Here is a 112,006-nt window from a genome sequence, read left to right as displayed (position 1 = left end):
CCCGGCCGGCGTGGCCACTGTCCATGTCGAGACGGCGCGGCAGATGAAGGCGGCGGTCGAAGCCGCGCTGCCGGTCGACGCCGCGATCTTCGTCGCAGCCGTCGCCGACTGGAGGCCGGAGTCCGAAAACGGCGAGAAGATCAAGAAGGTGGCCGGTTCGGGTGCGCCGAGCCTTTCCATGATCGAGAACCCTGACATTCTCGCGACGATCGGCCACCATGCCGAGCGCCCGAAGCTCGTCATCGGCTTCGCCGCCGAGACCGAAAAACTGCTGGACCATGCGACAGCCAAGCTCGACCGCAAGGGCGCGGATTTGATCGTCGCCAACGACGTCTCGGCCGCCGGCGCGACGTCGGCCGGCGCAATCATGGGCGGCACGAACAATCGCGTGACCATCGTTTCGCGCGCGGGCAACGAGGCTTGGCCCGAAATGAGCAAGGACGAAGTCGCCGGGAAACTCGCCCGTCTCGTCGCCGAGCGGCTGCGCGATTAAGCGAATGGAAAAACGGCGCGACAGCCAGGCATTGAAGGCGCTTCTGGGCGTGCGCCAGCTCGTGCTCGGCGGCTCGGTCCAGCCCGGCCAGCGCCTCTCCGAAATCGGCTTGTCCGAACAGCTCGAAATCTCGCGCACGCCGCTGCGCGCAGCACTTGCCCGGCTGGAGCAGGAAGGGCTGCTGGAGCCCCTGCCCTCGGGCGGCTACACCGTTCGCGCCTTCACGCTTGCCGACGTGATCGACGCAATCGAACTGCGCGGTGTTCTGGAAGGAACGGCGGCGCGGCTTGCCGCCGAGCGCGGCGTTGCGCCCGAACGGCTGAAGGCGATCCGCGACCTCGTCGACGAACTCGACACCTGCTTTCGCGAGCGGCCCGAAGACATGCTCTTCGACCTCTATGTCGAGCTCAACACCGAGTTCCATGCCATGCTCGCCGGTCTTGCCGGCAGCGAGACGATGCGGCGCGAGGTGGAGCGGGCGATGCACCTGCCCTTCGCCTCGCCCAGCGCCTTCCTCGAGAACCAGGCGGACGTCCTCGCCTTTCGCCGCTCGCTGACCCATGCGCAGCGCCAGCACCGCGACATCGTCGAGGCGATCGCGATGCGCGAGGGCGCGCGGGCCGAGGCGCTCGGCCGCGAACATGCGCGGCTTGCCCGCAAGAATCTCGACTTCGTTGTCGGCGAGGCGCCGAATCTGATCGGGCGCGTACCGGGGCTGTCGCTGATCGCGACTTGAGTTTTGTATACAGAAATTGATCATTTGTCACGCCGAAGGCGCGCATTCGGCTTGACTTCGGCCATCTTGACGCCATTCTGTATCCAACGATGCGCGCTGCCGGCTCTCACGCCCGCTGGCGACGTGCCGCGCAATCATTCAATCCACCGGGAGGAAACTCATGAGCAATCTCGAACAGAAGCTGAAGTCTGCCGGCAGCACGGTCGACATGCTGCGCAATTCAAAAATCGGTGCCTATGTCTATCCGGTCGTCGCGCCCGAATTCACCAACTGGCGCGACGAGCAGCGCGCCTGGCGCGAAAGCGCCGTGCTGTTCGACCAGTCGCACCACATGGCCGAACTGAAGGTCGAGGGGCCGGACGCCGAAAAGCTCCTCTCCTACCTCGCGATCAACTCGTTCAAGAATTTCACGCCCGGCAAGGCCAAGCATTTCGTGCCGGTGACGCCGGAAGGCTACGTCATCGGCGACGTCATCATGTTCCGCGAGAGCGAGACCGAGTTCAATCTCGTCGGCCGCGCGCCGAGCGTGAGCTGGGTGCAGTACCATGCCGAGACCGGCGATTACGACGTCAAGCTGACCGAGGACCCGCGCTCGCCGTCGCGCCCGCAGGGCAAGCCCGTCCTGCGCCGCCACTACCGCTTCCAGGTGCAGGGACCGAACGCACCGGCCATCCTCGAAAAGCTGAACGGCGGACCGGTGCCGGAGATCAAGTTCTTCAACATGGACTGGATCAACGTCGCCGGAAAGAAGGTGCGCGCGCTGCGTCACGGCATGGCGGGCGTTCCCGGTCTCGAACTCTACGGCCCATATGAGGATTACGACCTCATCCGCGACGCGATCCTTGCGGCCGGCGAAGAGCACGGTCTCGTCGCGGTCGGCAGCCGCGCATACGCGACGAACACGCTCGAATCGGGCTGGATCCCCTCGCCATTGCCGGCGATCTATACCGGCGAGAGCATGAAGGGCTATCGCGAGTGGCTGTCGGACAAAAGCTACGAGGCGACCGGCGCCATCGGCGGCTCCTACGTCTCCGACGACATCGAGGACTACTATTTGACTCCGTGGGATCTCGGCTACGGCATCTACGTCAAGTTCGACCATGACTTCATCGGCCGCGAGGCGCTGGAGAAGATGGCCGACGCCCCGCATCGCCGGAAGGTCACCTTCGAGTGGAACCCGGACGACGTGATCGCCGCCTTCGCGACCATGTTCCAGGAGGGGCAGAACGCCAAATTCATGGATTTGCCGCTGTCGAACTACGCCTCGTCGAGCTACGACCGGATCATGAAAGACGGCAAGATGGTCGGCCTGTCGATGTTTGCCGGCTACAGCTACAACGAGCGCCGGATGCTCTCGCTCGGAACGGTCGATCCCGACATCAAGGAAGGCGACGTGCTGACGCTCGTCTGGGGCGAGCCGGATGGCGGCTCGGGCAAGACCACGGTCGAGCCGTCGAAGCAGATCGAGATTCGCGTGCGCGTGTCGGCAGTTCCCTATTCGCGCGACGCGCGGGAAAGCTACGTAGATAGCTGGCGGACCCGCAAATCGGCAGCCTGATAAAGGCGAGGAATCAAGAAAGGCCGGGAGCGATCCCGGCCTTTCTGGTTGCGCAGCGGCCTTTCATGCCTGCGGCTGCTTCGTCTTGCGCAGATAGGGCAAAACGGTCTCGTAGTCGCCGAAGCGGGCCTTGGCGTCCTCGTTGGAGACGGCGGCGGTGATGATGACGTCCTCGCCCTGCTTCCAGTTGGCCGGTGTCGCGACCTGGTGTTTTGCGGTCAATTGCATGGAGTCGATCGCGCGCAGGATCTCGTCGAAATTGCGCCCCGTCGTCATCGGGTAGGTCAAGATCAACTTGATCTTCTTGTCCGGGCCAATGACGTAGACCGAGCGCACGGTCGCGTTGTCGGCGGGCGTGCGCCCTTCCGACGACGAGCCGGCATCGTCGGGCAGCATGTCGTAGAGCTTGGCGACCTTCAGATCCTTGTCGCCGATCAGCGGATAATCGACCGAATGGCCGGTTACGAGCTTGATGTCTTCCTTCCATTTCGCATGGTCGGCGACCGGATCGACCGAAATTCCGATGATCTTGACGCCGCGCTTTTCGAATTCGGGCGCGATGCCGGCCATGGTGCCCAGTTCCGTCGTGCAGACCGGCGTGAAGTTCTTGGGGTGCGAGAAGAGAACGGCCCAGCCATCGCCGATCCACTCGTGGAAGTTGATCTGGCCCTTGGTGGTGTCGGCGGTGAAGTCGGGCGCGGTCTGGTTGATGCGCAGGCTCATGATCGTCTCTCCCTTCGCAAATTGTCGGTCAAAGCCATATGGCGTTGGCGACATCCTAGCGCAAGCGGGCGCTCAAGCGAGGAAAATCAAGCTGCGTATCGTGTGCGGAACGCGTTCGGCGTGTCCGCTTTGCTCATTGCAGAGAATATCTTTTCAGGCGCTGTGTCTTGCCCGCATGTCGGCAAGCTTGGCAAAGGCCGCAGTCATGTCGCCGGGCCGACCTAGGAAATAACCCTGGCCCGTCGAAATTCCCAGGACCCCCAGCGTGCGCAGTTCGGCCTCGGTTTCGATCCCTTCGGCGACGATGGAGGCGCCGATCTCGCGGGCGAAGTAGATCAGCGCCGAGGCGAGCGCGCGCCGGGCCATGTCGGTGTCGACCGCCCTTGTCAGCGCCATGTCGAGCTTGATGATGTCAGGGTGCAACTGAACGATGTGGCGCAGACTGGAAAAGCCGGCTCCCGCATCGTCGATCGCGATCCGCGCGCCCTTTTTGCGCAGCAGTTCGAGCCTGGTTCTGAGACCTTCATAATCGTCGACCGGCGCGTGCTCGGTGATCTCGAACACGATCGACGTCAGATCCCGCCCATCGACGAGATCGAACAGGCGCGGATCGCAGAATGTGAGCGGCGACGCGTTGATCGAAATATAGAGCCCGGATGGGAACCGTTCCGCTTCGTCGATCGCCTGGGCAATCACGGCAAGTTCCAGTTCCGTGCCGAGACCCGCTTCGGCCGCGTCTGCGAACCAGAAATTCGGCGCGCGGTAAGGTTCCGCCCTGAAGCGGCACAGGCTTTCAAAACCCTTCACGGTGCCATTGCGGAAATCGACAATGGGCTGAAACGCGAGGTGGAAGTCGCCCTGCGCGATCATCGCCTCCACGCTCGCGCGCTTTTCCTCCAGGCAGCGCGCCTCCAGGACGTCGCGGCCGATCTGCCGGGCTGCCATGTCGGCGAACAGGCGCATGACGTTGAGATCGCGCGCGGTCAATGACGGATTGGCGTGCGGGCTCAGGCAGCAGAACATGCCGTAAGGCTCTCCGTCCGGCAGAAGAATGGGAATCGAAATATGGGCGCCGATCGGCACGGCCTGCGTGATCGGCATCGTTTGGCAAATCGGTTCGGCGGCCGTATCTGGGATCAGTTCGGGCAGCCGTCCTTCGAGAATGTGCCTGCAATAGACCTCGTCCAGCGAGCGGACGTCGCCCGGCTTGACCAGTTGCTCCAGCCCAGGCGCATCGACGACGCGGAAGACGGAATCGTTTCCGACGAACTCCGAGAGATAGGCAACTTCCATACCCAGATGCGTGCGCACGGCTTCGAGCGCCTTCTGGATGATTTCGTTGCCGGCGGCGTTGTGATCGGCCATGTTGCGCATGGCCTCGTCGAGAATCTTCATGTCCGTGCCCCCCGCTTGCAACGGGATGCATCTTGACTGTCAATTGTTAATAGACGGTCAGCATTGACGTTCAGGCAGCTTGGTCGCGCACCTGATAATCCTTGATCGACGCGAATGTGACCTGTTTCCAGCGCTCGGCCTCGTAGTTCAAACCGAAACCGTGCTGGGCGAGGAAGACCGGGTCGCCGTCGAGGTCGCGGGCGATGTCGCCCTTATGCGCATCGATGAAGCGTTGAAGTTCCGTCTTCTCGGCCGTGATCCACCGGCAGACGGAAAAGCGCGCGATCTCGAAATCGACCGGCAGGGAATATTCCACCGAAAGCCGTTCCTTGAGCACGTCCAGTTGGAGCGCGCCGACGACGCCGACGATGGCAGGCGAGCCGTCTTCCGGCAGGAAGAGTTGGACGACGCCTTCCTCGGCCATCTGCTGTAGCGCTTCCTTCAGTTTCTTCGCTTTCATCGGATCGCCGAGGCGCACGCGGCGCAGGATTTCCGGTGCGAAGTTCGGCACGCCCCGAAACAGGATTTCCTCGCCCTCGGTCAGCGTGTCGCCGATGCGCAGCGTGCCGTGGTTCGGGATGCCGACCACGTCGCCGGCATAGGCTTCGTCGGCGGTGATGCGGCTCTTGGCGAAGAAGAATTGCGGCGCCGACAGGCTCATCGGCTTGCCGGTGCGCACGAGCTTGGCCTTCATGCCGCGCTGGAGCGTGCCCGAACACACGCGCACAAAGGCGATGCGATCGCGGTGGTTCGGGTCCATATTCGCCTGGATCTTGAAGACGAAGGAGGTCATCTTCTCTTCCGTCGCCTCGACCATGCGGCTGTCGGCGTCCTGCGCGCGCGGCGGCGGCGCGAACTCGCCCAAGGCTTCGATCAGATCCCGGACGCCGAAATTGCGCAGGGCCGAGCCGAAGAAAACCGGCGTCATGTGGCCTTCGCGGAATGCGTCGATGTCAAAGGGGCGGCAGGCTTCGCGCGCGAGTTCCAGTTCCTCGATGAAGGTCTCGCGCTCGTTTTCGGGCAGAAGGCCCGCGACGCGGTTGGAATCCGGCCCGTTGACCTTCGTGCGTTCCTGTTCCTCGTCGCCGCGCCTGACGGCGTTCTGCGCCAGATGGTAGGTGCCCGAAAAGGAGCGCCCCTGGCCGATCGGCCAGGTGATCGGCGCGGTGTCGAGGGCCAGTTTCTCCTCGATCTCGTCGAGGATTTCGAAGGTGTTGCGCGCCTCGCGGTCCATCTTGTTGACGAAGGTGACGATGGGAATGTCGCGCAGGCGGCAGACCTCGAACAGCTTCAGTGTGCGCGGCTCGATGCCCTTGGCCGCGTCGATGACCATGACGGCGGAATCGACGGCGGACAGCGTGCGATAGGTGTCGTCGGCGAAGTCCTCGTGACCCGGCGTATCGAGCAGGTTGAAGACGTTGTCGCCATATTCGAACGTCATCACCGAGGTGACGACCGAAATGCCGCGTTCACGCTCGATCTTCATCCAGTCCGATCGGGTCTGGATCTTGTCCTTCTTGGCCTTGACCTCGCCGGCAAGCTGGATCGCGCCGCCGAACAGCAGCAGTTTCTCGGTCAGCGTCGTCTTGCCTGCGTCGGGGTGCGCGATGATCGCAAAGGTGCGGCGGCGGGCCACCGCCTCTTCGATTTTCTCGGCCATGTCAGGAATCCTGTTCGTTGCCGGGGCTTCTAACAAAGGCCGGCCCCGAGCGCTAGCCCATCGCCTCGGCGACGTCCTTCGCCTGCGGGATCGACGGTTGGGCGCCGGGCTTCAGGCAGGCGAGCGAGCCGGCGACGGCGGCGCGGCGCAGCGCGTCCTCCAGGTTCATGCCCTCCGCCAGCGAGGCGGCGAGATAGCCACAGAACGTGTCGCCCGCGCCGACCGTGTCGACCGGCTCGATCTTCAGCCCCTGAGCTTCCAGCATCCCACCCTGGACGGCCGCCACGACGCCGGCCGCGCCGAGCGTGACGACGATGGTCGCGCCGGTCCTGTCTGCGAGTTCCCGCATGGCGGCGCGGCGGTCGTCACGGGCGATACCCTTGAGATCGGCATAGGCGTCGAATTCGGTTTCGTTGGCGACGACATAGTCGGCGAGTTGCAGGAACTCGGCCGCCTCGGGCCGGAACGGTGCGGTGTTGAGGATCGAGGTCGCGCCGACGCGCTTGGCTTCTTCGAGCGCGGCCTTGACGGTTCGCATCGGGATTTCGTGCTGGAGAAGCAGCCAGTCGCCTTTTTCCAGATGCACGTTCTTGATGTCGCCGGGAACGAGCGAGCCATTCGCACCGGGAACCACGGCAATCATGTTCTCCCCGTCCTTGGCCACGATGATCGTCGCGGTACCGGTGGTGGAATGAGATTCCCGCACGCCCGAGAGATCGACCAGCCCCTCGCGCAGACAGGCCAGCGCCTCGTCGGCAAAGGCATCCTGCCCGACCGAGCCGACCATGCGAACTTCGCCGCCGGCGCGCTTGACGGCCAGCGCCTGGTTGGCGCCCTTGCCGCCGGGCGAGGTCTTGAAGCCGTCGCCGGGCACCGTCTCGCCGGGGCGCGGCAACTGCCCGACATTGGCAACGAGGTCGAGATTGATCGAGCCGATCACCGTGATCATGGAATTCGAGGCCTCCGCAATGTCCCTTCGCGAAACGCCTCTAGTCGATTTTCGCTGCAAGGGGCAGCAAAATCGTCATTCTTGATGGCGCATCGGAGTGGTCCGAAAACCGGGGACCACTTTTCGGTCCGATGCTTAGCTCAAGACGTGACCTGCCTCCCAGCCGAGGATCGCGCGCTTGCGCGTCAGGCCCCAATGATAGCCGGTCAGCGCGCCGGACTTGCCGAGCGCGCGGTGACACGGCACCACGAAGGACACCGGGTTCGCTCCGATCGCCGCGCCCACCGCGCGGCTCGCCTTCGGCGCACCGATCTCGCCGGCAATGGCCGAATATGTCTTTGCCTTGTGCATCGGGATCTTCAACAGTGCCTGCCAGACGCGGACCTGGAAATCTGTGCCGATCAGGACGACGCGCAGCGGTTCCTCCGCGCGCCAGCGGGCCGGATCGAAGACGCGGGCGGCATAGGGCGCGGTCGCGCTCATATCCTCTACATAGGCAGCATTCGGCCAGCGGCTCGACATGTCGGCGAAAGCTTCGCGCTCGCCGCCGGCATCGTTGAAGGAAAGGCCGGCAAGGCCGCGGTCAGTGACCATCACCAGCGCGACGCCGAAGGGCGAGAGGTGCCAGCCGTAGCGGATCGTCAGCCCCGCGCCGCGCGTCTTGTAGTCGCCCGGCGACATCGCCTCGTGGGTGACGAAGAGATCGTGCAGGCGGCCCGGGCCGGACATGCCGACCTCCATCGAAGCTTCGAGCAGTGGCAGGCCCTCGTCGAGCAGGCGACGGGCGTGATTGAGCGTCACCGCCTGCAAAAATGCCTTCGGCGACAGGCCGGCCCACCGGGTAAAGAGCTTTTGCAGCCCGATCGGCGTCTCGCCGACCTCGGCCGCCAGTTCGTCGAGCGAGGGCTGGTCGCGGAAATCGAGGCTGATCTTCTCGATCACGCGGCGGACGATCTCGTAGTCCGAGCCTTCCGGCGTGATGTCCTTTTGAAGCACGGCGCTGTGGGCGTTCATGGCAATCATCTCCTAATGCCGCGAATATCGCGCGGCGCGGAGCCGGCCGCCACCCGATTCTTGATCACCGCATCTTCGCCGTTGCCAGCGCCTGGCCGAAAGCGGCAGCGAAGCTCTCGCGGTCGTCGGGGTTGAGGAACGAGCCGATCGCCACGCGTCGCCCCTCGCCTTCCACCGCCATGTCCGTGATGCCGATCTCGTCGTGGCGGGCGATGCGGAATTTGGTCCAGAACGGGTTGAAGGCGTGCCTTTCCTCGCGGCCGGACGGCGCGATCTTGCGGATGTCGAGACGGGTGCGCGTGACCGCCACTTCCTCGCGGGCACGGCCGGAGCGGTAGCTGGTGCGAAAGGCGAGATAGATCAGCAGGACGTCGAGGCCGAAGAAGCCGAAGACGGGCCAAGCTCCCATCGACAGGAACATTCCGCCCATGCCGATCCATATGGCGACGAACACGCCCATCAGGACGAAGAACCCCGTGCGCCCGAGCGAACGGTGCGGCGTCAGGAGGGCCTTGAAGATCGGCCTGTCTTCGGCATTTGTGTCAGCCATTGCTCAAATCTATAGAAACGGCATGGAAAAGCCCAAGACGAAAAACGCCCCAGACAGTGCCGCACGTTCAAATCTGCGCGACGCACTGAAACGCAAGCCGAAGACGCCTGCCCGGCGCACGCGCTACACGCAGGCCGAAATTTCCGAGATTTTCCGGCGCTTTCATATCCAGCGGCCCGAACCGGAGGGCGAACTGGAGCACGTCAATGCGTTCACGCTGCTCGTTGCCGTCGTCCTTTCCGCGCAAGCGACGGATGCCGGAGTCAACAAGGCGACGCGGGCGCTGTTCGCCGCCGCCGACACGCCGAAAAAGATGCTGGCGCTCGGCGAGGACAAGGTCGGCGGTCACATCAGGACGATCGGGCTGTGGCGCAACAAGGCGAAGAACGTCATCGCTCTTTCGCAAGCCCTGATCCGCGATCATGGCGGAGAGGTGCCGGGCAACCGCGACGCGCTAGTCAAGTTGCCGGGCGTCGGGCGAAAGACGGCAAATGTCGTCCTCAACATGGCCTTCGGCCAGCCGACCATGGCGGTCGACACGCATATCCTGCGCATCGGAAACCGGATCGGGCTTGCGCCGGGCAAGACGCCGGACGCGGTGGAGGACATTCTCGTCCGCATCATCCCGGAAGACTACATGCGTCACGCCCATCACTGGCTGATCCTGCACGGGCGCTATGTGTGCAAGGCGCGCAAGCCCGACTGCCCGGCCTGCGTCATCGCGGATATCTGCAAGGCGGCGGAGAAGACCACGTCCGTGCCTGCACCGCTCGTTCCGATCGAGCCTCTGGAAGAGGCGCCGTCTGATCAGTTCGAACTGTAGAGCTTCCAGCCCTTGGTAAACTTGCCGTCCTTCAGGTCGGAATGGGTGGTGACGCGGTTGCGGCCGCCATTCTTCGAGGCGTAGAGCGCGCGGTCGGCCTTGCGGTAGAGTTCGTCCGGCCCCTTCGCCTCGGAGGCCATGCAGACACCGAAGGAGACGGTGATCGGCCCGTAGTCGGTTCCCGTCTTGGCGTTGACGAAAGGTGTCTGCTCGACCGTGGCGCGGATTTCCTCGGCGAGGTCCATCACGGCCTTTTCGCTCATGCCGGTCACGATGACCCCGAATTCCTCGCCGCCGGTGCGCGCTGCCGTCACGTTGGTCGACATCGAGGCCTTGAACACCGAGGCGACGATCTGGAGGATGCGGTCGCCGATCGGATGGCCGTATTTGTCGTTGACCGGCTTGAACCGGTCGATGTCGGCCAGGACGAGCGCGCCGAACATCGCCTCCCGGCGGTCGACGTAAATCTCCTGCATCGCGCGGTCGAAGGCGCGCCGGTTGGCCAGTCCGGTCAGCGCGTCGGTCTCGGAAAGCTTCTTGTATTCCTCGAGTTCCGCCTTTACCGCCTCCAGCTCGCTGGACTTGTCCTGCATCGTCGAGGCGACCCGGCGGGTACTGTCGAGCGCCGTCTCCGTCGCGCTCGACATGACATTGACGACCTTTTGCAGAAAGTCTTGGGATACCGTGCTGCGCGCCCGCAGTCCCTGGGAAGTGGCGTCGAGAATCTCGCCATATTTCTCGCGCGACGACCGCTCGCTCCGGATCAGCAGCAGAATTTCATCCAGCTTGAGGCTCATCGAGGCGTGCGCCGTCTCGATCATCCTGTCACCGCGCCCGCGGCCGAGGCAGCGCTCGGCCATGCGGTCGAACGCATCTTGGCCGGGTGTCTGGCCGATCGCGGCAATCGCTTCCACCAGAGCCGGATTCGTGCCGCTCAACGCCTCGTAGATCACTTCATAATTGCGAGGGATCGCTTCCAAATGCATCTGGCGCAGACGTGCGAGCACGTTTGCACCAATATCGGCCGCAAGCGGCTCGGGCATTTCCGAAAGCTGCATTCGCACCTGACCCCCAAATGCCACCTCCGCGCCAGGCGCGGACGGCGGGCGGACCTTAAGTCACGCCATTCGCTAGACTAACGTAACGTCATTGAACGGTCCGTTAATCGGCATGGAAGTCTGGCAAAGGACTATCGCCTTCTTGAAGACCCCGAAATCCCCGCCGCTTTTAGTGACAAACCTGTAGCCGAGGCAAGAGGATTTCTCACAACCGAGAGCCATACAGGGCCGGATTCGCCGCGATGGCCGGTTCGCCATCGGCTTGAAGTCGCTGGACAAAATTCGATTTCAGCCGTTTCGGTGTCCGTTCGAGCAACCGCCGGCCGGCTTTGACCGTCGAAAGCGCCAGCGCGGCTTTCCTTTTGGCGACAATCCCGCGAAGAAGCCTGACGCGGGAGGGCTTCAGATCAAGTTCGCGTGAACGGAGCAGAACAGCGAGCGCGGCCAGATCATTGTGCTCGCCGAGGCTCTCGCCCAAAACCTCGAGACGCGCCCGTCTCGTCTTCACGCGTTTCGGCCAAAAATCGCGCAAGAGGCCGAGTTGCGTCCAATGAGCTTTGACCGTCTTGCGCAGGTCGTGGAAATCCTCGTTCTCCGCGCGGCCGCTGGCACGTTCCAGCGCCCGCATTGCCCGGGCGAGATTGTCGCGGACGCCATCGGCGAGGATTGAAGCAGCGGCTTCAGGTTCGCCCGGCAGGCGCCAGCGATCCACTTCGCGCCGGATTTGCGCTGCGTGTTGCAAGCCTTGCTCGATCAATGTGTCCAGCGCGCCGTCTTCGATGACGCGTCGGTCGCGGCGTTCTTCCAGCAGAACCTTGAGCAAACCCAACGCTTTGGCCCGATCAGGATACGTCAGGCGCAGGCGCTCGACAGCCTCGACCAACGCCGCGGCGTCGCGGGCATGAGCGAGCGAACGCGCAAGGTCACGCAGGCGGGCATTCTCGGCGGCGTAGAATTCGGTGTCGGCGAAGCGCAGGAGTTTCAAAAGCGCCCGCGCCTTCTTGATCGATTTGCGCGCCTCGTGAAGCCCCGCGTCACGGTTTTCACGGGCAAGAGATAGACCGTTGGCGATCGCGTCGAGGTCAGCAGTGAAGAGCCGGCGGGCTTCCGCCGCAAGGAGCCGGTGAGGGGCGATCCGGCGCTCGCTCATCCGCGATTTTCCGGCAGGCCGTCACGCACGAGAACGGCGTTGTAGTAGCGCGGATCGTCCGTCACCTCGCGCCCGATCCAGTCCGGCAGGACACCGTCATGGACGAACTGTTCGGTTTCCAGTTCGGCGATCACGAGCCCTTCCAGCCGGCCATGGAAGACATCGACCTCGAAGATCAAGCCCTGCCACGGGACGATATGGCGGTCCTTGTCGATCAAGCCGGCGGAATGGGCGAGAATGGCTTCGGCATCGGCGCGCGGAAGGGGATATTCGAACTCATGCCGCGCGGGTCCGGCAGTTCCGAATTTGAGGGTCAGCCATGCGTCCGCATCAGATATGCGCACGCGCACCGACCTGTCGGGCGCGACGGCGACATATCCCTGCCGCAACGCCTTCACCGAAACCGACCGGCTGCGCCAGGCATCCGAACTGAGCAGGAATTTCCGTTCGATCTCGATCGCCATGGAGCTTCATATGAAACCTGCCGGCATCAAGGCAAGAGCGGCCCGGCTTCGCCGTGAAGCCGGGCCGCAAAATTCCGCTCCCCGCTATCCCGCTGCCGCCCGGGGCGAGGGAGAAGGGTCATCTGCCGTCAGGCGAGCGTCGGACGTTTCCGTCCCGCTCCGGCAGCACCGCAACGGCCCAAGCTCCCTGCGCGGGATACCGGCGCGGCGAATGGGTTGCTGCCCGAGTCTGTGCCTATTCGGCCGCTGCGAGGTTGACGCCGCCGCTTTCGGCAAGAGCCGTCAGCTTGCGGTCGGTGTCTTTTTCCTCGTCGAGCGTCTGCTTCAGGAGGGCGGCGCAGTCGCTTCGACCCAGCTTGTCGGCCCATGCAATGAGCGTCCCGTAGCGGGTCATTTCGTAATGCTCGACGGCCTGCGCGGCCGCGATGAGCGCTGCGTCCAGAACCTGCTTGTCCTCGACCTCCCCGGCGATCTCGTCGGCTTCCTTCAGAATGCCGTCGATGGCGGGACAGTTGACGCCCTTGGCCTCGGTTCCATGAAGTTCGAATACGCGCTCGAGCCGCGCAACATGTCCCTCGCTTTCGCGCAGATGCGTCTCGAAGCCCTTGCGCAGTTCGACACTGGTCGCCTTGTCGATCATGCTCGGCAGATTTTTCACGATCTGCTTTTCGGCATAGTAGATGTCACGAAGCGTATGGACGAAGAGATCGTCCATCGTCTTGATGTCCTTTGAAAAGAAACCCATCGTCGGACCTTTCTCGTTTCCAGAGAATGATGGCGGGATTGCCCTTGCCTGATGGGTTCCGAACGTCGGTTTCCAGGTCATGTTCCCGTGAGAGGTCGAACGTGATCGAATGTTTCACCCCCCATTGAAACCGTGACATTTTCGCAACAGAGGAAGCAGACTGGAATTGTGGCGCAAATGCGCCACCAAACCCGCGCATTTCCGCCATTCTTCAGGGCAGAATTGCCGCATGGATTAATTTTCGATTCATCGGAAATTCATCTGATTTCGCTATTTTGACGCCATTCGGAAGGGACAACCGACTGGTCAGGGATTTTGGGTCATGCGTATCTGGGCTCGTCTTCACAATCTGCCGCGCGCGCTGCGCGAGTTCTTGCTGCCGACCTATCGGCCCGAGCGCCATTACATGCGCGGCCCCGGCCCCGCCTGCGCTCGGCGTGGCGCCAGCGCTGTAATGCGCTAAGTGCGGGTGGCGATTGCCGCCGCTGCACCGACCATGACGCCGGCGGCAGTCCGGTTCAACCGCCTCAAGGCGCTCGGCGCCGACAGCAGTCCCCGAGCACGCGCGGCAAGCGCCACATAGGGCAGAAGCACGGCCATCAGGATCGCGAAGGTCAGTCCGGCGAGCACCAGGAAGTCGCCACCCGAAACCGTATGCAAATCGAGAATGGTCGGCAGCAGGGCCAGGTAGAAGACCATCACCTTCGGATTGCCGAGCGTCACCACAAGGCCGCTCAGAAACGAGGCGAGGAAGCCATCCGCCTTTCTTGCCTCGACACGCTCGGCCGCCAGGTCTGCATTCCACAGCTTGAACGCCAGATAGAGCAGATAGGCGACGCCTGCATATTTGACGATCAGGAAGGCGGTGCCGAAGGTCTGCGCGATGAAGGCGAGGCCCAATACCGCAGCCGCCAGATAGACGATGTCGCCGACTGCCAACCCCATCGCCATAGGAACGGTGGAGCGGATGCCCGAGCCGAGCGCACGCGCGACGAGCGCGATGACGCCAGGGCCGGGGATGGCTGCCGCTATGGCGAGAGCGGCGCTGTAGGCGAGGAAACCTGCAAGTGTCATGGGGGCTGCCATCCGGTGAAACCGGCGCTATATCGCATGGCAGGTCCGGCACGAAAATAGCCCGCAAGAAAGAAGCGGCGCGGCAGCCGTGAAGGCGCCAGCGCCGCTTGCCCGGCCGCGAGACTGATCCGCTACTCGGCGGCCGAACGCTGTGCCGGACCACCTTCCACGGCCTCGATGATGGCCGTGCAGAAGGCGTCCAGATCTCCGGGATTTCGCGCCGTGATCAGATTGCCGTCGCGAACCGTGGTTAAATCCTCCCACTGCGCTCCTGCATTGATCATGTCGGTCCTGATCGACTTGTAGGAGGTCGCCCTGCGACCGTTGACGAGGCCGGCCTCGATCAGAAGCCAGGGTGCATGGCAGATCGCCGCGAGAGGCTTGCGGGTCGCGGCAAACGACTTGACGAAGGCGACGGCCTTTTCCTCGACGCGCAAGAGGTCGGGATTGATCTGCCCGCCCGGCAGGACGAACGCGTCGTAATCGGCAACGGAAACATCGGCCAGCACCTTGTCGACCGCGACGGCCCTGCCCCAGTCGTCCTTGTCCCAGCCGGTGATCTCGCCTGCTTCGAGCGAGACGATTTCGACCGTCGCGCCGGCTTCCTTCAACGTCTCCAGCGGAACCTCGAGTTCCGACTGCTCGAAACCGTCGGTGGTGAGGATCATGATCCTGGACTGACCGATTGACGGCATTGCACGTCTCCTTTAGTGATGCGCAGCCCGAACGGGTGCTGCATTCAAACGTGGAGCGTCAGCTTTTGTTCACCATGTTCCGCAGCGAAACGACAAGAATCGGTTCAGGCGCCCGTCGAGCCGAAGCCGCCGGCGGCCCTGGCGGTCTCTCCCAGATGGGAGCGTTCCTCAAGCCGCGGCCGCACGACCGGCGCGACGACGAGTTGCGCGATGCGCATCCCGCGCGTGACTGTGAATTCCTCGTCGCCCAGATTGATCAGCAGGATTTTGACCTCGCCGCGATAGTCGCTGTCGATGGTGCCGGGCGTGTTGAGGCAGGTGATGCCGTGCTTCAGCGCCAGCCCGGAGCGCGGACGCACCTGCACCTCGTAGCCGGCCGGAATCTCCATGACGAAACCGGTCGGCACCAGCACGCGGCGGCCCGGCAGGACCACCATTTCGCGATCGGCGGCGACGGCGGCGCGCACGTCCATGCCCGCCGCCTCCTCGCTCGCATAGGCGGGAAGATCGAGGCCCGCGCCGTGGGGCAGGCGCTGGAAACCGATGGTGGGAGTATTGGAATTGGTCATGACGGCTTCTATTCCCCGTCCCGCGCGGCGCGTCAATCGGCCAGTGCCGACATCAACGCATGAGAGGCGCAAGCATCATCGTCTCCTTGATCTCCTCCATGACGAAGGAGGCCGACACGTCCGACAGCGGCACTTTGGCGATCAGGCGCTGATAGAGGCGGTCGTAGCCCTTCACGTCGGGCACGCGGGCGCGCAGCACGTAGTCGAGATCGCCCGACATGCGATAGACGCCCTGAATTTCGGGGATCGACATCACCGCCTCGCGAAATTTCTTCAACCAGTCGGGCTCGTGATGCGAGGTGCGGATCAGGATGATGACCGACAGGCCGTAGCCGAGCTTTTCGGCATCCACGAGCGCGACCCGGCCGGTAATGATCCCCGCCGTCTCCATCAGCTTGACCCGCCGCCAGCAGGCATTGCGCGACAGATGCGTGGCGTTCGCCAATTCATCCATCGACATGGAGGCGTCCGTCTGGAGAACGGCGATGATGCGTCGGTCAATAACGTCGATTTCATAATCCATATTGGGATGATGTCCCAAGAAATGACTTCAGACAATGACAATTTGGGACAAATTCGTCCGCCAGACGTGCGATCATGCGGTCTGCAAATGGGGACCTGACATGACCACGCGCATCGCACGCATCTTCACCGACCATCCGTCGACCGTCGGCGAAACCTATTTCGGCCATATGGCATTCGCCGCCTGGTTCGCCTCGCGGCTCGGCATGGCCGCCGGCGCGGCGCTGATCCATGCGATATTCCCCTTCGCCTTCGAAACGACGGCGAGCCGCATCGTGCGCGAGCTCTACGAGCGGACATCGAAGCGCGCCGCTCCCCATTGAAGGGTTTGACTCCCGTGCGCCAGGCGTTATGCGTCCTCGCATCAGCCGCTTGAACGCTATCGGAGAGACAGACCATGCAGGGCGTGACCGTCGTCGACCACCCGCTTGTCCAGCACAAGCTCACCATCATGCGCGACAAGGCGACGTCGACCGCCAGCTTCCGGCGTCTCCTGCGCGAGATTTCGCTCCTTCTCTGCTACGAGGTGACGCGCGAACTCGAACTGACGACGCGCGAGATCGAAACGCCGATGCAGCCGATGACCGCGCCGACGCTCGAGGGCAAGAAGCTCGTCTTCGCCTCGGTCCTGCGGGCCGGCAACGGTCTTCTCGACGGGATGCTCGATCTCGTGCCGGCCGCCCGCGTCGCCCATGTCGGGCTCTACCGCGACCACGAGACGCTCGAAGCGGTCGAATATTTCTTCAAGGCCCCGAGCGACCTTGCCGACCGTCTCGTCATCGTCGTCGATCCGATGCTGGCCACCGCCAATTCCGCGATCATGGCCGTCGACAAGCTCAAGGAGCGCGGCGCGACCAATCTGCGGTTCCTATGCCTGCTGGCCGCACCGGAGGGGATCGCGCGCTTCACCAAGGCGCATCCGGACGTGCCGGTCGTCACCGCCTCGATCGACGAAAAGCTCAACGAGAAGGGCTATATCGTGCCCGGACTCGGCGATGCCGGCGATCGGATGTACGGCACGAAGTAGCCCGTTAACCGCAGCTTAAGCCTTTCGTCATGTCACGCGCGGCGTTAAGCGTGCGGGAGGCTTCCACCCGTTAATCTCCGGCCAGTCTCGTGCCGGAGTGATCCATGCTGCGCAATCTCATGTTCGTCGGAATGGCCGTCGTCGCGGTCGCGATCGGCGTTCCCGCCCTCCACAATGCCAATCCGGACCTTTTGCCGGGCGTTGCCGAGGCCGCACTGGGCAGGAACGCTGCGCGGGACATTCCCGAACTCGCCATGCTGGCGAGCCCGCCGGAGATGGCGACGGGACGGCGCGTGCGCCTCGAGCCGGATGCGCGCGGGCATTTCATCGGCGATTTCCGCGTGAACGGACGTGTCGTCAAGGCCATGATCGACACCGGCGCCAGCGTCGTCGCGATCAACCTTTCCACCGCGCGGCGGATCGGCCTCACCATCTCGCCGGCCGATTTCACGCAGAGCGTCAACACCGCCAACGGCACCATAACGGCCGCGCCGACGACGATCGCGCGGGTAGAGATCGGCGGCATCGTCGTGCGCGACGCCGAGGCCGTGGTGCTCGACGACAAGGCGTTGTCGGGGACGCTCATCGGCATGAGCTTTCTCAAGGGCTTGCGCCGCTTCCAGGTCGAGAACGGCAGGCTGCTGCTGGAGCAGTGATCAGGGCGCGATGCGCCGCAGGATCGAGTCGGGCATGTCCGGCCGCTCGCTCGACAGCCGGATCGAGCGGCGCAGGATGTCGGCCGCCTGTTCGGCCTCCGCTTCGCTGCGGGCGTGGACGAGACCGAGCACCGCCCCCTTCTCCACACCCTCGCCCGGCATGACGATCCGGGTGATGCCGACGGTCGGGTCGACTGCATCTTCCGCGCGTCGGCGGCCGCCACCCAGTTCAACGACGGCAAGGCCGATGTCGCGGGTGGCTATTTCCATGACGAAGCCGTCTGTTTCCGCGAGCACCGGGCGCTCTATGGCGGCTTTCGGCAAATAATCGTCCATCTTCTCGACGAAGTCGGCCGGGCCGCCCAGTTCCGCCACCATGCGGCCGAAGCGCTCGGCCGCTGCGCCGGACGCAAGTCCATCCTGCGCCCGCGCGGTCGCTTCCTGCGCCGTCGCGGCGATGCCCGACGACATCAGCATTTCGGCCGCAAGCGCCAGCGTGACGTCCTCAAGGCGCCCGTCACGATGCGCGCCAGTGAGGAAGTCGACGGCATTGCGCACCTCGACGGCATTGCCGGCGGCCGAGGCCAGCGGAGCGTTCATGTCGGTGATGAGGGCGGTGGTCGGCAGGCCGGCGCCATTTGCGACCGCGACGAGGCTCGTCGCGAGTTCGCTGGCCCTGTCCATGGAGGCCATGAAGGCGCCATTGCCGCATTTGACGTCGAGCACCAGCGATTTCAGCCCGGCCGCGAGTTTCTTCGACAGGATCGACGCGGTGATCAGGGCGACGCTTTCGACCGTCGCCGTGATGTCGCGGATCGCATAGAAACGCTTGTCGGCGGGCGCGAGATCCGCCGTCTGGCCGATGATCGCGCAGCCCGCCGCCTTGACCGTGCGGCGAAACAGCGCCTCGTCCGGCTGCGAGCGGTATCCGGGTATGGAATCCATCTTGTCGAGCGTGCCGCCGGTGTGGCCGAGGCCGCGCCCGGATATCATCGGGACGTAAGCGCCGCAGGCCGCGACGATAGGCGCCAGCATGAGCGAGACATTGTCGCCGACGCCGCCGGTCGAATGCTTGTCCGTTACCGGACCGGGCAGGTCCGACCAGTCGAGGACATGGCCGGAATCGCGCATGGCAAGCGTCAGCGCCACCGCCTCGTCGCGGGACATGCCGTTGAGATAGGTCGCCATGGCGAAGGCCGCGACCTGGCCTTCGGTAAAGGTATCCTGGGAGAGGCCGGCGACGAAGGCGGCTATTTCGGCAGGCGTCAGTGCGATGCCGTCGCGCTTCTTGCGAATGATTTCCTGGGGGAGCATCAGCCGTCCAGCGCCGCGTCCGCGAACATCGCCCTGAAGATCGCCGCCAGACGCTTGCCGCCCAAGGGCGCCATGTCCTTCGTCTCCTGATGCGACAACTCCCCGCCCGTCATGCCGGCGGCGAGGTTGGTGACCACGGAACAGGCGGCGACGCGCAGGCCCAGAAAGCGGGCCAGGATGACTTCGGGCACGGTGGACATGCCGACCGCGTCGGCGCCGAAAACGCGTGCCATGCGGATTTCGGCCGGCGTCTCGAAGGACGGGCCGGAAAACCACATATAGACGCCCTTGTGGAGTTCGGTGCCGGTGGCTTCCGCCGCGCGTTCGATCGCGGCGCGCAGGCCCTGATCGTAGGCTTCCGTCAGACCTACGAAGCGGCGGTCCGTCTGTTCGCCGAAAAGCGGATTGGTGCCGGAAAAATTGATGTGGTCGGTAATCATCATCACCGAGCCGGGCGGCATGTCCTCGCGCAGGGAACCGGCCGCATTGGTCAAAAGCAGCCTGTCGATGCCGATTCCGGCCAGCGCCTCCAGCGCGGGGCGCATGGCAGCGGCGTTGCCGTGCTCGTAATAATGCGCGCGACCGGCGAGCATCAGCACGGGCCGGCCCGACAAATCGCCGGCGACGATCTGGCCGGCATGGCCGGTTACGCCGCTATGTGGAAATCCCGGCAGATCGCCATAGGGGATGCGCACGGCGTTCTCGACCTCGTCGACGAGACCGCCAAGGCCGGAGCCGAGAACGAGCGCGATCTTCGGGACGCGACCTTCGAGGCGCTCGGTCAGGCGTGCGACGGCATCGGTCACTTCAGCGTGTCTCCCCGGAAGCCGAAAGGCAGGATTTCGGCCATGGTCACCGTCTCGACGATGCCGTTCTGGTCGCACATATGGAGCTTGGTGTCCGGATCGGCGAATTCGGCAAGGCGTTGGCGGCAGCCGCCGCAGGGCGTGATCCGGTCCATCTTTTCGGCGACGACGATGATTTCCGCAAGCTTGCCGCCACCCGCCATGACGTAGTGGCCGAGCGCCGTCGTCTCCGCGCACCAGCCTTCCGGGTAGGAGGCGATTTCGATGTTCGCGCCGGTGAAGACGCGGCCGTCGGTCGTCAGAAGCGCCACGCCGACCGGAAACTTCGAATAGGGCGCGTAAGCACGCCTCATCGCCTCGCGGGCGGCGGCAAAGAGGTCCTTCGACATCACCGCTCCTTCACATAAGGTACGCCGCCGGCGCGGGGCGGGATGGCCTTGCCGATGAAACCGGCGAGCAGGATGACGGTCAACACGTAGGGAAGTGCCTGCATGAACTGGGTCGGCACCGGCCCCACGATCGGCAGGGGCGAACCCTGGAGACGGATCGAAACGGCGTCGAGGAAGCCGAAGAGCAGGCAGGCGAACATCGCCGGCACCGGCCTCCACTTGGCGAAAATGAGGGCGGCGAGCGCGATATAGCCGCGTCCGGCCGTCATGTCCTTCACGAATCCGGCGCCGATTGCCATCGACAGATAGGCGCCGGCGAAGCCGCACAAGATGCCGGTGCAGATGACCGCGCGGTAGCGCAGCCATGTCACCGAGATGCCGGCCGTATCGACGGCGGCCGGGTTTTCGCCGACCGCGCGCAGGCGCAGGCCGAAGCGCGTGCGGAAGAGCACCCACCACGTAAAGGCGACGGTGAAGAATGCCAGATAGACGAGCATCGAGTGGCCCGAGATCAGCTCGTAATAGATGTAGCCGACGACCGGAACTTCGCGCAGTTCCGGCGCGAAAGGCAGATGGACGCCGGTGAAGCGCGTCTCGGCGGTGAGCGAGGGCGTGCGCCCGCCCTGCGCGAACCACGCCTGGCCGAGGATGACGGTGGTGCCGGCGGCGATGAAGTTGATCGCGACGCCCGAAACGATCTGGTTGCCGCGATTGGTGATCGAGGCAAAGCCGTGGACGAGCGCCAGCGCGACCGAGACCATGACGGCGAAGCAAAGCCCGATCCAGGCCGAGCCGTAGACGGCGGCGGCGGCCGCGCCGGCGAAGGCGGCGGCCAGCATCTTGCCCTCGAGGCCGATGTCGAACACGCCGGCACGTTCGGAATAGAGCCCGGCAAGGCAGGCGAACATCAGCGGGATCGACAGGCGGATGGTGGAATCCAGAAGCTGGATCAGGACGACGAAGGCTTGGTCCATCTCAGGCTCCCTTCTGGCCGGCGGCTTCGCCCGCGCCGGAGCGCGGCGAGATCGAGGCAAACAGCGCCTGCAAGGATGGCCGGAACATATGCTCCAGCGCACCGGCGAAAAGGATCACGAGACCCTGGATGATGATGATCATGTCGCGGCTGATCGAGGGCATCATGAAGGCGATTTCCGCGCCGCCCTGATAGAGAACGCCGAACAGGATCGCGGCCGGGATGATGCCGGCAGGATGCGAGCGGCCCATCAGCGCCACCGCGATGCCGACGAAGCCGGCGCCGGTCACGAAGTCGAGTTGGAGGCGGTTGGCGTCGCCCATCACGGGATTGAGCGCCATCATGCCGGCAAGCGCGCCGGAAATCAGCATGGTGACGAGCACGATCCGCGTCTCGCCGATGCCGGCATAGCGCGCCGCCTTCGGGCTGAAGCCCTGCGTGCGGATCTCGTAGCCGAGCTTGGTGCGCCAGATCAGGAGCCAGACGAGGAAGGAGGCGAGCAGCGCCAGCAGGAACGAGATGTTGAGCGGCGAGGAGCGAACCGACGCGCCGAACCAGTCGAAGACGAAGTTCAGCTTCGGCAATTGCCCGCCATCGAGGAAGGTGCGGGTCTGCGGCGACATCGAACCGGCGGGCTTCAGGACGGTCGTCAGGAGATAGACCATCAGGCTGGCGGCGATGAAGTTGAACATGATCGTCGTGATGACGATGTGCGAGCCGCGTTTGGCCTGGAGATAGGCGGGAATGAACGCCCAGAGCGCGCCGAGGCAGGCTGCGCCGAGGATCGCGAGCGGAAAATTGATCCACCAGGGCAGGATGCCGTCGAGCGACAGGCAGACGAGCGCGACGCCGAGCCCGCCGACATAGGCCTGCCCCTCACCGCCGATATTGAACAGCCCGCCATGGAAGGCGACTGCGACGGCAAGGCCGGTGAAGATGAAGCTCGTCGCGTAATAGAGCGTATAGGCGATGTTCTGTCCGCGCCCGAACGCCCCCTCGATCAGATAGGTGAACGCCTCGACCGGGCTTTCCCCAACCAGAAGCACCACCAGCCCCGCCACGCCGAAGGCGACGACCACATTGATCAGCGGGATCAGCCCGTAATCGGCCCAGCCGGGCAATTTCGCATAGGGTGCGCTCATTCGGCGGCCTGTCTTGCTTCTTGATGATCTTTAAGCGTTCGGGTCATGTCAGCAAGTGTCCAACTGGTCCGACCGTTGGCATTTCGTCCATAGATTACGGCCGCAGCAGCGCTCGGGCTTGAAAACAAAACGTCGCGCGAAAATACAAGGAAAGAGCATTCGACGTTGGGTTTGAGACTACCGTCTTCAATCAACTTATCTCGAAGGCTCGCGTATTGGTTTATAGCGAATTGTGGATTGATCTCCGCCAGCGAGCCTTTACGCACCAGAATTTCTCCATCGCGCTCAATAGCGCTCGCATGTAGCCCTTTCCTGCTCGATCGAAGTGTCAGCGGCACAATTTCGATTTTTGTGTCCACCTCGCGCATGATGTGAGTTCCCAGATGAGCGGGCGGCACAAAAGTATCCCGCAAAACGTCGAAACCGAGAACAGGCAGCACCAACCGCACCTGTTCGACAAAATACTCCATATCGGCAATATCCGATTCCGGCAGCACACCGATCGCAGGGTCATTTGCATTCAATACCGCAGCCCGGCCTGATGCGCGCGCTAGGTTGGACAGGCGATTTTCAAGGTAGCGTGAGTGAGCCTTGGTGAGATTAAGGTCCTTACTTGTAATGATACAAAATTTTTCGAAATCACGATCTTCGTTCTTGGAATGCTGCATTATGCGGCGTCCAACATTGTCGCTTTCACCGACGTATACTGGACGAGGGTCGCCAACCCGGACAATCTCTCCAAACAGCATGTAGACGCCCGTTTTCTGGGCCTCGGCACGTTGCAGAACTTCGGGAAGGCGCGCCCGAGGCGCCAACAATAGATGTCCCGTCCAGTTAACCACCTCGGCCGTGATCATGCCCGTGGCGGTGCCATCAACCAAAAAAAGCCGAACCGACCGGCCACTGGCGCTCATTCGGCGGCCTCCCTGCCGTCGATGCCGGCCATCAGGAGGCCGAGTTCGCCTTCCGACGCTTCGCCGGAGCGCTCGCCGACGACCTTGCCGTCGAACATCACCAGTATCCGGTCGGAGAGCGAGCGGATTTCGTCGAGCTCGACCGAGACGAGCAGGACCGCGCGGCCCTGGTCGCGCATGTCGATCAGCCGCCTGTGGATGAACTCGATCGCGCCGACGTCGACGCCGCGCGTCGGCTGGCCGATGATCAGGACGCCGGGGGCCTTCTCCATCTCGCGTGCCAGCACGATCTTCTGCTGGTTGCCGCCGGAAAAGTTCGCCGTCTTCAGCCTCTCGTTGCCGGGGCGGATGTCGTATTGCGAGATCTTCTTCTTCGCATCGGCGCGGATCGCGTCGATGTTCAGGAACGGGCCGTTCAGATATTCAGGCCGGTCGTGATAGCCGAGAATCGAGTTCTCATATTCCTCGAAGGGCAGGACGAGGCCGACATAGTGCCGGTCCTCCGGCACGTGGGCGAGGCCGCGGTCGCGCAATTCGCCCGGATCGGCCGCGCCGGTGACGTCGATCGGCCTGCCGTCGAGCATGACGGTGCCGGAGACGGCCGCGCGAATGCCGGAGATCGTCTCCAGAAGCTGCGACTGGCCGTTGCCGGCGACGCCCGCAATGCCGACGATCTCGCCGCCGCGCACGTCGAAGGAGACGTCGTCGACCACCTTGACGCCGCGCGAATCCACGACGGTCAGGTTGCGCACTGCAAGCTTCACATCACCGGGCCGGGCGTCGCCCTTTTCGACACGCAAGAGGACACGGCGGCCGACCATGAGTTCGGCCAGTTCCTCCACGGTCGTCTCGTCGGTCCTGCGGGTCGCGACGATCTGACCCTGGCGCATGACGGAGACGTTGTCGGTGATCGCCTTGATCTCGCGCAGCTTGTGCGTGATCAGCACCACCGTCTTCCCCTCGGCGCGGAGCTGGGCGAGGATGCGAAAGAGGTGGTCGGCCTCGGCCGGCGTCAGCACGCCGGTCGGCTCGTCGAGGATCAGGATGTCGGCGCCGCGATAGAGCGCCTTCAGGATTTCAACGCGCTGCTGTAGGCCGACGGGCAGGTCCTCGATGATCGCATCGGGATCCACGTCGAGGCCATACTCCTTTTCCAACCGCCTCAATTCGGAGCGGGCCTTGGAAATCGACGAATTCAGGAGCGCCTCGCCTTCGGCGCCCAAGATGATGTTCTCCAGCACCGTGAAGTTCTGAACCAGCATGAAATGCTGGTGGACCATGCCGATGCCGAGCGCGATCGCATCGTTGGAACTGGCGATGGCGACCGGCTTGCCGCCAACGCGGATTTCACCCGAATCGGCCTGGTAGAAGCCGTAGAGTATCGACATCAGCGTCGATTTCCCGGCGCCGTTCTCGCCCACGATGCCGTGAATGGTGCCGGCCTTGATGTTGAGGTCGATATCCTTGTTGGCATGAACAGGGCCGAAGCTCTTGTTGATGCCGACAAGTTCGATCGCAGCTTCGGACATGCAGGATTTCCGTCTGGACGCCTTGGTCAAGGTTCGGAATTAGCATGAGCGCCTCCGGCCTGCAAATGCGCTCGTTTGGCGTATTGTCACTCGACAAGCGGCGGGACGCTTGGCACTTTCGCGCCCATGACAACAGCAGCCCTTTCCCCCTTCGCCTTCAACACCACCGCCGCGATTGTTTTCGAACCCGGCAGCGCCGCGCGGCTCGGCGAGATCGCCGGGCGACGCCTCGGCAGTCGCGTGCTTTTCGTCACCGATCCCGGTCTGAGGAATATCGGACTTGCCGACGCCGCCATCGCCTCGCTGAAGACGGCGGGCGTGGAGATCACCGTCTTCGGCGAGGTCGAGGCCGATCCGTCGCGCGCGACGCTGATGAAGGCGGTCGAGGCCGGACGGGGCGCGAGCGGCATCGTCGGCTTCGGCGGCGGCTCGTCGCTCGACGTCGCCAAGCTCGCCGCGCTGCTGCTCGGCTCGGGCGAAGACCTCGACGAAGCATGGGGCGTGGCGCAGGCCAAGGGGCCGCGCCTGCCGCTCGTCCTGATCCCGACCACGGCGGGGACCGGCTCGGAGGTCACGCCCGTCTCCATCATCACCGTGGGCGAAGAGGAAAAGCGCGGCGTGTCCTCGCCGATCATCCTGCCGGATGTCGCCATCCTCGACGCCGATCTGACGCTCGGCCTGCCGGCCGCCATCACGGCGGCGACCGGCATCGACGCGATGGTCCACGCGATCGAGGCTTATGCCTCGAAGAGCGCCAACAACAATCCGCTGTCGAAGATGCTCGCGCGCGAGGCGCTGCGCCTCCTCGGCGCGAATATCGAGAAGGTGATCGCCAACGGGCAGGACCGGGACGCACGCGGGGCGATGCTGCTCGGATCGATGCTCGCCGGCCAGGCTTTCGCCAATTCGCCCGTCGCCGCCGTCCATGCGCTGGCCTATCCGATCGGCGGCACGTTCCACATTCCGCACGGCCTGTCGAACGCGCTCGTCCTGCCGCATGTCCTGCGCTTCAACGCACCGGATGCAGCGCATCTTTATGCTGAGATCGCGGGCGACTGTTTTCCCGCGCTGAACAGCGAAGAAGGCGTTCAGGGACGCTGCGCGGCGTTCATCGAGGAGTTGGCCGCGCTGGCGAAGCGGGTCGGATTGCCGGCGCGGCTGCGCGATGTCGGGATCGGCGAGGATGCGCTGGCGAAGATGGCGGCGGACGCGATGAAGCAGCAGCGCCTGCTGGTCAACAATCCGCGCCCGGTGTCCGAGGCGGATGCGCTGGCGATCTATCGGGCGGCGTGGTGATGCCCCGCTCCACCCGCGCCGACTACAAGACCTTCCGCACCATCACCACCCGCTGGATGGACAACGACGCCTATGGCCACATGAACAATGTGGTCCATTATTCGCTGTTCGATACAGCCGTGAATGGCTGGCTGATCGAGGGCGGTGTGCTCGACATCCACAAGGGCGAACAGATCGGGCTGGTGGTGGAAACGGGCTGCCGGTACTTCGCCGAAATGGCCTTCCCGGACACGATCCATGCCGGCATCCGCGTCGCCAAGCTTGGCAATTCCTCGGTGCGCTACGAGATCGGCCTGTTCCGCAACGACGAGGACGCAGCGGCGGCTGAGGGTTTCTTCGTCCATGTCTATGTCGATGCGGCGACCCGGCGCCCCGCCCTGCTCGATCCGGCGCTGCGCACCCTTCTGGAAAGCGTTGCATCATGAGCGAAGACCGCATCGTCAAGCTGGAAACGCTCGCTGCCGAACAGGAACGCACGATCGAGGAACTATCGGCCGAACTCGCGCGCCAGTGGCAGGTGATCGAAAGGATGCAGAAAAAGCTCGACGCGCTGACGCACCGGTTTCTCGCGCTTGAGGAGCAGTCGGCCCCGGACGTTCCGATCACCAAGCCGCCGCACTATTAGCGAGGGACCGCCGCAGGCGGTGGAGGGGGCGGCACTTACATAAGAAAAGGCCGGGCGAACCCGGCCTTTCCCTCTGCTCGGTCCGCCGAACAGAACGATTCCATCGCTTCCGGCAATTACATCGCCGGCAGGATCGCGATGTCGCGGATGTCGCCTTCGGCGCCGGTGATCTCAGCCACCATCTCGGTCGCGCCGGTTTCCAGGTCCACCGTGTAAAGACCGCTGCCGGCGACGAGCCAGGCCGTGTTCTCGCCCTCGGCGGTCGCCTGGATGTCGAACGCAAAGGTTTCTGCGCCCTCGATGCCAAGCGCGCCGAGGGTCGCCAGCGTGCCGTCATTCGGTGCCGTCTGGCGCAGAAGGGCGCCGAGACCCGCGTCGATGTCGTACATCGCGGTCGCTTCGGGCGTTCCGACCGAGTTGGTGTAGGCGGTTGCCACGACGTTCGGCGTCGCCTCGGCGTTCTCGTCGCCCGCCTCGAAGTTCAGCGAACCGTCGACGGTGGTCTCGCCGGTGTCGGGATGGATGCGCAGATTGGTGCCGTCGGTGCCCATGACGCGGATGCGGTCGGCGACCGGGTTGAAATCGACCATGCCGTCAACACCGTCAGGGAGCATTTCGGACAAGGATGCGCCGGCGGTCGCGGCGCCCGTTTCAAGGTCGATCGTGACGATAGTGCCATCACCGGCAATGCCGTAGAGCATGTTGTCGGCGGGACGCACGTCGATGCCGATCAGGTTGTCGACGCCTTCGACCTCGACCGTGTTGGACACTTCGGGCGCATCGGTATCGAACCAGACGAGCGTCTTGTCGCCGACGAGGCCGACGGCGGGCGCGGCAATGGCGGCGGATGCGAGGCCGAAGGACGCGACGCTGGCGGCAAGGGCGATGCGGGTAAGATGAATGGACATTGACGGTTCTCCTGTTGGCGTTTCAAAAACGTTTCTCGGAGAGGCGCGCGACACACCGGCGACACGCACCGGGACGCACAGGTCCTCCGAGGTTCTTACCCGTCGGCGGGCGCTCTGGATGCAGCGCTTCAAATTTTTTTTCTCGCAGCCGCATCGGAACGCCGGTCCGGGCGTGTAAAGTGCGCGAAAAGGGCGACTCGGGGAGCTGGCATTGGATGCACGGATGGACGATTGCGACACGTTGATGCGCCGCGTGGCGGGCGGGGACCGGGCGGCACTGGCCACGATCTTCGACCTCGAAGCCGGTCGTCTCATCGCGATAGCCAAGCGCATCGTGCGGCGTCGCGAGCTTGCCGAGGAGGTCGTCCAGGAAGCCTTCGTCACCATCTGGCACAAGGCCGCGCTGTTCGACCATGAACGCGGTGCAGCCCGTGCGTGGATGACCACCATCGTTCGCCATCGCGCGCTCAACATCCTTCGTGACGGCAGCCGCCTCGATTTTCACGATGCCGACCAGCTTGCCGCGCTCGGCGATCGCGCGGCCGAGGCCGAAAGCGCCTATGCCGACCTGCCCGAGACGGAAGACCTGAAGCGCTGCCTCGGCCTGCTCGAACCGCAGCGCCGGCGCTCCATCGTCATGGCCTATGTGGTCGGCTTCTCGCATGGCGAGATCGCCGCCCATCTCGGCGCGCCGGTCGGCACGGTCAAGGCGTGGATCAGGCGCGGCGTCTCCGCGCTCAAGGAGTGTCTGTCATGAGCCGCGAGGAGCGAGACATGCGCGCCGGCGACTATGTGCTCGGCCTGATGGACGAGGCCGACCGCGCCCGCGCCGAGCGCGACCTGACGATCGACCCGGAGTTTCGCGACGCCGTCTGGTCGTTTTCCCAGCGTCTAGAGGCGCTCGATCGCAGCGCGGCGCCCGAGCCCGTCGCCGGGGATCTATGGTCGCGCGTCGCGGCGCAGATCGCGGATGTCACGCAGCAGACGCGCCTGGAACTCGTCCAGTCCGACATGGCAGCGGCTGGCGCTCCGCTGACGCCGCCCGACCGCCACGGCGCGCTCGGGCTCAAGCGGCCGATGTCTGGCTTCTTTCGCGGCGCGCGCGGCACCGCTCTTGCCGCGACCATGCTGGCCGCCTGCGCGCTCGGCTATGTCATCGGCCAGGCGTCCGTCACGGCGCGCGATCCGGAGGTCGTGGTGGTGCTTCTCAACGAGGAGGACGTGCCCGGCGCGCTCGTCGAGGCTTATGCCGACGACCGGGTGCGCATCCTGCCGCTGACCGATTTCGAGGTTCCCGCCGGCAAGGTGCTCGAAGTGTGGACGCTTTACGACGCCGATGTCGGCCCGGTCTCGCTCGGCACCATGGACGCCGCGCGCGAGGCGGTGCTTTCCGGTCCCGACCTGCCCGCCCCGCGGCCGGACCAGCTCTATGAGATCACGCTGGAAGACGCGCCACGCTCCGCGGCCGGCCGGCCGCTCGGGCCGATCCTCGTCAAGGGGTTTGCCGTCTCCCCGCCGCGATGAGCGGCCCAAGCGCGAGTGGAATCAGCATCGCCGCGCCGGCAAGGCCGGTGAGACCCAGGAACCATCCATAGCCGGTCCAGCCCGCGCGCTCGATGATGAAGGCGGCCAGCGGCGGGCTGGCGAGCGTCGCAAGGCCGCCCGCCTGGCTGACGAGGCCAATCGCCGCGGGAACCGCCTGCGGCCGCGACACCAGGAACGGGATCACCGCGAACAGCGCCGAGGCGACGACGCCGCTGGCGATCGCCATCGCCACCGCCCCGAAGCTCGCCGCAGCCGCGCCGCCGGTGACGAAGGCGACGTAAGCGGCAAGCGCCGTCACGACGAAGGCCGCAAGCGCCAGGACGATCATGAAGGGCGCGGCGCGGCCGGCGACCAGCAGGCCGGCGAGGCCGTTGCCCAGCGGCGTCGACAACGCGACCAGCGCCGGCGCGAACAAGAAAGCGCCCGGCAGCGCGGCGAAGGTCGGCATGAAGGTGAAGAGCGCCACCGACTGGAGGACGAACGCACCAAAGGCGAGCGCGACGAGAAGGACGCCGACGCTGAACACGCTGGACGCGCCTTCAGGCGCAAAGACCGCGTCGGCCGGAACGCCGGTCAGCCAGCGCAGCACGACCTGGGAGGCGAGCGCCATCGCGGCAAAAAGGAGAATGACGCCGAGCAGATAGGACTGCGTGCCGAGAACGGGCACGATCAGCCCGGCGAGCACGTCGGACGTGGCATAGCCGAGCGGCACGAAGCCGCTCCAGATCGCCAGCACCGGTCCGCGCCAGCCGGACGGTGAGATCGCCGTCAAGAGCGAAGGCAGCCCGACGCACAGGATGACATAGCCGAGGCCCTCGATCATGCGCGCGGCGAAGATCAGGCTTGGCGCCGTGGTCGCCGCCAGGATCAGCCCGCCCGGTACGATGATTGCGGAGGCGACGACGAAGGCGCGCTGCGGCCCTATGCGCGCGATGGCGAAGCCGGCCGGCAGCGCGGCGAGCGCGACGAAGATGCCGATCAACGCCGTCACCCAGCCCGCCTCCACGAGCGTCATGCCGATCGTCTCCACATACCAGCCGATCAGCGGCGCGGTCTTGGCAAGCTGCGCGCCCGTCAAAACGCCCGTCAGAAGCAGGAGGACGATGGCGACGAGGCGCAGGGGTCTGTCGGGCAGGCTGTGCAATGACCGGGCTCCGGCGGGAGATTTGCGGTTTTCCTATCGGGGCAAGCCGCGCCTGTCGCTTTCCAATCCGCGTATTCGGCTGGGCCAGGTTCCTCGTTGGCGAGCGCCTCAAACGAAAACCGCCGGGCGATGGGCCCGGCGGTCGTCAGCGATGGGCCGTGCCCGATCAGTACGGGCAGGCGTTGTCGGACATGAAGTCGTGGACTTCGACCGCGCCGGAGATGATGTCGGCCTTGGCCTTTTCGACCGCCGCCTTCATTTCCTCGGTCAGAAGTTCCTCGTTGTTCTCGTCGACGGCATAGCCGACGCCGTCCTCGGCCAGGCCGAGATTCTGGATGCCGTAATCGAACTCGCCGTTCTTGGCGTCCATGAAGGCGTTGTAGACGGCGACGTCGACGCGCTTGATCATCGAGGTCAGAACGCTGCCTGGATGCATTCCATTCTGGTTCGAATCGACGCCGATGCCGAGTATGCCGGCGTCGGCCGCGGCCTGTAGCACGCCCACGCCCGTTCCGCCGGCCGCGTGATAGACGACGTCCGCGCCCTGGTCGACCTGGTTGCGGGTGATCTCGCCGCCGCGGGTCGGATCGTTCCAGGCGGCCGGGGTGTCGCCGGTATAGTTGCGGATGACGTTGGCATCCGGATTGGCCGCCTTGACGCCGCCGACATAGCCGCATTCGAACTTGCCGATCAGCGGAACCTGCATCCCGCCGACGAAGCCGACCGTGCCGGATTCCGACGCCATGCCCGCCAGGATGCCGACGAGATAGGACCCCTCCTGTTCCTTGAAGACGATCGAGCGGACGTTGGGCTTGTCGACGACCATGTCGATGATCGCGAAATCGGTCTCGGGATATTCCTCGGCGACCACTTCGAGAGCGGCAGCCCAGTTGAAGCCGGCCATCACGATCGGGTTGCGGCCGTCTTCGGCGAAGCGGCGAAGTGCCTGCTCACGCTGCGCCTCGTTCGAAATCTCGAACTCGACATATTCCGTGCCGGTCTCTTCCTTGAACTGCTCGGCACCGCCGAACGAGGCTTCATTGAAGGACTTGTCGAACTTGCCGCCGAGATCGAAGAGAAGGCCGGGGCTGATTTCGTCCTGGGCAAAGGCCGGAACGGTCAATGCTGTTGCGGCCAAAAGGCCAAGAACCATACGCTTCATCGTGATCCACACCCTGTCGGTTGTTTTGCCTGGTGCCGGCGCGACGGGTGATCCCGCGCGCCGGATCGGCGGGGTATCCCCCGCTCGGGCATCACTCTTGCACGCAGGCGGACAAAATTCACGCGGAATTTTTGACCTTTTGGATAACAGGATGAACGGCGTCGCCCGCCGTCCGGCCGCAAGCCGACGACGACCGGCTCAACCTGCCGCCGCGGACGCGCCCGCGTCGACCTGACAGGCGACGCCGGTGCCCTTGAGCCCGCAATAGCCGTAGGGGTTCTTGGCCAGATATTGCTGGTGGTCTTCCTCGGCATAATAAAACACGGGCGCGGCCATGATCTCGGTCGTCACGCGGCCAAGCCCCCTGGCCTTCAAAGCCCGCTCGTAATCGGCCTTCGACGCTTCGGCGGCCTGCAGCTGCGCGTCCGTCGTGGTGTAGATCGTCGAGCGATAGGTGGTGCCGACATCGTTGCCCTGGCGCATTCCCTGCGTCGGGTCGTGGCTTTCCCAGAAGATGCGCAGCAATTGCGCGAAGGAGACTTTCGCCGGATCGTAGATGACCTTGACCACCTCGGCATGGCCGGTCAGCCCGGTGCAGGTCTCCTGATAGGTCGGATTGGGCGTGATGCCGCCGGCATAGCCGACAGCCGTCAGCCAAACGCCCGGCGTCTGCCAGAACAGGCGCTCGGCGCCCCAGAAGCAGCCCATGCCGAAATAGACGGTCTCGAACCCGTCCGGCGCTTCGGATTTCTGCGCGATGCCGGAAACATAGTGGTTGGCCGCGGTCGGGATCGCCTCTGTGCGGCCGGGCAGCGCTTCGCGCGCGCTTGGCAGTTTCAGCTTCTTGTTCAAGACATCGCCCAAAAAGAACATTCCATCCTCCTTCGATCGGCGATCTGCTCACTCACTCTTCGAGCGGCGTTTCGCTCAGGCGTGCAGCGCGTTGCGCGGATCGCGGCGGCGCCGATAGCCCATGGCGTAGAATATGAGGGCGAGGCCGGTGAAAACCAAGATGGCGGGCGCCGACAGTATCGCGACCGTGATCGACATCCAGGGATCGGCTAATGCGCCGGCCGGAGCGACACCCGCCAGAATGGCCTCCAGTTCGAGCCCGGCCGACCGGGCCGCATCGACGAGCGGCGTCGCGACGGGTGCGTTCGCCGCGATCGACCGCGCAGCGTCGATGACGGCCACGATCACGGCGAGCGCCAGGAACAACGAGGCGACGAGACGAAACAGAAAACCCATGCGCCATCCTCTATCATGCATGACGGGACCGACGAAGCGGCCACACTTGCAGCTAGTCCAAGCCGCTCCCCGGCGCAATGCCGCGGACGGCGTTTCCCGTTGCCGGACGGATGCGCAAACGAAATGGGCGCTTCGTCCTCTTTCCCGGCGCGAAGGACTTCACAAGCCGGCTGCAATCGACTAGATCAGCGCCGTGCCGCCGCCATTGCGCCGAGCGGCACGCCGGAGAGGTGGCCGAGTGGTCGAAGGCGCACGCCTGGAAAGTGTGTAGGCGGGAAACCGTCTCGAGGGTTCGAATCCCTCTCTCTCCGCCATTTTCTGACGATTCTGCGATGTATGGCGTCTACCGGATTGGTGAAGATGCCGATCTCCGCTCTAAAGGCGCCTTGCCCCGCTGGACCGTCCAGACGTGACCGGACAATCGGCATGGCCGGTAAGGCATGGGCATTCGCCCTTGAGTAGATGGTCGCATCGCGCCGTTTGTCGCAAGGCGGTCAAGCGGTCGACCGTGGGAGCCGAGGTCACGCGCCAAGGCCGCGTTTCTGGAAGCCATTTCGGCACACCGAGGAGCCCCGAAAAATCGCTCCGAACACGGCCACCCTGGCAGGCTTGAAGCCTCCTCCCGTCCTGTTTAAAGGCGGACGCCGGTGGTGCGATACGCGTCCGATGCCGCCACTTCATACGTGTTGCTCAAGACGAAGTACGCGCCGTAAGCGACGATCACCGCCGTGGCAATTGCTGCCAGAAACACTCTCATTTCGATCCTCCACACCCATATTGCGCCCAAGGATCGCAGATTTCCCATATGCCGACAAGAATTTGCGATCAGGTCCGTCCCTCCAGATGCCTGAGGACGGACGTCGCAAGCTCCTGATATTTGAGTCCGAGTTCACTGTCCGGCGAGAGCGCGGTGATCGGCCGTCCGAGATCGGAAGCGGTCCGCAATTCGATCGTCAGCGGGATCGCGCCCAGAAAGGGCACGCCGAGCCGCCCGGCCGCCGCCGCCGTACCGCCGCTGCCGAATATGTCGTGGCCCGCACCACAATCCGGGCAGACGAAATGCGCCATGTTCTCGATCAATCCGATGATCGGCACGTCGACCTTGCGGAACATCGCGATGCCCCGGCGCGCGTCGATCAATGCCAGATCCTGAGGCGTGGAGACGATCACAGCGCCAGCCAGCGGCACGCCCTGCGCGATCGCCAGTTGCGCATCGCCCGTGCCCGGCGGCATGTCGACCATGAGAACGTCGAGCGTGCCCCAGTCGACCTCGGCCAGCATCTGCGTGATGGCCGACATCACCATCGGCCCCCGCCAGACCATCGCGGTTTCCTCGTCGACCAGAAAGCCGATCGACATGGCCGCGAGACCATGGGCCTGCAAAGGCTTCAGGCGCCGGTCCGGCCCCACTTGCGGACTTCCGCGCAGCCCCAGAAGCGTCGGCAACGAAGGACCGTAGATATCGGCGTCCAGGATGCCGACCTTCAGACCCAGCGCACGCAGCCCCAGCGCGATATTGATCGCCGTGGTGGACTTGCCGACCCCCCCCTTGCCCGAGGCGACCGCCACGACATGCGCGACATCCGGCAACAGCGGCGCCTTTCCGGCGGCTTTCGGCTCGGGCTTCGGGGCCGGACGGGGAGCGGTCGCAGCAGCATCGCGCTCCGCGGTCAGCACAACGAGCACCTGCGTCGCCCCGGCAAGAGAGCGTATCGCTGTTTCGGCGGCGGAACGGATCGTGGCGAAAGTCTCGGCCTCCTCCGGCGCTATCGTGATGGCAAAGCTGATCCTGCCTCCGGGCTCCACCGTGATGCCGGTGAGGCGGGAGGAACCGGCGAGCGTGCCATTTTCAGGAAGGGCAATGTCGGACAACGCCTGGCGGACGGCGTCAGCAGTTATGCCATGATCGGTATCAGCCATTTCGTCCGATGTTCATGATGGTCAGAAGAAAAAGGTCCGGCGCACGATCGGCGCACCGGACCGCGACGGCCGCGCAGAGAAGGCGGCGACCGGCGATCGCCGCTGTCGGATCATTCGGCCGGAGCTATGGCTTCGTCGCTCTTCGCCGGCGAAACCGCCGCGGACTTGACCTCCCTTGCCCATAGCGAATGGTGCTGCTCCGCCCAGTTCTCGTCGACCTCGCCCTTGCCCATGGCGTCGAAGGCGCCTTCCATACCGAGCGTGCCGATATAGATATGTCCCAGGATAACCGCCGAGAGCAAGCCGGCAACGACCGCATGGACGACCTGGTAGAACTGCCAGTCCGCCCCGGTTCCCGCGAGATGCGGGAACAGCAGCATCACACCCGTATAGGACATTGCGGCGCCGCCCAGCACCACGCACCAGAAGACGATCTTCTGACCCGCATTGAATTTCTTTGCCGGCGGATGCACGCCCTTCTTCATAAAACCGCCGCCCTGCTTGATCCATTCGAGATCGATCCTGCCTGGAATGTTGTGCACGATCCACAGGACGAAAACGATCGCCAGAGAAATCATGAACGGCCACGCCAGATAATTGTGCGCGATCTTGCCCCAGGAAGACAGCGTGCCGAAGGCGTTCTCGCCGACGATCGGGAGAATGACGGCGCGCCCGATCACGAGATTGAGGCCGGTCAGCGCCAGCACGATGAATGTGCTTGCAAGCATCCAGTGGGCGAGTCGTTCGAACCATCCGAAGCGAAGGATGGAGCGCCCTGAAAATCCGCCCTCCAGAGCTATCCTGCCGCGTATGAAATAGAACAGCGCCAACCCGATCAGCGCCACCACGAGAATTCCCACGGCGAACGTCTGGAGCGTGCCCTGACTGAGGTCTGCCCAGCCCTTGTTGTCGGGCTTTATGAGTTCGCCGGCCTGTCTGTCCGGAATGGAAACGCGGCCCGACACGTTCTCGCCGGTTTGCAGTGCCCGCAGCAGTTCATCCTCCTGCACCGAGGAAGCGGTGGGTGTCACCTGCTGCGCCATTGTTTCGGGCATGGCCGAAAACAGCAGTGCAACAGCGGCGAACAGCGCAACCATCGCGGCTGCAAACGCCCTTGACGTCATCGGTCGATCCTCCCTGCCCGGCTCATGCCTGAATCGTTTCGCCATAGGCCGTACGCCAGCCCCAGGCGCCCGAACCGTAGCCGCGTGTCACCACCCGCTCGCGATATATGTCGGCGATGATGTCGCCATCACCGGCCAGAAGCGCCTTGGTCGAGCACATCTCGGCGCAAAGCGGCAGCTTGCCCTCGGCGAGGCGATTGGTGCCGTACTGGATGTACTCGGCCTGCGTCATGTCGGCTTCGGGACCGCCCGAGCAATAGGTGCATTTGTCCATCTTGCCGCGCGTGCCGAAATTGCTGACCCGTGGATATTGCGGTGCTCCGAACGGACATGCGTAAAAGCAGTAGCCGCATCCGATGCAGGTTTCCTTGGAGTGCAGCACCACGCCGTCGTCCGTCGTGTAGAAGCAGTTTACCGGGCAGACCGCGGCGCAGGGCGCGTCGGTGCAGTGCATACACGCCATGGAGACCGAACGTTCTCCCGGCAGGCCGTCATTGATGGTGACGACCCGTCGGCGGTTGATGCCCCAGGGAACTTCATGCTCGTTCTTGCAGGCCGTCACGCAGGCGTTGCACTCGATGCAGCGGTCCGCGTCACAAAGGAACTTCATCCGTGCCATATTCCGTCCTCCCTCACGCGGCCGCGATCTGGCAAAGCGTGGCCTTGCCTTCATGCATACCTGTCACTGGATCATAGCCGTAAGTGGTTATGACGTTCACGGACTCGCCCAGAACGATCGGGTCGGTCCCTTCGGGATATTTGCCCCGCTGGTCTTCGCCCTGGAACCAGCCGGCGAAGTGGAAGGGCATGAACGCCACGCCTGCCGCGACACGCTCGGTTACCAGCGCCTTCACCCGGGCCCTGCTGCCTCCCTCGGGGCCGGTCACCCAGACCCAGCCACCGTCGACGATGCCGCGAGCCGACGCATCCGCCGGATTGATCTCGACGAACATGTCCTGCTGCAACTCCGCCAGCCACGGGTTGGAACGGGTTTCTTCACCGCCGCCCTCATATTCGACCAGCCGCCCCGAGGTAAGGAGAATCGGAAACTGCTGCGCCAGCCCCTGCTCCACGGCCGCCTGCTGAATCGTATGGCCAGCATTCAGCACGCGGAACTGCATCGCGTCCGGCAGGGTCGGGTAGTCGGCCACCAGATCGGGGCGAGGCGTATAGATGGGCTCGCGATGCACCGGAACCGGGTCGGGCAGGTTCCAGGCGATGGCACGAGCCTTGCCGTTGCCGAAAGGCACGCAGCCATGTTCGATCGCCACACGCTGGATGCCGCCGGAAAGATCGATCGACCAGCTTACCGCATCGATCGCCTCGGGGTCGCCGCCGCCGATCCGTTCGATGGTGGCGAGTTCTTCCGGCGTCAGATCCGCGTCCCAGCCGAGCCGTTTCAGCACCGCCATCGTGAACTCGGGGTAGCCGTCCTGGATTTCCGAATCCACCGGCCAGCTTCCCTCCGCAAGCAGCGTCTCCCCCTCCCGCTCCAGTCCGAAGCGGGGCCGGAATGCGCCGCCGCCGTCCTTGACGGGAATATTCGGGTTGTAAAGGATATGCGTCCCCGGATAGCGCATTTCTGGCGTGCCCCAGCATGGCCAGGGCAGGCCGTAATAGTCGCCGCCGACCTCCGGATCGTCAGCCGGCGCGCGCAGCGTGACCAGATCGAACTTGTCCTGGTTGGCCATATGCGCCTTGAGGCGTTCCGGGCTCTGGCCGGTGTAGCCGGTGGACCAGCCGCCCCGGTTGATCTCGCGCAGGATCGACTCGGGGGTCGGTTCCATCGAGAACTTGCCCTGAACCATCTCGTAGTTCTTGAACATCTCCTCGCTGAAGCCAAGCTTGTCGGCCAGGCGATACACCACGGCATAGTCGTTGTCGGATTCGAAGATCGGCTCGACGATCTTCTCGCCCCATTGTAGCGAGCGGTTCGAAGCGGTGCGTGAACCTGCGCATTCGAGCTGGGTCGAGATCGGCAGCAGATAGGTGTTGTCGGGCCGGTCATGCAGCGCGGCGAAGGTGGTGGGATGCGGATCGGCCACGACCAGCAGGTCAAGCGCATTCATCCCTTTCTGGGCATCCGCCATACGGGGCACCGTGTTGCCGCCGTGGCCGAAAATGATCATCGCCTTGATGTTGTCGCGTTGGTCGATTTCCTCAGCATCGTACATGGTCGCGTCGAACCAGCGTGTGGAGGGGATGCCGGGGATTGCCATGTTCTCCTCAGCCGTGCGCGCGTTGCGCCCGCCCTTTGCCGGCACCGCGTCGAAGCGGCTCACGAAATATTCGTAAGGCACGTCCCAGACGCGGGACCAGTGCCGCCAGGCCCCGGCAGCCAGTCCGTAGTAACAGGGCAGATTGCCGATATCGAGGCCGAAATCCGTCGCGCCCTGCACGTTGCAGTGGCCGCGGAAGATGTTGGCTCCCCCGCCGCTCAGTCCGACATTGCCGGTGGCCAGCAGCAGGTCGCAGAAGGCGCGGACATTGGCGGTGCCGACCGTGTGCTGCGTGGCGCCCATGCACCAGATGAAGGTCGCGGGACGCTGGGTGGCGAAAGTCTCGGCCACACGGCGCATCTGCTCCTCGGAAATGCCGGTGACGCGCTCCACTTCGTCCGGGGTCCATTTGGCAACCTCGGCCCTGACCGCGTCCATCCCGTAGACCCGCTGCGAGATGAACTCCGCATCCTCCCAGCCGTTCTCGAAGATGTGCCACATCAGGCCCCAGATGATGGCGATGTCGGTGCCCGAGCGCATCCGCACATATTCGGTCGCGTGCGCGGCCGTGCGCGTGAAACGCGGATCGATCACGAAGACGTTCGCGCGCTGTTGCTCCTTGCCCGAAAGGACGTGCTGCATCGATACCGGATGCGCCTCGGCCGCGTTCGAGCCCATGAAGATCACGGTCTTGGAGTTGCGGATGTCGTTGTAGCTGTTGGTTTGCGCGCCGTAGCCCCAGGTATTCGCCACACCCGCGACCGTGGTCGAATGGCAGATGCGCGCTTGGTGGTCGACATTGTTCGTGCCCCAGAAGGCCGCGAACTTGCGGAACAGATAGGCGCCCTCGTTGGAGAACTTGGCCGAGCCGAGAAGATAGACCGAATCCGCGCCGCTGTTATCGCGGATTTCGAGCATCTTGTCGCCGATCTCGTCGATCGCCTGATCCCAGGAGATGCGGACCCACTGGCCGTTTTCTTTCTTCATCGGATATTTCAGCCGACGGTCGCCATGCACGATCTCGCGGATCGCCGCGCCCTTGGCGCAATGCGTGCCGCGGTTGATGGGGCTCGCCCAGGTCGGCTCCTGCCCGACCCAGACGCCGTTCTGGACCTCGGCCGTCACCGTGCATCCCACCGAGCAGTGGGTGCAGATGTTCTTCCTGATCTCGATCGGCTGCGAGGCATTGACGAAGCCGGCCTCCGCCTTGCGCGCCATTCCGACGCCAAACGTGCTCACCGCAGCGAGGCCGCCGACCGCCAGGCCCGAATTTCGAAGGAAACTGCGGCGATCGATCGTCTTGGCGCCGAGGCCCGCTGCCGCGGACGCGAGGCGGCCATGCGCCGCCTGTGCCGTTCTGCGCTTGACCAGCATGGCTCTACTCCCCCTTCTTGTAGTAACGGTTCGTGCGGTAGAAGGCTTGGACGTGCTCGGTCTCCTGATACCGGGCGCGCTTGCGTTCGTCGGTCGTTTCCCTGGCCTCGGCAGGTCGTGCTCCGCCCACCGCCACAACCGCCGCCGCCGAAGCTCCGCCGATCATCGTGCCGAAAAAGCCGCGTCGTCCAATGCGACGTGCATCATCGCTGTTTGCCATGTCTTCCTCCCGTTTGCCTGGACCGCATGGCCCCGACGCTTGCGCGTCAACCCGTCCGACCTGCGCGCCGCTCCCCTGCACTCCCCAGAGCGAACGCTCGCGCCTCGATATCCATGAAGACCCGCCCGATCTCGGCCAGCGGTCGGTAGAAGTCCGCGCTGGGGGCGATGGCAAGGTCATCGAAGAACTGCGCCGCCCAGGGCGCCAGATGCCGCTGATAGAACAGATGTTCGTTGAGGTCGCCGTCATCGAAGCGCCCGACCGCGAGCCCCGACATCACGTCGAACAGAAACGCGATGTGATCCTCCGGCTCGTGCCGGTCCTCCACCCGCACGACGCCAAGCACCGCCAGGTCGCCGCGCAGATCGGCCAGCGGACGCTCGTTCAGGAACCCCGTGAGATAAAAGGAGGCGTAGGGCAGCAGTTCTCCCCGGCCAACGCCGATGAAGAGATCGAAATATTCGCGTTCTATTGCGGCAGGAGAGGTGTTCGCAGCCTTGCGTGCGAGGTGCCCGTAGGCTTGGCCCAGAGGGGTCTCGTCCCCCTCCATTTCTGATACTTTCGCAATCAAATCGGCCGATGGCGCCGCGCCCAGCATTCGCGCAAGAAAACCATATTGCTGACTGCGAAGGATATCGTCCTCGCTGCGAAATGGCTCTTTTGCGATCGAATTGGCTTCTGGCATCCGTTTACCTGGCTATCCGGCGGGGTAACAGCGCAAAGCTACGCTTTTAGTAAGTGTATACCGAAAACGCCTCCTGCGGAAAGCGGCAAAACACTGTGTTTTTTCCGCGTGATCTCAAATTCTCGGCATCGGGGCCCATGGGGGTCTTTATTCGGGCGTCGCCCCGCCGTGCCGCCTTCTTGTGGCGGGCACGGCATTTTCCTGGCCGCGATCGACGATATCGGACCGTCCGATCGCGAACTCCTTCCGATCGGCAGACGATTCGCCCCGTTCTGCCGGTTGCCGCAGCGGATTGGCCGGCGCGGCCATAACCTCGACCTCGGGCTCCGGCTCGGTGGATTCGGGTTGCTGCTCCTGTAGCAGCGCAGCTTCGGCCTCCGCCTCTTTCGTAGCAGGTGCGCTGAAAAGGGTATGGACGAGCTTCGCCACGCTCTCGGCGCTGACCGCTCCGCCGCTGCCGGGCACACCGCCAGGGGTGTTCCAGTCCCACGCGTAGTCCACGGCGAAATCCTTGTGGTTTCGGATGCGCGGATCGAGCAACCACATCTTGCGCAGCGCCGCGTTTTTCATGGCACGCGGCACGCCGCGTTGCAGGAATGGCGTGATGTTCGTGTCGAGGGTCATTTCGTCCAGCGAGGGAAGCGCGTTCAGAACCTCTTCGTCCGGCAGGTCCTCCTCACCTGCCGGCTCCTCGGGCGCGGCCAGCACCTCAACCGGCTCGTCTGTTTGGCCTTCCTTGCCGGCGTCCTCGTCCGCCGCCCGTTTTTTCCGCGACCAGCGCTCGAGAAATCCGCTCATCGGCGGCCCCACTTGTCTTCCTCGCGAAGGATACGCGGCGCGCGGGCGGAGAATGCCGCATTGGGATCGACCGGCTGGCGCTTGCGCTTGCGGAAGACTTCCTCGACGTGATGCGCTGCGATGAAGGCCTCGATCGGCGCGCGCAGCAGATCGGGCATCGGCACGGCCTCGACGACCAGCGCCGGATCGTCGGCAAGGCCGCCGCCCTCATAGGGGTCGGCGGTGACGAGACGCACACGCACGGTCGCGGGTTTGTCCGCGCCGCTCAGCGCGACCCATACCGAGGGCCGCTGGCTGGTCAGGTTGTCGCGGTGGTGCCCGGTGTCGCCCGAATAGAGCGTCAGGTCGTGAGCGCCCAGATACCAGGTTTCGACACCGTCCTCCTCGCCCAGAAACGTGCCGGGCGCAGTCTCCGGCACCAGCGCCAGCACGCCGAAAGGATGCAACATGCGCGTCGCCCAACGGCTTGCGGGCGGATGCGAGCGGGCAAGCACGCCGACCTTGAAGGTTTCCACAGGCATGGCGTCATCCTAGTGCAGTTGGGCGGGCTGCGCCAGCGGCAGCCCTCCGACGAGGTTCTGCGGCTTGAGCCGGATCGTCATGTCCGCTCCCATGCCCATCAGCAAGAAGACCTGGTGTCCCGCCACCTGCGGCAGCATCACGGAGGGATCTGCAAAGTCGAGCGCGAACAGTCCGACCAGCGTCTCCCGAGGCTCGTCGCCACGCCAGAGCGCGTTGCCGAAGGCGGTCCCGACCTGGTCGAGGCCGACGAACCAGCGCAGGTCGACCCCCTCGGCCGAGGCAAGCGGCCGCACGCTGACATCGTGGCCCAGCAGATGCGTCACAAACGCGGCGATTGCGAATGCCAGCCCCTCCCTTGCCTTGGCGTCACCCCCGAAATTGATCGCCATGACATGCGCGTCCGACCGGCTCCAGTAGGTCCAGGCGTTGTCGTCCCTTAGAATGTCGAGTTCCCCCGGCCCGCCGGCAAACATCGCCGTCAGGGGTGAACTGTGCTGCTCGGCCTCCATCTCCGCGATGAGTTCCTCGTCGGCGAGGATCAGCGCGCCGTCGCTGACATGGCCGCGCTGCGGCCGGAAGAACAATTCGGCCGCGCGCAGGACGTAGACATCCGCGCAGCCGTCGAGCGCATTGCGCAAGATGAGTTGGACAAGCTGGTCGTAGAACACCAGCGGCAGTTTCTCCCCCGCACGCACCAGCGCCAGATAGGCGCCCTCGACCGTGCCCGCCCCGACCAGCGCGTCGCGCAGGCGAATGAGGAACGTCCAGTTCTCCCGCGCGTCCGGGTCCGCCATGGCGGCGATGTCGGCTGGAGCGACAGGCGCGCGGGGAGCGGCCATCAGCCGGGCATGGAGACCGCGCTCGGCCGGGCAGGCGTCGTCCGGCGGCAGCACCTCGGGCCGCGCCAGCCAGGCCAGCAGCAATTCGTCCGTCACCGCCATCCAGCCGGCTGCCGTCAACCGGGTCAGGTGGTGGCCGCTGGCGACCCAATATTCCCTCATCCGCTCCTGCCTCCACGCAATGCCAGAAGGTCCACCGCGTGACCGTCCTCCGCATCCTCGCTTTCGACGATGAAGAACGCCTTGTCGTGACCTTGCAGATAACCGGCGGAGAACGCAGTCTCGTCGCGGGGCTTGAGCGTTCGGAAACGCTCGCGGATCGCCCCGCCTTCCTCGCGTGCGCGATGAAGCGCGATCAGCGTGTTGACCGCGTGGCCCCGACACAGTTCCGCAGCATAGGCGATTTCCTCCTCGGCCGCCGGCCAGGCGATCCGCTCGTCCGGAGCGCCGAGCTTGTCCACGAGTTGCCGCGCAAGCTGCGCCGTCGCCGCATCCCGTTCCGCCGCCGACGCCTTCTGGACGGCAACAAGGGTCGAGTAGCCAAAGCTGTCGATGCCCAGAAAGCCGCTCCGGAAGGCGACCTGCTCCTTGCGGCCGAGGCTTTCGGGGTCGCGATCGGCAAAAAGGAAGGTTCCCGTCACGGCCCATTCGCCCGGTTCGGCCGCATGGGCGAAAACCACCGTGTCGGAAGGGTCGAGCCGAATGGTCCGCGGCAGCATGATCACAGGCGCGGCCTTCCTGCAACCGGGTCGCGCCACGTCGATAGCGTCAGCCCCTCGATCAGGCCGGAGCGCCGCTCGCCGAAGGAAGACGACCGCTCCACAAGTTCGCAGTCCGGCCCGATCACCCGCGATCCTTCGGCGAGCGGCGGATCGAGCCGCTCGAGATAGCGGCTCGTCACGGCCTGCCGTTCCTGATGCGCCCAGCGGTCGAAATTGAGCATCAGATAGGCGGCGAAGCTTTCCACGATCGTCGGCGGGCTGGCAAACTCCTCCTCCTTCAGCGAGGTGCTGTCGGGAAAGGCTCCCGGCGCGTGGAGGTGATCCCGGTCGGCAATCAGTTCCGCGGCGTACACCATCCATTGCGGCGTTTCGTCCTCCGCGCAGCCTTCGGGAACCGCGAAACGCCCGCCGCCAAGCCGCGCGCGGTCGTAAAGCAGGATGTCGGGCCAACCGAACCGGACCGCCCGCTCGGGCGGACAATGAGCAACCAGCGCCTCCGCCAGCGCCACCATCCCGGCAAGGAATGCGAGCCGCGCCTCCGCGAGTTTCTGCTCGGGCTCAAGCACCACCGCAAATGCCAGAAGGCCGCCACCGGAGCGCCAGAGCAGCGTGCCCGCGCCCTCCTCCGGCGCTCGACGAATCGCTTCTGCCAAGACGTCGCCATCCTCGATCCGATGCTGGGAATAGGGCGGAGGCAGGGTAAGCAAGGACTTATCAAGCATTATTGACACAAGTGACAAAGCCTTCTCGGGCGGTTAGGTTCGCGGTCCACACTATCGCGCCAGCGTCGGGCTTCAAGCCCCACACCCGTTTCGAGGACGCAAGCCATGCGAGAAAACGACCGCCTGATCCTGACCTGCTCCTGCGAGAAGACCATGCCGGTGGACGGCAAGGCGCTCGAAAAGGCCAAGTGTGGGCGGATTGCCGGGACGGCGACGCAATTGTGCCGCTCGGAACTCGACAACTTTCGTACGGCGCTGATCGAAGGCACGCCGATCACGGTCGCCTGCACGCAGGAGCAGGCGCTGTTCGAGGAAATCGCGGAAGAGGCTGGTTTCGCCTTGCCGCTTGCCTTCGCCAACATTCGCGAGACGGGGGGATGGTCCGGCGAGGCGGGAAGCTCCGGGCCGAAGATGGCGGCGCTCATCGCCGCAGCGGCAGAGGAAGCGCCGCCCGTCGAGGTCGTCTCTCTGGAATCGGAAGGCGTTGCGCTCATCCTCGGCACCGACGATGCCGCGCTGGAGGCGGCGGCGACGCTCGCGGAAAGCCTCGACATAACCGTACTGCTGGCGCCGGGCGCGGATGTGACGCCACCCCGCCGCATCACTTTTCCCGTGCTTCAGGGACGCATGCGCAGCGCACGGGGTCATCTGGGCGCTTTCGAGGTGACCGTCGACAACTACGCCGCCTTCGCGCCGTCCTCGCGGCAGCGCCTGGTTGCAGGAAGCGGACGCGACGGCGCGGTGTCGCGCTGCGATCTCGTGATTGACCTGACCGGCGACGCACCGCTCTTTCCGGCCGACGATCTGCGCCCCGGCTATCTGCGCGCCGATCCGCGCGACCCGATCGCCGTCTTTCGCCTCGTTCGTCAGGCCGCGCAATTCGTAGGTACGTTCGACAAGCCGCATTTCGTGAATTTTGCAGCCGATCTGTGCGCCCATTCGCGCAACCGCATCACCGGATGCACCCGTTGCCTCGACCTATGCCCGACCGGCGCAATCACGCCTGCGGGAAATTCCGTCGCGATCGATCCCGCCATATGCGCGGGCTGCGGCCAGTGCGCAGCCGTCTGCCCCACGGGTGCGGCAAGCTACGCGCTCCCGTCGGCCGAAACGCTCGCGCGTCGCCTGCGCAGCCTGATCCGCACATGGTTCAGCGCAGGTGGCACGAGGCCGCCGGTGATCCTGCTCCACGACGAGGACCATGGCAGCGCCCTGATCGATGCGTCCGCCCGCTTCGGTCGTGGTCTGCCAGCCCATGTTCTGCCGCTGCTGATCAACGAGATTACCCAGATCGGCGCTGAACTCGCCGCTTCCGCATTCGCCTACGGCGCTGGCGGCTTCAGCATCCTCGGCCGCGCCCGCGCGCGTCACGATACCGCCGGGCTTCAGGAGACGCTTGCGCTGATGCACGGGGCGTTATCGGCGATGGGCCGTGACCCGTCCGCATTCGAACTGATCGAGACGGACGACCCGGACGTTCTGGAAGAACGCCTTTACGCCGTTGCGCCTGCCGCTGCGCCGAGGGAGCGGTCGTCCTTTCTGCCGCCGGAGGACAAGCGCGGTCTCCTGACCACCGCGATGATCGAACTGAACCGCACCGCACCGGAACCGGCGACACGTATCGAGCTTCAGGCAGGCGCGCCGTTCGGCACGGTCGTTCTGGACGCGCAGGCTTGCACGCTTTGCCTCGCCTGCGCCGGAGCCTGTCCGACGAACGCGCTTTCGGACAATCCCGATCAACCGATGCTGCGTTTCACGGAAAGCGCCTGCGTCCAGTGCGGAATCTGCGCGGCAACCTGTCCGGAAGATGCGATCACGCTCGTCGCGCAGATCAATTTTCCCGCCTGGGAAGCGCCCAGGCGGACTCTCAAGGAGGAGCAGCCGTTCCATTGCACGGTCTGCGAGAAACCGTTCGGGACACGGTCGAGCATCGAGCGCGTGCAGGAAAGGCTGGCTGGCCACTGGATGTTCAGCGGCGAGGAAGGAGAACAGCGCCGAACCGTGCTCACCATGTGCGAGGACTGCCGCGTCGAAGCCGTCATGAACGCAGAATTCGACCCGCATGAAGACCTGCCGGCGCGCCGGGTGCGCACCGCCGCCGACTACTCTGCCGCGGAACGGCAACCCTACAAGCAGTGAGCGCCAGCCCCGCGCCTTACATCTCTGCCAGGCCGGCCGCTTCGCAATCTTCCATCGTGATCTCGTCAATGTCGACGGCGGTCAACACGCCGTCGGAATCCTCCGCTTCGGAATCGTCCGCTGCGGCATCCATCTCATCGTCGTCACTCGAGTCAGTCTGGACGTCGGCCGTCTCTTCCGGCTCGGCGCCCATCTGCTCAGTGTCAAGACCTCCCGTCAGCGTCTTGCAGTGAACGGTTACAAACTCCAGATCCTCGTCGCTGACTTGCTGGCCGCCGACCATCGTCTGGGCGAATACGGAAGTGCCTAGCGCCAACGCAGTCGCGGCAGTCAGCGCGATTTTCAAAGAAGCCGCCTTGAAGTGCATGATTTTCTCCGGGTGCGGGGGTTCCAGTGGCCTTACGGACACTTAAACAGTTCAAGGAAGGTTCCGTTCCTGCTCCCTCCAGATTGTTGGCCGCTGCCCGCTGTGGAACGATGGCCGCCAAAGGGTCGTCGCCCCGGATGTGAAGGCCGCGCGCAATCAGGCTTGGGACCGCTAGAGCCCGAACGAGCCGTAGGGGAGGAAGCGGACCGGGTCGCCCGGCACGATCCGGCGCGCGCCGTCTTCGATCTCGACAAGTCCGGTGGCCCAGGAAAGCCCGCTGATTCGCCCCGACCCTTCGGACCGGAAGACTTCGGCATGGCCTTCCCTCGTCAGGCGCGCCCGCAGATATTCGCGCCGCCCCGCCCGCTTGTTCTTCTCGAAAGCGGCGGGAACGGTGAATCCGGCCGGTTCCTCCCACACGCCGCCGGCCAGAACCGACAAGGCGGGACGCCCGAAAATCAGCGCACAGACGAAAGCGGCGACCGGATTGCCCGGCAGGCCGAAGACCGGAACCCCTTGCCACAGGCCGAGCGCCAGCGGACGGCCCGGCTTGACGGCGATGCGCCAGTTCTGCATCGTCCCTGCCTCCCGCAGCAGCGCCGAAACATGGTCCTCGTCCCCCGCCGACGCTCCGCCGGAGATGAAGATCACGTCCGCTTCCGCAGCACTCCGGTCGAGACGGGCGACGAGGGCAGCACGGTCGTCGCCGACATGGCCAAGATCCACGGGCACATGGTTCCACCGCCGCGCCATAGCCAAAAGCATCGGCCGGTTGGCGTCGTAGATGCGGTCGGTTTCCAGCATGGTCTCGCCGGCATCGGGTGCGATCTCGTCGCCGGTGGAAAGCACACCCATGCGCAACGGGCGGAAAACCGAAACCCTCCCAACCCCGACCGCCGACAAGAGCGCAAGATCCGCAGGGCGCAGGCGATGCCCGGCCGGCAGCGCGACATCGCCCGCGGCCACATCCTCGCCGGCCATGCGGGTGTTCGAGCGCGGCTTGATCGGCCCCTGAAAGGCAATGTGGGGCCCGTCGCTGGCCGTATCCTCCTCAAGCACGATGGTGTCGACGCCTTCCGGCAGAATTGCTCCGGTCAGGATGCGGATTGCCCTTCCCTCGGGGACGCAGCCCGGAAAGGGCGCGCCGGCGGCCGCGCGGCCTTCGACCAGCGGCAGCGTCTGTGGACCTTCGCCGGTGGCGGCGTGGGCAAAACCGTATCCGTCGACAGCCGAGTTCGGTGCGGGCGGGTTTGAGCGACGCGCAACCGCCTCCCGCGCCAGGATGCGGCCAAGCGCGTCGACGACGGCCATTTCCTCATCGATGCCGACGACGGGGGAAAGGTTGGCGCGCAGCCGGCCGAGCGCGGTGTCCACCGGCGTCCAGTCGACGCCTGGCGGCAGGGCGAAGCAGTCGTTCTTCAGGCGCGGTGGCGCCAGCGGGTGCCCCTTCTCGGTCACGGGCCAATCTCGCGCAGTATGAGTTCGGCAATCCCGGCCGTGTCGTTCAGGTCGAAGAGCGGCATCTGCAATCCGTCGTTCTTCCAGCCGACCACACCGTAGAGCCTCATGCCATGCCTCTGGCCAGAAGCCTTTCAGCGCGCGCCATGTCTTCCGGCGTGTTGACGTTGAAGAAGGGGTCGAAAGAAGCTGCCGGGAACGGAACGGTCGCCGCGCCGTGCCGGTCGGTCCACAGCACGATCTTGCGCAGGCCGCCCGAAAGCGCGGCGCGCAGGTCCTCGCGCAGCCCCGTCGGCCACAGGCCGAATGTAGGATGGCGACGTTGCACGCCTGCCTCGTCGGCCGAGGCGGCGAGCGCGATCGGCACGCCCTTCTCTGCCGCCTCCGCCGTTAGGCGCGCCACGAGATCGCCGGGAAGGAAGGGCGTGTCGGCGGCAGCAGTCACGATCGCTTCAGCCCCTGTTTGCGCCGCCCAGTCGAGACCGGCGAGGACGCCGGCGAGCGGTCCTGGAAAATCAGCCATCGGATCGGCCAGCACCGGAAGTCCGAACCGGGCGAAGCGCGCCGGATCGCCGTTGGCGTTGATCGCCAGTTCCGAACATTGCGGGCCGAGCCGTCCGATCACACTGTCGAGCAGCGTCGCATCGCCCAGTGGCAGCAAGCCCTTGTCGCCGCCGCCCATGCGGGTGGCCTTGCCTCCCGCCAGTATGACGCCCGGAATTCTAGTCAATCAACGCACCCTTGCGGCGGTGCTTCTTCTCGTCTTCGGGCACGGCCTCGGGATCGGCATCCCAGATCAGGCGTTCCTCGCCCGAAAGGCAGACAAAGCGCTTGCCGCGCATCCTGCCGATCAGCGTCAGCCCCACCTGACGCGCGATCTCCACCCCCCAGGCCGTGAAACCGGAACGCGAGGCGAGCACCGGGATGCCCATCATGGCAGTCTTGATCACCATCTCCGAGGTGAGCCGTCCGGTGGTGTAGAGGATCTTGTCCTGGGCGTCCGCTTTTTCAAACAGCATCCAGCCAGCAATCTTGTCGACCGCGTTGTGACGGCCGACATCTTCCATGTAGACCAGCGGTTGGTCTTCCTTGCACAGCACCGTGCCGTGGATCGCGCCCGCTTCGAGATAGAGGCTCGGCGTGGTGTTGATCTTGTGCGCCAGCGCGTAGAGCCACGAGGTGCGCAGCGGCGTCGGCGGAAGGGTCAACCCCTCCAGCCCCTCCATCATGTCGCCGAACACGGTGCCCACGGCGCAGCCGCTGGTGCGGGTCTTCTTCTTGACCTTCTCTTCATAGGTCGTGCGGCTTTCGGTACGCACGATGACGACCTCGAGATCCTCATCGTATTCGACGCCGGTAACGGTTTCGGCAGGCCCCAGCATCCCCTGGTTGCGCAGGAAGCCGAGCGCCAGATATTCCGGATAATCGCCGATCGTCATCGCCGTGACGATCTCCTGTGAGTTCAGGAAGATGGTGAGCGGACGCTCCTCGACGACAGAAAGCACCGACGTCGCGCCCGTATGGTCGACACCGGTGACGGACCGGGTCAATCGCGGGTTTTCTACGTTCGGACCTATGATGTAGTCGGCCGCCATGGGTCACGTCACCATCAGAATGCGGTTGCCTTTCGCGTGGCCGGCGAGAGTGCAATAGCGCCGTCTCGTTGTCCACCCTGACGGCACGGCCCGCGGCACGGCGGCATTGCCGGCCCCCGTCAGCCGCCATAGGTTCTGAGAACCCTTGTGCCGAGAGGATGGTTCGCAATGTTCAGTCGCTTCCTGCGCCGCGCCGCTTTTGCCGCCTTCGTTTCTTCCGTCACCAGCGCGGCGGCTCACGCCGAAGATCTGCGCGGGCACGGAGGACCGGTCGGGGCATTGGCGGTTTCCGAAAGCGGCTCGCAGGTGCTGTCGGGCTCGTTCGACACCCGATCCATCTTGTGGTCGACGCAAACCGCGGCCGCCGCGAGGATCATGCGCGTTCATGAGGGCAACGTCACCGCCGTCGCCTTCCTGCCTGAAGGGCGACTGGCGACGGGGGGGCAGGACGGGCGGCTTGCCATCTGGGCAGCGGACGACGCCACCGTGCCGGAAGAGATCGAACCCCTGCATGAAGCGCCTGTGGCGATGATCGCGGTTTCGGATGACGGCGCGCTTCTTGCGACAGGAGGATGGGACGGGCGCATCTGGCTGCGAAGGCTTGATCAGGCCGAAGGGACGGGATTCGACGCACATCAGGGTCCGGTGAACGGACTGGGGTTCCTGCCGGAGGGACGTCTTGCGAGCGTCGGACAGGATCTGCGGCTGCGTGTCTGGTCCGCATCCGACGCGGCGTCCCTTGCCAACATGGTGGACCTTCCCTCTCCGCCGAGTTCTCTGGCGGTCACGCATACCGGCTTGCTGGCGGTGACGTCAGCGGACGGCGTCCTGCGGCTCGTCGATCCCGAACGGGGCATCGTCTCCGAAGCTGCGCTTTCCGAGCGCCCGGTGGTGACGGTGACGGCGGCAGCGCAGGCCCCGGTTGTCGCGGCAGCCTCCGTGGAAGGTCACGTCTGGATTCTGGACGCGGAAACGCTGGAGGTGCGTCATCTTCTGCAACCGGATCAGGGACCCGTCTGGTCGCTCGGGCTGGATGCCGGGGGCAGACGGCTTTTCACCGGAGGCGGCGACGGACTGATCCGGCGATGGGATGCGTCGACGGGCGCGGCACTGGGATCGGGAGGCGCGGCAGGCCCGCAGGAGGAATACGATGACGCAAGCCGCGGAGCGCAGGTCTGGCGCTCCTGCGCGGCGTGCCACACGCTGGCATCCGATGACGGAAACCGCGCCGGACCGACGCTGCACGGCATATTTGGACGCCAGATCGGCACGGCAGAAGGCTACGACTATTCGCAGGCGCTGCTTGACATGGACATCATCTGGACGCCGCAGACCGTCTCGGAACTTTTCGAGCACGGCCCCGAAGCCTATACGCCCGGCACGAGGATGCCCGAGCAGCGCATCACCAGCGCGGAGGATCGCGCGGCGCTGATGGAGTTTCTGGAACGCGCCACACAGTAAGGCACCGGTGCTGAGCATCGGGGCCCAAGACGTTCCGATGCGGCTATTGTTTCGCGCTGGCGAAGAAGAGTTGATCGCCGTTGATGGTGAATCTCTCGATCGCGACCTGGCCCTCGTCTGAAATCAGCCAGTCGATGAACTTCTGTCCGGCGTCGACCTTCACATGCGAATGCCGTTCGGGATTAACCAACATCACGCCATAGGGGTTGAACAGAACCGGATCGCCCTCAAAGACGATCTCAAGATCGCCACGGTTCTCGAAGCTGAGCCAGGTTCCGCGGTCCGCCAGCGCATAGGCGGGCACCTGCGCGGCGGTGTTGAGCGTCGCTCCCATGCCGCTGCCGGTCTCCAGATACCAGTCATTGCCGGCAGGCTTCACGCCGGCGGTCTCCCACAGCGCCTGTTCGGCGATATGCGTGCCGGAATCGTCGCCGCGAGACGCGAAGGGCGAACCGGCCTTTGCGATCGCGGCAAAGGCAGCGGTGGCAGTTTCAGCCAAACCGAGTCCCGCCGGGTCGTCGGACGGGCCAACCACGACGAAGTCGTTATACATGACGTCGAAGCGCTCCACGCCATGCCCCTCGGCCACAAACTGCTCTTCGGCAGCGCGGGCATGGACGAGGACGACGTCGGCGTCGCCACGCCGAGCGGTTTCCAGCGCCTGTCCCGTGCCCTGCGCGACGACACGCACCGCGATGCCGGTCTCTTCCTGGAAGATCGGCAGTATATGGCCGAAGAGTCCGGAATTTTCGGTCGAAGTGGTGGAGGCCACGGTGATAAATTCCTGCGCCTTGGCCGGCAGCGAGGCGAGGCCGAGCGCAAGGCCGACAAGCAGGGAGCGGGCTGAGTTCATGATCGGTTTCCTTTCGTGGCTGGATAAGTCACCAGAGCAGATCGCCCGCGAGGAAGGCGCCAGCCTCCCTGGTCTTCGGAGCGTCGAAAAAGTCGGCGGCGGGGCCGTGCTCGACCAGCCGTCCCTTGTGGAGAAAGACGATGTCGTCGGCCAGACGTCGTGCTTGGCCAAGATCGTGCGTGGTCATCATCAGCGTCATGCCCTCGGTGGCGAAGCCGGCGATCGTCTCCTCAATGAGGCGGGTGGCACCCGGATCGAGGGCAGAGCAAGGCTCGTCAAGGAACATTATCTCGGGCTGCAGAAGCCAGGCCCGCGCAATCGCCAGCCGCTGCTGCTCGCCTCCCGACAACAGTCGGGCCGCACGTCTGGCGAGCGGCGCGAGGCCGAAACGCCTCAGCGCCGCATCGGTCGGTGCTTTCCGCTGCACGCGCGCCATTCCCGAGACGGACAGAGCGTATTCGAGGTTGGCGCGTACCGAGCGCCGCAGCAGAACCGGGCGCTGGAAGACCATGGCCTGTGACCGCGGCCGGACGGAACCGTCGGCCCAGATCACGCGGCCCGAATTTGGCTGGATCAACCCATGACAGAGCCGCAGCAGAAGGCTCTTGCCCGCGCCGTTCGGACCGATCACCAGTAGCCGCCGCCCCGACCGAACGGTCAGCGATATGTCGGACAGGAGATCGGCACCGCCGGCGGAAAAGCCGAGTCGGTCGAGCCTCAGCGGCAATATCGACGCGCGCGTATCCATCATCGGCCACCCCCGCCGGACCATTGGGTGATCCCGTAGGCTGCACCGTTAAGGGTCAGGGTGATCAAAAGAAGAATGGTCCCCAGCGCCACGGCCATGCCGAGATTGCCGCGGCTCGTCTCAAGCGTGATCGCCGTGGTCATGGTGCGCGTATGGCCGGCGATGTTGCCTCCCACGATAAGCACCGCACCCACCTCGGCACTGGCGCGGCCGAAGCCTGCGAGCACGCCGGTGAGCAGGCTGATCCGGCCGTCCCACAGGAGCGTCGGAACCGACCGTATCCGGGAAGTGCCCAGCGAGCGGAGTTGCTCTTCATATTCAATCCAAAGATCCTCGACCACGCTGCGCGTCAGTGAGACGACGATCGGCAGGATCAAGATGCCTTGCGCCATGATCATCGCCGCGGGTGTGAACAGGAGCGCATAGTCCCCCATCGGCCCGGAGCGCGAGAGAAGCAGATAGATCAGAAGCCCTGCCACCACCGGGGGCAAACCCATCAATGCGTTGAACAGCACGATCACGCCCGCCCGCCCCGGAAAGCGCGTCAGCGCCAGCACCGCACCCAGCGGTAGACCGATCAGGCAGCCGATCAGGACCGCGCTCAACGTCACGCGGAGCGACAGGCCCATGATCTGAATCAACTCAGGATTGCCCGAAGCGATCAGTTCGAATGCCGTAACGAATGGGTTTGAAGCCAACTTTCGCACCCTCCTCCGAACTGCGATGGAATTGGAGCAGAAACTGCGATATGACGCAAATATGTAAATTTTGCTCTTGAAGGTTTTTCTGTAAATTTTGCAAGAGAACAACAGAAAGCGTGATCCTTGACAGGTCGGTCAGAACCATTCGTCCGCCACGGCCTGATGACCACCGCCGAGATCTCCGGCTATCTGCGGATCAAGGAGCGCACGGTCTACGAGATGGTCTCGCGCCAGCAGATTCCTTTCACCAAGGCTTCCGGCAAGCTGCTTTTCCCGCGCCGCCTCATCGAAGCCTGGCTGGAGGGTCAGACCGAACTTCCGGATACCGCGCTAGCCCCGCCGCCAATGATCTATGCCGGCTCCTCGGAGCCGCTGTTGGAATGGGCGCTGCGCCAGTCGGGCAGCGGGCTGGCGGTCCTGACCAACGGTTCGCGCCACGGGCTTGAAGAACTGGCGGCGGGGCGCGCCACGCTGGCAGGCGCTCATCTGATCGATCCCGAAACAGGCAAGTATAACATACCAGCAGTGCGCGCCCTGCTGCCGCGCCCCGACATCGTCGTGATCCACTGGGCGCGGCGGGTGCAGGGCCTGCTTGTTGCCAAGGGCAATCCGCTGAAGATCGAAGGCCTTGCCGATCTGGCGGCGCGGGGCCTGAGGGTGGTGACGCGTGGAGAAGGGGCAGGATCGCAAATTCTGCTCGACATGCTGCTTGCCCGAGAAGGGTTGTCGCCGGCCGATCTCAATATTGTGCCACGCGTCGCCGAAAGCCACGGTGATCTGGCCGGGATGATCGAGATGGGCGAGGCCGACAGCGGGCTTGGGCTAGCAGCCGCAACCGTGGGATTCCTGCCGCTCTGGCCGGGGGAGGAATTCGATCTCGTTATGCGCAGGCGCGACTATTTCGAGCCGCCCTTCCAGAAGTTGCTCACCTTCGCTCGAACCGATGCGTTCGCGCGCCGTGCGGAATATATCTCCGGCTACGACATCGCGAATCTTGGCGATGTTCGCTGGAATACATGACTTTCCGGTCCGGAAAGGGCCGAAGGCCGCTCGGGAGAAGCCGATTGCAAAGCGCGGGTCTTTTGGCCATTCATTCCCGATGATCAAAACGCCGTCGCCATCGGGCGCGCTGACCAGCCTTGAGGCCGCGCTCGCGGCGCTGCTCGAAGGCGTGGCGTCCGTCCCCTCCAGCACGGTTCCGCTGACCGAGGCGCTGGGCTTCGTCGCCGCAGAGATGCGGCCTGTCGGAACGCCTCTGCCGCCGGAAAACCGGGCCGAGATCGGCGGCTGGGCTTTTCGCGCCAGCGATCTCGCCGGGGCGTCCTCCTATTCGCCGCTTCACCTGACGCTTCCCCCGACATGGGTGGAAGCCGGCCAGCCATTGCCATCCGGCTGCGACTGCGTGCTCGAACCGGGGCTCGTCGAGCGCGCGGGGCCGATCTTCTGCGCACTCGGCGAAGCCTCGCCGGGCGAGGCTGTCCGCCGCATCGGCGAGGATGCCGCGGCAGGATGCGCTCCGGTGATCGCGCGGCGCGTGGTGACCGGAGCGGATCTCGTCCTGGCACGCAGCCTGGGACTGGAGACGCTGTCGATACGCAGCCCGGCGGTGCGTGTGATCGACGTCTCGTCCGACGGCAAACCCGGCGTCAGCGCGCGAATGGCCAGAGAACGTCTCGATGCGGATGGAGCGCAACGCCTGCCCATCGAGATGTGCCCAAGGGACGCCGGTTCGATCGGCAAGGCGCTGGAGGGCTCCCCTGTCGATCTGGTCGTCCTTGTCGGTGGGACCGGCAATGGCGAAAGAGATGCGACCGTCGCGGCTCTGAACGACGCTGGCGCTCTGATCGCCCATGGAATCGCCCTGCGGCCAGGACGGACGGCAGCGATCGGACGGATGCGTGGCGTTCCCGTAATCGCGCTTCCGGGCCTGCCCGGCCCGGCTCTGGCCGGCTACCTCGCTCTGGCGGAACCGGTTGTGGACCGCCTCTGCGGCCGCCGGCCACGCCGCCGCATCGCGCTTCCCCTCGCCCGGAAGATCGCCTCCGCTGTCGGGCTTGCCGAAATCGTCCTCCTCAGACAGGAGATTGATCATTGGATGCCGCTCGTCGTCGGAGACCTCACACTTGACCGGATTCGCGAGGCCGATGCCTGGCTGACCGTCCCGGCTGGCGAAGAAGGATATGCGCCTGGAACGTCGGTCGGCGCGCTGGCGCTTCACGGATGGAGCTGACGACGAAATGACAGGACCCTCATCTTCCGGCGGCAAAGCGGCCGAACAGGATCAGTTTCTGACTGTCCTGTCCCGTGAGGAGGCGATGGCCCGTTTCGAGGCGGCGCTGGGGCCGATAGCCATCAGCGTCGAGGAGCGGCCCCTGGCAGAAGCTCTGGGCGCGGTCCTGGCAAGGGACGTGGGAGCGCCCGTCGACGTTCCTCCCTTCGATCGGTCCAATGTGGACGGCTTTGCCGTACGGTCCTCAGACCTCGTCGCCGCCGGCGCGGCCACTCCCGTGCGACTTGCCCTGAATGGCGAGACGATCGCCTGCGGTACCGTTCCTCGCATTGCCGTCGAAATCGGAACGTCCACGACGATCGCAACCGGGGGGCCGATGCCGCGCGGCGCCGACGCAGTCGTGATGGTGGAACACACCCATGCCCTGGGCGACGACGCCATCGAGGTCCAGCGCAGCGCTTCTCCAGGTCAGTTCGTCTCCTATGCCGGATCGGACATCGCGCGGGGCGAAGTCGTGCTGCGGGCCGGGACGCCGATCGGCTCGCGCGAGATCGGTATGCTGGCCGCCTGCGGCATCGCCCAAGTCTGCGTCGCGCGCAAGCCACGGGTTGCGATTCTCTCCACGGGAAACGAACTCATGCAGCCGGGCGAGCCACCGCGCCCGGCGGGAATCTACGACACCAACGGGGCGATCGTCTCGGCGGCGGTCGCGGAGAATGGAGGCGTTGGACAATTCCTCGGCGCGGTGCCGGATGACGAGGCGACGCTCGAAGATGCCATGCGACAGGCGCTGTCGGATTGCGACATGCTGATCCTGTCTGGCGGAACCTCGAAAGGAGCGGGCGACCTCACCCACCGCATCATGGCCCGCCTCGGCAAACCGGGAATCGTGGTCCATGGCGTGGCGCTCAAGCCCGGCAAGCCTCTTTGCCTCGCCGTCTGCGACGGAAAGCCGATCGTCGTCCTGCCCGGCTTCCCGACCTCGGCGATGTTCACGTTCCACGACATGATCGTGCCTGTCCTGCGCCGGATGGCCGGATTGCCGCCGCGCGCCGAAGCCGAGGTCGAAGCGACGATTCCGGTCCGTATCGCTTCCGAACTGGGCCGTGTGGAGTTCGTCATGGTCTCGCTTATCGAGGGGCAAGAGGGCCTCGCCGCCTATCCGACCGGAAAAGGCTCCGGTGCCATCACCTCCTTCTCCCAGGCCGACGGCTTCGTGCGCATCGAGGCGCTGGCCGACCATCAGCCACAGGGCAGCATCGCAAAGGTGACGTTGCTCGCCCCGCATGTGCGCATACCCGATCTGGTGATCATCGGCAGTCATTGCACGGGGCTGGACCTGGCGGTGTCGCCGCTCGTCCGAGAGGGACGATCCATCCGCACGCTGGCCGTGGGAAGCCTGGGCGGGCTCGCGGCCGCGCGCCGGGGCGAATGCGACCTGGCGCCAATCCATCTCTTCGACAGCGCAACGAACAGTTACAACGTGCCCTTCCTCGGCGAGGGACTGGAGTTTGTGCCCGGATGGCGCAGGATGCAGGGCATCGTGTTCCGTCAGGGCGACAAGCGCTTCGAGGGCCGCGACGCGCAGGCAGCGTTGCGCGTCGCGCTGGCCGATCCGAATTGCCTGATGGTCAACCGCAACCAAGGCGCCGGCACGCGTGTCCTGATCGACCGGTTGCTGGGCAAGGCGCGGCCCGACGGCTACTGGAACCAGCCTCGCTCGCACAACGCCGTCGCGGCCGCGGTCGTGCAGGAACGGGCTGACTGGGGCGTGACAATCGCGCCCGTCGCGCAGGCGTCGGGCCTCGATTTCATCCCGCTGACGGAAGAGCATTACGACTTTGCGCTGGTCACGGCGCGCAAGGATCGACCGGCGGTCCGCGCTTTTCTCGGCGCATTGAAATCGGCCCCGTGCCGGGAAGCCCTGACAAATGCAGGATTTGAACCGTCCGAACGGCTCGAAGATCGCGTCATTCCGGACTTGCCCCGGTAATGTGGAGAGGCATTGCATCGGGATGACGTCCGTTTCTCGAATTGGGCGGAGCTGAGGACGTTGAGCGCCGACTTCCGGATCGAAAGTGTCTTGACACCAGCTCAGCGATTGGAAAAACGCGGCAGGTCAATGCTCCATACGAGCGCCTGCCGAGTTGAACTTGACAGCCGTTCAGGCCAAATCCGAAAGTGCCATCGTCAGTCGTCCCACGACGACTGTTGAGCGGCAGACGTTATCCCCTTTCGCCGGTTCCGTTATGACAAGAGTGAGCAATCGATCGTGATTACACATGCCTCCCCTTGACCAGGTCGCCGAGCAGAACGATCCCGCGGTGCAGCATTACAGCTCGCTCGGCGATATCGGGCTTCAACGTTTCGCGCCCTACCTCATGAACCGCATCATGGGCCGCTATAACCACACATTGCGTCACGAGTTGGCCAAGAACGGTTTGACGACACCGAAGATGCGCTCTCTTGCCGTCCTGTCCATTCTCGACGGGCTGAAGGTCAATGAACTGGCCGTCTACGCTGTCGTCGAACAGTCCACGCTGAGCCGGTCACTCGATTCTCTGGAGGCCGATGGCCTGATCCGTCGCGAGGCGGCGCCGGATGACAACCGGGTGCGCAACATCTTCATCACCGAGCAGGGTCGCAGCGTTTTCTCCGCCCTGTGGCCAACGATGGCGGCATCCGCCGAGGCTATGTTCACCGCGATCGACGATGAGGAGCGGGACCGGTTTATCGCCACCTTGCAGAAGATCCTGAAAAACGTCCGCAAGCACGAGATCTAGCGCCCACGAGCCCTTGACCACGATCATCATTCCTAAGAATATGCATTTGCATGTTTCTGACGGCAGGAGTGATCATGGCCGAACGTTCGTTCGCCAGCGAAGTGAAGAAGCTGCGCATGGGGGAAGGCGAAACCTTCCACGGCGAGGGCATCCTTGCGATCACCAAGGCGCTGCTGGAAAACGGCGTCGGCTATGTCGGCGGCTATCAGGGCGCACCGATCAGCCATCTGATGGACGTGCTCGCCGATGCGCAGGAGATTCTCGGCGAGCTCGGCGTTCACTTCGAGGCGAGCGCCTCCGAGGCGACGGCCGCTGCCATGCTTGCGGCCTCGGTGCACTATCCGATCCGTGGCGCCGTTACCTTCAAGTCGACCGTCGGCACCAATGTCGCCTCCGACGCTCTTGCAAACCTCGCCTCCGGCGGCGTAACGGGCGGCGCGCTTGTCATCGTGGGCGAAGACTATGGCGAAGGCTCCTCGATCATGCAGGAGCGCAGCCACGCCTTCGCCATGAAGAGCCAGATCTGGTTGCTCGATCCGCGGCCGAACCTTCCCTCGATCGTCGATGCCGTCCGTCACGGCTTCGAGATGTCGGAAGCCTCGAACACGCCGGTCATGCTCCAGGTCCGCATTCGCTGCTGCCATGTGCATGGAGCGTTCACGGCCAAGGACAATCGCCGGCCGGAGATGACAGTGGCCGATGCGCTGGACAATCCGCGCCGCGACACGGCGCGCATCGTGCTGCCGCCCGCCTCGTTCCTGCATGAACATGAGAAGATCAACAAGCGGCTGCCCGCTGCGCTCGACTACATCCGCAGGAACCGGCTCAACGAGATGTTCGGGACGCAGGAGGCCGATGTCGGTATCGTGCTTCAAGGCGGCATGTACAATTCCGTCATGCGCAGCCTCCAGCGCCTCGGATTGGCCGATATCTACGGCGAGACGCAGGTTCCGCTCTACGTCCTCAATGTGACGTATCCGTTGGTCAATGACGAGTTCCTGGCCTTCTGTGAAGGCAAGAAGGCGGTGCTGGTCGTCGAGGAAGGTCAGCCCGACTATATCGAACAGGCGCTCGGCTCGATGCTCTACAAGGCGGGCCGTACGACGCGGCTCGTCGGCAAGGGTCCGCTGCCGATGGCGGGCGAGTATACCGGGCAGGTGATGACAGACGGCATCCGCGCCTTTCTCGCCGATCACGCAAGCGAACTGCTTCCCTCCCGGGGCCGTGCGCCGAACCTCCCGCCGCTGCCGCAAGCGGCGGCGGGGCTCGGCGACGTGGTGCCCGCTCGCCCACCAGGCTTTTGCACGGGATGTCCGGAGCGGCCGATTTTCGCGGCGACCAAGCTGGTCGAGAACGAACTTGGACGGCACCACATTGCGTCCGACATCGGTTGCCACCTTTTCTCGATCATGCCGCCCTTCGAGTTGGGCGCGACGACGATGGGCTATGGCCTCGGTCCCGCATCGGCTTCGGCCTTCAATTCAAAGAGTGCCAGGCGCCGCTCCATCTCGTTCGTCGGCGATGGAGGCTTCTGGCACAATGGCCTGACATCCTCCATCGGCAACGCCGTCTTTAACGGGAATGACGGCGTCATCGTCATTGTCGACAACTATTATTCTGCGGCGACCGGGGGACAGGACATCCTTTCCTCGCGCGCCGACAACAAGACGAAGTCGACGAAGCATCCGATCGCCGACGCCGTGCGCGGCATGGGCGTGAAATGGGTCCGCCAACTCGATCGCACCTATGATGTCGGCAAGATGCGTGACACGCTGAAGGAAGCGCTGACGACGTCCGAGAGAGGCCCCAAGGTCATCGTCGCCTCATCGGAATGTATGCTCAACCGGCAGCGCCGCGAAAAGCCGGTCATTGCCTCAGCGATGAAGTCCGGCAAACGCGTCGTCAAGCCGCGATTCGGTGTCGATGAGGACGTGTGTACCGGCGACCACGCCTGCATACGCCTGTCAGGATGCCCTTCGCTGTCGGTCAAGAAGCTGGACGATCCGCTGCGCGACGATCCCGTCGCCTCGATCGACCAGAGCTGCGTTGGCTGCGGCAATTGCGGCGAGGTGGCCGACGCGGCCGTGCTCTGCCCCTCCTTCTACCGCGCCGACGTGGTGCACAATCCGTCCGGCTTCGAGCGTTTCGCGGCGCGCCTGCGCAAGCGCGTCATCGGCTTTCTTCAACACCGGCGCGAGAGCCGCCGCCTGACATTCGCCGAGGGCTGATATGGACGTTCACATGCGCGCCGAACTTCCGGTTCGCGCCGGAGACGCCACACGCTCGATCATCAAGATCGCAGTGCTTGCCGTTGGCGGTCAGGGCGGTGGCGTCCTGACCGACTGGATCGTGGCGGTTGCCGAGCGCAATGGCTATCGTGCGCAGTCGACGTCGGTTGCAGGCGTCGCGCAGCGAACCGGCGCGACCATCTATTACGTTGAGATGACGCCGGATACCGGCCGCGCACCGATCTTCTCGCTGAGCCCGTCGCAGGGCGACGTCGACATCCTGATCGCGGCCGAGATGATGGAGGCGGGACGCGCCATCATGCGCGGCTTCGTGACGCCGGACCGCACGACGCTCGTCGCCTCTTCGCATCGAGTGCTTGCGGTTTCCGAAAAGATCATGCCGGGCGATGGCCAGGCGGACCGGCCGAGGGTGCGCAAGGCTGCCGAAGATGCCTCTTACAAGCTCGTGTGCTTCGATATGGAAAAGATCGCCGTCGATGCCGGTAGCGTCATCTCATCGAGCCTGTTCGGCGCGCTGGCCGGCTCCGGCGCCCTGCCCTTCGCGCGCGAGAGCTACGAGGAGACGATCCGCGCATCGGGTCGCGGGGTGGAAGCCAGCCTGCGGGCCTTCGGTGTCAGTTACGAGCGGGCGCTGACCGGAGAACGCGAGCGCGAGCCGGTCCCGGTGACAGCCGACGCCAGCCCATCGGTAGCCGGCCCCGACAGGATGCTGCGTGAGTGGACTGCTCTCATGTCGCGCGTCGAAACGCTGCCCGAAGCAATCCGGGACATGGCGCGGCGCGGCCTGAAGAAAGTCGTCGATTACCAGGACCTCGCCTATGGGTCGCTCTATCTCGACCGGCTTGATCAGGCCGTGGCGGTCGATGATGCCGTGCATGATTACGGCTTCTCGGTCGAGGCGGCCAAATACCTCGCCAATGCCATGGTCTATGACGACATCATCCGCGTCGCGGACCTCAAGACGCGCACGTCACGCCAGGGGCGGCTGCGCCGCGAGCAGGGCGTCAAGGACAACGCAGTGATACAGGTGACCGAATACTTCCATCCGCGCATGGAAGAAATTTGCGGCACGCTGCCCGCACCGCTTGGCCGCTACGTCGAGGCCCGTCCGAAGCTGTTCGACTTCTTCGACCGGCGCATCAACAAGGGGCGGCGCATCCGGACCGACAGCCTGCGCGGCTATCTGATGCTCTGGACGATGGCGGCGCTGCGGCCGTGGCGGCGCAGCCTGTTGCGTCACAATGTCGAGGAGGCGCATCTCGAAGCCTGGTTCAAGGAAGCCCGGGAGCACGCACGAGGAAATTATCGTCTCGGCGTCGAAATCCTGAAATGCCGGCGCCTCATCAAGGGCTACTCCGACACCCATGCTCGGGCGCAGTCGAAATTCTTCCGTGTGATGGGCGCGGTGCCTCTGCTTGCGCCGCGTGAAGATGGCGGGGAATGGCTGCGGCGGCTGCGCGAAGCGGCGTTGCTCGATGAGGAAGGCAAGGCGCTCGATGGCGCCCTCAAGACCGTGGCGACGCTATAGGCCCTTCGGGTGCGCCATGAACTCCTCGATGATCTCGAGGGGTGGCTTCACGTAGTCCGACGTCCGGCTGATGCCGAGACCTGTCAGCCGCTTCAGCTTGACCGCCATTTCCGCCAGCTTCACGACGATCGGAATGCCGTTGATGACGGGCGCGCCATCGACGCGGTGATCGTGCAACTGCGAGAACAGCAGCATCGGGATGCCGCCACCGGGGATCAACACGTCGACCCCCTGCTCCACCAGCGGTCGCGCCTGCTCCTCGAACAGCGCCCGCACCGTCTCCAGCCGCTCGTCGGAGCCGAATGCAGCGAGGATCTGGCCGGGCTCGAACTGCATGGCGTGAACGCCGGTGACACGTTCCTTCAGCCCGTATTTTCCGATCTGGTGATGAAACCAGGGGATATAGCGCCTGTTGATCGTCACGATGCCGGAGCGCTGGCCGAGCTGGCAGGCGTGCAGCATCGACGCCTCTCCCATGCCAAGCACCGGAATGTCGACCACCGAGCGAGCCTCGTAGAGACCGGCATCCTGGAAGTGGCCGATGATGAAGGCATCATAGCCTTCCCGCTCGGCAAGCACGGCATTGCAGATCACCTCGCGCGCGCAGCGAAACTCGACGATGGCGTGCGCGTAGGAGTCGTGCGGCGTGATGCCCTTGATGTCGATCTGCGTCCCAGAGTCAACGATCCGGTCGAGATGCTTTCGCAGTTCGTCCCAGTAGCTCGCGCCGTTTTTATAGTCGACATAGCTTTGATACCAGATCCGCATGGTCAATACCTTATGAGGCTGGGCAACCACAAAGCGATCTGCGGCCAGACGACGAGGAGAACGATGAGGAACAGCGTGCAGCCGATGTAAGGCAGCGCCGCCCAAGCGACCTGGCCGATCGTGGTGCCCTTCGGAGCTACGCCCAGCATCACGAACAGAAGCAATCCAAAGGGCGGCGTCACGAGGCTCAGTTCGAGCACCAGCAGCATGACGATGCCGAACCAGACGGGCTCGAAACCCGCAAGCGACGACAGCGGCATGAAGATCGGCAGCGTCAGCATCATGATCGACAGCGGATCCATGAACATGCCGAGGATTATCAGCACCAGCACCATCAGCGTCAGCATCACATAGGGCGAAACGTCGAAGCTCGTCGCAAAGCCAATCAGTCCCTGTGAAGCGCCGGAGAAAGCCAGGATCTGCGAAAAGGTCGTGGAGCCGACGATGATCATCAGCATCATCACCGAGACGGCGAGCGTGCCCTTCATCGACTTGACGACGGCTTCCCAGGACAGCTTGCCGTAGAGGGCGGCAAGAACGAGGACCGCCAGCGCTCCGAAGGCCGCGGACTCGGTCGGCGTCGCCCATCCAAGAAGGATGAGTCCAACCACGGCGAAGACGACGATGCCCATCGGCGCGACGTCGACGAGCAACGCACGCGCGATCTCGCCTGCCGATGCCCGCCCGGCAACGTAGCCAGGTGCGACGTCGGGATCGATGGCGATCTGTAGCCGTATCACCGCGGCGAACAGCAGCGCGAGTATGAGCCCCGGAACGAGGCCGGCGATCAACAGCGAACCGACGTCGATGCGGCCCAGCGACCCGAGCAGGACCGCCAGCGAGGACGGCGGAATGATCATGGCAAGGCCGCCCGTCGCAAGGATGGGGCCCATGATGATGCGCGGCTTGTATCCGCGCTTGATCATGTCCGGCATCAAAGTGGTTCCCAGCATTGCCGCATTGGCCATGGAGGAACCGGAGAGGGTCGCGAAGATCGTGCCGCCGCCGACCGTCAGATATGCAAGCCGGCCGCGGATATTGCCCATGCACTTGTCGAGGGCGTCGAAGACGCGGAAGGCAAGGCCGGTGTGGAACAACAATTCGCCCATGATCAGAAACAGCGGCACCGGAACGAGCGCGAAACTCGTCACCGAGGTCGTCGCGTTGGCGACCAGTTGGTCGATCCCGACGATGCCTCCCATGAAGATGAGGACGCCGGCGATGTTGATCACGAGAAAGGCGATCGCGACAGGCATTCCGACCACCATCAGCGCCAGGAGGCCGCCGATCATCAGAAGCGTGGCGTCGTACCAGGGCATCATGTCAGTGGCCTCCGCCCGCACCGCTGTACGTCTCGCCGCGCAGCAGGATGCGCAGGAACTCGATCGCCATCAGGAAGAACCCACCTGCCAGCATGGCGTAGAGGACCCAGGCGGGGATATTGATGGAGCGCATGTCCACCGAGCGCGTTGCGACCATCTCGAAACTGACGGCAGCAGAGCGCCAGGTGAGAAGCGCGAGCGCCAGGATCGAGACGATGAGGACGAGGCGGCCGATCGCGACCCTTGGACCATCAGGCAGCTTGGCGACGAAGGAGCCGATCGCGACGTGTCCGTTTTCGCGCACGAGCCAGGGCGCGGCGGACATCGTGGCGAACAGCATCACATATTCGACGAGCGCACTCGTCGATTGGAACGGGCGGTAACCGGTGTTCCGCAGGATGACATCGACGATGATCAGCGCCGTGATGGCGACCAGGCTGAGAGCTCCGAGAACCGCCAGGCCGACGATCAGACGGTCATAGATCTTGGTGACACTCATGGCGCGCTGACCCCGATGAAATGGATGAGGGCGGAGCCGATGCCCCGCCCGGTGTTGCAGTTCATTCGGGGTAGTAGGCTGCGCGCAGTGCGTCGTAGTGTTCGCTTCCAGCCGCCTGCATACGGGCCCAGGCGCTCTCGAACGCCATGCGACGGAACTCTTCGGCCTGTTCGCCTTCGAGTTCGACCACGGTCATGCCTTCTTCACGCACCGCCGCATCCGTCTCTTCGATGACCTGCTGGAAGTTCTCGTAGGAGGTCAGTTCGTACTCGGCGGCAGCCTCCTCGATGATCGCCTTGGCCTCGTCCGACAAGCCCTCCCACTTCGCAGGGTTGATGACGACGGCAAGGTCGGTCTGGAAGACGCCCGGATCGATGCGGTAGCGCAGAAAGCGGTCCCAGGACAGATCCTTGATGCCGACGATCGGCCAGCCCGATCCGTCGAAGGTCGAGCGCTCGAGGCCGGTATAGACGTCCGGGACCGGGACGGAGACCGGGATCGCGCCGACCTCTTCGAAGAACGCGTTGTAGATCGGCTGTGAGCGGATGCGCAGACCGGACAGATCGACGCCTCCTTCCTCAGTGCGCTTGGGCTCCCCGATCGTATAGACGTGAAATTCGACGCCGGTATCGAGATGGGCAAGCAGCTCCACGCCGAGCTTGTCGCGGAACGCCTGCTGCATGATCTCGAAGCCGCCATTCTCGCGCGCTTCGGCGGCGGTGACGGTGGAGCCGACCCAGGCATCGGCTTCCGGCATCGTGCCCAGATAATAGGATGCAGGGCCGTACTGCATGTCGATCACGCCGCGGCGCACGGCATCGACCTGCTGGTTCGGCGGAAACATCTCGGGGCCGCCGGCATAGGTGATCTGAACGACGCCTTCGCCCTTTTCGTTCACGAGATCGACGAAGCCCTGGAAGCTCTGCGAGAACGCAAGCGTTTGCGGGAAAGCCGAGATGGCACGGATCTGCTCCTGGGCATTTGCGCCGCCGGCGCCAAGCGCAAGGATCGAAGCGGCCGCCATCAAGGCCATTTTCGTGTGATGTCTGGTCATGTCGAGTACCCTCTCTGTTTGTTTCGATTCAATTGCCGGCTTGCCGCCGGTCTGTCATGGATTGCCCGCGAGAACCGGCGGGCGAACGAGCCCGGAAGCTTCGAGGGAGCGGAGAAAATCTGCCATGCGCCGCTGACGATAAGCGGCCACGTCCATGCCGGTATAGTTGAAGAACCCCTCGCCTGTTTTCAGGCCGATCTTTCCTTCTTCCATGTTGCGGCTGATGATGGCGGGCGGCGCGAAACGATCGTCCTGGAAGGCGTCGCTGAGATAGTTCGAAGCGTAATAGAGGATGTCGCCGCCGCCCCAGTCGATGAACTCGAGAAGCCCGAGCACGCCGAAGCGCAGCCCGAAACCATAGGTCACGGCCTTGTCGACGTCTTCGGCACTGGCGACGCCCTCTTCGACGAGCCGTGCCGCCTCGTTCATGGCCAGAGCCTGAATTCGAGGTACGATGTAGCCTGGCGAAGCCTTGCAGGTGATCGGCACCTTGCCGATCGACTCCAGAAAACCGCGCACCGTTGCAAGCGCCGATCCGGAAGTCTCTTCGGCCGGGCTGAGTTCGACCAGCGGCATCAGGAAGGCGGGGTTGAGCCAGTGAGCGTTGAGGAAACGCTGCGGGTTCCCGGTGAAGGCGGATAGATGTGTCGAGAGCATCGTCGATGTGGTCGAGGCGAGGATGGCATCGCTGCACGCGTGAGCGTCGAAGACGCCGAACGCGTCACGCTTTGCAGCTTCGGTCTCAGGCACTGCCTCGAAGACGATCGATGCGTTGCTGAACGCCTCGTCTGCGTGGGTTCGCGGCAGGACCGTCACCCGTGCCAGTATTTCGCCGATCGCCGCGGCATCGAAGGCTCCGAGCAAGGCGATTGCGTTCAGGCCCGCCTCGACCTCGCCCAGCGTCTGCGCCTTCAGTTCCTCGAACCCGGCCGCATCACGCGGCTTCGCGTCCAGCAGCCGGATTTGGTGGCCCGCATAGGCGACGCACTGTGCGATGCCGCGGCCCATGCGCCCGGCGCCGATGCAGGCGATGATTTCGCCGGACATCAGAAACCGTCCTTGAGCATGGCCTGCACGTCGGCCTGGCTCCGGTCGGCGAGGCCGACACTTTCCATCGTGCGGCCCTCGCTTCGCAAGTCGCGCTCGGCCACCACCCCGGCGATTGCCAGAAGGCCCTTGGCAACAGGGCACGGCACCCCCGCCCAATCGCCGACCGAGACGAGAAAGGCGAGGCCGAGGCCGACATCCTCGGTCATGTAGCGATGGTTCTTGAGGTCGAGCGTCTCGTGCCAGTCGCCGGATCCGACGAGCTTGTCGTGGGCAAGATTACCGTACATCCAGTCGCTGGTCTCGTAGTGATCGGCGAGCGGAAAATGCGGCGCGCCATAGCCGAGCTTCTCGCGGATCGCGATGCGCTCGTTGTCGAGAGCAGTGTGCGTTCGCCGGATCGCCGGCTGCGTTCCCTCATTGTGGATGTCCCATTTGTCGAAATGTTCGATCGGGCCGGCGTTCATGAGGATCAACGGTGGGTGAATGATCGGGCCGGCATTCATCAATGCGCCCGACAGCGCGTCTTCGACCGGTTCGATGGCACCGGGAAACGCCTGCGATATCACCTCTATCGCGTGTCTGGTCCTGCTGGCGGGCAAGACCCCTGTCGGCAGGCGCGAGGCGCGCGTGGTGATGCGGACTTCCAGAGGGCTCTGCTTGCGGCAGAGCCACGGAAGCGTTCCCGTCTCGGCGATCGCGATGTCGGCAGCAGATCCTGCGTCGCGGATGCGCTTCATCATGATGTAGGAGCCGAAGGTGCCGGGTGGCAGGTAGATCACCTGCCCATCCTTCAGGTGCGGGGCAAGCGCCGCTGCCATGTCCTCCTGCGCAAAGGCCGGTGTCGGCGCCACGATGAGGGCGGCGTGCTTGATCGCGGCGGCAAGATCATCGGTTGGCGTGACCTTCACCTTCCGGCTGCCCTTGTGGTCGGTGACCGTAATTTCTCCGGCAGCGGCAACATCGGCGAAGCTCGACGCCGCGCGCCGCCACCATGCCACATCGTGGTCTGCTTCTGTGAAATCGGCCACTGCCGCGTAGGACCCGTTGCCTCCGCCCAGAACAGCAATCTTCATCTATCCACTCCCTGCTCTTGAACGCCGGAGACGACAGCGGTCGCCTCGATTTCAACCAGTGCGTCCCGTTCCACCAGACGCGTCACCTCCACGGTCGTCATGGCTGGGAAACAGCGCCCGAAGACCTCCCGGTAGGCGGCACCCAGACCCTTCGGATCGGCGAGATACTGCTCGATGCTGGTCACGTACCAGGTCAGCCGGACGAGATGCTCCGGGCCGGCGCCACCTGCCGCGAGCACGTCGCGAATATTCATGAAGGTCTGCCGGGCCTGCGCGGTGAAACCATCGGGAAAGCGCCCTTCGGCATCCCAGCCGACAAGGCCACCGGTAAAGATCACGCCACCGGCGCTCATCACGCCGTTGGCATAGCCTTTCGGCTTGGCCCAGCCTTCCGGCTGGAGCACGCGGCTGGCCAGTCCAGAGGGGGCCGCATCCGCATCAGGCTTGGTGTTCATCAACTCTCCTCCTCGGCAGGTCTGGTGGTGCGGCGTTCACCCGCCGGACGGGCTTCGGGGCCGTGCAGGGCGACGATGCGCGCCAGGACGTGCTTGAGAATTGCCGCCTGGGCGGGTGAAATCTGATCGATGATGCCCGCCTCGTGGATGCGCGCATCCTCGACGAGTTCACGGGCGAGCGAGCGACCCGTTGCGGTCAGGAAAACCCGGACACGCCGCCGGTCGCGCTCGTCGCTGCGCCGCGTCACCAGCTTCTTGTCAGCCATCTGGTCGATGATCTTGGTCAGCCGCGACTGCTCCATCAGCGCAAGCGCCGCGAGTTGCGTCACCATCTGGCCATCCTCATCGGCAAGGCAGGCCAGAATCCGCCACTCCGGCACCCTTACGCCCCGCGCCCGCACCTGAGCATGGAATTCCGTCGAGACGCCTTCGCTCGCTGCCGCAAGCAGGTAGAGGAGGTAGTGTCGCACAAACCCCTGGTCTGCGGTCTGCCCGGCCTCCGGCGGATGTTTGTGCGCGGTCATCCGTCCTCACATCGACTGCGGAATGACGAGCGCCAGGCCCGGCACAAAAATCAGGAGCATCAGCCGCAGGATGTCGACCGCAACAAAGGGAACGACGCCGGCATAGATGCGCTCGATCGGCACATCGGGAGCGACCGAGCGCATGACGAAGATGTTCATGCCGATCGGCGGCGTGATGTAGGACAACTCGGTGGCAATGACGACGAAGATGCCGAACCAGATCGGGTCGAAGCCGAGGCCGGTCACGATCGGGAAGAAGATCGGCACCGTGAGCGTCACCATGGACAGGCTCTCGAGAAGGCATCCGAGGATCAGGTAGATGATGACGATCGAGAAGATGAACTGATAGGGGCCGACACCGAGCAGGTTGATCCATTCGCGCAGATCCGTCGTCAGGCCGGAAAAATTGACGTAGTTCAGGAAGAACAGCGCGCCGAACAGAATGAAGAACATCACCGCCGTCGTCTTTGCGGTGTCGAACAGAGTCATGAGCGTATCGCGAAGGGTGAGCCGGCCGCGGAACGCCGTCAGGAGAAACGCGCCGCCCGCGCCCATGCCCGCGGCTTCAGTGGCGGTAAAGGCGCCGGCATAGATGCCGCCGAGCACGAAGACGAACAGTGCCAGCGCCCAGAACACGCCCTTCAGCGCCCGGAACCGGTCGGCAAGCGGCAGCTTCGGCTGAACCTCCAGATGCTCCTTGTACATCACCAGCGAGAGCCGCACGGCGACAATGTAGAAGATCATGCCGACGATACCGGGCAGCAGTCCTGCAAGGAACAACATGCCGATGTTCTGCTGGGTCAGGATCCCATAGATGACAAGGATCACGGAGGGCGGAATGAGGATGCCCAGCGTGCCTCCCGACGCGATTGCGGACGATGCAAGACGATCGGAATAGCCGAAGCGGCGCATTTCCGGCAGCGCGATGCGGGCCATGGTCGCCGTCGTCGCCAGCGAGGATCCGCAGACCGAAGAGAACCCCCCGCAGGCGACGATCGTCGCCATGGCAAGCCCGCCCTTGCGATGACGCAGCCAGGCATTGGCGGCTTTGTAGAGGTCGCCCGCCACGCCCGACTGCACGACGAGATTGCCCATCAACAGAAACAGCGGCACGACTGAAAGCGTGTAGCTGCGGCCACCGTCGAAATAGGTCTGGCCGATCAGCGACAAGGTCGGCGTCCAGCCGATGATCGAAGCAACGCCGATGAGGCCCACTCCAGCCATCGCAAAAGCGATTGGAACACCTGCGAAGATGAGCACCAGAAGCAGAAGGACGCCAATCGGCCACTCCATCAGGCGGTCTCCTCGCGGCCCCTGGACAGGCGCATGACGGCCATGATGAAGGTCACGATCGAACATGCGCCGGCGATGACGGCGGCGGCCTTGGAGAACGGGCCGATCGGAGCGCGCAGGTAGACGGTCACTTCATTGTAGCTGGCAAGCTGACTGCCGTGCTTCCAGAGCTGCCAGGCAACGATCGCCAACACCACCGAAACGAACAGGCGGGCGAATAGAAGTTGCGCCGTTTCCCACCATCCCCGCAGACGTCCGGTGACGAGATCGACCGAGATATGACCATCGTCGAGGCACACCGCAGGCAAGCCGCAGAAGATGATCGACATCAACAGGAGCTCCGTATACTCGGAAGCGCCGGGCAGGGGGCTGGACAGGAAATAGCGCCCGACGACATCGACCACCGTTACTAGCGTCAGGGCAATCAGCAGCACTCCGCAGAGCACTGCCGTCACCATGCGCAGACCCCGCCGAGCCCTCGCGAGGAAGGCGTCGGAAGACGGATACATCACTCGCTCGCGACGGACTGGACTTCGCTCTCGAGCCTGGAAAGGATCGCGTCGAAATCGACGTCCTTGGCCTCGTAATTCGCCTTGATGCCGTCGAAGATCGGCTGTGCGGCCTCGCGAAGTTCGGCCACCTCCTCCTCGGTCGCTTCGTGGAAGGCGACCGTGTCGGCGATGACTTCCATGCCCGCTGCATCGGCAGCATCCCAGGCCCGGCCTGCCATGCGGGCAAATGCTTCGCCCGAAATCTCGTCGATCGCCGCCTGATCCTCGGCAGACAGGCTATCGAACCTGGCCTGGTTCATGACGAAGAAGAACGAGACGTTATAGAGGCCGCCGGGTACCCGCAGCGCGGTGTCGACGAGACTTTCGAGCTTGAAGAAGGGCACCGATTCCACCGGGAAGAAGATGCCGTCTGCCACACCGCCTGACAGCACCTCATAGGACTGCGGCGAGGGAGCCTGGATCGACACCATGCCAAGCCCTTCGGCCAACATGTTGGTGATATTGCCGGCCACGCGCACCTTCTGGCCGGAAAGTCCGGAAATCGGCGTTACCGGACGGCCCTTGGTGAAGAGAAGGCCAGGTCCATGCGCAAAAAGGCCAAGCACCTTGGTGCCGCGATGTTCGTCCGCCGCGGCAAGATCGCTCTCGAACACGCGCTGGAAGGCCACTGACAGGCTCTCGGAGGTGTCGGCGATGAATGGAAGCTCGGCGATCTCGGTGAGCGCGAAGCGGCCCGGCGTATAGGAATGGACGCCGAAGGTCAGGTCGGCAACGCCATTCGCTGCGAGATCGAAATGCGCCGGAGGCGGCCCCAGGGGTGCGTCGAGAATCTGGACGCTTACGCGACCGTCGGTCGCCTCCTTCAGCCGTTCACCCCAGGGGATCATCATGTCCTTGACGATCGGGTGCGACGGCGGAAGCCAGTTCGACATGCGAAGAACGGTTTCCTGCGCGGAGGCATGGGCGCTCAGAGCGAGGAGCGATATAAATGCATATGCAAATTTCTTGAGCATGACGGTCACCGTTGGTTCCCCTTGTTATCGGCAGCCTTACGCTACGGATGCTGGCACAGCTTTTTGCCCCCTTCAAGCTTGAAAAGATGAAAATGCATAATTTCATGCCTGAAGGTTGACAGGCAAAAACATGATAATTCATATTCCGGATCGAGGAGGCTGTGTGCGCCTTTGACCCGATGACCGCAGCAAGAAGCGGAGGTCCCTGCACATGTCGCAATTGCGGCTGAAAGTCAGTTCGGTCGAAGCGCCGACGGATCGGATCCGGGCGCTGACACTTGCGTCCGAGGACGGGCGGAAATTGCCCGGCTATCGAGCTGGCGCCCACATCAGGATCGCCCTGCCCCATGGCGGTGAGCGTCACTATTCGCTGATCAACCCGGATGCGGGGAGCGATACGTCGTCCGGCGTTCGGACCTACCGTCTGGGTGTCCTGATGGAGCCCGAGAGCAAAGGTGGCTCGCGCTACATGCATGGGCTGAAGCCGGGCGACACCATCGCAACCTCGGCACCCAAGAATGAATTCGGGCTCGTCGCGCATGAGGGTCCCGCCATCTTGCTGGCCGGCGGGATCGGCGTGACGCCGATCATCTCCATGGCCGCCGAGCTAAAGCGGGCCGGACGGCCGTTCGAATTTCACTATTCGGGCCGATCGCGCCCGCTGATGGCTTTCGTCGACGAGATTGAAGAGACATTCGGTGACGCTCTGAACATCTACTGCGACGACGAGGCCGAACGCTGCCTCGATCTGTCAGGACTGATCGAGCGCGCCCCCGCCGATGCTCACTTTTATGTCTGCGGACCGCGCGGGATGATCGAAGCCGTTCGCGATCGGGCGCTTCCCGAGGGGTTCTCAAAGGATCGCGTTCATTTCGAGCTGTTCGATCGGCCGGAAGAACAGTCCGGCGACCAGCCTTTCGAGGTCGAGGTGAAATCGACCGGTGAAGTCTTCACCATTCCGCCCGGCAGGACGATCATCGAGGTTCTCGAAGAAGGCGGCGTCGATCTGGTGTACGACTGCCAGCGGGGCGACTGCGGCATCTGCCAGACATCGGTGCTGGAAGGCGTGCCGGACCATCGCGACGTGATCCTCACGGAAGACGAGCGCGCCGCCAACGACGTGATGCAGATCTGCGTGTCGCGGGCGAAATCCGCCCGCCTGGTTCTGGATCTTTAGGAGGAAGCTGATGAGCCGCCACGCCAAGGACCGCTCCGCCATCGCCGGCCTCGTCCGTCCGACGGAAGTGCATCGCGACATCTACATCGACGAGGACGTCTTCCAGCTCGAGATGAAGCATCTCTTCGCCAATTGCTGGGTGTTCGTCGGCCACGACAGCCAGACCCCGGACAAAGGCGACTATTTCACGACCGAGATCGGCACGCAGCCGATGATCATGGTGCGTCATTCAGATGGCGAAATCCATGTCCTGCACAATCGCTGCCCGCACAAGGGAACCAAGATCGCGATCGACCGCTCGGGCAATACCGGCAAGTTCTTCCGCTGCCCGTACCATGCCTGGTCATTCAAGACGAACGGCTGCCTTCTCGCGATCCCGCTGCGCAAGGGCTACAAGGACACCGGCCTCGAAGAGAGCGAGAGCGTCAAGGGCATGGCGCCGGTCGGCGACGTGAAGAACTATCGCGGTTTCGTCTTCGCGCGCCTTGCCTCCGAAGGCGTCTCCTTCGAGGAGTTCTTCGGCGATTCCCTCAGCTCAATCGACAACATGGTCGACCGGTCGCCGGCCGGACGGCTCGAGATCGCCGGTCCGCCGCTGCGTTACATGCATCGCTGCAACTGGAAGATGCTGGTCGAGAACCAGACCGACACCTGCCATCCCATGGTTGCGCATGAAAGCTCCGCCGGCACTGCTATCAAGCTATGGGAAGAGATGGACAAGCCGGAAGGGACGAAGACCCCGATGGCGATGGAAGTCATCGCCCCCTTCATGTCGTCCTACGAGTTCTTCGAGAACATGGGCATCCGCACCTGGCCGAACGGCCATGGCCATACCGGCGTGCATCACTCCATCCACTCGGACTATTCGGCGGTTCCGGGATATTTCGAACAGATGTGCAAGGCCCATGGCGAAGAGAAGGCCCGCAGGATACTCGGTGAGAACCGGCACAACACGGTGTACTTCCCCAACATCATGATCAAGGGCCCGATCCAGCAGCTCAGGCTCTTCAAGCCGATCTCGGCCAGCAAGACGCTGGTGGAAAGCTATATCTACCGGCTCGTCGACGCCCCTGACATGCTGTTGCAACGCACTGCCATGTACAACCGGCTCATCAATGCGCCCACCTCCATGGTCGGGCACGACGATCTCGAAATGTATGAGCGCGCGCAGGAGGGGCTGCATTCCGACGGGCTCGAATGGGTCAATGTCCAGCGGCTCTACGAGCCCGGCGAAGACTTCGAAAAAGAAGCGATCGAGAACGGCACGACGGAGCGGCAGATGCGCAACCAGTTTGCCGCGTGGTCGAAATTCATGACGATGACCATGGACGAGGTCGGCCAATGAACACGCCCAGCAAGGAAGACCTCATCGACTTCGTCTACGAAGAAGCACGTATGCTCGACGACGGGCGCTTCGATGAGTGGCTCGACCTTTGGACGCCGGACGGCCTCTACTGGATGCCGCTCGAATACAACCAGCAGGACGAGAACCTCGTGACTTCGCTGCTGCATGAAGACTTCTTCATGATCAAGTTGCGTGTCGAGCGGTTCAAGGGTGAGCGCACCTTTTCGCAGAAGCCGAAAACGCGCTGCCACCATGTCATCCAGCGTCCCTTCGTCGACAGGCTGGATGCCGGGGCGGGCGAGTTCGTCACGCACACGGCATTCCACTATGTCGAGACGCGGCTCGACGACCAGACGTTGCTCGCCGCCAACGCCCGACACCATCTGGTCATGGTGGACGGCAAACTGAAGATGAAAAGGAAACGCGTCGACCTGCTGAACTGCGACGCCGCCTTCGGCAACATCCAGATGTTCCTCTAGGCACGTCATGATCGAGATCGCGCCGCACGCCACCGTCTTTACCGCACTCCGGTCTGCCGCCGCGACCTGGCCGGAGCGTCCCTTCCTCAACGTGCTGGAGGAAACGGCCGAGATTTACGGCATCGACGCGCATGAGTGGAGCTACGCCGAAGCGCTGGGGGAAGTCGAGCGCCTGCGCGACGCCTACGGTGCTGCCGGTTACGTGTCAGGCGGCCGCGTCATGCTTCTTATGGAGAACCGGCCAGCCTTCTTCCTGCACTGGTTTGCACTGAACGCACTCGGCCTGTCGGTGGTGCCGGTCAATCCGGACCTTCAGTCTTCGGAACTCGAATATATGGCACGCCACGCCGAGCCGGTGCTGGCCGTCGCCATTGCCTCTCGCATCGCCGACCTCGAGAAGGCCGCAGCAGCCTCTGGCGTCGGCTTTCCCGTCGTCGCGCCGGACGAAGCGCCACCGCCGCTGGCGGCTGAACTGGCCATGCGCGTGAAGACGCCGGGCGTCGATCCGCTGAAGCGGGAGGCCGCGATGCTCTACACATCCGGCACGACCGGCAAGCCGAAGGGCTGCGTCCTTTCGAACCTCTATTTCCTCGCCGCCGGTCGCTGGTATGCCGAGGCGGGCGGCATCTGCGCGCTAAGCCAGGAAGGCGAACGGATGATAACGCCGCTGCCGATCTTCCACATGAACGCCATGGCCTACTCGCTGATGGCAATGATCGGCGTCGGCGGCTGCCTGACCGCGCTCGACCGCTTCCATCCGCGGACGTGGTGGCGGAGCGTGCGCCAGTCACGGGCGACATGCCTGCACTATCTCGGCGTCATGCCGTCGATGCTCATGAAGGCGCAGCCCTCGCCCGCCGATCGCGATCATGATGTCCGTTTCGGATTCGGCGCCGGGATCGATCCGAAGCTGCATGGCCCGTTCGAAGATCGCTTCGGCATTCCCCTCGTCGAGGCCTGGGCGATGACGGAAACCGGTGCCGGTGCCGTGATCGCCGCCAATAGGGAGCCGCGCAAGCGGGGGTCGAGTTGTCTCGGCAGGCCTCGCGGCAGCGTCGAGGCAAGGATCGTGACGGATCAGGGACGGGAGGCAGAGGCAGACCAGCCCGGCGAGTTGCTTGTTCGCCATGCCGGCGGCGATCCCCGCTACGGCTTCTTCTGCGAATACTACAAGAACCCCGAAGCGACGGCCGAAGCCTGGGCCGATGGTTGGTTTCACACGGGCGACATCGTCCGGCGGGATGCCGATGGCGACTTCTTCTTCGTCGACCGCAAGAAGAACGTCATCCGTCGCTCGGGCGAAAACATCGCCGCGGTCGAGGTCGAATCGATCCTGATGCAGCACCCCGACATCAAGGCGGCCGCGGTCGCGGCTGCGCCGGACGAGTTGCGCGGCGACGAGGTGTTTGCCTGCCTCGTCGTCGAGGGCGAACGCAGTGAGGCGTCGGCCCGTGCAATCGTCTCATGGTGTCTTGAGCGCGTGGCCTACTACAAGGTGCCCGGCTACGTCGCCTTTCTGAACGCCCTCCCGCTGACCGCGACGCAGAAAATCCAGCGCGGCGAGTTGAAAACGCTCGTGCCCCGCCTGCTCGCCGACCCGGAAACGGTCGATACGCGTGCGATGAAGAAGCGGCAGGCCGCTTGATGGCGCGTCGGCGACAAGCCTATGACGGCGTGGTCCTGGCCGCACCGGTCACCATTCCCTATCAGCGCTTTTCAACCGATACCGCCCATTGGTGGATCGCTCGCGCCCTCTCGGAATGCCTGCGGACGGCAGGAATCCGGCCGGCTGATCTCGACGGTTTCTCGGTCTCCAGCTTCAGCCTCTTTCCGGACACGGCTGTTGGCCTGACCCAGCACCTTGGTCTTTCCCCACGCTGGCTCGATCACATCCCGATGGGCGGAGCGAGCGGCATCGCTGCCGTCCGGCGCGCAGCGCGGGCCGTTCAGGCCGGCGATGTCGACGTGGTGGCGTGCGTGGCAGGCGATACCAATCACGTCGACAGCTTCCGGCGGATGCTCTCAAGCTTTTCGCGCTTCGCCCAGGACGCGTCCTATCCCTATGGCGCCGGCGGGCCGAATGCCTGCTTCGCACTCCTGACCGACCATTACATGCAGGCATTCGGAGCGACGAAGGAGGATTTCGGCCGGATCAGCGTGGCGCAGCGCGACAATGCCCTCCGCAATCCTCACGCGGTGATGAAGTCGCCACTGACGATGGAACAGTATCTTTCCGCACGAATGATCTCCGATCCCATCGCGCTTTTCGACTGCGTGATGCCGGTCGCGGGTTCGGAAGCCTTTCTCGTCATGCGCGAGGAAGATGCCCGCGCCGCAGGTCTCACCCATGCGCACATCCGCTCGACCATCGAGCGGCACAATGCCTTTCCGGAAGATCCGATCCAGATGCGCGGCGGCTGGGCGATGGACATCGACGAGCTCTACGCGATGGCGGATGCAAGGCCCGACGACATCGACCTCCTACAGACCTATGACGACTACCCCGTGATATCGATGATGCAGTTCGAGGACCTGGGCTTCTGCGCCAAGGGCGAAGGTCCGCAATTCGTTCGCAGCAAGGATCTGACGATTGGCGGCGACTTTCCGCACAACACGTCGGGCGGTCAACTTTCGGCCGGACAGGCCGGCGCCGCCGGCGGCTATATCGGTCTTGTCGAAGCGATCCGGCAGGTAGCGGGCGCGGCGGGGCCGACGCAGGTTGAGGGCGCACGCACCGCGATGGTGTCCGGTTTCGGCATGATCAACTTCGACCGTGGCGTCTGCTCCAACGCCGCCATCATCTCGGGAGCAGGCGAATGACCAGGCCGATCGCGCCACCGCCAAGGAAGAACCCGCAAAAGCGCACGCGTGTCCCGACGCTTCCGTCCGGATTGCGCAGCCGCGCCGCGCTGGGATTGGCCGCCGCTGCCGCCGAAGGCCGCTTCATGTTGCAAGGCTGCGAAGCCTGCGGCGCACTGCAATATCCGCCGCGCGACGCCTGCTCGACATGCCTTTCGATCGGTCTCAAATGGCGTGACGTGAAGCCTGCCGGCGCGCTCATTGCCGAAACGACCGTGCGCATCTCGACCAATGTCTATTTTCGCGAGCGGACTCCATGGCGCATCGGAACGGTGAAGCTGGATGCCGGGCCGTCCGTGATGGCGCATGTGCATGGCGACGTCGCGCGCGGCGCCAGGGTGGTGCTTGTCAATCGTCTCGACAAATCGGGCCAGGGCGTCTTCTTCGCCCTGCCAATGGATGGGAGTGCCGACATGGCGGACGATCCTCAACTACGCGAACTGACCGCCGATCCGAAGTTCCGCCGCATCCTCGTCACCGACGCGCGCAACGAGAATTCGGTCGCGCTCGCCAAAGCGTTCGCAGATGCGGGGGCGACCAGCATCTTCGTCGGCGAGCCGGAAGGATGGCGGCCCTACCCGCACCGCGCCGCGCTCGCTGCCGTCTCCAACGTTGCGATCGTCCCGCTCGATGTCACCGACACCCGTTCGGTCTGCGAACTTGCCGGCGAGATCGGGGGCAAGACCGACATTCTGGTCAACAATTCACGCTTCATGCGACCGGGCGGGATCATGGATCGCGGCGATACAGTCTTTGCGCGCGACGAATTCGAGACCAACGTGCTCGGGCTGATGCGGCTTGCGCAGGCTTTCGGACCGGCCATGAGCGGCCGTGGCGCCGACGGCGTCAACAGCGCGGTCGCGTGGGTCAACATCCTGTCCGTCTATGCATACGCCAACATGCCGGCATATGGCGTGTTTTCGGCCTCCAACGCGGCGGCGCTGTCGCTATCCCATTGTTTGCGGGCCGAGATGGCACCTGGCGGCGTACGTGTCATGAACGTCTATACCGGACCCACCGAGGACGAATGGCACCAGCCGCTGCCACCCCCGAAAGTCGCGCCGTCGGCTCTCGCCAAATCGGTGATTGCGGGGCTCAAGGACGGTCTCGAGGACGTTTATGTCGGTGACGTCGCGAAGGATCTGATCGATCGCTGGCGGCAGGGGCCGAAGGTACTCGAGCGCGAGATGATGGCCCAGGCGGGAGAAGGCTGATGGACGCGATCGACAACAGGAGCGCCGATCTGCTGGCGCAGATGGCAGGCGCCATCGCCTCGGGCGGCATCGAGGTGGTGGATCTCACCCACACGCTCGACCAGGATTTCCCCGTCATCATCCTGCCACCTGAATTCGGCCAGTGCGCCCGCTTCCGCATGGAGGAGATTTCCGCCTACGACCATCGTGGCCCGGCCTGGAAGTGGCACAATATCAGCCTTTGCGAGCATACCGGAACGCATTTCGACGCACCGTCGCACTGGATTTCCGGCCGCGACATCCCGCATGGAAACGTGGACGAGATACCGGTCGACCGGTTCGTCGGCCCGGTATGCGTGATCGACTGCTCGGCGGGCGCCGGCGAAGATGAAGATTTCGAGCTGACGCCTCAGATCATTCGCGATTGGGAAAAGACCAACGGCCCGATCCCACGAGATTGCTGGGTATTGATGCGGACCGATTGGTCGAAGCGGCGCGGCGCGGCATACCTGAACATGCGCGATGACGGTCCACATTCGCCGGGCCCGACGCCCGACGCGATACGGCTGCTCGTCGAGGAGCGCGGCATTCGCGGCTTCGGGACGGAGACCGTCGGCACGGATGCCGGCCAGGGAATGCACTACACGCCCCCCTACCCCGCGCACTTCATCCTGCATGGCGCCGGCCGCTACGGCCTGCAATGCCTCAACAATCTCGATCGCCTGCCGCCCACCGGCGCGGTGATCGTGGCGACGCCGCTCAAGATCAAGAAGGGCACGGGCAGCCCGTTGCGCGTCATCGCGCTCGTACCGGGAAAAGACGCATGAGCGAGGCGAACTTCACGGCCGTCATCACCGGCGGCAACAAGGGCATCGGTGCCGATCTCGCCGACCGCCTGCTGGAGCAGGGCTACACAGTCGTTTCGGTCGCGCGCCATGCGCCGGAAAAGTCACATGTGAGGCTCGTTTCGGTCGAGGCCGATCTTCTCGATCCGGAGGCGGTCAGGCAAGCGGGAGCCACGATCGCCAGGGACCACGAGGTCACCCATCTTGTCCACAATGCCGGCCTGATCTGGCCGAACCTGGTCGAAGAGGCAAAGCCGGAAGACATAACCGGCCTCGCCCAGTTGCATCTCGGGTCGGCTCTGACGCTGTTGCAGGCATTCCTGCCGGCGATGAAGGAGCGGCAATTCGGGCGCGTCATGTTCAATGCCTCCCGAGCAGCCCTCGGCGCGCCGACACGAACCGCCTACAGCGCCTCCAAAGCCGGCATGATCGGCATGGCACGCACATGGGCACTTGAGCTCGCAACACACGGCATCACGGTCAACGTCGTGGCCCCCGGTCCCATCCTGACGGACAATTTCTGGGGGATCATCCCGAAAGGCAGCGAACGCGAGGCGGAACTCGCCGCGCGAATCCCGGTGGGGCGATTGGGAACCGTGGAGGACGTAACCAACGCCTTCCTGTTCTTCTGCGATCCGAAATCCGGCTTCGTCACCGGCCAGACGCTCTATGTCTGCGGCGGCGCGAGTGTCGGAGGGTCGATCCTTTGACCCATCTCGCCCGCCGTTGAGATCAGGCGGATCGGCTCATGCGGCGTCACCCTCTCGATGACCCGGCAACAGCCGTTACGGGCGCTGTCCCATCCCGCAAACGCTGCCGAATCGTCATGAGCCGTCCAACCGGCCATGCATGGCAGCCATGCCGATGTTGCATGTTGTGCCGCAACAGGTTTCGGAGGTATGTGAGCGCAATCGCACGGACCCGGTGAAAGCCCGGGTGGCTCTTCCGGCCGCCGATCCGCCGGACAACGAAATCAATGCCGACTTGTCGCGCGGTTCTCCACGCACCGTTTCTTGATTTTGAATTCCCAGGAACTTCATGACCTCCTTGTCCGCTTATCGCGCGCAGTGGTTCGGCAATGTGCGCGGTGACCTGCTCGCCGGGCTCGTCGTTGCACTCGCGCTCATCCCCGAAGCCATCGCCTTTTCCATCATCGCCGGCGTCGATCCTCAGGTCGGCCTGTACGCGTCTTTCTCGATCGCCGTTCTGATCGCATTCGTCGGCGGCCGGCCGGGCATGATCTCGGCTGCGACCGCCGCAACCGCCGTTCTCATGGTCACGCTGGTGCGCGATCATGGGCTGCAATATCTCCTCGCCGCAACCGTGCTCGCAGGACTTCTGCAGATCGCCGCTGGGCTTCTCAAGTTGGGTTCGGTGATGCGGTTCGTCTCGCGTTCCGTGATGACCGGGTTCGTCAACGCGCTCGCAATCCTCATCTTCATGGCGCAGATTCCCGAACTCGTCGGCGTGCCGAACCTGACCTATGTCATGGTCGCCGCCGGCCTCGCGATCATCTACCTGTTCCCCTATCTCACGAAAGCGATCCCGTCGCCGCTGGTTGCCCTCGTCGTCCTGACGGCGGTCACGATCTTCTTCGGCTTCGATCTGCGTACGGTGGGCGACATGGGCGAACTGCCGTCCACGCTCCCGATCTTCCTGATCCCGGACATTCCGCTCAATCTCGACACGCTCTTGATCATCCTGCCCTATTCGGCGGCGGTGGCGGTCGTCGGCCTGCTTGAATCCCTGATGACGGCGCAGATCGTCGACGATCTCACCGACACGCCGTCGGATCGTCATCAGGAGTGCATCGGACAGGGCATCGCCAACACGGCGACCGGCTTCATCGGCGGCATGGCCGGCTGTGCGATGATCGGGCAGTCGATCATCAATGTGAAGTCCGGCGGTCGCGGACGGCTGTCGACCTTTGCCGCAGGCGTCTTCCTCCTGTTCATGATCCTCGTGTTGGGCGATCTGGTCAGCCGGATTCCGATGGCCGCGCTGGTCGCGATCATGATCATGGTGTCGATCGGCACCTTCTCCTGGTCGTCGATCGTCAACCTGAAGGATCATCCGCGATCCTCTTCCATCGTCATGATCGCAACGGTCGTCACCGTCGTCTTCACGCACAATCTCGCCTATGGGGTCATCGTCGGCGTGCTTCTGTCGGGCATCTTCTTCGCCTGGAAGATCGCGCAGCTCTTCCGCGTGTCGTCGAGCCTCAGCGCGGACGGGCGTCACCGGACCTATGTGGTCGAAGGCCAACTCTTCTTCGCCTCGGCGGAAGACTTCATGGCCGCCTTCGACTTCAAGGAAGCTGCGGAAAAGGTGACCATCGACGTCTCGCGCGCGCATATCTGGGACATCTCCAGCGTGGCCGCGCTCGACATGGCGGTGCTGAAGTTCCGCCGCGACGGCGCCGAAGTGGAAATCGTCGGCATGAACGCGGCGAGCGAGACCATCGTCGATCGCCTCGCTATCCACGACAAGCCCGGCGCACTCGACAAGCTGATGGCGCATTGATCCGCCCTCGCCCGTCGATTTGCCTCACCATCCATGCTCCGGCCAGGTTGCCGGTAGGGAGGACTGCATGACCGAAAAACTCATCGCCCTTGTCGATGGCTCGATCTATTCGAAAAGCGTCTGCGAGAACGCAGCCTGGATCGCGCGGCGCACGGGCGCGCCCGTCGAACTCCTTCACGTTCTCGGCCGAAGAGAAACGGCGAGTTCGGACCTGTCCGGCTCGATCGCGCTCGGCGCTCGCACGGCGTTGCTGGAAGAACTGTCGAGCCTCGACGAACAGCGCTCGAAGCTGGCACAGAAGCGTGGCCGGGCCATCCTCGAAGACGCGGAAGCCGTCCTCCGCTCTGCCGGTGTTGAAGACGTCACTTCAAGACTGCGGCACGGCGATCTTCTGGAAACGGTGGCCGATGCGGAGCCTGGCTCACGCGGCATCGTCATCGGCAAGCGCGGAGAGGCCGCGGACTTCGCCAGGCTTCATATAGGCTCCAACCTGGAACGCATCGCGCGATCGGCCACCAAGCCGGTATTCGTGGCAGCGCGTGCCTTCCGCCCCATCGAAAAGGTATTGATCGCCTATGATGGCGGTCCAAGCGTGATGAAGGCGGTTGACCATGTCGCCCGCGCACCGCTCTTTGCGGGCCTCGACATCCGGCTTCTGACCGTTGGCAGTGAGAGCGCCGACGTGCGGCGGCGGCTGGAGGATGCGCAGGCGACGCTTCGGGCCGGCGGTCATACCGCGTCGATCGAAATCGCATCCGGCCAGCCGGAGACGGCGATTTCCGACGTCGTCGAACGCGACGGCATCGACCTCCTCGTCATGGGCGCCTATGGCCATTCGCGCATCCGTGCGATGATCATCGGCTCGACGACGGCGCAGATGATGCGGTCCTGCAAGATTCCGGTCGTCCTCTTCAGGTGAAGCCTCGCCTTCTCCGCAGCGTGGGAGTGCAATGTCGGGCCTTTCGACGATGCGCTCATTGTCTCCCCCGGCGCCTAGTCCTCGAAAATCGCGACCGCGCGGGTAAAGCCGGCCGATGCCTTCTCGATCTTGAAGGGGAAGCAGGCGATCATATAGCCGGTCGGCGGCAGCAGATCGAGGTTCGCGAGCTTCTCGATGTGGCAATAGCCGATCTCCATGCCGGCCCGATGGCCTTCCCAGATCAGCGAGGCGTCTCCTGTCTCGGCGTAGCGCCGGGCGGTGTGAATGAAGGGCGCGTCCCAACTCCAGGCGTCGGTGCCGGTGACGCGCACGCCGCGGCTGGTCAGATACAGCGTCGCTTCCCTGCCCATGCCGCAGCCGGAGGCGAGGTAGTCGTCCTGGCCGTATCTGGCCGCAGCAGAGGTGTTGACCACGACGATGTCGCCCGGATCGATCTCATGGCCGATGCGCTGAAGCTCGGCTTCGACCTCGCCGGCCGTGACGACATGCCCGTCGGGCAGATGACGGAAATCGAGCTTCACGCCCGGACCGAAGCACCATTCCAGCGGCACCTCGTCGATGGTCAGGGCGCGCTTGCCCCCGTCCATGGTCGAATGGAAGTGGTAGGGCGCGTCGAGATGTGTGCCATTGTGCGTCGAGACGACCAACTGCTCGATCGCCCAGCCCTCGCCGGCCGGAAGCTGGTCTCTGGTCAGGCCGGGAAAGAAGCCGGTGATCTGACCGACCGACTGTCGGTGATCGACATAGGTGATCTGCGGCTCGGTGCCTTTGGGATCGGAGGCGATGCCTGCCTTGAGCGCGGTGGAGATATCGACGATCCGGCGCGCCATGACGTGAACCCTTCTTCCAACAGGTCGAGGCAGATGCCCGCAAATAGCACGATCGAGACGAGGGCGGATAGCGCATCAGCGAATTGCCCCATGCCTTGCCGACCGGGGGCGGTTCATGCCGTCTGGCGACAGACATATTTGAGGTCGGTATAGGCTTCGAGCCCGTGGCGGGAGCCTTCGCGGGCGAGCCCCGCCTGCTTGACGCCGCCGAACGGAACGGGCGCCCCGGTGATCTTGGTGCGGTTGACGGCGACCATCCCGAATTCGAGCCGATCGCACAGGCGCGCGATGCGCGCATCGTCGCGCGTGTGCAGATATGCGACGAGGCCGGTTTCGGTCCGGTTGGCCTTGTCCAGCGCCTCCGCCTCGTCGTCGAAGGGCGCGAAGGCGGCGACGGGACCGAACGTCTCTTCGCGGAAGATCAGCGCGTCGTCCGGCACGTCGGCCAGAACCGTCGGCTCGAAGAAGAACGGCCCGGCGCGATGCCCGCCGCCGCCCGCAAGCAGCCGGGCGCCGCGCGAAAGCGCGTCCGCCACATGCTCCTTCTGCTTGGCCACGGCGCGGCCGTCGATCAGCGGCCCGATCTGCGGATCACTCATGCCGGCGCCGACCCGCATCGCCTTCACCTTGTCCGCGAAGGAGGCGACAAACCGTTCGTAGATCGGCCGTTCGACAAGCAGCCGGTTGGCGGCGAGGCAGTCCTGGCCGGAGGTGGCGAACTTGGCCGCGACGGCGCAATCCACCGCGCGATCCATGTCGCAGTCGGCGAAGGCGAGAAACGGTGCGTGCCCGCCGAGTTCCATGATCAGCCGCTTTATGGTGGGCGCCGATTGGCCGTAGAGAAGCCGGCCGACCTCAGTCGAGCCGGTGAACGACAGCGCCCGCACGAGCGGCGAGGCGGTCAGGGCGCCGACGATCTCCGGCGCGTTCCCCGTCACCACGTTGAAGACGCCGGCCGGGAAGCCGGCGCGCTCTGCGAGTTCTGCGAGCGCCAGCGCGGAGAACGGCGTCTGCGACGACGGATGCGCGACGACCGTGCATCCGGCGGCAAGCGCCGCGGCCGCCTTGCGGGTCAGCATCGCGGATGGAAAATTCCAGGGCGTGACGAGCGCGGCGACCCCGACCGGCTGGCGGGTCAGGCGCATCTCGGCGTGCGGCAGATGCGACGTGACGCTCTCCACGTTCAGCCGTTTGGCTTCCTCGGCATAGAACTCGACGAAGGAGACCGCATAGTCGATCTCGCCGCGCGCTTCCGAGAGCGGTTTGCCCTGCTCCTGCACCATCAGCAGCGCGAGATCCTCCTTCGAGGCAAGGATGAGTTCGAACCAACGGCGCAGGATTTCGCTTCGCCGGGCCGGCAGTTGCGCCGACCACGGAAGAAAGGCGCGCTGTGCCGCTTCCACCGCCTGCCGTGCATCGGCGGCGCTCAGCGCTGGAACGCTGCCGACGCGGGAACCGTCGGCCGGGTCCGTCACGTCGATGGCGCGGGAGGTCGAGCCAGCTGTCCATGCGCCTCCGACATAGGAGAATTCTCGAAACAGGCGCGGGTCGGCAAGCATCGACAGCGAGGCTTTCTCGATCATTGCGGCGGAAGCGGGCATGATGGGCAACCTCTTATTGGGGGACGGCGACAGTATCGACGGAACGCGGCCCGAATTTCTTCGGTTCCGGCGCCCTGGCGCAGACGATCCTTCGCAAGTTCGGCGTCTTGTCCGACTATCCTTTGCCGCCGATCAGCAGGTCGAAGGGCAGCCCTGCCGACTGCTTCACCGGCTTGGTCACGACATAGGTGAAGTAGCGGGCGATCCCGGTCCTCGCCTCCAGCAGATGGTCGACCAGCCGCTGATAGGAATCGATGTCGCGCGTGACGATCTGCATGATGTAGTCGAAGCCGCCGCCCACGGCCCAGCAGGTCACGATCTCGTCGAGCGGCGCGATGGCGCGTTCGAACAGGGCGAAGTCTTCGGCGCGATGCTGCTCCAGTTCGACCGCCATGAGGACGACGATATGCGCGGCGATCTTCCGAAGCGACACCTCGGCGCGATAGCCGACGATGATGCCGGCGTCCTCCAACCGCTTCAGCCGCTCCCAGCATGGCGCTGCCGACAGGTTTATGCGCTTTGCGAGGTCGGCTTTCGAGACCCGGCCTTCCTCGCGCAGGATGGCGAGCATCCTGAGGTCACGGTCGTCCAGCTTCAGCATGGGAGCCTTTCATGCGGATCGTTTTCGGCCGGAGCGGGAAGCAGAGTGCGGCCATGGCGACATCAGGTCAGGATGGACGATCCTGCGCCAGCACTGCGCGCGCGCTCCACCGCGAAGGTCGCGATGGCGGTGTCCTGCGCGCCGGTGCCGGTCAGGTCGCAGATCGTGATCTGGTCGTCCGACATGCGCCCTTCGCGCCTGCCAGAGACGATGTCGCCGAGTTCGGGCGGCGCGCCGCCCTGCCATGCGCCCGCAGCGATGGCGCTGCGCAACTCTCCGAGCAATTCGCACTGGGCGACCCTGTCGCAGACATAGAGATCGGCTCGGCCAAGCGCAGCGGCTTCGATCTCGTTCTTGCCGGCCTGGTCGGAGCCCATCGCCGTGACGTGCAAGCCCGGATGCAGCCATTCGGACCGCAGCACCGGATGCTCGGCCGGCGTCGTGGTGACGACGAACTGGCTGTCCGCCACGAGGCGGGCGGGATCGGTCACGGCCTTTGCCGGGATTCCGAGCCGCGCACCGAGATCGGCCGCGCATATCCGCGCCTTTTCCTCGTTGCGCCCCCAGACCAGGAGCTTGGCGAACGGGCGCACGAGATGCGCCGCCTCTATTTGAAGCCTCGCCTGCGTGCCGGTGCCGATCACGCCCGCCGTTTCGACCGTGGCCGGTGCAAGATGCCGCGCGGCGACGGCGCCGGCTGCGGCGGTGCGGACATCCGTCAGATAGCCGTTGTCGAGAAGCAGCGCCTGCACCAGGCCTGTCTTCGCCGAAAAAAGGATCATCAGCCCGTTGAGGCTCGGCAGCCCGATCTTCGGATTGTCGAAAAAGCCGGGGCTCACCTTGATGGCGAAGCCCTCGAAGCCGGGGATGTAGGCTGTCTTGACATCCACCTCGCCATTGGCCGCCTCTATGGCCATCGACAGGACCGGCGGCATCACCACGGAGCCCGAAGCGAGCGCGGCGAAAGCGCGCTCCACGACGGCGATTGCAGACAAATCGAGCTTGACCACTCCCCGCAGATCCGCCTCGGTCAGGATCGTCACTTCATGCGGCATAGGCGCGGCCTTTCAGTTGGACGTCCCCGAGCGCCACGCCGCGTCCGGCGACGATGTCGGTGAAGATCGCCATGTCCACGTTGCGCCCGGTGAGGATGGTCGCCACCGGGCCGTCGAATGCCGGCAGCCTGCCGGCCTTCATCGCGGCGATGCCCACCACGCTCGCGCCCTCGGCGATCATGCGGTCCTCGAAATAGAGCGTCTGCATCGCGTCGTAGATCTCGTCTTCGGTGACGAGCACGCAATCGTCGAGAAGATCGCGGCACATCGACAGGGTCAGCCGGTTGTGGGCGCCGATGCCGCCGCCGAGCGAGTCGGCGAGGCTGGCGACTTCGTCGACCTCGATCGGCCTGCCGGCGCGGATCGACTCCGCCATCGCCGCGCCGCGGTCCATCGTGATGCCGATCACGCGGATCGACGGCTTGATCGCCCTGGCGGCCAGTGCGACGCCCGCCGCGAGCCCGCCGCCGGACAGCGGCACCAGAATCGCCGCGAGATCCGGCCGATCCTCCAGCATTTCCAGCCCGATCGTCCCCTGCCCCGCAATTACCATCGGGTCGTCGAAGGGCGGGATTGAAACCAGCCCTTCGTCGCGCGCGAGCCGCACGCTTTCCTCATGCGCTTCGTCCTGGCTGCGCCCGACGATGCGCACCTCTCCCCCCAGCGCCCTGATGCCGTCGACCTTCGCCTGCGGAACGAGCGCGGACATGCACACGACCGCCCGCAAGCCGCTCGCCCTGGCCGCATGGGCGATGCCCCGGCCGTGATTGCCGGTCGAACAGCAAACGACGCCGGGCGCGCCGGCCGGAACGGCGGCGACCGCGTTGAGCGCGCCGCGCAGCTTGAACGCGCCGATCGGCTGCGCCGTCTCCAGTTTCATGAGGAATTCCTGGTTCGCGACGGCACTCATATGCGACGAGGGCACCAGCGGCGTGCGCACCGCCACGCCGGCGATCACCCGCCGCGCGGCCAGAATGTCGGCGAGGTCGATCGTCAAGTCGCCTCCTTGACCGCGCTCAGAAACTGCCGGGTGCGCTCCTTTTGAGGGTTGCCGAAAAGCTCTTCGGGCGTTCCCTGTTCCTCGATGCGGCCGCCATAGAAGAAGCAGATGCGATCGGAAATGTCCTTGGCGAACCCCATCTGGTGCGTCACCATCAGCATGGTCAGATTGTGCTTTCCCACCAGTTCCCGAATGACGTTGGTCACTTCGCCGATCACCTCCGGGTCGAGCGCGGAGGTCACTTCGTCGAACAGCATGACCTTCGGCCGCATGGCGAGCGCGCGCGCGATGGCGACGCGCTGCTGCTGGCCGCCGGAAAGGCGGGAGGGATGCTGGTCGCGCTTGTCGGCCATGCCGACCATCGCCAGAAGCTCCTCCGAGCGCTCGCGCGCTTGCCTTTTCGACAGGCCCAGCACATGCACCGGGCCTTCCATGCAATTTTCCAGCGCCGTCATGTGCGGGAACAGGTTGAAGTGCTGGAAGCACATGCCGATCTTCGAGCGGATCTTGCGCAGATGCCGGTCGTTCGCCCGAACCAGCCTGCCGTCCCGCTCCATATGGGTGAGCGGCTCGCCGTCGACATAGATGACGCCGCCATTGATGGTCTCGAGCGTCATCAGCATCCGCAGCACGGTCGTCTTGCCCGAACCGGACGGGCCGATGATCGTGACCATCTCGCCCTCTGCCACGTCGAGGTCGAGCGCATCGAGCACCACGAGGCTGCCGTAGGATTTGGTGACTTTCCGGAAGCTCACCATCGGGGCCGTGTCGCGCTCCAGCGCGAGAGGGAAATCTGATATGTCCGAAATATCCATCAGCCCATTCCGAGTTTGCGCCGCACCCAGCCCTCGAAGAGCCGGATCGCCGCCGCCGTTGGCAGCGAGATGAGAAGGAAAATGATGCCGACCAGCGTGAAGGGTTCGAGGAACCGGTAGGTCTGCGACCCGATCGCGTTGGCCGTGTGCATGAGTTCGGCCACGCCGATCACCGACAGCATCGGCGTGTCCTTGAAGATGCCGACCAGATAATTGCCCATGCCGGCCAGAGACGGCGGCAAAGCCTGCGGGAGAATGACGCGGAAATAGGTCCGGCCCGTCGACAGGTTGAGCGACCTGGCGGCTTCCCACTGTCCTTTCGGCACGCTTTCCAGCCCGCCGCGATAGACCTCCGAAAGATAGGCGGCATAGTGCAGGCCGATGGCGATCATGCCCGCCGTCCATGGCGACAGCCGTATGCCGAATTGCGGGCCGACATAGAAGACGAAGAAGATTTGCAAAACCAGCGGCGTCGAGCGAATGAACTCGACCATCTCGCGCACCGCCACGGTCAGCACGGTGAGCGGCGTGCGCTGCGCCAGCGCGAGCACCAGCCCCAGCACCACGGCGATGGCGTAGCCGAGGCCGGCCGCCAGGAGCGTGTTGCCGGTGGCCGCCAGCAGGCGGGGCAGGATTTCCCAGGTGAAGTCCCAGCGCCAGTCGAGCATGGCCTCAGACCCTCCCCATCTTGCGCATCATGAAGCGTTCCAGCCAGCGCATGAAGGGCGTGACCATGAAGCGCGCCAGCACGTAATAGATGACCAGGGCCGTGCCGAAGGCTTCCGCGGACAGGAAGGTGGTGCCGTTGATCTGCTTGACCTGGAACATGAGGTCGGTGACCGAGATGAGCGCGACGAGCGCGGTTCCCTTCAGCAGTTCGATCAGGAGATTGCCCCAGGACGGCAGCATGATGAGCACCGCCTGCGGCAGGATCACTCGGCGCATCCGCTTGGCCGGCGACATGTTGAGCGCCAGCGCGGCTTCCCACTGCCCCTTCGGCACCGAGAGGATCGCGCCGCGTACCAGTTCCGCGCCATAGGCGCCGAGATTCATGCCGACCGCGACGAAGCCGGCGGTGAACTTTTCCAGCGTGATGCCGAAGAGCGGCAGCACGAAGAAGATCCAGTAGAGCTGGACCAGCAGCGAGGTGCCGCGGAATATCTCGATATAGACGGTTGCGATGCCGCGCACCGCCCTGTTCGGCGCCATGCGCATCAGCCCGGCGGCAAGCGCGATCGCCACGGCCAGAAGCGAGGCAAGCACGGTCAGCGCCATGGTGACGAGCGTGCCGCTGACGATCCGGTCGCCATACTGGCTGAGAAACTCGAAGTAGGACATGCCGCTCAGACCTTCTCGAAGGCCCCTAAGGCGAGGCAGGCGCCGTCTGCGCCGGCGCCGCGGAGGGAGGCCGGACCGGCAGGACCGGCCCGGCCTTCGTCATGTCAGCGGTTGGCGCAGACCCACTCGGTCGTCTGGTCGCCCGGAAGCGACCCCTCGCCATAGCCGTATTCGGCGACCGCTGCGAGCATGTCCTGCGAACCGATATAGTCGGCCAGCGCGACGTTGAACTTGTCGAGGAAATCGCGGTCGGACTCGCGGAAGCCGATGCCGGCCCAGTTGAATGAGTCCTCCGGCATCGCGCTCGGGTCGGAGGCTTCGACGGCGCCGCCTGAACTGTCGGCAAGCTGTTTCATCGTGAAATATGTGCCGGCGCCCGCATCGGCGCGGCCGGCACGCACGGCGGCCAGAATTTCGGTCGGTCCCGGCACCTGCATTATGTCGGCCTCGTCCACGCCGGCGGCCATGGCGGCCTCGATGTTTGAATAGCCCGAACCGGTGACCATGATGGCGTCGTTCTCGACGAGGCTGGCATAGTCGCCGATGTTCTTGGGGTTGCCGGGCGCAACGATGAAGCCATCGCCGATGGTCGCGATCGGTTCGGAGAAGGCGATGTTCTCGCAGCGGCTGGCCAGAATGTTCATGCCGCCGGTCACGATGTCGAAGCGGTTGGCATTGAGACCTGGAATGAGGCCGCCCCATTCGGTCTGCACCGGCTCGATGTTGTCGTAGCCCATCTGCTCCAGAATGGCGATCGTCATGACGTTGACGAAGCCCTTGGGGCTGCCGTCGTCGCCAGGATAGGCGAAGGGAACCTCGTTTGCGAAACCGATGCGGATCGGCTCGCCGCTTTCAGCGCGTTCCATCAGGGACTGCGCGTTGGCCACGCCAGCAAAACCGAATGCGAAGGCCGACACGCCGATGACGGCGAGGCCCTTGACGATTGCGTTCTTCATAAGGCTTCTCCTGTGTTCCACCACCAAATCTTCTTATGTTGTGCACAACAACATGCTATACGAGATTGTGTCAACGGAATTGTAGGACTCTCCGCTAATATTCTCCTATCCCAAACACGCAATCCGGCGTAGTTGTATACATTCGAATTCGATCATGCCCGACGCATGGAGATCATATGCTGACTGTGGAATTGCCTTTCTCCCGTGAGGAATATGCGCGGCGGCTCGCCAGGGTGCGCAGCGCGATGGAGCGGAAGGGCATCGACGTGCTCTTCGTCGAGGACCCTTCCAACATGGCCTGGATCACCGGCTATGACGGATGGTCGTTCTACGTCCATCAGGGCGTGATCGTCTTTCACGATCGCGATCCGATCTGGTGGGGGCGCGCGCAGGACGGCAACGGCGCGCTGCGGACGGTGTGGATGGGGTCGGATCGCGTCCAGCCCTATGGCGAAGCCTACATCCAGTCGACGGTGCGCCATCCGATGCAGGACCTCGCCGCGATCCTGACGCGCGAAGGCTATGCAGGCAAGCGCATCGGCCTGGAACTGGAGAACTACTATTTCTCGGCCAAGGCGTTCCTGACGCTTCAGGCGGAACTGCCGAATGCGGATCTCGTCGACGCCACCGGGCTGGTGAACTGGCAGCGATCCGTCAAGTCTCAGGAGGAAATCGTCTTCATGCGCCGCGCGGCGCGCATTTCCGAGACGATCATCGACGGCATCGTGAGCCGGATCGAGCCGGGCATGGCGAAGAACGATCTCGTCGCCGAGATCTACCGCGACGCCATCCGCGGCGCCGACGGCCACTGGGGCGACTATGCCGCGATCGTGCCGATGCTGCCGAGCGGGACGGACGCCGCTGCGCCGCATTTGACCTGGGACGGCCGGCCGCTGGCGGCAGGCCAGGCGACCTTCTTCGAAATCTCGGGATGCTATCGCCGATACCATGTGCCGTTCTGCCGGACCGTGTTCCTCGGCAAACCGCCGCAGCATCTGGTCGATGCCAGCAAGGCGCTGGTCGAGGGCCTCGACGCCGGGCTGGAAGCCGCGCGGCCGGGAAACCGGGCCTGCGACGTCGCCAACGCGCTGCACGACGCGCTGCTCAAGGCCGGCATCAAGCGCGATGCGCGCTGCGGCTACGGCATCGGCATTTCCTATCCGCCCGATTGGGGCGAGCGCACCATTTCGTTCCGCAAGGAAGATGAAACCGTGCTCGAAGCCGGGATGACATTCCACTTCATGCCGGGCATCTGGATGGAGGACTGGGGCCTCGAGATCACCGAGAGCATCCTGATCCGCGACGGCCAGGCAGCGGAGTGCCTGTGCGACCGGCCGCGCGAACTCTACGTCAAGGATTGAAACGGTGGACGATCTTGCCCGAACGAAGGCGATCCTTGCCGACCTGGTCGCCTTTCCCACCATATCGGCCGACAGCAATCTGCGACTGATTACCTATGCCGGCGATCTTCTGTCGAGCGCCGGCGCGCAATTGTCGGTGTCGCTCGACGAGAGCGGCAACAAGGCGAACCTCTTCGCCACGATCGGTCCCGAGCGCGATGGCGGCATCGTCCTGTCCGGCCATACCGACGTGGTGCCGGTCGAGGGACAGGACTGGACCAGCGATCCGTTCGTCATGAGCGAACGCGACGGGCGCCTCTACGGTCGCGGAACCTGCGACATGAAGGGTTTCATCGCCGCCTGCCTTGCGGTCGCGCCGCGCTTTGCCCAGCTAGATCTTGCGCGGCCGCTGCATTTCGCCTTCACCTATGACGAGGAGGTCGGCTGTCTCGGCGCGCGCGCTCTGGTCGACGAACTGCGCAAGGCCGGCCTTCGGCCCGCCGCTGCCATCATCGGCGAGCCCACCATGATGGGCGTCATCGAAGGTCACAAGGGCTGCTACGAATACACGACCGAGTTCACAGGCCTCGAGGGCCACGGCTCGCAGCCGGACAAGGGTGTCAATGCCGTCGAATACGCCGTCCGCTACATCTCGCGGCTCATGGCGCTCGGCGCGGAACTCAAGGATCGCGCACCGGCGGAAAGCCGGTTCTCGCCGCCCTGGACGACGGTCCAGGTCGGACGCATCGCCGGCGGAAACGCCCGCAACACCATTGCCGGCCATTGTTCCGTGGAATGGGAGATGCGGCCCGTCCACACGGACGACAGCGATCACGTCAAGCGCGAACTCGGTGCCTATGTCGACCAGGACCTGTTGCCGGCCATGCGGCACGTCTATCAAGACGCATCGATCGTCACCCACGTCATCGGCGAGGTGCGCGGCCTTTTGCCGGTCTCGCAGTCCGAGGCGCGCGACATCGTCTTCGAACTGACGGGCAACCGGCAGAGCGAACTCGTCTCCTTCGGCACGGAAGCCGGCCTGTTTCAGGAGATCGGCATCTCGTCCGTGATCTGCGGCCCCGGCTCGATCGCACAGGCGCACAAGCCGGACGAGTTCATCGCCATCGATCAGTTGCAAGCCTGCCTCGACATGCTGGACAAGCTGCGGCTCAACCTCGCCACGCGAGAGATGCCGACTTGAGTCGTCACGGAGGAGACTGATGATGGCCGATCACGCCGCTGGAAAACCCGCCGACGAGGGCGTCAGGGGCCGGTTCGAACGGATCTACCAGACCCTGCGCACACGCATATGTATGCTCGACTACGCGCCGGGCAGCCGCTTGCGCGAGGAGGACCTGGCCGGCGAGTTCGGCGTTTCGCGGACACCGTTGCGACGCGTTCTCGTCAAGCTGGAGGCAGAGGGCCTGCTGCGGTCCGTGCATGGCGTCGGCACCATCGTCACCGACATCGACGTCGACGAACTGGCGCAGGTCTACGAGTTGCGCATCGAACTTGCCGAGCTCGTCGGCAAGCTGTCGCCCGTCATCGTCGACGCCGCGCTCATCGCGCGCTTCCGCGACATCCGGGCGCGTTGCGACCGGATGGTCGCCGAAGGCGATCCGCGCGAGTTCTCACGGATCAACATGGAATTCTTCCATCTTTTCACGACCCTCACCACCAACGAGCCGCTGCGCGAGATCAGTGAACGGCTCTACTACCAGACGGCCCGGATCTGGCTCAAGACGGCCTCGCGCCTCGAAGGATTCGACGAACTCCTCCAGAACGAGTTCGTCACCTTCCAGCGCGAGGTCGCCGACATCACCGAAGCCGTCGAACACGGCGACCTGACGGCCGCCGGCTATGTGAGGCGCGCGCACATCGCCATGAGCTTCAGCCGCATCCGTCAGGCTTCCGGCGCCGAAGCCGGCTAAAAGGAAGCATCCGGCCGAAGCCCGTCTTGATGGTTGCCTGAGGTCGATCGGGCTCAGCGACCCGTCGCGCGGGCCAGAATGCCCGGATCGAGCGTGTCGCCCGCAAAGGCGACGAACTGGTCGGGCCGCACCAGCACGTAGCGCGCGCGATAGTCGGCCGCCTCGCCCGGCACATCGTCCTTTACGACCGTCAGCGGCACGCCCGTTCCGTTCGCGGCCGCCCGGAACCGTTCGATTTCGCCATTGCCTGCCTTCCCAAGGCACAGCAGCGTGAAGCCCGACCCCAGCCGGTCATAGACGTTCTCGCCCGTCAAAAGGCGGCGCGGCGCCAAATGATGCCCCGCCTGCGCCTTGAAGACATGCCCGCCAATAGCATTGGTCGCGCCGCCGGCGCCGGACACGATCGGCGAGCCGCGATAGTTCGGCTCGAACGCATTGACCTCGTCGCGCGCGCCCGAACCGCGTGCCGTCCATTCGCGCTCGAAGGCCCCACGGTCGTCTTCGGGATCATGCGTCTCCAGAAAGGCCCGGTCGCTCTCGATCGCCTTTTCGATGAAATCCTTTGCCGTCGAGGCGAAGACCGGCCGGCGCTCGGCATCGTAGCTGTCGAGCAGGTCCTCGCCGCCCCAGCCCTCGAGCGTCGCGGCCAGCTTCCAGCCGAGGTTCCGCGCATCCTCGAAGCCGGTATTGATGCCATAGCCGCCATAGGGCGGATGGCTGTGCGCGGCGTCGCCGGCGATGAACACGCGGCCCTTGGCATAACTGTCGGCAATCGCGATGCGCAAATCCCAGAAGCCGATATGCTCGAACGCGACGTCGAAGTCGGCGCCAACCGCCCGGTGCAGATAGGCGGTGAAATCGAAATTGTCCTTCGTCGTGTCGGCCGGCACCGGCGCATGGAAGAACCAGGTATTGCCGAGATCGACGCGGCCGAAAAACTGCCAGTAGCCTTTCAGGTCCGGGTGTAGGACGTTGTAGAACGACTTGCCGGGAAAGCGCTTCAGCAGTTCGTGCAGCCCGGTCGAGCGGAAGACGAGCAGCACCATCAGCTTGTCGTGGTCCGAGCGCGTCTGCGTGATGCCGGCCATGTCGCGGACGGCCGACTTGCTGCCGTCGCAGCCGACGAGAAAGCGCGCGCGCACCTTGACCGGCGCACCGCTCTCGCGCGGCACGGCGGTCACAGTCACGCCATCGGCATCTTCCTCGAGCGCCTCGCCCGAATAGCCGTAGAGCGTCTCGATGGCGTCGATATGGGCCGCTCGCGCCCGCAGCACGTCCTCGGTCGCATATTGGGGCAGTCGCTCATTGTCGGTGAAGTAATAGGGCCGCACGAGTTCGCGTTGCAGCCAGTCATAATGATAGTCGCCGAGAAGTGTGCCATACGCGGTGAGCCCGCCGATCCCGTATTCCTTCGGCACGGTGCGCGCGGCGCGCAGTTCCTTCTCCGCACCCCAGAAGTGGAAATGCTCCATCGTCCGCTGCGTCAGGTTCTGGCCCTTCGGCACGCGCTGCGGCGTCGGATAGCGCTCGACGACGATGGTGCGGATGCCGCGCTGGCCCAGTTCGATCGCCAGCCCCATGCCGACAGGGCCGCCCCCCACGATCACCACATCGGTCTGCCGTTCATCTGCGTTCGTCATCATCGCCCGTTCATTGCGTATGCACTGAGAAGCCCGGCGCTTCAGATCGCGCCGGCCTCGAGATAAACATGCTTGGTTTCGAGGAAATCGTTCAGCCCCTCGACGCCGTGGAGCCGTCCGAGACCCGACTGGCGATAGCCGCCCGTCTCGCCCTCGGCGAAGAGCCGGCCATGGCAGTTGAGCCAGACCGTGCCGGCGCGAACGGCGCGCGACATGCGCATCGCCCGGTTCAGATCGCGCGTGAAGACGCTCGCCGCGAGGCCGTATTCGGTCGCGTTGGCCTTCTTCATCGCTTCCGCCTCGGTTTCGAAGGTTTCGATGGAGACGATGGGACCGAAGAGTTCGTCCTGCACCAGCGGGGACGACAGATCGTCGATCCTGAAAAGCGTCGGCGTCAGGAACGCACCCTTTGACAGCGGCTCGTTCGGGACGCCCCCTTTCAGCACCATCTCGCCCTCGTCACCGGCCTGCTCGATCAGCCGCGAGACGCGGTCGCGATTGCCCATGTCGATCAGCGAGCCCATCTGGCTTTGCGCATCGCCGCCTGGCCCGACCTTCACGGCGGAGAACGCCGCCTTGATCCGGTCGGTGAACGCCTTCTCGATCGATTTCTCGACCAGAAACCGTGCCGCCGCGACGCAGATCTGGCCCGCCATCACCAGCGAGCCGGCGGTCAGTTCGCGCACCGCCTGGTCGAGATCGGCATCGGCGAACACCGTCGCGGGCGCCTTGCCGCCAAGTTCCAGCGATAGCCGCTTCAAGGTCGGCGCCGCGCCCGCCATGATGCGCTTGCCGGTCGCGCTCGATCCGGTGAACGAGATGACGTCGATGTCGTGCGACGCCACCAGTGCTTCGCCGACTTCAGACCCCTGTTCGTTGACCGAATTGACGACGCCCTTCGGCAGCGAGGGGCAATCGGCGAGGCAGCGCATGATCCGCGCATGAATCAGCGGCGTCTGCGGCGCGGGCTTGATCACGGTCGTGCAACCGGCGGCGAGCGCCGGGGCCAACGAGCGGGCGAGCAGCGTCACCGGGGCGTTCCATGGCACGATGATCGCCGCGACGCCGGCCGCCTCGCGGTTCATCATCGAGAAATTGCCAGGCATGGTCTCAATCGTGCGGCCGAGCACGGTGCGCGCGAGCCCCGCATAGTAGCGAATCTCCGAGATCGCACCCATCGTCTCCCCCAACGCCTCGCGCCTGAGCTTGCCGTTTTCGGCGACGATCAAGTCTGCGATTTCGCCCTTCGCCGTTTCCAGCCGGTCGGCGAATTCGAACAGCACCGCCGCGCGCAAACGCGGCGACGACGCCCAGCCGGTCGTCTCGAAGGTCTCGCGGGCAAGCGCCGCGGCCTGGTCGGCGAGGGCCTTGGTGCCCGGCTCATAGGAACCGAGCACACTGCCGTCGGCGGGGTTCAGGCTGTCGCGCGCGCCTGCCCCCTTCACCCATTCGCCGCCGATATAGTTGAGTGCGGCCGTCATGCCGCCTCCAGCCCGAGGAATCTGCGCGCATTGCCCTCATAGAGCTTGGCGCGCAATTCGTCGGAGATGTCGAGTTCGTCGAGGATGCGGATAGTTTCGCGGATATACATCGGTCCGCCTTCGGGATCGAACGGCGCGTCGGACGCGAACATCACCCGGTCCTCGCCGAAGAACTCGATCGCGTGCTCGATCGCCTTCGACGAGCCGAAGGACGCGGTATCGGCATAGAACTCCTTGAAATAGTCGAGATGCGGGCGCTTCAGCGCCTTGCGCACCGCCGCCAAGTCGCGGTCCGTCGTGCGCTTGCCCATCTGGTCCCAGCCGGGGCCGACGCGGCCCTCGAAGAACGGGATCATGCCGCCGGCATGGTGAGTCAAGACCTTCAGCCCCTCGAACCTGTCGAAGAAGCGCGAGAACACCATGCGCGCCATCGCGGCCGACGTCTCGTAGGGCCAGCCGAAGGTCCACCAGATCTCGTATTCGGACCGGCTCTCGTTCTTGTAGTCGGCGAAATTCTCGCCTCGCGCCGGGTGCAGCCAGACCGGCTTGCCGGCCTTCGCCATATAGTCGAAGAACGGCGCGTATTCCGGCAGATCGACCGGGTTGCCGGCGATGTTGGTGAAGATCTGCATTCCGGCGGCGCCCAGATCCTCGACCGCGCGGCGGCATTCGGCGACCAGCGCGTCGGGATTGTTCATCGGCGCGGTGCCGACGAAGGCCGGGAAGCGCTCGGGATATTTTTGGCAAAGCTCGGCCATCGAATCCGAGCCGATCTTCGACAGTTCGAGCGCCTTTTCAGGTCCGGCCAGCTTTTCGAGCGGCGGCGAGGCGAGCGAGAGCACCTGCTGGTAGTCCTCGCCGAACATTTCCATGACCTCGAAGCGGCGGTCGAGATCGGTCATCATCGGCACCGCGCCGGAGCGCATAGTGATGTCGGTCATCTCGCCGATATGGCCGATCAGCGCATCGAAAAACGGCTTCGGCCAGATGTGGTTGAAAATGTCGATCTTCTTCATGGAACCTCCCTCGGCGACTGGCCGAAGGATGCCTTCCCGGCGCCCATCAAGTCAACAAATAATCTCATTCAATGAGATTTGTTCTCGCCATTCTCCACCCTGCCGCGCAGCAGGGAGTCGCTCACCAGCCGCGCTGTCGCCTTCACGTCGGCCGCGATCTTCTCGATCGCCGCGCCGTCCACCAGATTGCCGGCGATGGTGACGCAGACGCTGGCGACCGGGCTGCGTCCCGCGTCGAAGACCGGCGCCGCGATGCCGACGACGCCCGGCGTCACCTCGCCATAGGCGACGCTCACGCCCGCCTTGCGCACCTTCTTCAACTGCTCCATCACGTCCTCGACGCTGCTGCCGAGGCCGACCGCGCGCAGGTCGTCCATGGTGCGCTCGACGAGCGGCACCAGATGCCGGCGCGGCAGGAAGGCCATGATCGAACGGGCGATGGCTCCGCGCCCGAGCGGCATCGGCCGGCCGCGCGGATAGGAGGACAGCGGGTTCTTCGTCGAGGTGTCCGAATCGACGCAGAGCAGCCGGTTGCCATACCAGCGCACCAGAAGCGCCGTGCAACTGTATTTCGATGTGAGATTCTTCAGATGCGCCGAGCCGTTGATGATTAGCGGGTCGGACTTGCGCATCAGATAGTCCATCTCGACCACCTTCGGGCCGAGCGTGAAGCCGGTATTGGGCATGGAGGTGAGAAGTCCTGCCTCCTTCAGCGTCTTCAGATACCGATAGAGCGTCGGCCGGCTGTAGCCCAGTTCATCCATCAGTTCTTCGGGCGTCCACTCCAGACGGTCCTCGCTGAAAACCTCGAGGACTGCGAGAACCTTTTCGAGACTGTTGCCTGCCGTTTTCGTCAAGACACCGCGCTTTCCCCTGATTTCATCATTTGCATCGCTCCCCTGTAGTTGATCGCCATCAGCAGGATTCCGAGTGCGACGCCGACGACGTCGGTAACGACCGCGCCAGGAAACGCGCCCGCCGGAACCAGCGCCAAAAGCCCCGCCGCGCCGAAGGCGAGCCGCATCATGGGCGACAATCTCGACGCGAAATAGCCGGCCAGTGCCGCCGACACAAGCCAGACGCCGACCCCGGCCGTCACGACGGCGATTGCGATGTCCATGGGCTCGCCGATCATGACGAGCGTCGGCGAGAAGACGAAGAGGAACGGCACCACGAAGGCCGCCCAGCCAAACTTCATCGACGCCCAGCCCGTTTTCATGGCAGGCGCCTGCGCGATGCTGGCGGCGGCGAAGGCGGCGATCGCGATCGGCGGCGTGATCATCGACATCATGCCGAAATAGAGCACGAAGAGATGGGCGGCGATCGGCTCGATGCCCACCTGGACGAGCGCCGGCGCGACCAGCGCCGCAAGCAGCACATAGACGCCGAGCGTCGGCAGTCCCATGCCCAGAACGATGCACACGAGCGCCGACAGGACCAGAAGCACGACCGCATTCCCGCCGCCGAGCTGAACCAGCGCATAGGTCAGGTTGAAGGAGAGGCCGGTGACGTTGAGGACGCCGATCACGATGCCGGCCGCGGCCGAAATGATGATGATCTCGACAACGGCGCGGCCCGTCTCGGCAAAGGCGCCGAGAAGCGCGCCGATTTTTGGGCGAACCGACTGATAGCCGAAGACAAGCCCCGTGATCACCACGCAAAGCCCGCCGGCGAGCGCCGAGCGTTCGGGCTGCCAGTTGAGCGCGAAGAGCGTGTAGATCAGGACCGCGAAGGCGAACAGGAAATGCAGGCCGGTCGCGACGCTGCGCCGCGCGGGCATGTCGGCCTTCGGCACGCGCGAAATGCCCAGCCGGGCGGCTTCGAGATCGGCCTGGATGAACAGCGCCACATAGTAGATCAGCGCCGGAACCAGCGCCGCGAGCGCGACCTGCGCATAGGAAATCTGGAGGAACTCGGCCATCAGGAAGGCGGCCGCGCCCATTACCGGCGGCATCAGCTGGCCGCCGGTCGAGGCGACGGCCTCGATCGCGCCGGCCTTGTGCGCGGGATAGCCGTCGCGCTTGATCAATGGAATGGTGACGACGCCGGTCGCCGCGACATTCGCCACCGCCGAACCCGAGATCGAGCCGAACAGGCCGGACGCCAGCACGGCAATCTTCATCGAACCGCCGCGGAACCGTCCCATGCCCAGAAGGGCCGCGTCGGTGAAGAATTTCGACCCGCCGGTGAGCCCCAGAAGCGCCCCGAACAGGATGAAGGCGACGACGACGGTCGAGGCGACCGCCATCGGCAGGCCCAGGATGCCGTTCGAATCGAAGGCCATGTAACCCGACAGCATCTGCCAGTTCTGCGCGCGGCCGGCGAGCCGTCCCGGCACGTAATTGCCGAACAGGGCATAGAGCAGGAAGACGAGGATGATGACGACGAGCGCCCAGCCCGTCGCGCGCCGAACCGCCTCGAGCAGGAGCGCGATGACGATCAGGCCCGGCACCCAGGCCGCGGCGGGCCGCGCGAAGATCAGATTGACGACCTGCGGGTAGCGCATGGTGATGTAGGCGACGGCGACGAAGGCGATGACCGCGAGCGCGACGTCATACCAGGGCGCCTTGATCCTTCGGCTGTCGCGCCTGGCCGGCAGCGACAGGAAGGCGATCGGCAGCGCAAAGGCCAGGATCGCCGCCATGAACTGCTGCGGGTAGAAGGAGACGCCCAGCATCCGCGGCACGCCGAGCGAATAGGCAACGGCAAGCAGCGTCAGCCCGACGGCGAGAAGCCCCGACAAGGGCCGCCAGACGGCTTCGGGCAAGCCCGGCTGCGACGGGCGCTCAAGGGCGGAATTCATCATGCACACTCTGGTCGATCGAGGCCCCGCCGCAACGGGCGCGGGCGAATGCCGGGCGCCGCATCATGCGACGCCCGCAAAAGGCCGGCCCTATTCCTGCCAGATGCCGACTTCCTGATAGAAGCGAATCGCACCGGGGTGGAATTCGGACGCGCCCGTGTCGCTCGCCATGTCGGCCGGATCGAAGGCGTTGAAGGGCGGGAAGGTCTGCGCCATCGCCTCCTTGCTCTCATAGATCGCCTTGGTCATCTGGTAGACCGTCTCCTCGTCCACGCCGGCATGGGTGAAGATCACCTGCGGATAAGCGAAATAGGTCGAGGTTTCCTCGACGCCGGGCGCGTTCGGGCCGGGTTCCATGGTGACGAAGAAGCCGACCGGCCAGTGCTCGCGGATGGTCGCGAGGTTTTCCTCGGTTTCCTCGATCGGCAGGGCGCGCAGTCCGCCGACCGCGGCGTCCGCCTCGCGCACCTTGCCGGCGCCATGGGCGAAGATGAAGCCGACAGCGTCGCCCGCGATGAAGGCGTCCGCGCCGCCGACCACGCTCGGCACCTGCACCGGCTGCATGTCGGCCCGCGTCATGCCGGCCGTCGCATACATGGCGTCGAGCTGCGGCAGGATGGTGTTCTGCGCCGTGTAGCCGTCGACCATCGGCTGGCCACGCAGATCCTCGATCGAGCGGATGTCGCTGTCGGCGCGCACGAAGATCGCCTCGACCAGCGGCATGACATGGCCAACGATGCGCAGGTCTGGATTGACCGAACCGGTGAACCACTCCTTGCCCTCGAGCGCGTAGTTCACTTCCTGAAGATTGGCGGCGCCGAACTCGATGCCGCCCGAGGCGACGAAAGGAATATACTGGTTCGGGCTCGTCGCCGGCTGGATCGTCGCGTTGAGGCCGGCCTGGTTGGCGGCATTGGCGACGGCCGTGCCGATATTGTGGAAGATCGAGCCTGGGTTGGACGTGGCGATGCCGACGGCCTGCGCCGAGGCATGGCCGCCGGTAACGAGAGCGGCCGCAATGACGGCCGAGGCGAGTGCATATTTCATCGGTTTCCTCCGGTTTGTGCCTCCGTACCGCCACCTCGAGACGATACAAAATCCCATAAAGAGAGATTTTGTGCGATTATGCACTTGCGTTTGCGTCGATGACAAGGCCATTTTTACCATGGGGCAAGACAGGCTGCGGCAATGACGGAATCACGCGTTTCGTCGTTGCCGCTCCTTCCCCGCATGAAGTCGAGGAGACAAAAGGGTGGAGACGATGGACGGTCACGAAGGCGGCGTCGCGACGCAAACGGGGGCCGAAAGCCTCCTTGTCGGGCTGAAGGCGAGCGGCATCGACTATCTCTTCGCCAATGCCGGCACCGACTTCCCGCCGATCATCGAGGCTTTCGCGACGCTCGACCCGCAATCCGTTCCCGTTCCCGTCACAGTGCCGCACGAGACGGCAAGCGTCGGCATGGCGCATGGCTATTACCTCGTCACCGGCCGGATGCAGGCGACCATGGTCCATGTCAATGTCGGCCTCGCCAATTCGGTGATGGGCGTCATCAATGCGGCGAGCGACAACATCCCGGTCATGGTCCTGTCCGGCCGCACGCCGATCACCGAGCGCGGCCGCAAGGGCGCGCGGATGACGCCGATCCAGTACGGGCAGGAAATGTATGACCAGTCTTCGCTCGTCGCCGACAGCGTCAAGTTCCATTACGAGATGCGCTATCCCGAGCAGGGCGAAATCCTCGCCCGGCGCGCCGCCGTGCTGGCGCAATCCGAGCCGTGCGGGCCGGTCTATGTCAGCCTGCCGCGCGAACCGCTCACCGAGCGCGTGCCCGAAACCATCGGCCGCGCGACCTCCGCGCAGGCCGTCTCCACCCGCGCCTTTCCCGATCCCGATGCGATCGCAAAGGCCGCCGGCTGGCTCGCCGCCGCCAGGCACCCGGTCGTGCTGTGCCAGCGGGGCGATCCGGCCGGCCGCGTCGGTGCCGCGCTGGCCCGCCTCGCCGCCGATTTCGCGGTCGGCGTGTGCGAGCCCTTCGCGATCCGCAACGTCATGTCGAGCGCGGACCCGATGTTCCTCGGCAACGACCCGAAGGCGGCGCTCGAGGGGGCGGATTTCGTCCTCGTCGTCGACAGCGGCGTGCCGTGGATCGAGGCCGTGCATCGGCCGGACCCGGCCGTGAGAATCGTCCAGATGGGCGCCGATCCGCAATTCGAGCGGATGCCGATCCGCGGCTACCAGTCCGATCTGGCGATCACCTCCGATCCCACTGCCGGGCTCGAAGCGCTGCACGCGGCGCTCCTTGGCCTGAAGGTCGACCCTGATGCCCGCAGGGACGCGATCGCCGCGCGATCTTCGGATCGCCGCCGCGCCATGACTGAGACCATCGAGGCCGGCAAAACGTCGCCGATGGGCGCGGAGTGGCTGTCGAAATGCGTGTCCGACATTCTCGGCAATGACGGCGTCGCCTTTTCCGAACTGGGCATCGTGCCGGGCGCGATCGACGCCAAAGGCCCCAACCGCGTCTTCTGCAACCCGCATTCGGGCGGCCTCGGCTGGGCGCTGCCGGCCGCGCTCGGCGCGCAGCTTGCGGACCGAGACCGGCTCGTCGTCGCCTGCGTCGGCGACGGCTCCTACATGTTCGCCAACCCCACCGCCTGCCACCAGATCGCCGAAGCGCTCGGCCTGCCGCTTTTGACCATCGTCAAGAACAACGGCATGTGGAATGCGGTGCGCCGCTCGGTCGTCAACGCCTATCCGCAAGGCGCGGCGGCCAAGGCCAACCGGATGCCGCTGACCTCGCTCGAACCTTCGCCCGACTACACCATGCTGGCCTCCGCCAACCGCGCCCATGTCGAGCGCGTCGAGAACGGCGCGGACCTTCCCGCCGCGCTCCAGCGCGCGCTGAAGGTGATCCGGGAGGAAAAGCGGCAGGCGATGATCGAAGTGCGCGTTGCGATTTCGGATCGCTACTGATCGCGTCTATCCTGCCTCAAACAGGGGAATCGCCATGACCGTCATCATCACCGGGCAGGATCTGACCATCGCGGACATCCGCGCCGTCGCCAGGGGCGCCAAGGTCGCGCTGACCCACGATCCCGCGATCCTCGCGCGGATCGACAAGTCGCGCGAAATCATCGCCGGCGGCGTCGAACGCGGCGAGCAGATCTACGGCGTGACCACGCTCTTCGGCGGCATGGCCGACCAGTATGTCGGCCCCGACCTTCTCGCCGACGTCCAGCGGATCGCCGTCTGGCAGCACAAGAGCACGACAGGTCCGCGGCTTCCGGCAGAAGACGTGCGCGCGGCCATGCTCCTGCGCGCCAATTCCTTCGTCAAGGGCGCGTCGGGCGTGCGCCGCGAGATCATCGAGCGCTATATCGCCTTCCTCAATGCCGGCGCGCACCCGCATGTCCATCAGCGCGGCTCCATCGGCGCGTCCGGCGATCTCGTGCCGCTCTCCTATATCGGCGGCGCGGTGATCGGCCTCGATCCGGCCTTTCTGGTCGATCTGGGCGGCGAAACGCTCGACGCCCATGCGGCCCTCGCCCGCCTCGGTCTCGCACCGCTGGCGCTCCAGCCGAAGGAGGGGCTGGCGCTCAACAACGGCACCGGCGCCTCCACCGGCATCGCCGCCAATGCGACCGCCCGCACGCTCGACCTCGCCTCGCTCGCGCTCGGCATCCATGCGCTCTACGCGCAGGCGATGCTGTCCACCGACCAGAGCTTCGATCCGTTCATCCACGCCATGAAGCCGCATCCCGGCCAGATTTGGGTAGCGCGGCAGATGGGCCGCCTCGTCGACGGCTCGAAGGTCATCCGCTCGGAAGCCGCGGGTGGCCGCAGCCACCGCATGGGCAGGCTGATCCAGGACCGCTATTCGCTGCGCTGCCTGCCGCAATATCTCGGCCCCGTCGTCGACGGCATCGCCACCGCCGCGCGCCAGATCGAGACCGAGGCGAACTGCGCCAACGACAACCCGCTGATCGACCCCGATACCGGCGAGATCTTCCACACCGGAAACTTCCTCGCGCAATATACCGGCGTCGCGATGGACGCGCTGCGCTATCATGTCGGGCTCATCGCCAAGCATGTCGACGCGCAGATCGCGCTCCTGATGACGCCGGAATTCTCCTACGGCCTCAATCCCTCACTCGTCGGTAACATGGAGGCCGGCATCAATGTCGGTCTGAAATCGCTCCAGATCGGCGGCAATTCGATGATGCCGCTGATGAGCTTTTACGGCCAGTCCATCGTCGACCGCTTTCCGACCCATGCTGAGCAGTTCAACCAGAACGTCAACAGCCAGGCGATGAACGCGGCCAATCTCGCCCGCGAGACCGTCGACGTGCTGGAACATTATCTTGCGGCGGCGCTGATGATTGGCGTTCAGGCCGTGGAACTGCGCGCCAAGCTCGTTGCTGACAGCTACGACGCCCGCAAAATCCTGTCCGAGGCGACAAAGCCGCTCTACCTCGCGGCGCGCAAGGCGGCCGGCGGTGCGCCCGATGCGGCCCGTCCGCTTCACTGGGACGATCTCGACGGCTTCATCCAGCCCAAGGTCGAGGGCATCCTCGCGGATGTCGCGGCAGGCGGCGCGATCATGCACGCGGTCGCCGACGTGCGCTCCGCCTGGGCGGATATGTAAAGTTCGTGTCACAGGAAACACACGCGCGGCGAATGCACGGCCGCGCACCCGCATTGAAAGTTGACAGCAACGCTCAACAATAATAGCTGGACGGGGATCGTCCTACCCAGCCACCCGGCAAGGCACGCGGCGTCATTTTTGGCTCAAGTGTTTTCCGGGGGACGGAATGAAGGCGCGTTTGGTCGCGGCTGCCGGTGCGGCAGCGTTGGTATTGGGTTCGGGCGCGCAGGCGCAGGATTCGACGGTTCTGGAAACGCTCGTCGTCGAGGGCGGCGAGGCGCAGCAGACCGGCGGTCCGAAAGGCGAGACGATCGCGCAGGAATCGTCCTCGGCGACGAAGACCGGCACCCCGATCATCGAGACGCCGCGCTCCGTCAACGTCATCACCGAGCAGCGCATCGCCGATCAGGGAATGCAGTCCGTCCAGGATGCCCTGCTCTATACGCCCGGCGTCTTCGGCGCGACCTTCGGCTATGATTCGCGCGGCGACTGGTCCTATGTGCGCGGCGTCTCCCCGGTGCAGTACCGCGACGGCTTGCAGGAGATCTTCGGCTTCTACAACAATGTGCGCCCGCACCCTTACGCACTGGAGCGCGTCGACATCGTCAAGGGCCCGGCCTCGACGCTCTACGGCCAGAGCTCCATCGGCGGCATCGTCAACCTGACCAGCAAGATGCCGCAGGCCGAGACGAGCCGCGAGGCGTTCGTCGAATACGGCACGCATAACCGCAAGCAGATCGGCGTCGACATGACCGGCGCGCTCGATGCCAATGGCGAGTTCCTCTACCGCTTCGTCGGCGCCTTCCGCGATTCCGACACGCAGGTCGATTTCGTCGACGACAATTCCTACGTCTTCGCGCCGTCCTTCACCTGGGCGCCGAGCGAGGATACGAGCCTGACGGTGCTGTTCAACGCGCAGCGCAACGAAACCGGCACCTCGACCCAGTTCCTGCCCTGGCAGGGCACGGTCTTCCCGGCGCCGAACGGCCCGATCGCCGACAGCGTCTTCCTGTCCGAGCCCGGCTTCGACCGCTACGACACCGAGCAGAAAACCGTCACCGCGATCTTCGACCACCGCTTCAACGAGGTCTGGTCGATGAGCGCGCGGGCGCGCTATTCGGACAGCAATGCCGAATACTACACGATGTATCCGACCTTCCCGCCGACCATCAATCCGGACGGGCGCACCATCGACCGGGTCGTCTACGTCTCGGAGGCCGACGTCCAGGCATTCACCGGCGACGTGCGCTTCAACGCCAACACCTTCACCGGCGCGCTGGAGCACAAGATCGCCTTCGGCATCGACCAGCAATATGTCAATCTGGGCAATGCAAGCTTCTACGGTCCTGCATCGCCCATCGATCTCTACGAGCCGGTCTATGGCAACCTGCCTCTCGTGCCCGGACTGTCACCCCGGACGGTGACGAACACGCGCCAGACCGGCTTCTATGTCAGCGACCAGATCCGCTACGACCGCCTGTTCGTGTCGGGCGGCCTGCGCTACGACATCGCCCGCGACGGCGCCGGCAACACCGACAACGTGCTGTCGAAGGATGTCGGCCTGCTCTATGCCTTCGACAACGGCATCTCGCCCTATGTCAGCTATGCCGAATCCTTCCTGCCGACCGCCGGCACCGACGCATCCGGCACCCCGTTCCGCCCCCGGCGCGGCAACCAGATCGAAGCCGGCATCAAGTATCAGCCTGTCGGCTCGCCATCGATCTTCACTGCGGCCGTCTTCCAGATCGAGGAAAACGGCCGCCTCGTCGGCGATCCGACCAATCCCGGCTTCCAGGCCCAGCTCGGCGACGTGACGATCAAGGGGTTCGAACTCGAGGCCCAGACCAAGATCAACGAGGAGTTCGAGCTTCTCGCCGGCTACTCCTATCTCGATACGAGGACCTCTGCCGGCTTCCGCCTCGCCAGCACGCCGACCCATCTGGCGAGCGCCTGGGGCACGTGGCGTCCCGGCGGCGAGTGGGAGGGCTTCAAGGCCGGCGCGGGCGTGCGCTATGTCGGATCGAGCCTCGACGGCGCCGACAACGTCAAGACGCCGTCCTATGTCCTTGCCGACGCGATGATCGGCTTCGAGGCCGAGAACTGGGACGTCACGCTCAACGCGCGCAACCTGTTCGACAAGAAGCACGTCACCACCTGCCTTGCGCGCGGCGACTGCTTCTATGGCGAGCGCCGCACCGTCGCCCTCAAGCTCACCTCGAAGTTCTAGAGGCGCGCATGGGCGTCGCGCTCGACAGGAACCAGGCCGAGACCGCGTTCCTCGACGCGGTCCGCACGGCGATGCCGGGCATCGACGCCGGATTTTCGGCCACGCCCTTGGGCTGGCTCGGCGCGGGCGACGACAAAACGGTCATCGCCCGCCTGCATGACGAAATCGCCTCCGCCCATATGCCGGCCGGACGCGCCTATCATGCGGTTCGAAGCTGGTCGATGCTGGTCTGGCAGCCCGCCATGGCCGGCATCATGGCCGTTCACGGCCAGAACCTCGCGCTTCCCGTCGACCGCATCGGCCAGTGCGTCACCGATGGCGTCGTCTACGGCTTCCGGCTGCCGGCAGGCCAGAGCCTGCGCACCGACCTTGCCGGCATGATCGACCTGACCGCGATGCGCATCCGCGCCATCGCCGACCATTTCTACGCCGAACTGTGCGCCATCGCCCCGGTCAAGGAGAAGATCGCCTACCGGCTGCTCGCCGACCGCATCCTCGGCACTCTCGTCCATCTCCACGCGCATGAGCCGCATCTCGGCGTCTGCGCCCATGCCGATCGCTGGCTCGCCGCCGCCGGCCTGTCCGGCATGAGCGGGCTTGCCGATGTGCGCCTTGCCAGCGGCGCGCTCCATCCCGTCCTCGACCGCAAGCAGTGCTGCCTCCATTATCTGTGCGAGCCCGGCACGCTTTGCCAATCCTGCCCGAAACAGCCGCGTGCGCTGCGCATGGAGCGGATGCAGGCCTATTGGAGCGCCCATGCTTGACCTCGCCGACATCGAGATGCGCCATGGCGCGCGCACGGTCCTCTCCGTGCCGGAACTCTCCCTCTCCGGCAGCGCCTTCACCGCCATCATCGGCCATAACGGATCGGGCAAGTCGACGCTGATGAGCCTGATGGCACGCCAGCAGAAACCCACCGCCGGCCGGCTGATCCTCGACGGCACCGACCTTCACGGCCTTTCGCAGGGCGACCTCGCCCGCCGCCTCGCCTTCCTGCCGCAACAGCTTGCCGACGTGCCCGGCCTCGACGTGCGCGAACTGGTCGGGCTCGGCCGCTATGCCTGGCGCGGCGCGCTCGGCATCTGGAAGGACGAGGACCGGCAGGCCGTGGAGGATGCGCTCGCCGCGACGGACCTCACCGGCTTCGCCTCGCGCATGGTCGACCAGCTTTCCGGCGGCGAGCGCCAGCGCGCCTGGATCGCGATGCTGATCGCCCAGCAATCGCCGCTCCTCCTTCTCGACGAGCCGACCTCCGCGCTCGATCTCGTCCACCAATATGGCGTCATGTCGCTCCTGCGCGGGCTGAACCGCACCGCCGGGCGCGGCATCGTCGTCGTCCTGCACGACGTCAACCTCGCCGCCCGCTTTTCCGACCGGATCATCGCTCTGAAGGACGGCCGCATCGCCTTCGACGGCGCGCCCGCCGAACTCATGTCCGGCCGCCTCTTGAGCGAACTCTACGGCATCGACATCCGCCTCCTGCCGCATCCCGACGATGCCCACCCGATCGCGATCGTTGCCTGAGATGATGTCGATCTTCCGCCGCGCCGTTATCGCGGCCCTTCTCGCCATGGCCTCGCCCGCCGCCGCGCAGACGACGATCACCGACAGCCGGGGAACGCAGACCTTCGCCGAAATCCCCCAGCGCGTCGTCGCGCTGTCCTGGGCGGTCGTCGAGCAGTTGGTGGAACTCGACGTTCCGCTTCTCGCCGTCGCCGATCCCGAAGGCTACGCGCTGTGGGTCGTCCAGCCCGCGCTCGATCCGGGCGTCGAGAATGTCGGCCGTCGCGACGAGCCCAATGTCGAGCGCATCGCCGAACTCAGGCCCGATGTGATCGTCATCTCCGACGACCAGGCCGAACTCGCGCCCGTCCTCGAACGCATCGCGCCCGTGGTTCATTTCACCCTCTTCAGCCTCGACCACGACAATGCCGAGGCGACTCGCACCAGCTATCTGGAGCTTGCCCGTCTCTTCGACCGCGAAGCCCTTGCCCGCGAGCGCCTCGCCGGGCTCGACGCACAGCTTGCCGATCTGCGCGGCAGGGTCGAAAGCCATTTCGGCGCCGACCTGCCAAAGGTCACCGCCATCAGCCTGATGGATCAGGCGCGGGTGCGCGTCCATGGCGGCAATTCGACGTCCGAGGCCGCCCTTCTCGCCCTCGGCCTCAAGCCCGCCTTTCCGCAGCCCGCGACCACATGGGGTTTCGTGCAAAAGCGCGTCGAGCAGCTCGGGACGATCAAGGACGGCATCATCTTGAACATCGAGCCGTTCCGGGCCGCCGACCAGCTCTTTCCCTCGCCGCTCTGGCGGGCCATGCCCTTCGTGCGCGAACGCCGTTTCGCCAGCGTCAAGCCGAGCTGGACCTTCGGCGGCGCCTTCTCCATCGGCTATCTCGCCGAGGCTTTCACCGAAGCGTTGCTGACCGTCGAGCCATGACGATCCGCATCGCTCTTTGCCTGGCCGCGCTCGTCGCCGCCACGCTGATCCATCTCGGCGTGTCGAGCCCGCTGCCGCTGGCGACGAAATGGGCGCTGGCGACGGGCCTTGCGCCCGATCTCTTCGAGGAAGTCCGCTTCTACCACTCCGTCCTGCCGCGCCTCGCCATGGCGCTTCTTTGCGGCGCGGCCCTCGGACTTTCCGGCGCGATCATGCAGGAGGCGACGCAGAACCGGCTTGCCTCACCGATGACGCTCGGCGTCTCCGCCGGCGCCCGCGTCGGGCTCTATGCCGCGACCGTCTTCGTGCCCGGCCTTGCCGCCGCCTATGGCGAATGGTTCGCGCTCGCCGGCGCCTCGGCCACCATGGCGCTGGTCCTTGCCATCGCCGGGCGGCAGGGCATCGGCGGCCTGCCGATCGTGCTCGCCGGCATGGCGCTGAACCTGCTGCTGTCGGCCGTCGCCGTCACGCTCATCATCATGAACGAGTTCTACGTCCGCCACCTCTTCGTCTGGGGCGCGGGCGACCTGACCCAGATCGACTGGCAGGGCGTTGCATGGCTCTGGCCGCGCCTTCTCGTCGCGCTGCCCTTCGCGCTTCTGCTTTCGCGCCCGCTGACGCTCCTGCGGCTCGGCGAGCAAGGGGCTTCGGCAAGGGGCGTGCCGATCCTCCAGGTGCTCGGGCTGGCACTTCTCGTCGCGCTGTGGCTGACGGCAAATGTCGTCGCCATCGTCGGCGTCATCGGCTTCATCGGCCTCATCGCGCCCAACATCGCCCGGATGGCCGGCGCGCGCTCGACGCTCGACCGGCTTCTCGCCAGCATCGTTCTCGGCGCGGCGCTGATGGTCGGAACCGACGCCATCGCGCTTTACGGCTCCAACTTCACCGCCGACATGATTCCAAGCGGCGCCACCGCTGCCCTCGTCGGCGCTCCGGCGCTGATCTGGCTTGCCGCGCGGCAGATGAAGGCGCGCGACCATCTGCGCTTCTTCCTGCCGAGGGGCCGCGACCGCATGTCCGTGTCCGCGCTCATCGTCCTCACCCTCGTGGCCGCCGGCATTCTCGCCGCCTCATTCGCCGTCGCGGTCACCGGCGAAGGCTGGCGCGTCGAATGGCCGAGCGAACTCGTCTTCGCGCTGCGCTGGCCGCGCATCGCCGCCGCGGCGGCCGCCGGCGTCGCGATGGCCATCGCCGGCGTCGTCCTCCAGCGCCTGATCCGCAACCCGCTCGCCAGCCCGGACATCATGGGCAT

General features: G+C 64.8%; 112 protein-coding genes, 1 tRNA gene and 1 other annotated feature (1 of these 114 cut by a window edge). Of the genes, 42 read left to right on the top strand and 71 right to left on the bottom strand.

Annotated features, from left to right (window positions below):
- The 3 genes from coaBC to PZ895_RS03085 all read left to right on the top strand — a co-directional run.
- Positions 1-493, top strand: the 3' portion of a protein-coding gene (coaBC, locus tag PZ895_RS03095) for a bifunctional phosphopantothenoylcysteine decarboxylase/phosphopantothenate--cysteine ligase CoaBC (protein WP_275837565.1). 731 nt of this gene lie to the left of the window's left edge; the window shows 493 of its 1,224 coding nt (coding positions 732-1,224); its start codon lies beyond the left edge, outside the window; its stop codon occupies positions 491-493.
- Positions 494-497: 4 nt separating this feature from the next.
- Positions 498-1,229 (top strand): GntR family transcriptional regulator, encoded by a 732-nt coding sequence (locus PZ895_RS03090; RefSeq protein ID WP_275837564.1) that lies wholly within the window; start codon positions 498-500, stop codon positions 1,227-1,229.
- Positions 1,230-1,389: 160 nt separating this feature from the next.
- Positions 1,390-2,787 (top strand): aminomethyltransferase family protein, encoded by a 1,398-nt coding sequence (locus PZ895_RS03085; RefSeq protein ID WP_275837563.1) that lies wholly within the window; start codon positions 1,390-1,392, stop codon positions 2,785-2,787.
- A 63-nt stretch (positions 2,788-2,850) separates the two neighbouring features.
- On the opposite strand, the gene PZ895_RS03080 is transcribed toward PZ895_RS03085, so the two are convergent.
- From PZ895_RS03080 to PZ895_RS03055, 6 genes are all read right to left on the bottom strand, one after another.
- Entirely contained in the window at positions 2,851-3,510 is a 660-nt protein-coding gene (locus tag PZ895_RS03080; RefSeq protein WP_275837562.1) for a peroxiredoxin, read from the bottom strand.
- A 153-nt stretch (positions 3,511-3,663) separates the two neighbouring features.
- Positions 3,664-4,905 carry an EAL domain-containing protein gene (locus PZ895_RS03075; protein WP_275837561.1) on the bottom strand — a complete coding sequence of 414 codons (1,242 nt, stop codon included), beginning with the start codon at positions 4,903-4,905 and terminating at the stop codon, positions 3,664-3,666.
- A 70-nt stretch (positions 4,906-4,975) separates the two neighbouring features.
- Positions 4,976-6,565, bottom strand: coding sequence for a peptide chain release factor 3 (locus PZ895_RS03070; RefSeq protein ID WP_275837560.1), 1,590 nt, complete (start codon positions 6,563-6,565; stop codon positions 4,976-4,978).
- Between the two features lie 52 nt (positions 6,566-6,617).
- Positions 6,618-7,514, bottom strand: coding sequence for a ribokinase (locus PZ895_RS03065; protein WP_275837559.1), 897 nt, complete (start codon positions 7,512-7,514; stop codon positions 6,618-6,620).
- A 135-nt stretch (positions 7,515-7,649) separates the two neighbouring features.
- Positions 7,650-8,528, bottom strand: a complete 879-nt coding sequence (locus PZ895_RS03060) for a bifunctional helix-turn-helix domain-containing protein/methylated-DNA--[protein]-cysteine S-methyltransferase (RefSeq protein ID WP_275837558.1) — start codon at positions 8,526-8,528, stop codon at positions 7,650-7,652.
- A 64-nt stretch (positions 8,529-8,592) separates the two neighbouring features.
- Positions 8,593-9,078 carry a DUF2244 domain-containing protein gene (locus PZ895_RS03055; protein WP_275837557.1) on the bottom strand — a complete coding sequence of 162 codons (486 nt, stop codon included), beginning with the start codon at positions 9,076-9,078 and terminating at the stop codon, positions 8,593-8,595.
- Between the two features lie 22 nt (positions 9,079-9,100).
- Here PZ895_RS03055 and nth point away from each other — a divergent pair, with 22 nt between their 5' ends.
- Positions 9,101-9,901, top strand: a complete 801-nt coding sequence (gene nth, locus PZ895_RS03050; protein WP_275837556.1) for an endonuclease III — start codon at positions 9,101-9,103, stop codon at positions 9,899-9,901.
- On the opposite strand, the gene PZ895_RS03045 is transcribed toward nth, so the two are convergent.
- The 4 genes from PZ895_RS03045 to PZ895_RS03030 all read right to left on the bottom strand — a co-directional run bounded on the left by PZ895_RS03045 (position 9,886) and on the right by PZ895_RS03030 (position 13,318).
- Positions 9,886-10,959 (bottom strand): GGDEF domain-containing protein, encoded by a 1,074-nt coding sequence (locus tag PZ895_RS03045; RefSeq protein WP_275837555.1) that lies wholly within the window; start codon positions 10,957-10,959, stop codon positions 9,886-9,888. The two genes, nth and PZ895_RS03045, sit on opposite strands and share 16 nt — an antisense overlap.
- Positions 10,960-11,164: 205 nt before the next feature.
- Entirely contained in the window at positions 11,165-12,109 is a 945-nt protein-coding gene (locus PZ895_RS03040; RefSeq protein ID WP_275837554.1) for a CHAD domain-containing protein, read from the bottom strand.
- Positions 12,106-12,573: a CYTH domain-containing protein gene (locus tag PZ895_RS03035; protein ID WP_275837553.1), complete on the bottom strand. Its 468-nt coding sequence runs from the start codon at positions 12,571-12,573 to the stop codon at positions 12,106-12,108. Before PZ895_RS03035 ends, PZ895_RS03040 begins: the two co-directional genes overlap by 4 nt.
- 235 nt (positions 12,574-12,808) lie before the next feature.
- On the bottom strand, positions 12,809-13,318 hold the full coding sequence (locus tag PZ895_RS03030) for a ferritin-like domain-containing protein (protein WP_275837552.1): 510 nt from the start codon (positions 13,316-13,318) through the stop codon (positions 12,809-12,811).
- Positions 13,319-13,640: 322 nt separating this feature from the next.
- Between PZ895_RS03030 and PZ895_RS03025 the strand changes: the two genes are divergently transcribed.
- Complete coding sequence (locus tag PZ895_RS03025; RefSeq protein WP_275837551.1) at positions 13,641-13,781, top strand: hypothetical protein; 141 nt, start codon at positions 13,641-13,643, stop codon at positions 13,779-13,781.
- Here PZ895_RS03025 and PZ895_RS03020 read toward each other — a convergent pair.
- The 4 genes from PZ895_RS03020 to PZ895_RS03005 all read right to left on the bottom strand — a co-directional run bounded on the left by PZ895_RS03020 (position 13,778) and on the right by PZ895_RS03005 (position 16,179).
- Entirely contained in the window at positions 13,778-14,392 is a 615-nt protein-coding gene (locus PZ895_RS03020; RefSeq protein ID WP_275837550.1) for a LysE family translocator, read from the bottom strand. The genes PZ895_RS03025 and PZ895_RS03020 overlap by 4 nt on opposite strands.
- 131 nt (positions 14,393-14,523) lie before the next feature.
- On the bottom strand, positions 14,524-15,087 hold the full coding sequence (locus PZ895_RS03015) for a type 1 glutamine amidotransferase domain-containing protein (RefSeq protein ID WP_275837549.1): 564 nt from the start codon (positions 15,085-15,087) through the stop codon (positions 14,524-14,526).
- A 104-nt stretch (positions 15,088-15,191) separates the two neighbouring features.
- Positions 15,192-15,656, bottom strand: coding sequence for a dUTP diphosphatase (dut, locus tag PZ895_RS03010; protein WP_275837548.1), 465 nt, complete (start codon positions 15,654-15,656; stop codon positions 15,192-15,194).
- A 52-nt stretch (positions 15,657-15,708) separates the two neighbouring features.
- Positions 15,709-16,179 carry an Lrp/AsnC family transcriptional regulator gene (locus PZ895_RS03005; protein ID WP_275837547.1) on the bottom strand — a complete coding sequence of 157 codons (471 nt, stop codon included), beginning with the start codon at positions 16,177-16,179 and terminating at the stop codon, positions 15,709-15,711.
- A 100-nt stretch (positions 16,180-16,279) separates the two neighbouring features.
- On the opposite strand from PZ895_RS03005, the gene PZ895_RS03000 reads away from it, so the two are divergent.
- From PZ895_RS03000 to PZ895_RS02990, 3 genes are all read left to right on the top strand, one after another.
- A complete protein-coding gene (locus PZ895_RS03000) occupies positions 16,280-16,501 on the top strand; it encodes a DUF6356 family protein (protein ID WP_275837546.1) in 222 nt (73 codons plus the stop codon).
- 74 nt (positions 16,502-16,575) lie between these two features.
- Positions 16,576-17,205, top strand: coding sequence for a uracil phosphoribosyltransferase (upp, locus tag PZ895_RS02995; RefSeq protein WP_275837545.1), 630 nt, complete (start codon positions 16,576-16,578; stop codon positions 17,203-17,205).
- Between the two features lie 104 nt (positions 17,206-17,309).
- A complete protein-coding gene (locus PZ895_RS02990) occupies positions 17,310-17,861 on the top strand; it encodes a TIGR02281 family clan AA aspartic protease (protein ID WP_275837544.1) in 552 nt (183 codons plus the stop codon).
- Here the strand turns inward: PZ895_RS02990 and deoA are convergent, their stop codons facing one another.
- From deoA to PZ895_RS02955, 7 genes are read right to left on the bottom strand one after another with little or no spacing between them, the layout of a single operon-like run.
- Complete coding sequence (gene deoA / locus PZ895_RS02985) at positions 17,862-19,175, bottom strand: thymidine phosphorylase (protein WP_275837543.1); 1,314 nt, start codon at positions 19,173-19,175, stop codon at positions 17,862-17,864.
- Positions 19,175-19,981: a purine-nucleoside phosphorylase gene (locus PZ895_RS02980; protein ID WP_275837542.1), complete on the bottom strand. Its 807-nt coding sequence runs from the start codon at positions 19,979-19,981 to the stop codon at positions 19,175-19,177. The genes deoA and PZ895_RS02980 overlap by 1 nt, the downstream gene beginning before the upstream one ends.
- Complete coding sequence (gene cdd, locus PZ895_RS02975; RefSeq protein ID WP_275837541.1) at positions 19,978-20,370, bottom strand: cytidine deaminase; 393 nt, start codon at positions 20,368-20,370, stop codon at positions 19,978-19,980. The genes PZ895_RS02980 and cdd overlap by 4 nt, the downstream gene beginning before the upstream one ends.
- A complete protein-coding gene (locus tag PZ895_RS02970; RefSeq protein WP_275837540.1) occupies positions 20,370-21,344 on the bottom strand; it encodes an ABC transporter permease in 975 nt (324 codons plus the stop codon). Before PZ895_RS02970 ends, cdd begins: the two co-directional genes overlap by 1 nt.
- A 1-nt stretch (position 21,345) precedes the next feature.
- Positions 21,346-22,485, bottom strand: a complete 1,140-nt coding sequence (locus PZ895_RS02965; RefSeq protein WP_275837539.1) for an ABC transporter permease — start codon at positions 22,483-22,485, stop codon at positions 21,346-21,348.
- Positions 22,482-23,399, bottom strand: a complete 918-nt coding sequence (locus tag PZ895_RS02960) for a GIY-YIG nuclease family protein (protein WP_275837538.1) — start codon at positions 23,397-23,399, stop codon at positions 22,482-22,484. Before PZ895_RS02960 ends, PZ895_RS02965 begins: the two co-directional genes overlap by 4 nt.
- Positions 23,396-24,928 carry an ABC transporter ATP-binding protein gene (locus PZ895_RS02955; RefSeq protein ID WP_275837537.1) on the bottom strand — a complete coding sequence of 511 codons (1,533 nt, stop codon included), beginning with the start codon at positions 24,926-24,928 and terminating at the stop codon, positions 23,396-23,398. The genes PZ895_RS02960 and PZ895_RS02955 overlap by 4 nt, the downstream gene beginning before the upstream one ends.
- Before the next feature lie 126 nt (positions 24,929-25,054).
- Between PZ895_RS02955 and PZ895_RS02950 the strand changes: the two genes are divergently transcribed.
- From PZ895_RS02950 to PZ895_RS02940, 3 genes are read left to right on the top strand one after another with little or no spacing between them, the layout of a single operon-like run.
- Complete coding sequence (locus tag PZ895_RS02950) at positions 25,055-26,224, top strand: iron-containing alcohol dehydrogenase (RefSeq protein WP_275837536.1); 1,170 nt, start codon at positions 25,055-25,057, stop codon at positions 26,222-26,224.
- Positions 26,224-26,649, top strand: a complete 426-nt coding sequence (locus tag PZ895_RS02945; RefSeq protein WP_275837535.1) for a thioesterase family protein — start codon at positions 26,224-26,226, stop codon at positions 26,647-26,649. The genes PZ895_RS02950 and PZ895_RS02945 overlap by 1 nt, the downstream gene beginning before the upstream one ends.
- A complete protein-coding gene (locus PZ895_RS02940) occupies positions 26,646-26,849 on the top strand; it encodes a SlyX family protein (RefSeq protein WP_275837534.1) in 204 nt (67 codons plus the stop codon). The genes PZ895_RS02945 and PZ895_RS02940 overlap by 4 nt, the downstream gene beginning before the upstream one ends.
- A gap of 116 nt (positions 26,850-26,965) precedes the next feature.
- Here PZ895_RS02940 and PZ895_RS02935 read toward each other — a convergent pair whose 3' ends face one another.
- Positions 26,966-27,757 carry a DUF4394 domain-containing protein gene (locus PZ895_RS02935; protein ID WP_275837533.1) on the bottom strand — a complete coding sequence of 264 codons (792 nt, stop codon included), beginning with the start codon at positions 27,755-27,757 and terminating at the stop codon, positions 26,966-26,968.
- 211 nt (positions 27,758-27,968) lie between these two features.
- On the opposite strand from PZ895_RS02935, the gene PZ895_RS02930 reads away from it, so the two are divergent.
- Together PZ895_RS02930 and PZ895_RS02925 are read left to right on the top strand one after the other, a co-directional pair.
- Positions 27,969-28,514 carry a sigma-70 family RNA polymerase sigma factor gene (locus PZ895_RS02930; RefSeq protein ID WP_345803518.1) on the top strand — a complete coding sequence of 182 codons (546 nt, stop codon included), beginning with the start codon at positions 27,969-27,971 and terminating at the stop codon, positions 28,512-28,514.
- A complete protein-coding gene (locus PZ895_RS02925) occupies positions 28,511-29,281 on the top strand; it encodes an anti-sigma factor (protein WP_275837532.1) in 771 nt (256 codons plus the stop codon). Before PZ895_RS02930 ends, PZ895_RS02925 begins: the two co-directional genes overlap by 4 nt.
- On the opposite strand, the gene PZ895_RS02920 is transcribed toward PZ895_RS02925, so the two are convergent.
- From PZ895_RS02920 to PZ895_RS02905, 4 genes are all read right to left on the bottom strand, one after another.
- Entirely contained in the window at positions 29,250-30,446 is a 1,197-nt protein-coding gene (locus PZ895_RS02920; protein ID WP_275837531.1) for an MFS transporter, read from the bottom strand. The two genes, PZ895_RS02925 and PZ895_RS02920, sit on opposite strands and share 32 nt — an antisense overlap.
- 166 nt (positions 30,447-30,612) lie before the next feature.
- A complete protein-coding gene (locus tag PZ895_RS02915) occupies positions 30,613-31,608 on the bottom strand; it encodes a BMP family ABC transporter substrate-binding protein (RefSeq protein ID WP_275837530.1) in 996 nt (331 codons plus the stop codon).
- 198 nt (positions 31,609-31,806) lie between these two features.
- Positions 31,807-32,481, bottom strand: a complete 675-nt coding sequence (gene msrA / locus PZ895_RS02910; RefSeq protein WP_275837529.1) for a peptide-methionine (S)-S-oxide reductase MsrA — start codon at positions 32,479-32,481, stop codon at positions 31,807-31,809.
- Positions 32,482-32,535: 54 nt separating this feature from the next.
- Positions 32,536-32,856 carry a hypothetical protein gene (locus PZ895_RS02905; protein WP_275837528.1) on the bottom strand — a complete coding sequence of 107 codons (321 nt, stop codon included), beginning with the start codon at positions 32,854-32,856 and terminating at the stop codon, positions 32,536-32,538.
- A 224-nt stretch (positions 32,857-33,080) separates the two neighbouring features.
- Between PZ895_RS02905 and PZ895_RS02900 the strand changes: the two genes are divergently transcribed.
- Positions 33,081-33,170, top strand: a tRNA-Ser gene (locus PZ895_RS02900).
- 317 nt (positions 33,171-33,487) lie between these two features.
- Here PZ895_RS02900 and PZ895_RS02895 read toward each other — a convergent pair.
- From PZ895_RS02895 to PZ895_RS02840, 12 genes are all read right to left on the bottom strand, one after another.
- Entirely contained in the window at positions 33,488-33,613 is a 126-nt protein-coding gene (locus tag PZ895_RS02895; protein ID WP_275837527.1) for a hypothetical protein, read from the bottom strand.
- 68 nt (positions 33,614-33,681) lie between these two features.
- A complete protein-coding gene (locus PZ895_RS02890) occupies positions 33,682-34,776 on the bottom strand; it encodes an Mrp/NBP35 family ATP-binding protein (protein WP_275837526.1) in 1,095 nt (364 codons plus the stop codon).
- Between the two features lie 110 nt (positions 34,777-34,886).
- The gene (locus tag PZ895_RS02885; protein WP_275837525.1) at positions 34,887-35,900 is read right to left on the bottom strand and encodes a formate dehydrogenase subunit gamma; all 1,014 of its coding nucleotides are present in this window, start codon (positions 35,898-35,900) and stop codon (positions 34,887-34,889) included.
- Positions 35,901-35,922: 22 nt separating this feature from the next.
- Positions 35,923-36,519 (bottom strand): formate dehydrogenase FDH3 subunit beta, encoded by a 597-nt coding sequence (fdh3B, locus tag PZ895_RS02880; protein ID WP_275837524.1) that lies wholly within the window; start codon positions 36,517-36,519, stop codon positions 35,923-35,925.
- A 13-nt stretch (positions 36,520-36,532) separates the two neighbouring features.
- On the bottom strand, positions 36,533-39,493 hold the full coding sequence (locus PZ895_RS02875; protein ID WP_275837523.1) for a formate dehydrogenase subunit alpha: 2,961 nt from the start codon (positions 39,491-39,493) through the stop codon (positions 36,533-36,535).
- A 4-nt stretch (positions 39,494-39,497) separates the two neighbouring features.
- Positions 39,498-39,713, bottom strand: coding sequence for a formate dehydrogenase (locus PZ895_RS02870; RefSeq protein WP_275837522.1), 216 nt, complete (start codon positions 39,711-39,713; stop codon positions 39,498-39,500).
- 46 nt (positions 39,714-39,759) lie between these two features.
- Positions 39,760-40,398, bottom strand: coding sequence for a molecular chaperone TorD family protein (locus PZ895_RS02865; protein WP_275837521.1), 639 nt, complete (start codon positions 40,396-40,398; stop codon positions 39,760-39,762).
- 147 nt (positions 40,399-40,545) lie between these two features.
- A complete protein-coding gene (locus PZ895_RS02860; protein ID WP_275837520.1) occupies positions 40,546-41,196 on the bottom strand; it encodes a DUF3306 domain-containing protein in 651 nt (216 codons plus the stop codon).
- Positions 41,193-41,717 (bottom strand): DUF3305 domain-containing protein, encoded by a 525-nt coding sequence (locus PZ895_RS02855; protein ID WP_275837519.1) that lies wholly within the window; start codon positions 41,715-41,717, stop codon positions 41,193-41,195. The genes PZ895_RS02860 and PZ895_RS02855 overlap by 4 nt, the downstream gene beginning before the upstream one ends.
- Positions 41,718-41,726: 9 nt before the next feature.
- Positions 41,727-42,719 (bottom strand): DUF6352 family protein, encoded by a 993-nt coding sequence (locus PZ895_RS02850; protein WP_275837518.1) that lies wholly within the window; start codon positions 42,717-42,719, stop codon positions 41,727-41,729.
- Complete coding sequence (locus tag PZ895_RS02845; RefSeq protein WP_275837931.1) at positions 42,716-43,276, bottom strand: DUF6505 family protein; 561 nt, start codon at positions 43,274-43,276, stop codon at positions 42,716-42,718. Before PZ895_RS02845 ends, PZ895_RS02850 begins: the two co-directional genes overlap by 4 nt.
- 2 nt (positions 43,277-43,278) lie before the next feature.
- Complete coding sequence (locus PZ895_RS02840; protein ID WP_275837517.1) at positions 43,279-44,001, bottom strand: biotin/lipoate--protein ligase family protein; 723 nt, start codon at positions 43,999-44,001, stop codon at positions 43,279-43,281.
- Between the two features lie 105 nt (positions 44,002-44,106).
- On the opposite strand from PZ895_RS02840, the gene PZ895_RS02835 reads away from it, so the two are divergent.
- The gene (locus tag PZ895_RS02835; RefSeq protein WP_275837516.1) at positions 44,107-46,140 is read left to right on the top strand and encodes a 4Fe-4S binding protein; all 2,034 of its coding nucleotides are present in this window, start codon (positions 44,107-44,109) and stop codon (positions 46,138-46,140) included.
- Positions 46,141-46,156: 16 nt separating this feature from the next.
- Here the strand turns inward: PZ895_RS02835 and PZ895_RS02830 are convergent, their stop codons facing one another.
- From PZ895_RS02830 to PZ895_RS02815, 4 genes are all read right to left on the bottom strand, one after another.
- Positions 46,157-46,507: a hypothetical protein gene (locus PZ895_RS02830; protein ID WP_275837515.1), complete on the bottom strand. Its 351-nt coding sequence runs from the start codon at positions 46,505-46,507 to the stop codon at positions 46,157-46,159.
- Positions 46,508-46,678: 171 nt separating this feature from the next.
- Entirely contained in the window at positions 46,679-47,965 is a 1,287-nt protein-coding gene (locus tag PZ895_RS02825) for a molybdopterin-binding protein (protein ID WP_275837514.1), read from the bottom strand.
- 106 nt (positions 47,966-48,071) lie between these two features.
- The gene (mobA, locus tag PZ895_RS02820; RefSeq protein WP_275837513.1) at positions 48,072-48,695 is read right to left on the bottom strand and encodes a molybdenum cofactor guanylyltransferase MobA; all 624 of its coding nucleotides are present in this window, start codon (positions 48,693-48,695) and stop codon (positions 48,072-48,074) included.
- Positions 48,688-49,560 (bottom strand): formate dehydrogenase accessory sulfurtransferase FdhD, encoded by an 873-nt coding sequence (locus tag PZ895_RS02815; protein ID WP_275837512.1) that lies wholly within the window; start codon positions 49,558-49,560, stop codon positions 48,688-48,690. The genes mobA and PZ895_RS02815 overlap by 8 nt, the downstream gene beginning before the upstream one ends.
- Positions 49,561-49,728: 168 nt before the next feature.
- Here PZ895_RS02815 and PZ895_RS02810 point away from each other — a divergent pair, with 168 nt between their 5' ends.
- On the top strand, positions 49,729-51,021 hold the full coding sequence (locus PZ895_RS02810; protein WP_275837511.1) for a c-type cytochrome: 1,293 nt from the start codon (positions 49,729-49,731) through the stop codon (positions 51,019-51,021).
- 43 nt (positions 51,022-51,064) lie between these two features.
- Here the strand turns inward: PZ895_RS02810 and PZ895_RS02805 are convergent, their stop codons facing one another.
- From PZ895_RS02805 to PZ895_RS02795, 3 genes are read right to left on the bottom strand one after another with little or no spacing between them, the layout of a single operon-like run.
- Positions 51,065-51,874 (bottom strand): substrate-binding domain-containing protein, encoded by an 810-nt coding sequence (locus PZ895_RS02805; protein WP_275837510.1) that lies wholly within the window; start codon positions 51,872-51,874, stop codon positions 51,065-51,067.
- 28 nt (positions 51,875-51,902) lie between these two features.
- On the bottom strand, positions 51,903-52,625 hold the full coding sequence (locus PZ895_RS02800; protein WP_345803517.1) for an ATP-binding cassette domain-containing protein: 723 nt from the start codon (positions 52,623-52,625) through the stop codon (positions 51,903-51,905).
- Positions 52,622-53,251, bottom strand: coding sequence for an ABC transporter permease (locus tag PZ895_RS02795; RefSeq protein ID WP_275837929.1), 630 nt, complete (start codon positions 53,249-53,251; stop codon positions 52,622-52,624). The genes PZ895_RS02800 and PZ895_RS02795 overlap by 4 nt, the downstream gene beginning before the upstream one ends.
- Positions 53,252-53,485: 234 nt before the next feature.
- Between PZ895_RS02795 and PZ895_RS02790 the strand changes: the two genes are divergently transcribed.
- From PZ895_RS02790 to PZ895_RS02765, 6 genes are all read left to right on the top strand, one after another.
- Positions 53,486-54,343, top strand: a complete 858-nt coding sequence (locus PZ895_RS02790; protein ID WP_275837509.1) for a helix-turn-helix transcriptional regulator — start codon at positions 53,486-53,488, stop codon at positions 54,341-54,343.
- Positions 54,344-54,422: 79 nt separating this feature from the next.
- Positions 54,423-55,553: a molybdopterin-binding protein gene (locus PZ895_RS02785; protein WP_275837508.1), complete on the top strand. Its 1,131-nt coding sequence runs from the start codon at positions 54,423-54,425 to the stop codon at positions 55,551-55,553.
- 7 nt (positions 55,554-55,560) lie between these two features.
- A complete protein-coding gene (locus PZ895_RS02780) occupies positions 55,561-57,546 on the top strand; it encodes a molybdopterin biosynthesis protein (RefSeq protein WP_275837507.1) in 1,986 nt (661 codons plus the stop codon).
- Positions 57,547-57,835: 289 nt separating this feature from the next.
- Complete coding sequence (locus tag PZ895_RS02775) at positions 57,836-58,336, top strand: MarR family transcriptional regulator (RefSeq protein ID WP_275837506.1); 501 nt, start codon at positions 57,836-57,838, stop codon at positions 58,334-58,336.
- Between the two features lie 74 nt (positions 58,337-58,410).
- Positions 58,411-60,564 carry an indolepyruvate ferredoxin oxidoreductase subunit alpha gene (locus tag PZ895_RS02770; protein WP_275837505.1) on the top strand — a complete coding sequence of 718 codons (2,154 nt, stop codon included), beginning with the start codon at positions 58,411-58,413 and terminating at the stop codon, positions 60,562-60,564.
- Between the two features lie 13 nt (positions 60,565-60,577).
- Complete coding sequence (locus PZ895_RS02765; protein WP_275837504.1) at positions 60,578-62,113, top strand: indolepyruvate oxidoreductase subunit beta family protein; 1,536 nt, start codon at positions 60,578-60,580, stop codon at positions 62,111-62,113.
- Here PZ895_RS02765 and PZ895_RS02760 read toward each other — a convergent pair.
- From PZ895_RS02760 to PZ895_RS02710, 11 genes are all read right to left on the bottom strand, one after another.
- Positions 62,108-62,881 carry an aspartate/glutamate racemase family protein gene (locus tag PZ895_RS02760; RefSeq protein WP_275837503.1) on the bottom strand — a complete coding sequence of 258 codons (774 nt, stop codon included), beginning with the start codon at positions 62,879-62,881 and terminating at the stop codon, positions 62,108-62,110. The two genes, PZ895_RS02765 and PZ895_RS02760, sit on opposite strands and share 6 nt — an antisense overlap.
- 2 nt (positions 62,882-62,883) lie before the next feature.
- Entirely contained in the window at positions 62,884-64,200 is a 1,317-nt protein-coding gene (locus PZ895_RS02755) for a TRAP transporter large permease (RefSeq protein ID WP_275837928.1), read from the bottom strand.
- A gap of 4 nt (positions 64,201-64,204) precedes the next feature.
- A complete protein-coding gene (locus PZ895_RS02750; RefSeq protein WP_275837502.1) occupies positions 64,205-64,702 on the bottom strand; it encodes a TRAP transporter small permease in 498 nt (165 codons plus the stop codon).
- A 61-nt stretch (positions 64,703-64,763) separates the two neighbouring features.
- Positions 64,764-65,756 (bottom strand): TRAP transporter substrate-binding protein DctP, encoded by a 993-nt coding sequence (gene dctP / locus PZ895_RS02745; RefSeq protein WP_275837501.1) that lies wholly within the window; start codon positions 65,754-65,756, stop codon positions 64,764-64,766.
- 54 nt (positions 65,757-65,810) lie between these two features.
- Complete coding sequence (locus tag PZ895_RS02740) at positions 65,811-66,803, bottom strand: 3-hydroxybutyryl-CoA dehydrogenase (RefSeq protein ID WP_275837500.1); 993 nt, start codon at positions 66,801-66,803, stop codon at positions 65,811-65,813.
- Positions 66,803-67,879: an NAD/NADP-dependent octopine/nopaline dehydrogenase family protein gene (locus PZ895_RS02735; RefSeq protein WP_275837499.1), complete on the bottom strand. Its 1,077-nt coding sequence runs from the start codon at positions 67,877-67,879 to the stop codon at positions 66,803-66,805. Before PZ895_RS02735 ends, PZ895_RS02740 begins: the two co-directional genes overlap by 1 nt.
- On the bottom strand, positions 67,876-68,334 hold the full coding sequence (locus PZ895_RS02730) for a RidA family protein (RefSeq protein ID WP_275837498.1): 459 nt from the start codon (positions 68,332-68,334) through the stop codon (positions 67,876-67,878). The genes PZ895_RS02735 and PZ895_RS02730 overlap by 4 nt, the downstream gene beginning before the upstream one ends.
- Positions 68,334-68,858 carry a MarR family winged helix-turn-helix transcriptional regulator gene (locus tag PZ895_RS02725; protein ID WP_275837497.1) on the bottom strand — a complete coding sequence of 175 codons (525 nt, stop codon included), beginning with the start codon at positions 68,856-68,858 and terminating at the stop codon, positions 68,334-68,336. Before PZ895_RS02725 ends, PZ895_RS02730 begins: the two co-directional genes overlap by 1 nt.
- Before the next feature lie 6 nt (positions 68,859-68,864).
- The gene (locus PZ895_RS02720) at positions 68,865-70,151 is read right to left on the bottom strand and encodes a TRAP transporter large permease (RefSeq protein ID WP_275837496.1); all 1,287 of its coding nucleotides are present in this window, start codon (positions 70,149-70,151) and stop codon (positions 68,865-68,867) included.
- On the bottom strand, positions 70,151-70,660 hold the full coding sequence (locus tag PZ895_RS02715; protein ID WP_275837495.1) for a TRAP transporter small permease: 510 nt from the start codon (positions 70,658-70,660) through the stop codon (positions 70,151-70,153). Before PZ895_RS02715 ends, PZ895_RS02720 begins: the two co-directional genes overlap by 1 nt.
- Entirely contained in the window at positions 70,660-71,595 is a 936-nt protein-coding gene (locus PZ895_RS02710) for a TRAP transporter substrate-binding protein (protein WP_275837494.1), read from the bottom strand. Before PZ895_RS02710 ends, PZ895_RS02715 begins: the two co-directional genes overlap by 1 nt.
- 292 nt (positions 71,596-71,887) lie before the next feature.
- On the opposite strand from PZ895_RS02710, the gene PZ895_RS02705 reads away from it, so the two are divergent.
- The 10 genes from PZ895_RS02705 (at position 71,888) to PZ895_RS02660 (ending at position 83,016) form a co-directional block, all read left to right on the top strand.
- Complete coding sequence (locus PZ895_RS02705; protein ID WP_275837493.1) at positions 71,888-72,853, top strand: PDR/VanB family oxidoreductase; 966 nt, start codon at positions 71,888-71,890, stop codon at positions 72,851-72,853.
- 10 nt (positions 72,854-72,863) lie between these two features.
- Complete coding sequence (locus tag PZ895_RS02700) at positions 72,864-74,198, top strand: aromatic ring-hydroxylating dioxygenase subunit alpha (protein ID WP_275837492.1); 1,335 nt, start codon at positions 72,864-72,866, stop codon at positions 74,196-74,198.
- Positions 74,195-74,677, top strand: a complete 483-nt coding sequence (locus PZ895_RS02695; RefSeq protein WP_275837491.1) for an aromatic-ring-hydroxylating dioxygenase subunit beta — start codon at positions 74,195-74,197, stop codon at positions 74,675-74,677. Before PZ895_RS02700 ends, PZ895_RS02695 begins: the two co-directional genes overlap by 4 nt.
- A gap of 7 nt (positions 74,678-74,684) precedes the next feature.
- Positions 74,685-76,322, top strand: a complete 1,638-nt coding sequence (locus tag PZ895_RS02690; RefSeq protein WP_275837490.1) for an AMP-binding protein — start codon at positions 74,685-74,687, stop codon at positions 76,320-76,322.
- Positions 76,322-77,497, top strand: coding sequence for a thiolase family protein (locus PZ895_RS02685; protein WP_275837489.1), 1,176 nt, complete (start codon positions 76,322-76,324; stop codon positions 77,495-77,497). The genes PZ895_RS02690 and PZ895_RS02685 overlap by 1 nt, the downstream gene beginning before the upstream one ends.
- Positions 77,494-78,750, top strand: coding sequence for an SDR family NAD(P)-dependent oxidoreductase (locus tag PZ895_RS02680; RefSeq protein WP_275837488.1), 1,257 nt, complete (start codon positions 77,494-77,496; stop codon positions 78,748-78,750). The genes PZ895_RS02685 and PZ895_RS02680 overlap by 4 nt, the downstream gene beginning before the upstream one ends.
- Positions 78,750-79,556 carry a cyclase family protein gene (locus PZ895_RS02675; protein ID WP_275837487.1) on the top strand — a complete coding sequence of 269 codons (807 nt, stop codon included), beginning with the start codon at positions 78,750-78,752 and terminating at the stop codon, positions 79,554-79,556. Before PZ895_RS02680 ends, PZ895_RS02675 begins: the two co-directional genes overlap by 1 nt.
- The gene (locus PZ895_RS02670) at positions 79,553-80,284 is read left to right on the top strand and encodes an SDR family oxidoreductase (protein WP_275837486.1); all 732 of its coding nucleotides are present in this window, start codon (positions 79,553-79,555) and stop codon (positions 80,282-80,284) included. The genes PZ895_RS02675 and PZ895_RS02670 overlap by 4 nt, the downstream gene beginning before the upstream one ends.
- A 204-nt stretch (positions 80,285-80,488) precedes the next feature.
- Positions 80,489-80,544, top strand: a sequence feature (sul1 is cis-regulatory element that is thought to sense ions involved in sulfur or methionine metabolism; They are found in Alphaproteobacteria).
- A 68-nt stretch (positions 80,545-80,612) separates the two neighbouring features.
- Positions 80,613-82,097 (top strand): SulP family inorganic anion transporter, encoded by a 1,485-nt coding sequence (locus PZ895_RS02665; protein ID WP_275837485.1) that lies wholly within the window; start codon positions 80,613-80,615, stop codon positions 82,095-82,097.
- Between the two features lie 67 nt (positions 82,098-82,164).
- The gene (locus PZ895_RS02660; protein WP_275837484.1) at positions 82,165-83,016 is read left to right on the top strand and encodes a universal stress protein; all 852 of its coding nucleotides are present in this window, start codon (positions 82,165-82,167) and stop codon (positions 83,014-83,016) included.
- A gap of 74 nt (positions 83,017-83,090) precedes the next feature.
- Here PZ895_RS02660 and PZ895_RS02655 read toward each other — a convergent pair whose 3' ends face one another.
- From PZ895_RS02655 to ehuB, 9 genes are all read right to left on the bottom strand, one after another.
- Entirely contained in the window at positions 83,091-83,867 is a 777-nt protein-coding gene (locus PZ895_RS02655; protein ID WP_275837483.1) for a cyclase family protein, read from the bottom strand.
- 113 nt (positions 83,868-83,980) lie between these two features.
- Complete coding sequence (locus tag PZ895_RS02650) at positions 83,981-85,468, bottom strand: NAD-dependent succinate-semialdehyde dehydrogenase (protein ID WP_275837482.1); 1,488 nt, start codon at positions 85,466-85,468, stop codon at positions 83,981-83,983.
- A gap of 115 nt (positions 85,469-85,583) precedes the next feature.
- Positions 85,584-86,069, bottom strand: a complete 486-nt coding sequence (locus PZ895_RS02645; RefSeq protein ID WP_275837481.1) for an Lrp/AsnC family transcriptional regulator — start codon at positions 86,067-86,069, stop codon at positions 85,584-85,586.
- Between the two features lie 62 nt (positions 86,070-86,131).
- Positions 86,132-87,124: a cyclodeaminase gene (locus PZ895_RS02640; protein WP_275837480.1), complete on the bottom strand. Its 993-nt coding sequence runs from the start codon at positions 87,122-87,124 to the stop codon at positions 86,132-86,134.
- On the bottom strand, positions 87,114-88,121 hold the full coding sequence (gene eutB / locus PZ895_RS02635) for a hydroxyectoine utilization dehydratase EutB (RefSeq protein WP_275837479.1): 1,008 nt from the start codon (positions 88,119-88,121) through the stop codon (positions 87,114-87,116). The genes PZ895_RS02640 and eutB overlap by 11 nt, the downstream gene beginning before the upstream one ends.
- Positions 88,118-88,939, bottom strand: a complete 822-nt coding sequence (gene ehuA, locus PZ895_RS02630; protein WP_275837478.1) for an ectoine/hydroxyectoine ABC transporter ATP-binding protein EhuA — start codon at positions 88,937-88,939, stop codon at positions 88,118-88,120. Before ehuA ends, eutB begins: the two co-directional genes overlap by 4 nt.
- Complete coding sequence (ehuD, locus tag PZ895_RS02625; protein WP_275837477.1) at positions 88,939-89,607, bottom strand: ectoine/hydroxyectoine ABC transporter permease subunit EhuD; 669 nt, start codon at positions 89,605-89,607, stop codon at positions 88,939-88,941. The genes ehuA and ehuD overlap by 1 nt, the downstream gene beginning before the upstream one ends.
- 4 nt (positions 89,608-89,611) lie before the next feature.
- Entirely contained in the window at positions 89,612-90,277 is a 666-nt protein-coding gene (gene ehuC / locus PZ895_RS02620) for an ectoine/hydroxyectoine ABC transporter permease subunit EhuC (protein ID WP_275837476.1), read from the bottom strand.
- Positions 90,278-90,381: 104 nt separating this feature from the next.
- Positions 90,382-91,233 carry an ectoine/hydroxyectoine ABC transporter substrate-binding protein EhuB gene (gene ehuB / locus PZ895_RS02615; protein WP_275837475.1) on the bottom strand — a complete coding sequence of 284 codons (852 nt, stop codon included), beginning with the start codon at positions 91,231-91,233 and terminating at the stop codon, positions 90,382-90,384.
- 176 nt (positions 91,234-91,409) lie between these two features.
- Between ehuB and PZ895_RS02610 the strand changes: the two genes are divergently transcribed.
- From PZ895_RS02610 to PZ895_RS02600, 3 genes are read left to right on the top strand one after another with little or no spacing between them, the layout of a single operon-like run.
- Positions 91,410-92,594 carry a M24 family metallopeptidase gene (locus PZ895_RS02610; protein ID WP_275837474.1) on the top strand — a complete coding sequence of 395 codons (1,185 nt, stop codon included), beginning with the start codon at positions 91,410-91,412 and terminating at the stop codon, positions 92,592-92,594.
- Between the two features lie 4 nt (positions 92,595-92,598).
- Positions 92,599-93,774: an acetylornithine deacetylase gene (argE, locus tag PZ895_RS02605; protein WP_275837473.1), complete on the top strand. Its 1,176-nt coding sequence runs from the start codon at positions 92,599-92,601 to the stop codon at positions 93,772-93,774.
- 19 nt (positions 93,775-93,793) lie between these two features.
- Positions 93,794-94,504, top strand: a complete 711-nt coding sequence (locus PZ895_RS02600; RefSeq protein ID WP_275837472.1) for a GntR family transcriptional regulator — start codon at positions 93,794-93,796, stop codon at positions 94,502-94,504.
- 53 nt (positions 94,505-94,557) lie between these two features.
- Here PZ895_RS02600 and PZ895_RS02595 read toward each other — a convergent pair whose 3' ends face one another.
- From PZ895_RS02595 to PZ895_RS02570, 6 genes are all read right to left on the bottom strand, one after another.
- Positions 94,558-96,147 carry an FAD-dependent monooxygenase gene (locus PZ895_RS02595; RefSeq protein WP_345803516.1) on the bottom strand — a complete coding sequence of 530 codons (1,590 nt, stop codon included), beginning with the start codon at positions 96,145-96,147 and terminating at the stop codon, positions 94,558-94,560.
- 38 nt (positions 96,148-96,185) lie between these two features.
- Positions 96,186-97,625: an aldehyde dehydrogenase family protein gene (locus tag PZ895_RS02590; protein ID WP_275837471.1), complete on the bottom strand. Its 1,440-nt coding sequence runs from the start codon at positions 97,623-97,625 to the stop codon at positions 96,186-96,188.
- Positions 97,622-98,641, bottom strand: a complete 1,020-nt coding sequence (locus tag PZ895_RS02585; RefSeq protein WP_275837470.1) for an amidohydrolase family protein — start codon at positions 98,639-98,641, stop codon at positions 97,622-97,624. The genes PZ895_RS02590 and PZ895_RS02585 overlap by 4 nt, the downstream gene beginning before the upstream one ends.
- Positions 98,642-98,709: 68 nt before the next feature.
- Positions 98,710-99,498, bottom strand: a complete 789-nt coding sequence (locus tag PZ895_RS02580; protein ID WP_275837469.1) for an IclR family transcriptional regulator — start codon at positions 99,496-99,498, stop codon at positions 98,710-98,712.
- On the bottom strand, positions 99,495-101,447 hold the full coding sequence (locus PZ895_RS02575; RefSeq protein ID WP_275837468.1) for a TRAP transporter fused permease subunit: 1,953 nt from the start codon (positions 101,445-101,447) through the stop codon (positions 99,495-99,497). The genes PZ895_RS02580 and PZ895_RS02575 overlap by 4 nt, the downstream gene beginning before the upstream one ends.
- Before the next feature lie 87 nt (positions 101,448-101,534).
- Positions 101,535-102,491 carry a TAXI family TRAP transporter solute-binding subunit gene (locus tag PZ895_RS02570; protein WP_275837467.1) on the bottom strand — a complete coding sequence of 319 codons (957 nt, stop codon included), beginning with the start codon at positions 102,489-102,491 and terminating at the stop codon, positions 101,535-101,537.
- Between the two features lie 214 nt (positions 102,492-102,705).
- Between PZ895_RS02570 and PZ895_RS02565 the strand changes: the two genes are divergently transcribed.
- The 7 genes from PZ895_RS02565 to PZ895_RS02535 form a co-directional block, all read left to right on the top strand.
- Positions 102,706-104,418: a thiamine pyrophosphate-requiring protein gene (locus PZ895_RS02565; RefSeq protein ID WP_275837466.1), complete on the top strand. Its 1,713-nt coding sequence runs from the start codon at positions 102,706-102,708 to the stop codon at positions 104,416-104,418.
- Between the two features lie 34 nt (positions 104,419-104,452).
- Positions 104,453-106,090 carry an aromatic amino acid ammonia-lyase gene (locus tag PZ895_RS02560; protein WP_275837465.1) on the top strand — a complete coding sequence of 546 codons (1,638 nt, stop codon included), beginning with the start codon at positions 104,453-104,455 and terminating at the stop codon, positions 106,088-106,090.
- Between the two features lie 166 nt (positions 106,091-106,256).
- Complete coding sequence (locus tag PZ895_RS02555; protein WP_275837464.1) at positions 106,257-108,317, top strand: TonB-dependent siderophore receptor; 2,061 nt, start codon at positions 106,257-106,259, stop codon at positions 108,315-108,317.
- 8 nt (positions 108,318-108,325) lie between these two features.
- Positions 108,326-109,081, top strand: a complete 756-nt coding sequence (locus PZ895_RS02550; protein ID WP_275837463.1) for a siderophore ferric iron reductase — start codon at positions 108,326-108,328, stop codon at positions 109,079-109,081.
- The gene (locus PZ895_RS02545) at positions 109,074-109,841 is read left to right on the top strand and encodes an ABC transporter ATP-binding protein (protein WP_275837462.1); all 768 of its coding nucleotides are present in this window, start codon (positions 109,074-109,076) and stop codon (positions 109,839-109,841) included. The genes PZ895_RS02550 and PZ895_RS02545 overlap by 8 nt, the downstream gene beginning before the upstream one ends.
- A gap of 1 nt (position 109,842) precedes the next feature.
- Positions 109,843-110,754: an iron-siderophore ABC transporter substrate-binding protein gene (locus PZ895_RS02540; RefSeq protein ID WP_275837926.1), complete on the top strand. Its 912-nt coding sequence runs from the start codon at positions 109,843-109,845 to the stop codon at positions 110,752-110,754.
- Positions 110,751-112,006, top strand: a 1,256-nt coding sequence (locus PZ895_RS02535; protein ID WP_275837461.1) for an iron chelate uptake ABC transporter family permease subunit, incomplete at its 3' end; no start/stop codon positions are given. The genes PZ895_RS02540 and PZ895_RS02535, both read left to right, overlap by 4 nt.

It is taken from the genome of Mesorhizobium sp. YIM 152430 (assembly GCF_029210365.1).
Lineage (GTDB): Bacteria > Pseudomonadota > Alphaproteobacteria > Rhizobiales > Rhizobiaceae > Aliihoeflea.
Note: the sequence above shows the minus strand (reverse complement) of the source record. Positions and strands in the feature narration are given on the sequence as shown.

Bases quoted from the DNA above. Each gene is read 5' to 3' on its own strand.
- fdh3B (WP_275837524.1), bottom strand. From the start codon at position 36,519: ATGGCACGGATGAAGTTCCTTTGTGACGCGGACCGCTGCATCGAGTGC.
- PZ895_RS02565 (WP_275837466.1), top strand. From the start codon at position 102,706: ATGGACGGTCACGAAGGCGGCGTCGCGACGCAAACGGGGGCCGAAAGC.
- PZ895_RS03015 (WP_275837549.1), bottom strand. From the start codon at position 15,087: ATGCCGTCAATCGGTCAGTCCAGGATCATGATCCTCACCACCGACGGT.
- PZ895_RS02840 (WP_275837517.1), bottom strand. From the start codon at position 44,001: ATGCTTGATAAGTCCTTGCTTACCCTGCCTCCGCCCTATTCCCAGCAT.
- nth (WP_275837556.1), top strand. From the start codon at position 9,101: ATGGAAAAGCCCAAGACGAAAAACGCCCCAGACAGTGCCGCACGTTCA.
- PZ895_RS03090 (WP_275837564.1), top strand. From the start codon at position 498: ATGGAAAAACGGCGCGACAGCCAGGCATTGAAGGCGCTTCTGGGCGTG.
- PZ895_RS02645 (WP_275837481.1), bottom strand. From the start codon at position 86,069: ATGCTGAAGCTGGACGACCGTGACCTCAGGATGCTCGCCATCCTGCGC.
- PZ895_RS02740 (WP_275837500.1), bottom strand. From the start codon at position 66,803: ATGTCCGGCGAAATCATCGCCTGCATCGGCGCCGGGCGCATGGGCCGC.
- PZ895_RS02595 (WP_345803516.1), bottom strand. From the start codon at position 96,147: ATGATGACGAACGCAGATGAACGGCAGACCGATGTGGTGATCGTGGGG.
- PZ895_RS03020 (WP_275837550.1), bottom strand. From the start codon at position 14,392: ATGACACTTGCAGGTTTCCTCGCCTACAGCGCCGCTCTCGCCATAGCG.
- PZ895_RS02540 (WP_275837926.1), top strand. From the start codon at position 109,843: ATGATGTCGATCTTCCGCCGCGCCGTTATCGCGGCCCTTCTCGCCATG.
- dut (WP_275837548.1), bottom strand. From the start codon at position 15,656: ATGACCAATTCCAATACTCCCACCATCGGTTTCCAGCGCCTGCCCCAC.
- PZ895_RS03065 (WP_275837559.1), bottom strand. From the start codon at position 7,514: ATGATCACGGTGATCGGCTCGATCAATCTCGACCTCGTTGCCAATGTC.
- PZ895_RS03045 (WP_275837555.1), bottom strand. From the start codon at position 10,959: ATGCAGCTTTCGGAAATGCCCGAGCCGCTTGCGGCCGATATTGGTGCA.
- PZ895_RS02815 (WP_275837512.1), bottom strand. From the start codon at position 49,560: ATGGCGGCCGACTACATCATAGGTCCGAACGTAGAAAACCCGCGATTG.
- dctP (WP_275837501.1), bottom strand. From the start codon at position 65,756: ATGACCAGACATCACACGAAAATGGCCTTGATGGCGGCCGCTTCGATC.
- msrA (WP_275837529.1), bottom strand. From the start codon at position 32,481: ATGTTCTTTTTGGGCGATGTCTTGAACAAGAAGCTGAAACTGCCAAGC.
- PZ895_RS02925 (WP_275837532.1), top strand. From the start codon at position 28,511: ATGAGCCGCGAGGAGCGAGACATGCGCGCCGGCGACTATGTGCTCGGC.
- PZ895_RS02890 (WP_275837526.1), bottom strand. From the start codon at position 34,776: ATGGCTGATACCGATCATGGCATAACTGCTGACGCCGTCCGCCAGGCG.
- PZ895_RS02960 (WP_275837538.1), bottom strand. From the start codon at position 23,399: ATGAGCGCCAGTGGCCGGTCGGTTCGGCTTTTTTTGGTTGATGGCACC.
- PZ895_RS02915 (WP_275837530.1), bottom strand. From the start codon at position 31,608: ATGAAGCGTATGGTTCTTGGCCTTTTGGCCGCAACAGCATTGACCGTT.
- PZ895_RS03060 (WP_275837558.1), bottom strand. From the start codon at position 8,528: ATGAACGCCCACAGCGCCGTGCTTCAAAAGGACATCACGCCGGAAGGC.
- PZ895_RS03025 (WP_275837551.1), top strand. From the start codon at position 13,641: ATGCGTATCTGGGCTCGTCTTCACAATCTGCCGCGCGCGCTGCGCGAG.
- PZ895_RS02845 (WP_275837931.1), bottom strand. From the start codon at position 43,276: ATGCTGCCGCGGACCATTCGGCTCGACCCTTCCGACACGGTGGTTTTC.
- PZ895_RS02685 (WP_275837489.1), top strand. From the start codon at position 76,322: ATGGCGCGTCGGCGACAAGCCTATGACGGCGTGGTCCTGGCCGCACCG.
- PZ895_RS02940 (WP_275837534.1), top strand. From the start codon at position 26,646: ATGAGCGAAGACCGCATCGTCAAGCTGGAAACGCTCGCTGCCGAACAG.
- PZ895_RS02575 (WP_275837468.1), bottom strand. From the start codon at position 101,447: ATGATGAATTCCGCCCTTGAGCGCCCGTCGCAGCCGGGCTTGCCCGAA.
- PZ895_RS02935 (WP_275837533.1), bottom strand. From the start codon at position 27,757: ATGTCCATTCATCTTACCCGCATCGCCCTTGCCGCCAGCGTCGCGTCC.
- PZ895_RS02710 (WP_275837494.1), bottom strand. From the start codon at position 71,595: ATGTCGAACTGGCTTCCGCCGTCGCACCCGATCGTCAAGGACATGATG.
- PZ895_RS03085 (WP_275837563.1), top strand. From the start codon at position 1,390: ATGAGCAATCTCGAACAGAAGCTGAAGTCTGCCGGCAGCACGGTCGAC.
- PZ895_RS02870 (WP_275837522.1), bottom strand. From the start codon at position 39,713: ATGGCAAACAGCGATGATGCACGTCGCATTGGACGACGCGGCTTTTTC.
- deoA (WP_275837543.1), bottom strand. From the start codon at position 19,175: ATGCTCCCCCAGGAAATCATTCGCAAGAAGCGCGACGGCATCGCACTG.
- ehuB (WP_275837475.1), bottom strand. From the start codon at position 91,233: ATGAAGAACGCAATCGTCAAGGGCCTCGCCGTCATCGGCGTGTCGGCC.
- PZ895_RS02955 (WP_275837537.1), bottom strand. From the start codon at position 24,928: ATGTCCGAAGCTGCGATCGAACTTGTCGGCATCAACAAGAGCTTCGGC.
- PZ895_RS02560 (WP_275837465.1), top strand. From the start codon at position 104,453: ATGACCGTCATCATCACCGGGCAGGATCTGACCATCGCGGACATCCGC.
- PZ895_RS02695 (WP_275837491.1), top strand. From the start codon at position 74,195: ATGAACACGCCCAGCAAGGAAGACCTCATCGACTTCGTCTACGAAGAA.
- PZ895_RS02750 (WP_275837502.1), bottom strand. From the start codon at position 64,702: ATGAGTGTCACCAAGATCTATGACCGTCTGATCGTCGGCCTGGCGGTT.
- PZ895_RS02775 (WP_275837506.1), top strand. From the start codon at position 57,836: ATGCCTCCCCTTGACCAGGTCGCCGAGCAGAACGATCCCGCGGTGCAG.
- PZ895_RS02780 (WP_275837507.1), top strand. From the start codon at position 55,561: ATGACAGGACCCTCATCTTCCGGCGGCAAAGCGGCCGAACAGGATCAG.
- PZ895_RS03030 (WP_275837552.1), bottom strand. From the start codon at position 13,318: ATGGGTTTCTTTTCAAAGGACATCAAGACGATGGACGATCTCTTCGTC.
- PZ895_RS02555 (WP_275837464.1), top strand. From the start codon at position 106,257: ATGAAGGCGCGTTTGGTCGCGGCTGCCGGTGCGGCAGCGTTGGTATTG.
- PZ895_RS02810 (WP_275837511.1), top strand. From the start codon at position 49,729: ATGTTCAGTCGCTTCCTGCGCCGCGCCGCTTTTGCCGCCTTCGTTTCT.
- PZ895_RS02895 (WP_275837527.1), bottom strand. From the start codon at position 33,613: ATGAGAGTGTTTCTGGCAGCAATTGCCACGGCGGTGATCGTCGCTTAC.
- PZ895_RS02790 (WP_275837509.1), top strand. From the start codon at position 53,486: ATGACCACCGCCGAGATCTCCGGCTATCTGCGGATCAAGGAGCGCACG.
- PZ895_RS02720 (WP_275837496.1), bottom strand. From the start codon at position 70,151: ATGGAGTGGCCGATTGGCGTCCTTCTGCTTCTGGTGCTCATCTTCGCA.
- PZ895_RS02755 (WP_275837928.1), bottom strand. From the start codon at position 64,200: ATGCCCTGGTACGACGCCACGCTTCTGATGATCGGCGGCCTCCTGGCG.
- ehuC (WP_275837476.1), bottom strand. From the start codon at position 90,277: ATGTCCTACTTCGAGTTTCTCAGCCAGTATGGCGACCGGATCGTCAGC.
- PZ895_RS02835 (WP_275837516.1), top strand. From the start codon at position 44,107: ATGCGAGAAAACGACCGCCTGATCCTGACCTGCTCCTGCGAGAAGACC.
- PZ895_RS02795 (WP_275837929.1), bottom strand. From the start codon at position 53,251: ATGGGCCTGTCGCTCCGCGTGACGTTGAGCGCGGTCCTGATCGGCTGC.
- PZ895_RS02705 (WP_275837493.1), top strand. From the start codon at position 71,888: ATGTCGCAATTGCGGCTGAAAGTCAGTTCGGTCGAAGCGCCGACGGAT.
- PZ895_RS02545 (WP_275837462.1), top strand. From the start codon at position 109,074: ATGCTTGACCTCGCCGACATCGAGATGCGCCATGGCGCGCGCACGGTC.
- PZ895_RS02725 (WP_275837497.1), bottom strand. From the start codon at position 68,858: ATGACCGCGCACAAACATCCGCCGGAGGCCGGGCAGACCGCAGACCAG.
- PZ895_RS02785 (WP_275837508.1), top strand. From the start codon at position 54,423: ATGATCAAAACGCCGTCGCCATCGGGCGCGCTGACCAGCCTTGAGGCC.
- PZ895_RS02665 (WP_275837485.1), top strand. From the start codon at position 80,613: ATGACCTCCTTGTCCGCTTATCGCGCGCAGTGGTTCGGCAATGTGCGC.
- PZ895_RS02965 (WP_275837539.1), bottom strand. From the start codon at position 22,485: ATGAGCGCACCCTATGCGAAATTGCCCGGCTGGGCCGATTACGGGCTG.
- PZ895_RS02715 (WP_275837495.1), bottom strand. From the start codon at position 70,660: ATGTATCCGTCTTCCGACGCCTTCCTCGCGAGGGCTCGGCGGGGTCTG.
- upp (WP_275837545.1), top strand. From the start codon at position 16,576: ATGCAGGGCGTGACCGTCGTCGACCACCCGCTTGTCCAGCACAAGCTC.
- PZ895_RS02850 (WP_275837518.1), bottom strand. From the start codon at position 42,719: ATGAGGGAATATTGGGTCGCCAGCGGCCACCACCTGACCCGGTTGACG.
- PZ895_RS03070 (WP_275837560.1), bottom strand. From the start codon at position 6,565: ATGGCCGAGAAAATCGAAGAGGCGGTGGCCCGCCGCCGCACCTTTGCG.
- PZ895_RS02690 (WP_275837490.1), top strand. From the start codon at position 74,685: ATGATCGAGATCGCGCCGCACGCCACCGTCTTTACCGCACTCCGGTCT.
- PZ895_RS02800 (WP_345803517.1), bottom strand. From the start codon at position 52,625: ATGATGGATACGCGCGCGTCGATATTGCCGCTGAGGCTCGACCGACTC.
- PZ895_RS02655 (WP_275837483.1), bottom strand. From the start codon at position 83,867: ATGGCGCGCCGGATCGTCGATATCTCCACCGCGCTCAAGGCAGGCATC.
- PZ895_RS03040 (WP_275837554.1), bottom strand. From the start codon at position 12,109: ATGAGCGAGCGCCGGATCGCCCCTCACCGGCTCCTTGCGGCGGAAGCC.
- PZ895_RS02970 (WP_275837540.1), bottom strand. From the start codon at position 21,344: ATGGACCAAGCCTTCGTCGTCCTGATCCAGCTTCTGGATTCCACCATC.
- PZ895_RS03005 (WP_275837547.1), bottom strand. From the start codon at position 16,179: ATGGATTATGAAATCGACGTTATTGACCGACGCATCATCGCCGTTCTC.
- PZ895_RS02550 (WP_275837463.1), top strand. From the start codon at position 108,326: ATGGGCGTCGCGCTCGACAGGAACCAGGCCGAGACCGCGTTCCTCGAC.
- PZ895_RS02885 (WP_275837525.1), bottom strand. From the start codon at position 35,900: ATGACGTCAAGGGCGTTTGCAGCCGCGATGGTTGCGCTGTTCGCCGCT.
- PZ895_RS02990 (WP_275837544.1), top strand. From the start codon at position 17,310: ATGCTGCGCAATCTCATGTTCGTCGGAATGGCCGTCGTCGCGGTCGCG.
- PZ895_RS02680 (WP_275837488.1), top strand. From the start codon at position 77,494: ATGACCAGGCCGATCGCGCCACCGCCAAGGAAGAACCCGCAAAAGCGC.
- ehuD (WP_275837477.1), bottom strand. From the start codon at position 89,607: ATGCTCGACTGGCGCTGGGACTTCACCTGGGAAATCCTGCCCCGCCTG.
- PZ895_RS02650 (WP_275837482.1), bottom strand. From the start codon at position 85,468: ATGCCCGCTTCCGCCGCAATGATCGAGAAAGCCTCGCTGTCGATGCTT.
- PZ895_RS02770 (WP_275837505.1), top strand. From the start codon at position 58,411: ATGGCCGAACGTTCGTTCGCCAGCGAAGTGAAGAAGCTGCGCATGGGG.
- PZ895_RS02860 (WP_275837520.1), bottom strand. From the start codon at position 41,196: ATGAGCGGATTTCTCGAGCGCTGGTCGCGGAAAAAACGGGCGGCGGAC.
- PZ895_RS02765 (WP_275837504.1), top strand. From the start codon at position 60,578: ATGCGCGCCGAACTTCCGGTTCGCGCCGGAGACGCCACACGCTCGATC.
- PZ895_RS02675 (WP_275837487.1), top strand. From the start codon at position 78,750: ATGGACGCGATCGACAACAGGAGCGCCGATCTGCTGGCGCAGATGGCA.
- PZ895_RS02855 (WP_275837519.1), bottom strand. From the start codon at position 41,717: ATGCCTGTGGAAACCTTCAAGGTCGGCGTGCTTGCCCGCTCGCATCCG.
- cdd (WP_275837541.1), bottom strand. From the start codon at position 20,370: ATGTCGAAGGACCTCTTTGCCGCCGCCCGCGAGGCGATGAGGCGTGCT.
- PZ895_RS02590 (WP_275837471.1), bottom strand. From the start codon at position 97,625: ATGACGGCCGCACTCAACTATATCGGCGGCGAATGGGTGAAGGGGGCA.
- PZ895_RS02660 (WP_275837484.1), top strand. From the start codon at position 82,165: ATGACCGAAAAACTCATCGCCCTTGTCGATGGCTCGATCTATTCGAAA.
- PZ895_RS02640 (WP_275837480.1), bottom strand. From the start codon at position 87,124: ATGCCGCATGAAGTGACGATCCTGACCGAGGCGGATCTGCGGGGAGTG.
- PZ895_RS02875 (WP_275837523.1), bottom strand. From the start codon at position 39,493: ATGCTGGTCAAGCGCAGAACGGCACAGGCGGCGCATGGCCGCCTCGCG.
- PZ895_RS03080 (WP_275837562.1), bottom strand. From the start codon at position 3,510: ATGAGCCTGCGCATCAACCAGACCGCGCCCGACTTCACCGCCGACACC.
- PZ895_RS02700 (WP_275837492.1), top strand. From the start codon at position 72,864: ATGAGCCGCCACGCCAAGGACCGCTCCGCCATCGCCGGCCTCGTCCGT.
- PZ895_RS03055 (WP_275837557.1), bottom strand. From the start codon at position 9,078: ATGGCTGACACAAATGCCGAAGACAGGCCGATCTTCAAGGCCCTCCTG.
- PZ895_RS02805 (WP_275837510.1), bottom strand. From the start codon at position 51,874: ATGAACTCAGCCCGCTCCCTGCTTGTCGGCCTTGCGCTCGGCCTCGCC.
- PZ895_RS02905 (WP_275837528.1), bottom strand. From the start codon at position 32,856: ATGGGTTTTCTGTTTCGTCTCGTCGCCTCGTTGTTCCTGGCGCTCGCC.
- PZ895_RS02950 (WP_275837536.1), top strand. From the start codon at position 25,055: ATGACAACAGCAGCCCTTTCCCCCTTCGCCTTCAACACCACCGCCGCG.
- PZ895_RS03000 (WP_275837546.1), top strand. From the start codon at position 16,280: ATGACCACGCGCATCGCACGCATCTTCACCGACCATCCGTCGACCGTC.
- PZ895_RS02735 (WP_275837499.1), bottom strand. From the start codon at position 67,879: ATGAAGATTGCTGTTCTGGGCGGAGGCAACGGGTCCTACGCGGCAGTG.
- PZ895_RS03075 (WP_275837561.1), bottom strand. From the start codon at position 4,905: ATGAAGATTCTCGACGAGGCCATGCGCAACATGGCCGATCACAACGCC.
- PZ895_RS02670 (WP_275837486.1), top strand. From the start codon at position 79,553: ATGAGCGAGGCGAACTTCACGGCCGTCATCACCGGCGGCAACAAGGGC.
- PZ895_RS02760 (WP_275837503.1), bottom strand. From the start codon at position 62,881: ATGCGGATCTGGTATCAAAGCTATGTCGACTATAAAAACGGCGCGAGC.
- PZ895_RS02730 (WP_275837498.1), bottom strand. From the start codon at position 68,334: ATGAACACCAAGCCTGATGCGGATGCGGCCCCCTCTGGACTGGCCAGC.
- PZ895_RS02570 (WP_275837467.1), bottom strand. From the start codon at position 102,491: ATGAAATATGCACTCGCCTCGGCCGTCATTGCGGCCGCTCTCGTTACC.
- PZ895_RS02865 (WP_275837521.1), bottom strand. From the start codon at position 40,398: ATGCCAGAAGCCAATTCGATCGCAAAAGAGCCATTTCGCAGCGAGGAC.
- PZ895_RS02945 (WP_275837535.1), top strand. From the start codon at position 26,224: ATGCCCCGCTCCACCCGCGCCGACTACAAGACCTTCCGCACCATCACC.
- ehuA (WP_275837478.1), bottom strand. From the start codon at position 88,939: ATGGATATTTCGGACATATCAGATTTCCCTCTCGCGCTGGAGCGCGAC.
- PZ895_RS02600 (WP_275837472.1), top strand. From the start codon at position 93,794: ATGATGGCCGATCACGCCGCTGGAAAACCCGCCGACGAGGGCGTCAGG.
- PZ895_RS02585 (WP_275837470.1), bottom strand. From the start codon at position 98,641: ATGAAGAAGATCGACATTTTCAACCACATCTGGCCGAAGCCGTTTTTC.
- PZ895_RS03035 (WP_275837553.1), bottom strand. From the start codon at position 12,573: ATGGCGATCGAGATCGAACGGAAATTCCTGCTCAGTTCGGATGCCTGG.
- PZ895_RS02830 (WP_275837515.1), bottom strand. From the start codon at position 46,507: ATGCACTTCAAGGCGGCTTCTTTGAAAATCGCGCTGACTGCCGCGACT.
- PZ895_RS02610 (WP_275837474.1), top strand. From the start codon at position 91,410: ATGCTGACTGTGGAATTGCCTTTCTCCCGTGAGGAATATGCGCGGCGG.